68 protein-coding genes, 2 rRNA genes and 1 other RNA gene (1 of these 71 cut by a window edge) are annotated in these 89,797 nt (G+C 72.5%); 39 read left to right on the top strand and 32 right to left on the bottom strand.

Annotation, left to right across the window (positions count from 1 at the left end; genetic code table 11):
• A 23S ribosomal RNA gene (locus tag ACZ7N4_RS06060) occupies positions 1-157 on the top strand; the annotation flags it as partial.
• An 83-nt stretch (positions 158-240) separates the two neighbouring features.
• A 5S ribosomal RNA gene (gene rrf / locus ACZ7N4_RS06055) occupies positions 241-357 on the top strand.
• A 128-nt stretch (positions 358-485) separates the two neighbouring features.
• On the opposite strand, the gene ACZ7N4_RS06050 is transcribed toward rrf, so the two are convergent.
• From ACZ7N4_RS06050 to ACZ7N4_RS06030, 5 genes are read right to left on the bottom strand one after another with little or no spacing between them, the layout of a single operon-like run.
• Positions 486-1,796 carry a DUF58 domain-containing protein gene (locus ACZ7N4_RS06050; RefSeq protein WP_471354241.1) on the bottom strand — a complete coding sequence of 437 codons (1,311 nt, stop codon included), beginning with the start codon at positions 1,794-1,796 and terminating at the stop codon, positions 486-488.
• The gene (locus ACZ7N4_RS06045; RefSeq protein ID WP_471354288.1) at positions 1,796-2,785 is read right to left on the bottom strand and encodes an AAA family ATPase; all 990 of its coding nucleotides are present in this window, start codon (positions 2,783-2,785) and stop codon (positions 1,796-1,798) included. Before ACZ7N4_RS06045 ends, ACZ7N4_RS06050 begins: the two co-directional genes overlap by 1 nt.
• Positions 2,785-3,981 (bottom strand): DUF4350 domain-containing protein, encoded by a 1,197-nt coding sequence (locus ACZ7N4_RS06040; protein WP_471354240.1) that lies wholly within the window; start codon positions 3,979-3,981, stop codon positions 2,785-2,787. Before ACZ7N4_RS06040 ends, ACZ7N4_RS06045 begins: the two co-directional genes overlap by 1 nt.
• A complete protein-coding gene (locus tag ACZ7N4_RS06035) occupies positions 3,978-4,754 on the bottom strand; it encodes a DUF4129 domain-containing protein (RefSeq protein WP_471354237.1) in 777 nt (258 codons plus the stop codon). Before ACZ7N4_RS06035 ends, ACZ7N4_RS06040 begins: the two co-directional genes overlap by 4 nt.
• A 4-nt stretch (positions 4,755-4,758) precedes the next feature.
• Complete coding sequence (locus ACZ7N4_RS06030; protein WP_471354235.1) at positions 4,759-6,201, bottom strand: glycerophosphoryl diester phosphodiesterase membrane domain-containing protein; 1,443 nt, start codon at positions 6,199-6,201, stop codon at positions 4,759-4,761.
• Between the two features lie 140 nt (positions 6,202-6,341).
• On the opposite strand from ACZ7N4_RS06030, the gene mtnA reads away from it, so the two are divergent.
• The 7 genes from mtnA to ACZ7N4_RS05995 all read left to right on the top strand — a co-directional run bounded on the left by mtnA (position 6,342) and on the right by ACZ7N4_RS05995 (position 15,323).
• Complete coding sequence (gene mtnA, locus ACZ7N4_RS06025) at positions 6,342-7,481, top strand: S-methyl-5-thioribose-1-phosphate isomerase (protein ID WP_471354233.1); 1,140 nt, start codon at positions 6,342-6,344, stop codon at positions 7,479-7,481.
• 221 nt (positions 7,482-7,702) lie between these two features.
• The gene (gene mtrA, locus ACZ7N4_RS06020) at positions 7,703-8,392 is read left to right on the top strand and encodes a two-component system response regulator MtrA (protein ID WP_187279108.1); all 690 of its coding nucleotides are present in this window, start codon (positions 7,703-7,705) and stop codon (positions 8,390-8,392) included.
• 1 nt (position 8,393) lies between these two features.
• Positions 8,394-10,529: an MtrAB system histidine kinase MtrB gene (gene mtrB, locus ACZ7N4_RS06015; RefSeq protein ID WP_471354231.1), complete on the top strand. Its 2,136-nt coding sequence runs from the start codon at positions 8,394-8,396 to the stop codon at positions 10,527-10,529.
• The gene (locus tag ACZ7N4_RS06010; RefSeq protein ID WP_471354228.1) at positions 10,519-12,354 is read left to right on the top strand and encodes an LpqB family beta-propeller domain-containing protein; all 1,836 of its coding nucleotides are present in this window, start codon (positions 10,519-10,521) and stop codon (positions 12,352-12,354) included. The genes mtrB and ACZ7N4_RS06010 overlap by 11 nt, the downstream gene beginning before the upstream one ends.
• Positions 12,355-12,491: 137 nt before the next feature.
• Positions 12,492-13,367, top strand: coding sequence for a ComF family protein (locus tag ACZ7N4_RS06005; RefSeq protein ID WP_471354226.1), 876 nt, complete (start codon positions 12,492-12,494; stop codon positions 13,365-13,367).
• A 313-nt stretch (positions 13,368-13,680) separates the two neighbouring features.
• Positions 13,681-14,373, top strand: a complete 693-nt coding sequence (gene hpf, locus ACZ7N4_RS06000; RefSeq protein WP_471354286.1) for a ribosome hibernation-promoting factor, HPF/YfiA family — start codon at positions 13,681-13,683, stop codon at positions 14,371-14,373.
• Positions 14,374-14,576: 203 nt separating this feature from the next.
• Positions 14,577-15,323 (top strand): response regulator, encoded by a 747-nt coding sequence (locus tag ACZ7N4_RS05995; protein ID WP_468189266.1) that lies wholly within the window; start codon positions 14,577-14,579, stop codon positions 15,321-15,323.
• Positions 15,324-15,326: 3 nt separating this feature from the next.
• Here the strand turns inward: ACZ7N4_RS05995 and ACZ7N4_RS05990 are convergent, their stop codons facing one another.
• Positions 15,327-16,502 (bottom strand): winged helix-turn-helix domain-containing protein, encoded by a 1,176-nt coding sequence (locus tag ACZ7N4_RS05990; protein WP_471354224.1) that lies wholly within the window; start codon positions 16,500-16,502, stop codon positions 15,327-15,329.
• 84 nt (positions 16,503-16,586) lie between these two features.
• Positions 16,587-17,156, bottom strand: coding sequence for a GNAT family N-acetyltransferase (locus tag ACZ7N4_RS05985; protein WP_471354222.1), 570 nt, complete (start codon positions 17,154-17,156; stop codon positions 16,587-16,589).
• A 253-nt stretch (positions 17,157-17,409) separates the two neighbouring features.
• On the opposite strand from ACZ7N4_RS05985, the gene secA reads away from it, so the two are divergent.
• Positions 17,410-20,220 carry a preprotein translocase subunit SecA gene (gene secA / locus ACZ7N4_RS05980; protein WP_471354219.1) on the top strand — a complete coding sequence of 937 codons (2,811 nt, stop codon included), beginning with the start codon at positions 17,410-17,412 and terminating at the stop codon, positions 20,218-20,220.
• A 344-nt stretch (positions 20,221-20,564) separates the two neighbouring features.
• Here secA and ACZ7N4_RS05975 read toward each other — a convergent pair whose 3' ends face one another.
• Complete coding sequence (locus ACZ7N4_RS05975) at positions 20,565-21,044, bottom strand: Rv3235 family protein (RefSeq protein WP_471354217.1); 480 nt, start codon at positions 21,042-21,044, stop codon at positions 20,565-20,567.
• Between the two features lie 336 nt (positions 21,045-21,380).
• Here ACZ7N4_RS05975 and ACZ7N4_RS05970 point away from each other — a divergent pair, with 336 nt between their 5' ends.
• Positions 21,381-21,893 (top strand): DUF6912 family protein, encoded by a 513-nt coding sequence (locus ACZ7N4_RS05970; protein WP_471354215.1) that lies wholly within the window; start codon positions 21,381-21,383, stop codon positions 21,891-21,893.
• Between the two features lie 58 nt (positions 21,894-21,951).
• Positions 21,952-22,620: an HAD family hydrolase gene (locus ACZ7N4_RS05965; protein WP_471354213.1), complete on the top strand. Its 669-nt coding sequence runs from the start codon at positions 21,952-21,954 to the stop codon at positions 22,618-22,620.
• Positions 22,621-22,853: 233 nt separating this feature from the next.
• Here the strand turns inward: ACZ7N4_RS05965 and ACZ7N4_RS05960 are convergent, their stop codons facing one another.
• The gene (locus ACZ7N4_RS05960) at positions 22,854-23,420 is read right to left on the bottom strand and encodes a DJ-1/PfpI family protein (RefSeq protein WP_356149765.1); all 567 of its coding nucleotides are present in this window, start codon (positions 23,418-23,420) and stop codon (positions 22,854-22,856) included.
• A gap of 581 nt (positions 23,421-24,001) precedes the next feature.
• Between ACZ7N4_RS05960 and ACZ7N4_RS05955 the strand changes: the two genes are divergently transcribed.
• Both ACZ7N4_RS05955 and ACZ7N4_RS05950 read left to right on the top strand, forming a co-directional pair.
• Positions 24,002-28,954 (top strand): NAD-glutamate dehydrogenase, encoded by a 4,953-nt coding sequence (locus tag ACZ7N4_RS05955; RefSeq protein ID WP_471354209.1) that lies wholly within the window; start codon positions 24,002-24,004, stop codon positions 28,952-28,954.
• A 179-nt stretch (positions 28,955-29,133) separates the two neighbouring features.
• Positions 29,134-30,537, top strand: a complete 1,404-nt coding sequence (locus ACZ7N4_RS05950; RefSeq protein ID WP_471354284.1) for a hypothetical protein — start codon at positions 29,134-29,136, stop codon at positions 30,535-30,537.
• 49 nt (positions 30,538-30,586) lie between these two features.
• On the opposite strand, the gene ACZ7N4_RS05945 is transcribed toward ACZ7N4_RS05950, so the two are convergent.
• The 4 genes from ACZ7N4_RS05945 to ACZ7N4_RS05930 all read right to left on the bottom strand — a co-directional run bounded on the left by ACZ7N4_RS05945 (position 30,587) and on the right by ACZ7N4_RS05930 (position 36,376).
• Positions 30,587-32,251 carry a glycosyltransferase family 2 protein gene (locus ACZ7N4_RS05945; protein WP_471354206.1) on the bottom strand — a complete coding sequence of 555 codons (1,665 nt, stop codon included), beginning with the start codon at positions 32,249-32,251 and terminating at the stop codon, positions 30,587-30,589.
• Positions 32,248-34,455, bottom strand: a complete 2,208-nt coding sequence (locus ACZ7N4_RS05940; RefSeq protein ID WP_471354204.1) for a CDP-glycerol glycerophosphotransferase family protein — start codon at positions 34,453-34,455, stop codon at positions 32,248-32,250. Before ACZ7N4_RS05940 ends, ACZ7N4_RS05945 begins: the two co-directional genes overlap by 4 nt.
• A 102-nt stretch (positions 34,456-34,557) precedes the next feature.
• Positions 34,558-35,469 (bottom strand): ABC transporter ATP-binding protein, encoded by a 912-nt coding sequence (locus ACZ7N4_RS05935; protein WP_471354202.1) that lies wholly within the window; start codon positions 35,467-35,469, stop codon positions 34,558-34,560.
• A complete protein-coding gene (locus tag ACZ7N4_RS05930) occupies positions 35,462-36,376 on the bottom strand; it encodes an ABC transporter permease (RefSeq protein WP_471354199.1) in 915 nt (304 codons plus the stop codon). The genes ACZ7N4_RS05935 and ACZ7N4_RS05930 overlap by 8 nt, the downstream gene beginning before the upstream one ends.
• A gap of 205 nt (positions 36,377-36,581) precedes the next feature.
• On the opposite strand from ACZ7N4_RS05930, the gene ACZ7N4_RS05925 reads away from it, so the two are divergent.
• A complete protein-coding gene (locus ACZ7N4_RS05925) occupies positions 36,582-37,220 on the top strand; it encodes a TetR/AcrR family transcriptional regulator (RefSeq protein ID WP_471354197.1) in 639 nt (212 codons plus the stop codon).
• Between the two features lie 33 nt (positions 37,221-37,253).
• Here the strand turns inward: ACZ7N4_RS05925 and galE are convergent, their stop codons facing one another.
• The 3 genes from galE to ACZ7N4_RS05910 are packed head-to-tail and all read right to left on the bottom strand — an operon-like array spanning position 37,254 to position 41,256.
• Positions 37,254-38,234, bottom strand: a complete 981-nt coding sequence (galE, locus tag ACZ7N4_RS05920) for a UDP-glucose 4-epimerase GalE (protein ID WP_471354195.1) — start codon at positions 38,232-38,234, stop codon at positions 37,254-37,256.
• A gap of 41 nt (positions 38,235-38,275) precedes the next feature.
• On the bottom strand, positions 38,276-39,940 hold the full coding sequence (locus ACZ7N4_RS05915) for a glycosyltransferase family 2 protein (RefSeq protein WP_471354282.1): 1,665 nt from the start codon (positions 39,938-39,940) through the stop codon (positions 38,276-38,278).
• 44 nt (positions 39,941-39,984) lie between these two features.
• Complete coding sequence (locus ACZ7N4_RS05910) at positions 39,985-41,256, bottom strand: glycosyltransferase 87 family protein (RefSeq protein ID WP_471354193.1); 1,272 nt, start codon at positions 41,254-41,256, stop codon at positions 39,985-39,987.
• Between the two features lie 231 nt (positions 41,257-41,487).
• Here ACZ7N4_RS05910 and ACZ7N4_RS05905 point away from each other — a divergent pair, with 231 nt between their 5' ends.
• Positions 41,488-43,053, top strand: a complete 1,566-nt coding sequence (locus tag ACZ7N4_RS05905; protein WP_471354191.1) for a glycosyltransferase family 39 protein — start codon at positions 41,488-41,490, stop codon at positions 43,051-43,053.
• Here ACZ7N4_RS05905 and ACZ7N4_RS05900 read toward each other — a convergent pair.
• The gene (locus ACZ7N4_RS05900; RefSeq protein WP_471354188.1) at positions 43,001-43,492 is read right to left on the bottom strand and encodes a MarR family winged helix-turn-helix transcriptional regulator; all 492 of its coding nucleotides are present in this window, start codon (positions 43,490-43,492) and stop codon (positions 43,001-43,003) included. The two genes, ACZ7N4_RS05905 and ACZ7N4_RS05900, sit on opposite strands and share 53 nt — an antisense overlap.
• A 73-nt stretch (positions 43,493-43,565) precedes the next feature.
• Here ACZ7N4_RS05900 and ACZ7N4_RS05895 point away from each other — a divergent pair, with 73 nt between their 5' ends.
• Positions 43,566-43,979 carry an organic hydroperoxide resistance protein gene (locus ACZ7N4_RS05895; protein WP_189294576.1) on the top strand — a complete coding sequence of 138 codons (414 nt, stop codon included), beginning with the start codon at positions 43,566-43,568 and terminating at the stop codon, positions 43,977-43,979.
• Between the two features lie 63 nt (positions 43,980-44,042).
• On the opposite strand, the gene ACZ7N4_RS05890 is transcribed toward ACZ7N4_RS05895, so the two are convergent.
• From ACZ7N4_RS05890 to ACZ7N4_RS05860, 7 genes are all read right to left on the bottom strand, one after another.
• A complete protein-coding gene (locus tag ACZ7N4_RS05890) occupies positions 44,043-46,244 on the bottom strand; it encodes a bifunctional glycosyltransferase/CDP-glycerol:glycerophosphate glycerophosphotransferase (protein WP_471354186.1) in 2,202 nt (733 codons plus the stop codon).
• A gap of 6 nt (positions 46,245-46,250) precedes the next feature.
• Positions 46,251-48,452: a bifunctional glycosyltransferase/CDP-glycerol:glycerophosphate glycerophosphotransferase gene (locus ACZ7N4_RS05885; RefSeq protein ID WP_471354184.1), complete on the bottom strand. Its 2,202-nt coding sequence runs from the start codon at positions 48,450-48,452 to the stop codon at positions 46,251-46,253.
• A gap of 125 nt (positions 48,453-48,577) precedes the next feature.
• Positions 48,578-50,791 (bottom strand): bifunctional glycosyltransferase/CDP-glycerol:glycerophosphate glycerophosphotransferase, encoded by a 2,214-nt coding sequence (locus tag ACZ7N4_RS05880; RefSeq protein WP_471354181.1) that lies wholly within the window; start codon positions 50,789-50,791, stop codon positions 48,578-48,580.
• Between the two features lie 154 nt (positions 50,792-50,945).
• A complete protein-coding gene (locus tag ACZ7N4_RS05875; RefSeq protein ID WP_471354179.1) occupies positions 50,946-51,854 on the bottom strand; it encodes a carbohydrate ABC transporter permease in 909 nt (302 codons plus the stop codon).
• A gap of 186 nt (positions 51,855-52,040) precedes the next feature.
• Entirely contained in the window at positions 52,041-53,384 is a 1,344-nt protein-coding gene (locus tag ACZ7N4_RS05870; RefSeq protein WP_471354177.1) for a carbohydrate ABC transporter permease, read from the bottom strand.
• A 7-nt stretch (positions 53,385-53,391) separates the two neighbouring features.
• Positions 53,392-54,771 (bottom strand): ABC transporter substrate-binding protein, encoded by a 1,380-nt coding sequence (locus tag ACZ7N4_RS05865; protein ID WP_471354175.1) that lies wholly within the window; start codon positions 54,769-54,771, stop codon positions 53,392-53,394.
• Between the two features lie 276 nt (positions 54,772-55,047).
• Entirely contained in the window at positions 55,048-58,623 is a 3,576-nt protein-coding gene (locus ACZ7N4_RS05860; protein WP_471354280.1) for an FHA domain-containing protein, read from the bottom strand.
• Positions 58,624-58,929: 306 nt separating this feature from the next.
• Here ACZ7N4_RS05860 and ACZ7N4_RS05855 point away from each other — a divergent pair, with 306 nt between their 5' ends.
• From ACZ7N4_RS05855 to ACZ7N4_RS05840, 4 genes are all read left to right on the top strand, one after another.
• Positions 58,930-60,660, top strand: coding sequence for a serine/threonine-protein kinase (locus ACZ7N4_RS05855; protein WP_471354173.1), 1,731 nt, complete (start codon positions 58,930-58,932; stop codon positions 60,658-60,660).
• Between the two features lie 111 nt (positions 60,661-60,771).
• Positions 60,772-61,998, top strand: coding sequence for a serine/threonine-protein kinase (locus ACZ7N4_RS05850; RefSeq protein ID WP_471354171.1), 1,227 nt, complete (start codon positions 60,772-60,774; stop codon positions 61,996-61,998).
• Between the two features lie 98 nt (positions 61,999-62,096).
• Entirely contained in the window at positions 62,097-63,203 is a 1,107-nt protein-coding gene (gene prfB, locus ACZ7N4_RS05845) for a peptide chain release factor 2 (protein WP_471354170.1), read from the top strand.
• A 294-nt stretch (positions 63,204-63,497) separates the two neighbouring features.
• The gene (locus ACZ7N4_RS05840; protein WP_471354168.1) at positions 63,498-64,442 is read left to right on the top strand and encodes a hypothetical protein; all 945 of its coding nucleotides are present in this window, start codon (positions 63,498-63,500) and stop codon (positions 64,440-64,442) included.
• Between the two features lie 104 nt (positions 64,443-64,546).
• Here the strand turns inward: ACZ7N4_RS05840 and ACZ7N4_RS05835 are convergent, their stop codons facing one another.
• Positions 64,547-64,747, bottom strand: coding sequence for a hypothetical protein (locus ACZ7N4_RS05835; RefSeq protein WP_471354166.1), 201 nt, complete (start codon positions 64,745-64,747; stop codon positions 64,547-64,549).
• A gap of 263 nt (positions 64,748-65,010) precedes the next feature.
• Here ACZ7N4_RS05835 and ftsE point away from each other — a divergent pair, with 263 nt between their 5' ends.
• The 5 genes from ftsE (at position 65,011) to ssrA (ending at position 69,032) form a co-directional block, all read left to right on the top strand.
• Complete coding sequence (ftsE, locus tag ACZ7N4_RS05830) at positions 65,011-65,700, top strand: cell division ATP-binding protein FtsE (RefSeq protein ID WP_020940379.1); 690 nt, start codon at positions 65,011-65,013, stop codon at positions 65,698-65,700.
• Between the two features lie 42 nt (positions 65,701-65,742).
• The gene (gene ftsX / locus ACZ7N4_RS05825; RefSeq protein ID WP_467929731.1) at positions 65,743-66,660 is read left to right on the top strand and encodes a permease-like cell division protein FtsX; all 918 of its coding nucleotides are present in this window, start codon (positions 65,743-65,745) and stop codon (positions 66,658-66,660) included.
• 68 nt (positions 66,661-66,728) lie between these two features.
• On the top strand, positions 66,729-67,913 hold the full coding sequence (locus tag ACZ7N4_RS05820; protein ID WP_471354163.1) for a S41 family peptidase: 1,185 nt from the start codon (positions 66,729-66,731) through the stop codon (positions 67,911-67,913).
• A 67-nt stretch (positions 67,914-67,980) separates the two neighbouring features.
• Positions 67,981-68,523 (top strand): SsrA-binding protein SmpB, encoded by a 543-nt coding sequence (smpB, locus tag ACZ7N4_RS05815; RefSeq protein ID WP_153535457.1) that lies wholly within the window; start codon positions 67,981-67,983, stop codon positions 68,521-68,523.
• Between the two features lie 139 nt (positions 68,524-68,662).
• Positions 68,663-69,032: a transfer-messenger RNA gene (ssrA, locus tag ACZ7N4_RS05810) on the top strand.
• Between the two features lie 64 nt (positions 69,033-69,096).
• On the opposite strand, the gene ACZ7N4_RS05805 is transcribed toward ssrA, so the two are convergent.
• Positions 69,097-70,332, bottom strand: coding sequence for an MFS transporter (locus ACZ7N4_RS05805; protein ID WP_471354161.1), 1,236 nt, complete (start codon positions 70,330-70,332; stop codon positions 69,097-69,099).
• 84 nt (positions 70,333-70,416) lie between these two features.
• Between ACZ7N4_RS05805 and ACZ7N4_RS05800 the strand changes: the two genes are divergently transcribed.
• Positions 70,417-71,406 (top strand): LysR family transcriptional regulator, encoded by a 990-nt coding sequence (locus ACZ7N4_RS05800; RefSeq protein ID WP_471354159.1) that lies wholly within the window; start codon positions 70,417-70,419, stop codon positions 71,404-71,406.
• 15 nt (positions 71,407-71,421) lie between these two features.
• Here ACZ7N4_RS05800 and ACZ7N4_RS05795 read toward each other — a convergent pair whose 3' ends face one another.
• From ACZ7N4_RS05795 to ACZ7N4_RS05785, 3 genes are all read right to left on the bottom strand, one after another.
• On the bottom strand, positions 71,422-71,757 hold the full coding sequence (locus ACZ7N4_RS05795) for a hypothetical protein (RefSeq protein WP_471354158.1): 336 nt from the start codon (positions 71,755-71,757) through the stop codon (positions 71,422-71,424).
• Positions 71,758-71,820: 63 nt separating this feature from the next.
• Positions 71,821-72,009: a DUF397 domain-containing protein gene (locus ACZ7N4_RS05790; protein WP_471354156.1), complete on the bottom strand. Its 189-nt coding sequence runs from the start codon at positions 72,007-72,009 to the stop codon at positions 71,821-71,823.
• A 7-nt stretch (positions 72,010-72,016) separates the two neighbouring features.
• Positions 72,017-72,868: a helix-turn-helix domain-containing protein gene (locus ACZ7N4_RS05785; RefSeq protein ID WP_471354154.1), complete on the bottom strand. Its 852-nt coding sequence runs from the start codon at positions 72,866-72,868 to the stop codon at positions 72,017-72,019.
• A gap of 370 nt (positions 72,869-73,238) precedes the next feature.
• Here ACZ7N4_RS05785 and ACZ7N4_RS05780 point away from each other — a divergent pair, with 370 nt between their 5' ends.
• Positions 73,239-73,541: an ATP-binding protein gene (locus tag ACZ7N4_RS05780; RefSeq protein WP_471354152.1), complete on the top strand. Its 303-nt coding sequence runs from the start codon at positions 73,239-73,241 to the stop codon at positions 73,539-73,541.
• Between the two features lie 22 nt (positions 73,542-73,563).
• On the opposite strand, the gene ACZ7N4_RS05775 is transcribed toward ACZ7N4_RS05780, so the two are convergent.
• The gene (locus ACZ7N4_RS05775; protein WP_471354150.1) at positions 73,564-74,715 is read right to left on the bottom strand and encodes a uroporphyrinogen-III synthase; all 1,152 of its coding nucleotides are present in this window, start codon (positions 74,713-74,715) and stop codon (positions 73,564-73,566) included.
• Between the two features lie 87 nt (positions 74,716-74,802).
• Positions 74,803-76,173 carry a nitrate/nitrite transporter gene (locus tag ACZ7N4_RS05770; protein ID WP_471354148.1) on the bottom strand — a complete coding sequence of 457 codons (1,371 nt, stop codon included), beginning with the start codon at positions 76,171-76,173 and terminating at the stop codon, positions 74,803-74,805.
• 224 nt (positions 76,174-76,397) lie between these two features.
• On the opposite strand from ACZ7N4_RS05770, the gene ACZ7N4_RS05765 reads away from it, so the two are divergent.
• The 6 genes from ACZ7N4_RS05765 (at position 76,398) to ACZ7N4_RS05740 (ending at position 83,486) form a co-directional block, all read left to right on the top strand.
• Positions 76,398-76,982, top strand: coding sequence for a CGNR zinc finger domain-containing protein (locus ACZ7N4_RS05765; RefSeq protein ID WP_471354145.1), 585 nt, complete (start codon positions 76,398-76,400; stop codon positions 76,980-76,982).
• 218 nt (positions 76,983-77,200) lie between these two features.
• A complete protein-coding gene (locus ACZ7N4_RS05760) occupies positions 77,201-77,785 on the top strand; it encodes a sigma-70 family RNA polymerase sigma factor (protein WP_079071569.1) in 585 nt (194 codons plus the stop codon).
• A 62-nt stretch (positions 77,786-77,847) separates the two neighbouring features.
• Positions 77,848-78,615 (top strand): anti-sigma factor family protein, encoded by a 768-nt coding sequence (locus ACZ7N4_RS05755; protein WP_471354143.1) that lies wholly within the window; start codon positions 77,848-77,850, stop codon positions 78,613-78,615.
• Positions 78,616-78,777: 162 nt separating this feature from the next.
• Complete coding sequence (locus ACZ7N4_RS05750; protein WP_471354140.1) at positions 78,778-81,111, top strand: HelD family protein; 2,334 nt, start codon at positions 78,778-78,780, stop codon at positions 81,109-81,111.
• Between the two features lie 355 nt (positions 81,112-81,466).
• Complete coding sequence (locus ACZ7N4_RS05745) at positions 81,467-82,882, top strand: NAD-dependent malic enzyme (protein ID WP_471354138.1); 1,416 nt, start codon at positions 81,467-81,469, stop codon at positions 82,880-82,882.
• Positions 82,883-83,204: 322 nt separating this feature from the next.
• The gene (locus ACZ7N4_RS05740; RefSeq protein WP_023550134.1) at positions 83,205-83,486 is read left to right on the top strand and encodes an HU family DNA-binding protein; all 282 of its coding nucleotides are present in this window, start codon (positions 83,205-83,207) and stop codon (positions 83,484-83,486) included.
• A 176-nt stretch (positions 83,487-83,662) separates the two neighbouring features.
• On the opposite strand, the gene murA is transcribed toward ACZ7N4_RS05740, so the two are convergent.
• Positions 83,663-85,003 carry a UDP-N-acetylglucosamine 1-carboxyvinyltransferase gene (gene murA / locus ACZ7N4_RS05735; RefSeq protein WP_189294550.1) on the bottom strand — a complete coding sequence of 447 codons (1,341 nt, stop codon included), beginning with the start codon at positions 85,001-85,003 and terminating at the stop codon, positions 83,663-83,665.
• Between the two features lie 276 nt (positions 85,004-85,279).
• Between murA and ACZ7N4_RS05730 the strand changes: the two genes are divergently transcribed.
• The 5 genes from ACZ7N4_RS05730 to ACZ7N4_RS05710 form a co-directional block, all read left to right on the top strand.
• A complete protein-coding gene (locus ACZ7N4_RS05730) occupies positions 85,280-85,852 on the top strand; it encodes a YqgE/AlgH family protein (protein ID WP_189294549.1) in 573 nt (190 codons plus the stop codon).
• Between the two features lie 29 nt (positions 85,853-85,881).
• Positions 85,882-86,175 (top strand): DUF3039 domain-containing protein, encoded by a 294-nt coding sequence (locus ACZ7N4_RS05725; RefSeq protein WP_471354136.1) that lies wholly within the window; start codon positions 85,882-85,884, stop codon positions 86,173-86,175.
• A gap of 162 nt (positions 86,176-86,337) precedes the next feature.
• Positions 86,338-87,981, top strand: coding sequence for a beta-N-acetylhexosaminidase (locus ACZ7N4_RS05720; RefSeq protein WP_471354135.1), 1,644 nt, complete (start codon positions 86,338-86,340; stop codon positions 87,979-87,981).
• Between the two features lie 296 nt (positions 87,982-88,277).
• The gene (locus tag ACZ7N4_RS05715; protein WP_471354133.1) at positions 88,278-89,171 is read left to right on the top strand and encodes an FAD binding domain-containing protein; all 894 of its coding nucleotides are present in this window, start codon (positions 88,278-88,280) and stop codon (positions 89,169-89,171) included.
• Positions 89,168-89,797, top strand: partial view of a (2Fe-2S)-binding protein gene (locus tag ACZ7N4_RS05710; RefSeq protein WP_471354131.1) — the 5' portion only. 1,422 nt of this gene lie beyond the right edge of the window; the window shows 630 of its 2,052 coding nt (coding positions 1-630); it begins with the start codon at positions 89,168-89,170; its stop codon lies off the right edge, out of view. The genes ACZ7N4_RS05715 and ACZ7N4_RS05710 overlap by 4 nt, the downstream gene beginning before the upstream one ends.

The raw sequence follows: 89,797 nt of genomic DNA, 5'->3' as shown, positions 1-89,797 counted from the left end.
GCTGAAAGCATCTAAGCGGGAAGCCTGCTTCGAGATGAGGACTCCCACCCACTTGATGGGGTAAGGCTCCCAGTAGACGACTGGGTTGATAGGCCAGATATGGAAGCCTGGTAACGGGTGGAGTTGACTGGTACTAATAGGCCGAGGGCTTGTCCTCAGACGCTCGCGTTCACTGTGTTGGTTCTGAAACCACGACCATGTCGCCCCTTGGGGGCGTTCCGGTTGTTTGTTTCATAGTGTTTCGGTGGTCATAGCGTGAGGGAAACGCCCGGTTACATTCCGAACCCGGAAGCTAAGCCTCACAGCGCCGATGGTACTGCAGGGGGGACCCTGTGGGAGAGTAGGACGCCGCCGAACAAATTTTGGGAAAACCCCCGCATCGGGTCGATGCGGGGGTTTTCTGCGTTTAGGGCTTCTTGCGGTCGCAGGGGTCGAAGGGTCGAAAGCAGGGCGCTTTCCGTGAATGGGCGGTGGGGAACCGCCCTTCAGAGGCGGCCCGCCGCTTTCAGCTCCAGATAGGCATCCGCGAGTGCCGGCGCCAGATCCTCCGGAGCCGCGTCCACCACCGTCACCCCGTGGCGGCGGAGCTGTGCCGCCGTACGGCGGCGCTCGCTCTCGGCCTGTGCCGCGGCCGCCGCCTCGTACACGGCGTCGGCGTTGCCCCTGGCCTGCGCCATGCGGGCAATGTGCGGATCGGCTACCGAGGCGACCAGGACGGTGTGGCGTCGAGTGAGCCGAGGGAGCACCGGGAGCAGACCTTGCTCGACCGGTGCGGCGTCCAGGGTGGTGAGGAGCACGATCAGGGAACGCCGGGGGGCGGTTCTGAGGGCGGTGGCGGTCAGGCCGCGGGCGTCGGTCTCGACCAGTTCCGGTTCGAGCGAGGCCATCGCTTGGACCAGGGAGGGCAGGACATCGCCTGCTGAGCGGCCCTGTACCAGGGCGCGTACCCGGCGGTCGTAGGCGAGCAGCGCCACGCGGTCGCCGGCGCGGGAGGCGAGGGTGGCCAGCAGCAGGGCCGCGTCCATCGAGGCGTCCAGGCGTGGAGCGTCGCCCACACGGCCGGCCGAGGTACGGCCGGTGTCCAGGACCAGGAGGATGTGCCGGTCGCGTTCCGGCCGCCAGGTGCGGACGGCGACGGCGGACTGCCGGGCCGTGGCTCGCCAGTCGATCGAGCGGGTGTCGTCCCCGGGAACGTACTCGCGCAGGCTGTCGAACTCCGTTCCCTCGCCGCGGGTCAGCACGCTCGTGCGACCGTCGAGTTCACGCAATCGGGCGAGTTTCGACGGAAGATGCTTTCGGCTGGTGAACGGGGGCAGAACTCGTACCGTCCAGGGCACCTTGTGGGAGCCCTGACGGGAGAACAGGCCGAGCGGGCCGTGGGAACGGATGGTGACGCGGTCGGCCTGCCGGTCGCCGCGGCGGGTGGGGCGCAGGCGGGTCGTCACGCGTCGGCGTTCGCCCGGGGGGACGGACAGTCGGTGCCGGGAGGATTCGATCTCGGTGCCCGGTTGCCAGCTGCTCGGGGGCCACGCGTGCCGCACCTGGGCACGCAGGGGGCGGCGGGAGGGGTTGGTGATCGTGAGCGTGACGTCGGCGGTGTCGCCGAGACGGGTCGAGGTGTCGCCGGAGCGGGTCAGAAGGAGACGGCGTACCGGGGCGGCCAGTGCGTAGTCGCAGGCACAGGCCAGCGCCAGGGGGCCGTTGATCGCGAGGACGCCCGTCCAGCCCGGTTCGAGGATGCCGACGGGGATCGAGCCGAGGGCCGCGAGGAGAGCGGCGCGTCCGGTGAGTGCCATCAGCGGGGTACCGGGACGTGGGCAAGGATCGCATTGATGACCGAGTCGGCGGTCACACCTTCCATCTCGGCCTCGGGACGCAGCTGGACGCGGTGGCGCAGCGTGGGCAGGGCGAGCGCCTTCACGTCGTCGGGGATGACGTAGTCGCGGCCGGTGAGCCAGGCCCAGGCGCGCGAGGTGGCCAGCAGGGCGGTGGCGCCGCGCGGGGAGACGCCGAGGGTCAGGGAGGGCGACTCGCGGGTGGCACGGCAGACGTCGACGACGTAGGCGGTGATCTCGGGGGACACGGTCGTCTTGGCGACCGCGGCGCGGGCCGCTTCGAGGTCTGCGGGGCCGGCGACCGGGCGAACGCCGGCGGCGCGCAGGTCGCGCGGGTTGAAGCCCGAGGCGTGCCGGGTGAGGACGTCGATCTCGTCCTGCCGGGACGGCAGAGGGATCGTCAGTTTGAGCAGGAAGCGGTCCAGTTGGGCTTCGGGGAGCGGGTAGGTGCCCTCGTACTCGACCGGGTTCTGCGTCGCTGCGACGAGGAAGGGTTCGGGGAGCGGGCGCGGGGTGCCGTCGACCGTGACCTGTCGTTCCTCCATGGCTTCCAGGAGGGATGACTGTGTCTTGGGCGGGGTGCGGTTGATCTCGTCCGCCAGGAGCAGGTTGGTGAAGACCGGGCCCGGCTGGAAGGAGAACTGCGCGGTGCGGGTGTCGTAGACCAGGGAGCCGGTGACGTCGCTCGGCATCAGGTCGGGGGTGAACTGGACGCGCTTGGTGTCGAGTTCGAGCGCGGATGCGAGGGTGCGGACGAGCAACGTTTTGGCGACCCCGGGGACTCCTTCTAGTAGGACGTGTCCGCGGCAGAGGAGGGCGACGACGAGGCCGGTGACGGCGGGGTCCTGGCCGACCACGGCTTTGGCGATCTCGGCGCGCAGGGCTTCCAGGGAGGCCCGAGCGGTGCCAGGGTCTCCGCTCCGCCCGGCGTTGTCGGTGGTCGGGTCCATCATGAACGGCGTACCTCTCTTTCGAGGGCGTCGAGTTGGTCGGTGAGTGCGATGAGGGCCGCGTCGTCGCCGGGCGGCGGTCCGAAAAGGAGGGAGTGCAGGGTCTGTCCGTCGCCGGAGAGGTGGGCGGACAGGGCGGGGAGAAGGGCCTCGGGCGTGTGTGCCTGGGCAGCGGGGACGCCCACGAGGGGGGCCAGGCGGGTGCGGGTGGCGGCGCGCAGAGCGGCGGCGGCGCGGTCGCGGGCGTTGGCCCTGCGGTAGAGGCGGGCGCGGCCCTCGGCGGTCTCCGAGGCGCGGATCGCGACGGGGAGCTTCTCGGGCACGAGGGGGCCGAAGCGGCGTCCCCGCCAGAACGCGGCGAGGACCGCCGCGACGAAGAGCTGGAGGGTGGCCCAGAGCCAGCCCGAGGGGAGCAGCTCAAGGAAGCTCTTCCGCTCACCGGTCTCGGTGGCGGTGGAGTCGGACAGCGAGGGGAGGTACCAGACCAGATGGTGGCGGGAGCCGAGGAGCTGCAGGGCGAGCGACGCGTTGCCCTGCTCGTCGAGGCGGTCGTTGTGGAGGATGTCGGGCGCGCCGAGGACGACGGTGTCCCCTCCTCCGGAGGACGCGGGGATGCGCAGCAGGGTGGCGAGGCGTGCGCTGGGGTAGCAGGAGTCGGCGTCGAGGTGGGTGGTGGTGTAGCGGATGCCGCCGGTGTCGGCGGTGCCCGCTCGTCGGGCCTCGGGCAGGGTGCAGTCCGGGGCGAGTGTGTCCGTGCCGCTGGTGGCGGGGTCCGCGGTGACCCCGGGGGCGAGCCGTTCGACGGACCAGCTGCCGGGCGCGACGAGGACGGTGCGTCCGCCGGAGGATGCCGTTGCCGCGTGCAGGTCGGTCTGCTGACGGTGGTTCAGCAGGTCGGGTACGGCGACCAGGAGGGTGGTGTCGGGGCCGACGGCGGCGCGGGCCGCACCGAGTGTGGTGACCACGCGGGTGGAGACGCCGCGTTCGGCGAGGAGCTGGGCGACGGCGCGGCTGCCGGAGGGGTCGGCGGAGCGCGGGTCCAGTTCGCCGTGCCGGGCGGTGGAGCGTACGGCGGCCATGGCGACGGCCGCGGCCAGGAGGAGTACGACGGCGAGCGCGATGCCGCGTGCCCGGGTCCAGAGCCGGCGGCCGGTGGGTGCGAGGGAGGTGGTGGCCGGCGTGGCCTCGGCGGTCACTCGGCTGCCCCCTGGCGGGTGCTGTGGGCAGTGCCGGCGGTGCTGGCGAGAGTCGGCTTGGTGCGTTCCAGGTCCCGGTCGAGTTCGGCGAGCCGGTGGTACGACTGCTGGTCGGCCCGGCGCCCGCCGTATGTGACGTCGTCGAACGCGCCGGCGGCGGCGCGGAGTCGGTCCGCGTGCGCGGGCAGGACGCGGCCGGCCTCGGCGGCTGCCTCGTCGGCGGTGCGGCCGGGGCGGACGTCGAGGAGGGCGCGTTCCTCCAGGGAGCGGACGAGGGCTCGCATGCGCTCCTGGACGGCCTGGTTCCAGTGGCCCTGGGCCGCGTGTGCCTCGCCGGCGGCTCGGTGTTCGGCGGCGCTGCGGGGGCGTTCGTCGAAGAGGGCGGCGGCTGAGGAGGGGCGGCGGCGGGGGGTGCCGAGGCGCCACCACAGGGCGGCGAGCACGGCGACGACGAAAAGGATCACGACGAGCAGGCCGACCGTGCCGCCCGGGGTCGCCGAGGCCGCCGTGCTGAACAGCCGGTCGACCCAGTTCCAGAACGCGTTCAGGGCGCGCTGGAGCAGGCTGGGGTCGTTCTCGTGGTACATCCGCTTGGACAGCTCGCGCCGGGCCGCCTCCCGGGCGGGATCGCGCGGGATGGTCACCGGCGGCTCGTCTCCGGAGCCGCCGGCCGCCAGGAAGGCCTGGTCCGACGCGTGCAGTAGCCGTCGTACGACGGTGGCGGCGGCGTCCGATGGGGACACCGCCGCGAGCACTTCCCCCGTGAGGCCCACCGCATCAGCTCCCGGGGACGGGGCCGGCGGCGCCGGTGCCGGTGCCGTAGTCCTGGACGCCGGCGGCGCGGGCGAGTTCGAGGTCGAGGGCCTCGCGGCGGATGCGCTGGTCGATGTAGAGGAGCACGGTGACGCCGGCGCTGATCGGAAGGGTCAGGGTGGTGCCGATCAGGGAGCCGATGCCTCGGATGATCAGGAAGCTCCAGCCGACGGGTTCGCCGCTGGTGCCGAGGAAGTTGCCCATGCTGTCGCCGCTCACGGCGGCTCCGATGAGGGCGAACGGGATGGTGATGATCGCCGAGATGACGTTGGCGATGAGCCAGGCGAGCAGCTGGATGCCGAGGACCCGCCACCAGGAGCCGCGCACCAGCTTGGCGGAGCGGCTCATGGACTGGGTGATGCTCTGGCGTTCCAGCATGAGGGCCGGAGCGGCCAGGTAGTAGCGGATGGCCAGCCACACCGCGACGATGACGCCTGCGAGGATGCCCAGCGCGAACAGCGCGGCTCCGCCGGCGTCGCTTCCGCCGGCCAGCAGGACCAGGATGCCGGGCAGGGCGCCGACGAGGACCGCGCCGACGGTGATCAGGCCGAGCAGGATGAGCAGCCCGGCCAGCTTCGGGATCTGCGGGCGGGCCTCACGCCAGGCCTCGCCGGTGCTGACCGGCTTGCCGAGTACGGCGCGGCTGGTGATGGTCGTGAGCAGGGCGGTGGCGACGATGACGGCGGCTGCGGAGATCACGGTGACGATTCCGCTGCCGAGCATGGACTCGCGCAGGGCTCGGTACACGTCGTCGGGGGTGGCGGTCCGGCTGTCGAGCTGCGCGGTGCTGAGGGCATTGTCGAGGAAGAGGCCCTGCACGAGGACGAGGCAGGTGTCCGTGATCACGGCGACGGCCAGCGCGACGCCGAGGACCGTCCGCCAGTAGGTGCGCATGGTGGACACGGCGCCGTCGAGGATTTCGCCGACGCCGAGCGGACGCAGCGGGATGACACCGGGCTTGGCCGCGGGCGGGGGGCCGCCCCAGCCGCCGCCCCAGCCGGGGTGGCCGCCCGGGTGGCCGTAGCCGCCGTGGCCGGGCGGAGGTCCGCCGTAGCCGCCGGGAGGGCCGCCGTATCCGCCGCCGTAGCCGCCGGGGCCTGGTCCGCCGGGGTGCTGGCCGCCCCACCCGGGGCTGCCGGGGTGCCGGTCATCCCGGCCCGGGCCGGGCGGTGGGGGCGGCGGAGCCTGGTGGGGGCCGGGGGCACCGGTGGGCGCCGACCACTGGCCGGGTGGCGGCTGCTCCTTGGACCACTTCCCGCCTGGGTTCTGCGGGTCCGTGCCCGGCTGCGGCGCGGGCTCGGTGGGGGCGGGGCGGTCGGCGGGTTCGGCGGGGCCGGACGCACCGGGTTCCCGACCCTCGGACGACGGGTCGGATCCGGGCGAGGCCCAGCCCGGAGTGTCTGTCATCGAAGCTCCTTCTCGGTGCCCGTCCGCGGTCGCGGCGGCAGGTTGGCAGCCATCGTGCCATGGGCTGGTGACCCGGGGACCGGCCGCGGTGGGCGGCGGCCACCTTCAATTGTCCTGCGTATCCGGGGCAGACTGACGGCATGGCTGATCAGCAGGCGCGAACCAGCAGCGAGGACAACCGGCCGACCGACATACCTGCGATCCGATGGGAGGAACCACCAGAAGGTCCCGTACTGGTCCTTCTTGATCAGACGAGGCTCCCGGCCGAAGAGGTCGAGCTGGTGTGCACGGACGCGGCGGCGCTGGTGGAGGCGATCCGTTCGCTGGCCGTGCGCGGGGCGCCGCTGCTCGGGATCGCGGGGGCGTACGGCGTCGCGCTCGCCGCCGCGCGCGGCTTCGACGTGGCCGAGGCGGCGCGGGTGCTGGAGGAGGCCAGGCCCACCGCGGTGAACCTGTCGGTGGGGGTGCGCCGGGCCGCGGCCGCCCACCAGGCGGCGTTGGCCAGGACCGGTGACCCCTCGGCCGGCGCCGTGGCGGCACTGTCCGCGGCGCGGGCGCTGCACCAGGAGGATGCCGAGGCCAGTGCCCGGATGGCGGCGCACGGTCTGGCGCTGCTGGACGAGCTGCTGCCCGGCGGCGGGCACCGGATCCTGACGCACTGCAACACCGGTGCGCTGGTGTCGGGCGGGGAGGGCACGGCCTTCGCCGTGGCCCTCGCGGCGCACCGGGCGGGCCGGCTGCGGCGGCTGTGGGTGGACGAGACGCGGCCGCTCCTGCAGGGCGCCCGTCTCACGGCGTACGAGGCGGCCCGCAACGGAATGGCGTTCAGCCTGCTCACCGACAACGCGGCGGGTTCCCTGTTCGCGGCGGGTGAGGTGGACGCGGTGCTGATCGGGGCGGACCGGATCGCGGCCGACGGTTCGGTGGCGAACAAGGTCGGGAGTTATCCGCTCGCCGTGCTCGCCCGGTACCACCATGTGCCGTTCATCGTGGTGGCGCCGGTGACGACGGTGGACCTGGACACGCCGGACGGGGCGTCCATCGAGGTCGAGCAGCGTCCCGGCTTCGAGGTGACCGAGGTGATGGCGCCGCAGGTGGCGGGGCCGGGCGGCGGGGTTCCGGTGGCCCCGCTGGGGACGCAGGCGTACAACCCGGCGTTCGATGTGACGCCGCCCGAGCTGGTGACGGCGATCGTCACCGAGGAGGGAGTGGCCTCACCCGTGACGGCGGAGTCCCTCGCGGAACTGTGCCGCACGTCGCGCCGGGTGACGACGACCTGACCCACGAGGTCCTGATCCCACTCTGAGACAGCGAGGCGGGGAGGGTGGACGGGCGGGGCACGGCTGTCGGGCCTGCCGGCCACGTTCCGCCACCCTCCCCGCCGGGGCCTGAGAAGTCCGGTGATCGGCGGACGGGGGCAGACAGTGACGGCTCCGTACGACTATCGTCACCGGCCAGTGACCTGCCTCACCAGGGCGCCTGTCGCTGTTATGAGAATGGGATGATGTCGTTTATGAAGGGACGAGTCCTTGTCGTCGACGACGACACCGCACTGGCCGAGATGCTCGGCATTGTGCTGCGTGGTGAAGGTTTTGAGCCGTCTTTCGTAGCCGACGGCGACAAGGCGCTGGCCGCTTTCCGTGAGAGCAAGCCCGATCTGGTGCTGCTCGACCTGATGCTGCCCGGGCGGGACGGCATCGAGGTGTGCCGGCTGATCCGGGCGGAGTCCGGTGTGCCGATCGTGATGCTCACGGCCAAGAGCGACACCGTCGACGTGGTCGTGGGCCTGGAGTCGGGCGCCGACGACTACATCGTCAAGCCGTTCAAGCCGAAGGAGCTGGTGGCCCGGATCCGGGCGCGGCTGCGGAGGTCGGAGGAGCCGGCGCCGGAGCAGCTGACCATCGGTGACCTGGTCATCGATGTCGCCGGGCACTCGGTGAAGCGGGACGGGCAGTCGATCGCGCTGACGCCGCTGGAGTTCGACCTGCTGGTCGCGCTCGCGCGCAAGCCGTGGCAGGTGTTCACCCGTGAGGTGCTCCTGGAGCAGGTGTGGGGCTACCGGCACGCGGCCGACACGCGGCTGGTCAACGTGCACGTCCAGCGGCTGCGCTCCAAGGTCGAGAAGGACCCGGAGCGGCCGGAGATCGTGGTGACCGTCCGTGGTGTCGGTTACAAGGCCGGGCCGAGCTGACATGTCCGGGGACAGTGCCGCTTCGGCCCCCGGCGGTTCCGGGGCCCGTCCGGGGCGGCCTGTCGGCCGGCCGGCGGCGGGTGCGCGTCTGCGGGGCCTGTTCGACGGCGGCCTGCTGGAGGGCGGGGTCCAGGGCAGCCCGGTGCTGCGCCTGTTCCTGCGCTGGGTGCGCCGTCCGCTGCTGCCGGTGATGCGGCTGTGGCGGCGCAACATCCAGCTGAGGGTCGTGGCGACCACCCTGTTGATGTCGTTGGGTGTCGTCCTGCTGCTCGGCTTCGTCGTGATCGGGCAGGTGCGCAACGGCCTGCTGGACGCGAAGGTGAAGGCGTCGCAGAGCCAGGCCACGGGCGGGTTCGCGGTGGCCAAGCAGAAGGCCGACGAGGCGGCGAGCGGTACCGGTGCGGGCACCGGTGACGGCGCGTCGACCGCGGACGGGCGGCAGGCGCAGAACGTCATCCCGTGGATGAGCGACCTCGTGGAGTCGCTGTCCAGCGGTGGTGCGGGCGCCTTCGACGTGGTGACACTGCCCGTGGGCGACGACAGCGGCGGCGGCCGCAGCCCCCGCGGCTCCGGGAACGTCAACCCGACCTCCAGCGTGCCCGCGGCCCTGCGCGAGCGGGTGAACAGCGGTACGACGGCCGTCCAGAGCAACACGCGGATCATCTACTACGGCGGCAAGGAGTCGCAGCCGGGGCTCGCCATCGGCAAGCAGGTCAACGACCCCAACGGCCGCCCGTACGAGTTGTACTACCTCTTCCCGCTCACACAGGAGGAGAAGTCGCTCAGCCTGGTCAAGGGCACCCTCGCCACGGCCGGGCTGTTCGTCGTCGTCCTGCTCGGAGCCATCGCCTGGCTGGTGGTGCGGCAGGTCGTCACGCCGGTGCGGATGGCGGCCGGGATCGCGGAGCGGCTGTCCGCGGGGCGGCTCCAGGAGCGGATGAAGGTCACCGGCGAGGACGACATCGCGCGCCTGGGCGAGGCCTTCAACAAGATGGCGCAGAACCTGCAGGTCAAGATCCAGCAGCTGGAGGACCTGTCGCGGATGCAGCGGCGGTTCGTCTCCGACGTCTCGCACGAGCTGCGCACCCCGCTGACGACCGTCCGGATGGCCGCCGACGTCATCCATGAGGCGCGGGAGGACTTCGACCCGGTGACCGCGCGGTCGGCCGAGTTGCTCGCCGACCAGCTGGACCGGTTCGAGTCGCTGCTCGCGGACCTGCTGGAGATCAGCCGTTTCGACGCCGGCGCGGCGGCGCTGGAGGCCGAGCCCATCGACCTCAGGGAGGTCGTCCGGCGGGTGGTGAGCGGTGCCGCGCCGCTCGCCGACCGCAAGGGCACGCACGTACGGGTGGTCGGCGACCAGCAGCCCGTCGTCGCCGAGGCGGACGCCCGGCGCGTGGAGCGCGTCCTGCGCAACCTCGTGGTCAACGCCGTCGAGCACGGCGAGGGCAAGGACGTCGTGGTCAAGCTGGCCGCGGCGGGCGGGGCCGTGGCCATCGCGGTGCGGGACTACGGCGTCGGGCTGAAGCCCGGCGAGGCGACCCGGGTCTTCAGCCGCTTCTGGCGGGCGGACCCGGCACGCGCGCGTACCACCGGCGGTACCGGCCTCGGGCTGTCGATCGCCCTGGAGGACGCGCGGCTGCACGGGGGCTGGTTGCAGGCCTGGGGTGAGCCGGGCGGCGGTTCCCAGTTCCGGCTGACGCTGCCCAGGACCGCGGACGAGCCGCTGCGGGGCTCGCCGATACCGCTGGAGCCCAAGGACTCGCGCCGCAACCGCGGCCTCGACGACACCGGCGCCCCCCGCGACGGCGGGGAGAAGCGGGCGACCGTTCCGGTGCAGCAGGCAGGAGCCCAGGCACCGGGGCTGCCGCCACGGACCCCGATCGCGCCGCGGTTGGCCGCGTCACCGGCCGCCGACCCGACCGCCCTGCCCGGCAACGGCGCGCGCGTGGTGCCCCGGCCCACCGGTGGCGCCCGGCGCCCGGGCGAGGGGCCCGCCGCTCCCGCCTCGCCCGCGGCATCGGCGTCACCCGAGACGCCCGGGACGGACTCGGGCCGGCCGGGCGCGCACGCGCCGGAGGACCCGGTAGCGCCGCAGGACTCGAACGAGCCAGGGGAGGCATTTCGTGGCCGCTGACCGCAAGGGGGGCGCACGGCGGCGGTCGGGGCGCGCGGCGGCGTACGCCGCCTTGGGTGTCGTACTGCTGGCCGGTTGCGCCTCGATGCCCGACAGCGGGGACCTGCGGGACGTGGAGTCCACGCCGCGGCAGGACACCGGGGTCCGGGTGTTCGCCATGCCGCCGGCCGACGGAGCCGGTCCGGGCGAGATCATGCAGGGCTTCCTGGAGGCTCTGACCAGCGACGACCCCGGGTACGACACGGCGCGCAAGTACCTGACGGCCGACGCGGCGGGCAGGTGGCGGCCGGAGCAGTCGACCACCGTCCTCGCGAACGGGCCGACCATCGAGACCGACTGCCGCCCGGGCGGCCGGGAGGAGACCAACAGCGTCACGTGCCTGCTGGCCGGCACCCGGGTCGCCACGGTCGACGCCCAGCAGGCCTACCAGCCCGCCGACGGCTCCTACCGCAAGAAGCTGCATCTGACGAAGGACGCCAAGAGCGGGCAGTGGCGCATCGACGGGCTGCCCGACGGTGTCGTCATGGGCAAGTCGGACTTCCAGCGGAACTACACGTCCGTCGACAAGTACTACTTCGCCTCCAACGCGGAGGCCGGGGCGGGCGGACAGCCGGTGGCGGTCGCCGATCCGGTGTTCGTGCGCAGCAAGGTCGACCCGATGACCCAGATGGTCCGCTCGCTGCTGCACGGGCCCACCGACTGGCTCGGTCCGGTGGTCAGGTCCAGCTTCCCGACCGGTACGGCGCTGCGGAAGGGCGTGTCCGATCTGGCGCCGGACGACCAGAACAAGCTGACGGTGCCGCTGAACCTGAAGGCGTCCCGGGTCGCCGCGGGCAAGTGCACCGAGATGGCGACGCAGGTGCTGTTCACGCTGCGGAACCTGGCGCCGACGCTGGAGTCCGTCGAACTGCGCGGGACCGGCGACGACCGGCTGTGCGAACTGACCGAGGAGCGCGCGGAGTCCGCGGCCTGGCACGGGTCGTACAAGCACCCGGAGTACCTGTACTTCCTCGACGGCAAGCGCCGGGTGGTGCGGATGCCGACCGGGAGCACCGGCACCGGGTCCGTTCCGGTGCCGGGGCCGCTGGGTGAGGGAGGCAGGGGACTGCAGTCGGTGGCGGTGTCGCGGGACGAGGACACCGCGGCCGGGATCGGCGACGAGGGCAGGTCGCTGTACGTGACGTCGCTGGCGTCGGGCGGTTCGCTCGGTGAGCCACAGGTCACCAGCGTCGGTCCGGCCCCCGAGCAGCGGCTGACCACGCCGAGCTGGGACGCCCGAGGTGATCTGTGGGTGGCCGACCGCGACCCGCACCGGCCGCGGCTGTTCGTCCTGGACCAGGGCGTCGAGAAACCGGAGCAGGTCGCCGTCCCGGACCTGTCCGGCCGGATCACGGACGCCCGGGTGGCCGCGGACGGGGCGCGCATCGCGCTGGTCGTGTCGGCGAAGGACGGCAGGCAGTCCCTGTACATCGGCCGGATCCAGCGCGACGACGGGACCGGCCAGGGCATCTCGGTGGACGGCCTGCGGTCGGCGGCACCGGACCTGGAACAGGTCACTGCCATCTCCTGGGCCGGGGACAGCAGGCTGCTCGTCGTCGGCCAGGAGCAGGGCGGCGTGCAGCAGATGCGGTACGTCCAGGTCGACGGATCCACGCTCGACGGCCCGGCTCCGGGTGCGCTGACCAGCGTGAAGGCGATCGCCGCGGCCGAGGACGAGCGGGTGCCGCTGGTGGCCTTCTCGGAGGACGGGATCGTACGGCTGCCGTCCGGGGCGCAGTGGCAGAAGGTCGACAAGGACGGGACGGCGCCGGTCTATCCGGGCTGACGGGTCTGGGTCGCGGGCCGGGGCCGACGGGCCGGGCGGGCCTTCGCCGTACCCGTGACGCGCGGCGCGCCGGGTTGTCCACAGGGTGTTGTCCACAGGGGTGGCCGCCCGGCCCCCGCGTTGGCACAGTGGTGGTCATGCGGGGGTGGTGGCAGGACCTGACCGACCTGGTGCTGCCGGCCGACTGCGCGGGCTGCGGCGCGCCTCGTACGGCGCTCTGTCCACGGTGCCGGGCCACGCTGGACACGGGTGTGCGGCGGGTGCGGCCGATGCCGGAGCCGGCCGGGCTGCCGGTGGTCAACGCGGTGGCTCCGTACGCGGCGGAGGTGCGGGCTCTGCTGCTCGCGCACAAGGAGCGGGGCGCGCTGCTCCTCGCCGGAGTGCTGGGTGCGGCTCTGGCGGGGGCCGTTCGGGTGGGCCTCGGTGACGGCGGAGCAGGTTCCGCCGGCGCCTGGCCGGCCGCGGCGCCGGGGCGGGGGCCCGTGCTGCTGGTTCCGGTGCCGTCCAGCCGGTGGGCCGTTCGGGCGCGTGGGCACGATCCGGTGCGGCGGATGGCGCTCGCGGCGGCCGTGGAGCTGCGGCGCACCGGGACGCCGGCCCGGGTGGCGGCCGTACTGCGCCAGCGGCGGGCCGTGGCGGACCAGGCCGGGCTGGACGCGCGGCGGCGCCTGGAGAACCTCGCCGGGGCGCTGGAGGTGAGCCCGGGCGGTGGCCGGCTGCTCGGCTCGGACCGTGTCGTGCTCGTCGACGACCTGATGACGACGGGTGCCTCTCTCGCGGAGGCCGCGCGGGCGCTGCGGGAAGCGGCGGTATCGCGTCGGGAGGAAGGATCGGCCGTGTATGAGGCCATAACTCGGGAAGGTAGGGAGGAACGACGGATCGGTGAACGGCGGGAGCGGAGGGAGTGGGTGCACGATGCACCGGAAAAGACGGCCCCGAACGTCCTCGGCGGGTTGCTCCGTGCCGCAGTGATCGCCGCTCCGCGCGATTCTTTCGAAATAAACAGGAACTGACCGCTCACCTGCATCGTTGCAGGTGGTGAAAGGACTAATTCACCTGAACGGAGGTACGCCGCAGTAGAGGGTGACGACATCCGTCCGGGCGAGATATGTTCGGGTGTGAGGAAAGGCGCAGGCCACACCTCGCTTATCCGAATGCCGTGCCGCGGGTTTTTCTGCAATCACCCGCGCTGGTGGGGTGGAGCTCTCGCCCATGGGGGAGGAGGAGGTGGAAGTCACCGAGTCCGAGGTCCGGTGATCACCGGACCTGGTGCAAAAGGGAGATGCTCCGCCGATGCAGCGGAGCGATCCGGGAACGGAGTTCTGCGTGGACATCGTCGTCAAAGGCCGCAAGACCGAGGTGCCCGAGCGGTTCCGCAAGCACGTGGCCGAGAAGCTGAAGCTGGAGAAGATCCAGAGGCTCGATGCCAAGGTGATCAGCCTCGACGTCGAGGTGTCCAAGGAGCCGAACCCCCGTCAGGCCGACCGCTGTGACCGAGTGGAGATCACGCTCCGCTCCCGCGGTCCGGTGATCCGGGCGGAGGCGGCGGCCAGCGACCCGTACGCGGCACTCGACCTGGCGGCGGAGAAACTGGACGCCAGGCTGCGCAAGCAGCACGACAAGCGGTTCTCGCGCCGAGGCGCGCGCCGGATCTCGGCGGCAGAGGTCCCCGACCACGTCCCGGACGCGGCGACGCTGAACGGCAATGGCCTCCCCGTCCACGAGGAGGAGACGGACGGTGTGCCGACCAAGAAGATCGGCTCGCTGGAGGTCAAGGGCGAAGGCCCCCTCGTCGTCCGCGAGAAGACCCACGTCGCCTCCCCGATGACTCTCGACCAGGCCCTCTACGAGATGGAACTGGTCGGCCACGACTTCTACCTCTTCGTCGACTCCGAGACGAAGGAACCGAGCGTCGTCTACCGGCGACACGCCTACGACTACGGCGTGATCCACCTCAGCACGGACCCGATGGTCGCCGAGGCGCAACCCCCCGCGGCGGGTGGCACGCTGGGCGGCTGACCCGCCCGGCTGAAGCTGAGCCGGTGCCCCTGGAGCGCGCGTGCGCCCCCAGGGGCACCGGTGTGCGACCACTTCGCGCCCCGCACGTCACCTCAGTGTCGTCCGAGCATGAAATCATGGCCGCACCGGCCCAACCGGTGGGCCGCTGCCTTGGGTTGGCGATGGCACAGGACCACAGGCCACAGCCTTCAGGGGGAGGAACGATGGCGGACACCTTCGGACCGATGCGGGACGGGGACGCCGACGACGATGTCATCGGCAGGGGCCCGGACACGGGCTCGTCGCGCGACGAGCCGATCAGGGTCCTGGTCGTGGACGACCACGCCCTCTTCCGGCGCGGCCTGGAGATCGTCCTCGCGGCCGAGGAGGACATCCAGGTCGTCGGCGAGGCGGGTGACGGGGCCGAGGCGGTCGACAAGGCCGCCGATCTGCTGCCCGACATCGTGCTGATGGACGTCCGCATGCCCAAACGCGGCGGGATCGAGGCCTGCACCTCCATCAAGGAGGTCGCCCCCAGCGCCAAGATCATCATGTTGACGATCAGCGACGAGGAGGCCGACCTCTACGACGCCATCAAGGCGGGCGCGACCGGATACCTCCTCAAGGAGATCTCGACCGACGAGGTGGCGACCGCGATCCGCGCGGTCGCCGACGGGCAGTCGCAGATCAGCCCGAGCATGGCGTCGAAGCTCCTCACGGAGTTCAAGTCGATGATCCAGCGGACCGACGAGCGCCGGCTGGTGCCCGCGCCCCGGCTGACCGACCGCGAGCTGGAGGTCCTCAAGCTCGTCGCCACGGGGATGAACAACCGGGACATCGCCAAGGAGTTGTTCATCTCCGAGAACACCGTGAAGAACCACGTGCGCAACATCCTGGAGAAACTGCAGCTGCACTCCCGCATGGAAGCCGTGGTCTACGCGATGCGCGAGAAGATCCTGGAGATCCGCTAGCGGCTATCCGAGCAGCCCGGCGAGCTCACGGCCGAGGGGCTCGCGCAGCTCGGGGGCGTCCACGCGCTCCACGCGGACGTTCGTGCAGTTCACCCATGCCGCCGCCTCGACCAGGGCCTGGGCGACCGCCGGGACCGCCTTCGGACCGTCCAGGGTGACCTGCCTGGCCACCAGCGTGCGGCCCTCCCGGGCCGGGTCGACCCGCCCGACCAGCCGGCCGCCCGCGAGCACCGGCATCGCGAAGTAACCGTGGACCCGCTTGGGCTTCGGGACGTACGCCTCCAGCCGGTGGGTGAAGCCGAAGATCCGCTCCGTGCGCGCACGCTCCCAGATCAGCGAGTCGAACGGCGACAGCAGCGTGGTGCGGTGCCGGCCCCGCGGCGGCGTCACCAGGGCCGCCGGGTCCGCCCAGGCCGGCCTGCCCCAGCCCTCGACCTCGACCGGCACCAGACCCGAGTCCGCGATCACCGCGTCGACCTGCTCGGCCTTGAGACGGTGGTAGTCGGCGATGTCCGCCCGCGTGCCCACTCCGAGCGACTCGCCCGCCAGCCGGACCAGACGGCGCAGGCACTCGGTGTCGTCCAGCTCGTCGTGCAGCAACGCGTCCGGGACCGCGCGCTCGGCGAGGTCGTACACCCGCTTCCAGCCGCGCCGCTCGACGCACACCACCTCGCCGTACATCAGTGCGCGCTCCACGGCGACCTTCGTGCCCGACCAGTCCCACCATTCGTTCGTCTTCTTCGCGCCGCCCAGTTCCGTGGCGGTCAGCGGGCCTTCGGAGCGGAGCTGCTTGATGACCTGGTCGTAGGCGCCGTCGGGGAGTTCGTGGTGCCAGTGCGGGCGGTCGCGGTAGGCGCGGCGGCGGAACGCGAAGTGCGGCCACTCCTCGATGGGCAGGATGCAGGCCGCGTGCGACCAGTACTCGAAGGCGTGGGTGTCCGTCCAGTACGCGGCCTCCACGGTCTGGCGGCCGACCGCGCCCAGCCGGGCGTAGGGCACCAGCTCGTGGGAGCGGGCGAGGACCGAGATGGTGTCGAGCTGCACCGCGCCGAGGTGGCGCAGCACCCCGCGGACGCCCGCGCGCCGGTCGGGTGCGCCGAGCAGGCCCTGGGCCTTCAGAGCGATCCGGCGGGCTTCGTCCGCGGTGAGCGAGGTGATGGGGCGCGGCTGGGTCGTCATGTGCCGGACGATAGAGGGTGCCACTGACAGCCCGCGACGACCTGCGCGTTCACCGGGACCGTCCCGGGTGCCACGGGCGGGGGCTCACGAACGCGCGGGCAGATAGGGGGCCGTGGAGGGCAGGCCGAGGTCCGAGGGGAGCAGGGAGCCGACCCAGCAGTCCCGGCGCACCCCCTTGTTGTTGACGCCCGAGCGCAGGGTGCCCTCGACGGTGAAGCCCGCGCGCCGGGCCACCGCGCGGGAGGCGTGGTTTCCGACCTCGGCCCGCCACTCGACACGGTCGACACCGACCTCGGTGAAGACCCACCGGCAGGCGGTGACGGCGGCCTCCGCCACATACCCGTGGCCCCGGTGCTCCTTGGCCGCCCAGAAGCCGATCTCGGCCGTGCCCAGCGAGCGCATGGTGAGCGCGAGCATGCCGGCCAGCTCCCCGCCGCCGAGGAAGAGGCCGAAGGTGAACATCGACCCCTGCGACCAGCCGTCGGGGACGATCTGCTCCGTGAAGCCGATCGCGTGTTCCGGCAGATAGGGGGAGGGGACCGTCGTCCAGCGCTGGATGTCGGGATCCTGCACCGCCGCGTACACCGCGTCGGCGTCGGCGGGGCCGACCGGGCGCAGCAGGAGACGGTCCGTGGTGAGCGTGACGGGTTCCATCGGCCGATTCTGCTCGCGACGCCCGTCCGGGGCCATGGATTTTCGCTATGCGTGAGCGCGTGATCACATTTCGCGTAATTCCGTGCTTCGATGCGGCACTATCCGGATGCGCCGTCCGTTGTCCTGGGTGACGCAGCCGTCGGGCCGCCAGGCCTCCCGGCGCGCCCGGGTCCTCGCATACGATGGCCGTTGCTCAGTACGTCAGAAGGAAAACCGACCGTCCCAGGCCCGACCGGCAAGGAGACCAGCCCCCGTGTCCGTCCTCTCGAAGATCATGCGTGCAGGCGAAGGCAAGATCCTGCGCAAGCTGCACCGCATCGCGGACCAGGTCAACTCCATCGAAGAGGACTTCGTCGACCTCTCCGACGCCGAGCTGCGCGCCCTCACCGCGGAGTACAAGCAGCGGTACGCCGACGGCGAGAGCCTGGACGACCTGCTCCCCGAGGCGTTCGCCACCGTGCGCGAGGCCGCCAAGCGCGTCCTCGGCCAGCGGCACTACGACGTGCAGATGATGGGCGGCGCCGCGCTCCACCTCGGCTATGTGGCCGAGATGAAGACCGGTGAGGGCAAGACCCTCGTCGGCACGCTGCCCGCGTACCTGAACGCCCTCTCCGGGGACGGCGTCCACCTCATCACCGTCAACGACTACCTGGCCGAGCGCGACTCCGAGATGATGGGCCGCGTCCACAGGTTCCTTGGCCTGTCCGTCGGCTGCATCCTCGCCAACATGACGCCGGCCCAGCGTCGCGAGCAGTACGCGTGCGACATCACCTACGGCACGAACAACGAGTTCGGCTTCGACTACCTGCGCGACAACATGGCGTGGTCGAAGGACGAACTGGTGCAGCGCGGCCACAACTTCGCCATCGTGGACGAGGTCGACTCCATCCTCATCGACGAGGCCCGTACGCCGCTGATCATCTCCGGCCCGGCCGACCAGGCCACCAAGTGGTACGGCGACTTCGCCAAGCTGGTCACGCGCCTCAAGCGCGGCGAGGCCGGCAACCCGCTCAAGGGCATCGAGGAGACCGGCGACTACGACGTCGACGAGAAGAAGCGCACGGTCGCCATCCACGAGTCCGGCGTCGCCAAGGTCGAGGACTGGCTGGGCATCGACAACCTCTACGAGTCGGTGAACACCCCCCTCGTCGGCTACCTGAACAACGCCATCAAGGCCAAGGAACTGTTCAAGCGCGACAAGGACTACGTCGTCATCGACGGCGAAGTCATGATCGTCGACGAGCACACCGGCCGTATCCTCGCCGGCCGCCGCTACAACGAGGGCATGCACCAGGCGATCGAGGCGAAGGAAGGGGTGGACATCAAGGACGAGAACCAGACGCTCGCCACGATCACCCTGCAGAACTTCTTCCGCCTCTACAAGAAGCTCTCCGGCATGACCGGTACGGCGATGACCGAGGCCGCCGAGTTCCACCAGATCTACAAGCTCGGCGTGGTCCCGATCCCGACCAACAAGCCGATGGTCCGCAAGGACCAGTCGGACCTGATCTACCGCACCGAGGTGGCCAAGTTCGAGGCGGTCGTGGACGACATCGCCGAGAAGCACGAGAAGGGCCAGCCGATCCTCGTCGGCACCACCTCCGTCGAGAAGTCGGAGTACCTCTCGCAGCAGCTCAGCAAGCGCGGCATCCAGCACGAGGTGCTGAACGCCAAGCACCACGAGCGCGAGGCGCAGATCGTCGCCCAGGCCGGCCGCAAGGGCGCCGTGACGGTGGCCACCAACATGGCCGGCCGTGGTACGGACATCAAGCTCGGCGGCAACCCCGAGGACCTCGCCGAGGCGGAGCTGCGCCAGCGCGGCCTCGACCCCGAGGAGCACATCGAGGAGTGGGCCGCGGCCCTGCCCGCCGCCCTGGAGAAGGCCGAGCAGGCCGTCAAGGCGGAGAAGGAGGAGGTCGAGGAGCTGGGCGGCCTCTACGTCCTCGGCACCGAGCGGCACGAGTCGCGGCGCATCGACAACCAGCTGCGCGGCCGTTCCGGCCGTCAGGGCGACCCGGGCGAGTCCCGCTTCTACCTCTCCCTCGGCGACGACCTGATGCGCCTGTTCAAGGCCCAGATGGTCGAGCGTGTGATGTCGATGGCCAACGTGCCCGACGACGTGCCGATCGAGAACAAGATGGTCACGCGCGCGATCGCGTCCGCTCAGTCGCAGGTCGAGACCCAGAACTTCGAGACCCGCAAGAACGTCCTGAAGTACGACGAGGTGCTCAACCGGCAGCGCGAGGTCATCTACGGCGAGCGCCGGCGCGTCCTGGAGGGCGAGGACCTGCACGAGCAGATCCGGCACTTCATGGACGACACGATCGAGGCGTACGTCCGCGCGGAGACCTCCGAGGGCTTCCCCGAGGACTGGGACCTGGACCGGCTCTGGGGCGCCTTCCGTCAGCTGTACCCGGTGAAGATCACCATCGAGGAGCTGGAGGAGGCGGCCGGCGACCGGGCCGGCCTGACCGCCGAGTTCATCGAGGAGTCCATCAAGGAGGACATCCACGAGCAGTACGAGGCCCGCGAGGCGCAGCTCGGCTCCGAGATCATGCGTGAGCTGGAGCGCCGGGTCGTGCTGTCGGTCCTCGACCGCAAGTGGCGCGAGCACCTCTACGAGATGGACTACCTCCAGGAGGGCATCGGCCTGCGCGCCATGGCGCAGAAGGACCCGCTGGTCGAGTACCAGCGCGAGGGCTTCGACATGTTCAGCGCCATGATGGACGGCATCAAGGAGGAGTCCGTCGGCTACCTGTTCAACCTGGAGGTCCAGGTCGAGCAGCAGGTCGAGGAGGTCCCGGTCGAGGAGGCCCAGCCGGTGGGCGAGGGCGTGCAGGACACGGTCCCGGCACAGGCCGGCGCGCGTCCCGAGATCCGCGCGAAGGGGCTGGACGTTCCGCAGCGGCGGGATCTGCACTTCTCCGCGCCCACGGTGGACGGTGAGGGCGGCGTCGTCGAGCGTGACCTGGAGGACGAGGAGCCGGTGCGGTCCGAGTCGGACGGGCTGACGCGGGCGGAGCGGCGGCGGCAGGCCAAGGGTGGCCGGCGTCGGAAGAAGTAGCACCGGCGTTCCGAGCAAGGGCCGGGTCTCCCTTTGGGGGCCCGGCCCTTTCGCGCGCCGGTGCAGGGGGTCTCGCGGCGCGCTGTGCCGTCGCCGGGCGGGGCGGGTGTCGCTTGCCCGCGCTTGCGGGGTGCCGCCGCGCCCATCCGTGCCGCCCCTGCGGCACCCGCTGCCCGCCGCCATGGTGGCGGGCAGCGCGTGATGCACTGAGTGATCGTCCTCGACGTGCCCGCCCCCCGACGACAGGGCCGGCGGCGCTACGACGTGCCCGGACCCCGAGGACCAGGCCGGCGTCGCTACGGCGTGCCCGCCGTGCCCGCACCCCGACGACAGGGCCGGCGGCGCTACGGCGTGCCCGTCTCCACCGCTGTGCACCGCCAGCGGAGGTCCTTGCCGCGTTCCAGGCGGAAGGCCATCGCGCGGAGCCGGTCGCCGGCGGCGACGCGGACGAAGACCTCCAGAGCGCCCTCGCTGGGGACGTAGTAGCCGATGTCGTGGACCACGGGGTGGGGACCGCGGGTGCGCAGGGGGCTGCGTTCGGCCAGGCGGGCCAGTTCGTCGTAGGCGCGGCCCGCGGTGTACCGGAGCATCCAGTGGACGGGACGCTGGCCGCTCAGGACGGCCAGCAGGCGCTCGGCGAAGACGTCGGTGGGCCGTGGCTGCCCCGCGGCCGTCCCGGGCGGCCTGCGCGCCGTCTCGGCCCGTGCGGCCGCCGGACGGCTGGGCGTGCGGGGCGGGGCGCCGCCGGGTCGGCGGGAGTCGCGGCGGGTCGGCGGGCGGTGTCGCGGCCGGGGCTGGGCGGTACGGCTCATGACCTTGTTCATGGGGGTCCCCGTTCGGCGGGGCCCGGGGATACCGGGCGGTAACAACGCTGGTGGGGGATCTTGTACGGGGTACCGGAGGGGCCGGCAAGGGGACGGGGACGGGTGGGAGGCGGCCGGGAGGTTCACCTATCCGAGCGATGCGGGGAGCTAGAAGCCCTGGGGGCAGGCGGCGGGAGAGGGTGAAACCCCGGCGCGGAGTGGACGCCTCCACGGGGGCGGGCAGGCGCCCGAAAGGGGACGGGCGCACGTATCCTGAAGGCCCTTCGGGAGACGCGTCGGACGCCCTCCCCGAGGCCCCAGCGGAGCCTTCACCAGGAACAGGAAAGAGCGGCCAGCATGCGCGTCTACGTCCCCCTGACCCTCCCCGCTCTCGCCGAGGCGCACAAGACGGGGGAGCTGGGGAGCGGTCCCCTCGTCGCGTACGCCGTCACGCCCGGGCTTCGCGAGTGGTACCTCTCCGAGGACATCGAGGAGCTGGAGTACGCGGCGCTCAGCCGGGCCGCGCTGGCCTCGCTGCGGCTGCTGGCCGCGGACCCGGGCGCGGTACGGCGCCGGGTCGTGGTCGCCGTGGACGTGTCCGACGGCGCCGTGAGCGCCCGCCCCGGCCGCGGTTCCGAACCGTCCCCCCTGGGCGAGGTCACCGTGACGGTGGCGGTGCCGCTCGCGAAGGCGGCCTCCGTGCACGTCGACGCCGAGGACGCGGAACCGGACGTCGCCGCGGCGGCGGACGCGCTGGAGGCGGCGGACGGCGGGGACGACGACGCGCAGTTCGTCGTGGACGAGGTGGACGACCACGAGCTGCTGTGGTTCGCCACGCAGGAGATCCCCAACCTGGTCGGGCAGGCCTGACCTGCGCCGATGCCGAGCGGCGCCGTGACTGTCAGTGGTGGCGGGTACGGTCTTGGACATGGGGATGCACGGAAGCGCGCACATCGTCTGGGACTGGAACGGGACGCTGTTCCACGACAATGACGCGATCATCGGAGCGACGAACGCGGCCTTCGCCGAGCTGGGACTCGCGCCGATCACGCTGGAGCAGTACCGGTCGCTGTACTGCGTACCGGTGCCGAAGTTCTACGAGCGGCTGCTCGGCCGGCTGCCGACCGACGCCGAGTGGGAGCTGATGGACGGGGTCTTCCACCGGCACTACGCCGAGCACCGGGTGCGGTGTTCGCTGACCGTGGGCGTCGAGGAGCTGCTCACCGGGTGGCGGTCGGCGGGGCACAGCCAGTCGCTGCTGAGCATGTACGGGCACGAGGAACTGGTGCCGCTGGTGCGGGGCTTCGGGATCGAGGCGCACTTCATACGGGTGGACGGGCGGACGGGGCCGTCCGGCGGCAGCAAGGCCGAGCACATGGTGCGGCACCTGGAGGCGCTGACGGGGGTGGCGGCGCGGGAGCGGACCGTGGTGATCGGGGACGCGGCGGACGACGCGGTCGCCGCGCGGTACGTGGGGGCGCGCGCCGTGCTGTACAGCGGGGGGTCGCACAGCCGGGAGAGTCTGGAGGGGGTCGGGGTTCCGGTGGTGGACACGTTGGCCGAAGCGGTGGCGGAGGCGCGGCGGATCGCGGCGTAGCCGGGGCCGGGGGCCCGGAGGGGGCGGTGTGGCCGGCGGAGGGGGACGTCTGGGCGTCCCGCGCCGCGGCTCCCCGGGGGCGCGGGGGAACCGCGCGAGCAACCACGACGGACCGGCACCCGTCGACGCACCGCGTGCACGGCGGACGCGAGGACACCGGTCCTGACCTGGCGACGCACCGCACGCACGACGACGCGCCCCACCCCCTGGGCCCGGCCCCGGCCCCGCCCCCCTCAGCTCACCGGTGCCTTCGTCCGCAGGACGTTCAGGAACTCCCGCATCCACGCCGGATGATCCGGCCACGCGCGGGAGGAGACCAGCGTGCCGTCGACGACCGCCTCGGTGTCCTGGAAGCCCGCTCCGGCGGCCTGCATGTCCGGCTCCAACGCGGGGTACGCGGTGACGCGGCGGCCCCGGAGGGAGTCGATCGCGGCGGTGAGCAGGGGGCCGTGGCAGATCTGGGCGACCGGCTTGTCCGCGTCGAAGAAGGCCTTGAGGATCTTGCGGAGTTCGGCGTCGTTGCGCAGGTACTCGGGGGCCCGGCCGCCGGGGATGACGAGGGCCGCGTAGTCCCCGGGGTCGACCTCCGAGAAGGCCAGGTCGGCGGGCCAGGTGTAGCCGGGCTTCTCGGTGTAGGTGTCGTAGCCGGGTTCGAAGTCGTGGACGACGAAACGGAGGGTCTTGCGGGTGGGGGCGGCGATGTGGACCTCGTAACCTTCCTCCAGCAGCCGCTGGTAGGGGTAGAGCACCTCCAGGGACTCCGCTGCGTCGCCGGTGACGATGAGGATCTTCGTGGGCATGTCGGCTCCTCCGGTCGTACTCCGGGCTCTGCGGGGTGGGACTCCGGGCACCGTGCCCCCGCCGGGCGCGCTTGCCAAGAGGGCCCGGTTGTTTTCAGAGTGCGACCGGGGGCGTGGCGGCGCGACCGGTTACGCCACGGATCCCCGCCCCGCCGCTGTGCAGAACGTCAAACTTCACCCCTCGGTTTTGTACACATACGGCTCATGACGGGCCCCGGGTAAGTGGCGATAGCCTTGTGGCGTGATCAGCGCGATAGCTCGCGGGGGCGATCCTGCCCCTGCCCTGCGCCCGGGTTGCACGGAGCACCTCCGTGACCGGGCGGCGGTCGCTGGTCTTCGCGGGCGGGACGGGGGCGCGGACGCCCCCAGGACGCCGAGGACGCTCCGGGACACGGCGGTGCCGAGCGTGGCGTCGCAGTCGACGGGCGTGCCGAGAATGGCCGAATACCCCCCGCTCATCTCACCTCGCGGCATAGCGTCGGACCGGACCGGAAACCCCGGGCCGTGGCGTCGAGCCGGAGGGAAAGAGACCGTACTTCCTTCTACGTCACGCAACGGCGCGCGACAGGAGCCAGAGGACAATGCAGACCAAGCTGGACGAAGCCAAGGCCGAGCTGCTCGAACGGGCCGCCCGGGTAGCTGAGAACAGCCCGGTCGGGGGGCACCTACCGACCGGGACGACGAGCGAGGGCACCCCCGGCACCCCGGACAGCGAATCCGTGCTCGCGTTCCTCCAGCGGTACTACCTGCACACCGCCCCGGAAGACCTCGCCGACCGCGACCCGGTCGACGTCTTCGGCGCAGCGGTCTCGCACTACCGTCTCGCGGAGAACCGCCCGCAGGGCACCGCGAACGTCCGGGTGCACACCCCCACCGTGGAGGAGAACGGGTGGACGTGCAGCCACACCGTGGTGGAGGTCGTCACCGACGACATGCCCTTCCTCGTCGACTCGGTCACCAATGAGCTGACCCGGCAGGGGCGCGGCATCCACGTCGTCATCCACCCGCAGTTCGTCGTCCGGCGCGACCTGACCGGCAAGCTGATCGAGGTGCTGCCGACGCAGTCCACCGGGCTCACCGGCGACCTCCCGCACGACGCGCACGTCGAGTCCTGGATCCACGTCGAGATCGACCGGGAGACCGACCGCGCCGACCTCAAGCAGATCACCGCCGACCTGCTGCGCGTCCTGAACGACGTCCGCGAGGCCGTCGAGGACTGGGAGAAGATGCGGGACGCGGCGAACCGGATCGCCGACGGCCTGGAGAGCGAGCCCGTCCCCGGCGACCTGCCCCGGCCGGAGGTCGAGGAGGCCTGCGAGCTGCTGCACTGGCTGGCCACGGACCACTTCACCTTCCTCGGCTACCGCGAGTACCAGTTGCGCGACGACGACACGCTCGCCGCCGTGCCCGGCACCGGTCTCGGCATACTGCGCTCGGACCCGCACCACGCCGAGGACGACCAGCACCCGGTCAGCCCCTCCTTCGAGCGGCTCCCGGCCGACGCCCGCGCCAAGGCCCGCGAGCACAAGCTGCTGGTGCTGACCAAGGCCAACAGCCGGGCCACCGTGCACCGGCCGTCGTACCTGGACTACATCGGCGTCAAGAAGTTCGACGCGGACGGCAACGTCGTCGGTGAGCGCCGCTTCCTCGGCCTGTTCTCCTCCGCCGCCTACACCGAGTCGGTGCGCCGCGTGCCCGTCATCCGCCGCAAGGTGGACGAGGTGCTGGAGCGCGCCGGGTTCTCGCCCAACAGCCACGACGGCCGCGACCTGCTCCAGATCCTGGAGACCTACCCGCGCGACGAGCTGTTCCAGACCCCGGCTGCCGAACTGCAGTCGATCGTCACGAGCGTGCTCTACCTGCAGGAGCGCCGCCGGCTGCGGCTGTACCTGCGCCAGGACGAGTACGGCCGCTACTACTCGGCCCTCGTCTACCTCCCGCGCGACCGCTACACCACCGGCGTCCGCCTGAGGATCATCGACATCCTGAAGGAGGAGCTGGGCGGCACCAGCGTCGACTTCACCGCCTGGAACACCGAGTCGATCCTGTCCCGGCTGCACTTCGTCGTCCGGGTCCCGCAGGGCACCGAGCTGCCCGAGCTGTCGGACACCGACAAGGAGCGCATCGAGGCCCGCCTGGTCGAGGCGGCCCGCTCCTGGGCCGACGCGTTCGCCGAGGCGCTGACCGCCGAGTGCGGCGAGGAGCGCGCGGCCGAGATGCTGCGCCGCTACAACCACGCCTTCCCGGAGGGCTACAAGGCCGATCACAGCCCGCGCGCTGCGGTCGCCGACCTGGTCCACATGGAGCAGCTCGGCGACGACAAGACGTTCTCGCTGAGCCTGTACGAGCCGGTGGGCGCCGCGCCCGACGAGCGCCGCTTCAAGATCTACCAGAAGGGCGGCTCGGTCTCCCTCTCCAAGGTGCTGCCGGTGCTGAGCCGGCTCGGCGTCGAGGTCACCGACGAGCGGCCGTACGAACTGCGCTGCGCGGACCGCACCACCGCGTGGATCTACGACTTCGGTCTGCGCATGCCGAAGCTGTCCGGCGGCCACAACGGCGACCACCTGGGCGACGACGCCCGCGAGCGGTTCCAGGACGCGTTCGCCGCGACCTGGACCGGCAAGGCCGAGAACGACGGCTTCAACGCGCTGGTGCTGAGCGCCGGGCTGAACTGGCGGCAGGCGATGGTGCTGCGCGCCTACGCCAAGTACCTGCGGCAGGCCGGCTCGACCTTCTCGCAGGACTACATGGAGGACACCCTCCGCAACAACGTCCACACCACCCGGCTCCTCGTCTCCCTGTTCGAGGCGCGGATGTCCCCGGACCGGCAGCGCGCCGGCCTGGAGATCACCGACGCCCTGCTGGAGGAGCTCGACGCGGCCCTGGAGCAGGTGGCCAGCCTGGACGAGGACCGCATCCTGCGCTCCTTCCTGACGGTCATCAAGGCGACCCTGCGCACCAACTTCTTCCAGGAGGCGCTCGGCGGACAGCCGCACGACTACGTCTCCATGAAGTTCGACCCGCAGGCCATCCCGGACCTGCCCGCGCCGCGCCCGGCGTACGAGATCTGGGTGTACTCGCCGCGCGTGGAGGGCGTGCACCTGCGCTTCGGCAAGGTCGCCCGCGGGGGCTTGCGCTGGTCCGACCGGCGTGAGGACTTCCGCACCGAGATCCTCGGCCTGGTCAAGGCGCAGATGGTGAAGAACACCGTCATCGTGCCGGTCGGCGCCAAGGGCGGCTTCGTCGCCAAGCAGCTGCCGGATCCGGGCGTGGACCGCGACGCGTGGCTGGCCGAGGGCATCGCCAGCTACAAGACGTTCATCTCGGCGCTGCTGGACATCACCGACAACATGGTGGCCGGCGAGGTCGTGCCGCCGCAGGACGTGGTCCGGCACGACGGTGACGACACCTACCTGGTGGTCGCCGCCGACAAGGGCACCGCGACCTTCTCGGACATCGCCAACGACGTCGCCCACACGTACAACTTCTGGCTCGGCGACGCCTTCGCCTCCGGCGGCTCGGCCGGTTACGACCACAAGGGCATGGGCATCACCGCGCGCGGCGCCTGGGAGTCCGTGAAGCGGCACTTCCGCGAGCTGGGCGTGGACACGCAGAGCGAGGACTTCACGGTCGTCGGCATCGGTGACATGTCCGGTGACGTGTTCGGCAACGGCATGCTGCTCTCCGAGCACATCCGTCTGGTCGCCGCCTTCGACCACCGGCACATCTTCATCGACCCCACCCCGGACGCGGCCGTCGGCTACGCCGAGCGCCGCCGCCTGTTCGAGCTGCCCCGCTCCAGCTGGGCCGACTACAACACCGACCTGCTGTCGGCGGGCGGCGGGATCTTCCCGCGCACGGCCAAGTCGATCCCGCTCAACAGCCACATCCGCGAGGCCCTCGGCATCGAGGGCAAGGTCACCAAGATGACCCCGGCGGACCTGATGAAGACGATCCTCAAGGCGCCGGTGGACCTGCTGTGGAACGGCGGCATCGGCACGTACGTGAAGGCGTCGTCGGAGTCGAACGCCGACGTCGGCGACAAGGCCAACGACGCCATCCGCGTCGACGGCCAGGACCTCAGGGTCAAGGTCGTCGGCGAGGGCGGCAACCTGGGCCTGACCCAGCTCGGCCGGATCGAGTTCGCGCTGCACGGCGGCCGGATCAACACCGACGCGATCGACAACAGTGCCGGTGTGGACACCTCCGACCACGAGGTGAACATCAAGATCCTGCTGAACGGCCTGGTCGCGGACGGCGACATGACCGTCAAGCAGCGCAACAAGCTGCTCGCCGAGATGACCGACGAGGTCGGCGCGCTGGTCCTGCGCAACAACTACGCGCAGAACACCGCCCTGGCCAACGCCCTGTTCCAGGCCAACGACATGCTCCACGCCCAGCAGCGGTTCATCCGCCACCTGGTGCGCGAGGGTCACCTGGACCGGGCGCTGGAGTTCCTGCCCACCGACCGCCAGATCCGCGAACGCCTCGCCGGGGGCCAGGGCCTGACCGGACCGGAGACGGCCGTCGTCCTGGCGTACACGAAGATCACGGTGGCCGAGGAGCTGCTGCACACCTCGCTGCCGGACGACGCGTACCTGCGCGGCCTGCTGCACGCCTACTTCCCGACGGCCCTGCGCGAGCGGTTCGCCGAGGCGATCGACAACCACCCGCTGCGCCGTGAGATCACCACGACCGTGCTGGTCAACGACACGGTCAACACGGGCGGTACGACGTACCTGCACCGGCTGCGCGAGGAGACCGGGGCCTCCCTGGAGGAGATCGTCCGCGCCCAGACCGCGGCCCGCGCGATCTTCAGCTCGGCACCGGTGTGGGACGCGGTGGAGAACCTGGACAACAGGGTCGACGCCGCCGTCCAGACCCGCATCCGCCTCCACTCGCGCCGGCTGGTCGAGCGCGGCACCCGCTGGCTGCTCAACAACCGGCCGCAGCCGCTGCAGCTCGCCGAGACGGTCGAGTTCTTCGCCGACCGGGTCGAGCGGGTCTGGCAGGAGCTGCCGAAGCTGCTGCGCGGCGCGGACCTCGAGTGGTACCAGCACGTGTACGACGAGCTGTCCGCGGCCGGTGTCCCGGACGAAGTCGCCACGCGTGTGGCCGGCTTCTCCTCCGCCTTCCCGACGCTCGACATCGTGTCGGTGGCCGACCGCACGGGCAAGGAGCCGCTGGACGTCGCCGAGATCTACTACGACCTCGCCGACCGGCTCAACATCACCCAGCTCATGGACCGCATCATCGAGCTGCCCCGCGCCGACCGCTGGCAGTCCATGGCCCGCGCCTCCATCCGCGAGGACCTGTACGCGGCGCACGCGGCGCTCACCGCGGACGTCCTGGCCGTCGGGAACGGCACCTCGACGCCCGAGCAGCGCTTCAAGGCCTGGGAGCAGAAGAACGCGGCGATCCTGAGCCGCGCCCGCACCACGCTGGACGAGATCCGCAGCTCCGACTCCTTCGACCTCGCCAACCTGTCGGTGGCGATGCGGACGATGCGGACGCTGCTGCGCACGCACTCGTAGGCGTACGACACGACAGGCGCCCCCGGCAGTGCACCGGGGGCGCCTGCTTTAGGGTCGACGGTGTGCACACCGCGCCGTCTGACACCGAACAGGTGAGCCCCGCGGCACCGCCGGGCGGCCCCGCGTCACGCGTCGGCCGGAAGCTGCCGCCGATCGCCGCCGCGCTCGTCGTGGTGCTGATGCTCGGGGTCGTCGCCCGCCTGCCCTGGGCGGGCGACCTCGGCATGCACGCGGCCACCGTCCAGCGCCTGAGCCACGACCTGCCGCACCCCGGCAACCCCCTGGTCGACGCCGACACGCCGAGCCCGTACTACTCGCCCTGGATGGTGCTGCTCGGCACCGTCGCCAAGGTGACGGGCCTGTCGGTCTTCGTGGTCCTGCGCCTGGCCGCGCTCATCGGTCTCGGCCTGCTGACGACCGGCGTACGGCGCTACGTCCGCACCCTGACCGACCACCGCTCCGCCCCCGCGCTGGCCTTCCTGGCCCTGCTGCTCCTGTGGGGCCCGGTGCTGTTCGACTGGAGCGGCTTCCTCGGGCTGAACTCCCTGGCGCTCACGGTCTCGTACCCGAGCGTGTTCGCGCTGGGTCTCGCCTTCCACTTCTGGTCCTGGCTGACGCGGACGGCGCGCGAGGAGAGCGGCGCGTGGGGGGCGTGCCTGGGCCTGGGTGTGCTGTGGGCGCTGATCCTGCTGTGCCACCAGTTCACGGGTGTCGTGGCCTCGTTGGGCGGGCTGGCCATGGTGCTCGCGGCACGGCCGGCGCGCGCGGTGCTGCTGCGGCTCGGCGCCGGGCTGCTGCTGGGCCTGGGGGTGCTGTGGCTCTGGCCGTACTACGACTTCTTCGCGCTGTTCTCCGCCGGCGCGGATCTGGAGGCCATCCACCGGCCGCTCTACGACGACCTGGCCGGGAGGTTCGGCCTCGTCCTGCTCGGGGTGGCGGCGCTGGGGTTCCGCTGGCGCCGGGACCGTCGCGATCCGCTGGTCCTCTTCTTCCTCCTGGGCGCGCTGGTGTTCGCCGCGGGGGGTCTGACCGGCCACTACTCCTGGGGACGCGCCCTGCCCGCCGTGCTCGTCCCGGCGCAGCTCGCGGCCGCGGTCGAGGTGGTGTCGGCGGGGCGGGCCGTGGCGCGGAGGGTGTGGGCGTGCGTGCTGCTCGCCGCGCTCGCGGTGGGGGCGTGGACGCAGGCCGGGACGCTCGGGTACGTGGTGCCGCGGGACGCGCTGCCGGGGGTGGTCGCGGAGAAGTACCGGACGCCGTGGGCGGGGTACCAGTGGATCATGCGCGCGGGGGTGCGGTACGGGGACGTGGTGATGGCCCGTACGTTTCCGGCCCGGCAGATCCCGGCGTACGGCGCGTACACCGTGGCGCCCGGGTATCCCGACGTGTTCCTTCCGGATGCGGAGCGGAGGGAGGCGGCGGTGGAGCGGTACTTCTCGGCTGCGGCGGGGGCTTCGGAGCGGCGGGGGATCCTGCGGGAGTACGGGGTGAAGTGGGTCGTCGGAGGTGCGTCGGCGAAGGCACCGTGGCTCCGGAAGGCCGCGGTGGGTCCGGGCGGCCGGATCCTCTATCGGGTGGCGCCCTGAGCCGCACGGGGGCCGGCTCGCTCACCTGCGGCTGCCCGCGGCCACGTCTTCACCTCAGCGCACTCGCCACCAGCCGTGCGGCGTTGCGCACCCGGGGCCGGGCGATCCGGCGGACCAGGGGCCGGGTGATCCGGGCCGTGACACCCACCGGGGTCCAGCGCAGTTGCAGCCGGCCGGGGTTGCGGCCCTCCGGTTCGACGGTGAGGTCGTGCGGGGCGGCGCCGGAGTGGTACGGGATGCGGATCGTGCGGGACGGGAAGTCCAGGGGGGCCAGGAGCAGGGCGGAGTTGGACAGGCCCTGCTGGTCCAGGCGGAGCACGGGGTGCCGTACGCCCGCGAAGCCGTGCAGCGGGACCGGCGCGGAGGAGAGGTCGAGGCGGACCGTGCCTTCGAAGACGCCGGGGCGGACCGGGTCCAGCCGGAAGGGGATCGTCATGCGGCGTCTGCCGGGGGTGAGGAGCAGGGACGCGCGCTGGGGGCCGACGGGCAGACGCAGGCCCGGGTCGTACGTGCGGACCGTCAGGGCGAGGGTCGCACCGGGGCCGGGGGCCAGGTGCACGATCTCGTGGCGGAACTGCGCCGTCGGGAACGGGCGCGTGTCCAGCTCCAGTTCGCTCACGTCCAGTTCGCGGCGGGCCCGCTCCGTGGACGGGACGGCGTCGCCCCAGTACGGGACGCCCGTCTCGTCCGCCGTCACCCGCCGCGGCGCCACCGCGTGTCCCAGACCGCGTGCCGCCAGCCGGGCCTCGGCCGTGCGGCCGTCCCGCAGCAGCTCCAGCACCACCCGTTCGGCTCGGGGCAGCCGGGCGTAGGCGTCGGGGGAGAGCGTGTCCAGGTAGGGGTTCATGAGGTCCGCGAAGGACGCCAGCCACTCCTCGTCCCGGTACGGCAGGTCGCCCGCGTACATCCGGAAGTCGTGCTTGAGGAACTTGTAGTCCTTGTCCTCCCGCAGCGCCGCGTGCCCGCTGCTCACCAGGAAGTCGTCGATCAGCCGCTGCACGTGCACCCGGTCGCGCACGTTGGAGATCTTGTGGCGCTGGTTGGAGATGGAGGCCGAGGCCGCCGCGGCGAACGGCTCGATGTACCAGACGTACACCGGGTCCGGGATGATCGTGAACGCCTTCGCCAGGCAGTACGCCTGCGCCGAGAACAGCTGGTCCTCGTAGTGGATGCCCTCGGGGAAGCGCAGCTGGTGGCGGTCGAGGAAGGCGCGGGCGTACATCTTGCTGGTCGACAGGTGCTCGAAGAGGAGGCGGGGGTCCTGCTCGATGCCCTCGACCGTGCGGCGCTCGGCGACCAGGTGCGGCATCCACGTCGAGCGGCGGCCGTTGTCCACCCGGACCCGGCGGACCGCGCCCATGGCGAAGTCCACCTCCCGCTCCCGGTGCGCGGCGAGCAGCAGCTCCACGGCGCGCGGCGGGAGTTCGTCGTCGCTGTCGAGGAACATCAGGTACGGCGCCCGGGCGATCTCGACGGCCCGGTTGCGCGGGGCGCTGCACCCGCCGCTGTTCTCCGGCAGGCGGATGTAGCGGATCCGGTGGTCCTGGGCCGCGAGTTCCCGGGCGACCGCGGGCGTGTCGTCCGTCGAGTGGTCGTCGCTGATGACGATCTCGATGTTCGCGTGGGTCTGGGCGCGCAGCGAGGCGACCGCGCGGGGCAGGCGGGCCGCGTCGTTGAAGACGATGACCGTGACCGTGACGTCGGGGATGGTCATGCCGTGGCCTCCTCGGGCGTCGGGGCGGGGGTGCGGTCCTCCAGGGGGAGCACCGGTGGCAGCGCCTCCTCCGGTTCGCCCAGGAACACCCGGCGGACGACCCGTTCGGCGGCGCGCCCGTCGTCGTACTCGCAGAACCGGCGCCGGAACGCGGCCCGTGCCTTGGCCGCGCTGTCGTCGCGCCAGGCCCCGGAGACGAAGATCTCGGCGAGTTCCTCCTGGGTGCGGGCGACGTGGCCGGGGTGTTCGGCCGTCAGGTCGAAGTAGACGCCGCGGGTGGTGCGGTACGTCTCCCAGTCGTCGGCGTAGACGACGATCGGGCGGTCCAGGTTGGCGTAGTCGAACATGATCGAGGAGTAGTCCGTGACCAGCGCGTCGGCCGCCAGGCAGAGTTCCTCGACGGGGTCGTAGGAGGAGACGTCGATGATCCGGCCGGAGCGGCGCAGGCCGGTCAGCGGGGAGGCGGCGCCGCCGTAGAAGTAGTGGGCGCGGACGAGGAGGACGGTGTTCTCGCCGAGGCGGTCGGCGAGGGCGGCGAGGTCGAGGCGCGGGGTGAAGCCGGCCTCGTAGTCGCGGTGGGTGGGGGCGTACAGGACGGCGGTCCTGCCGGGGGCGATGCCGAGGCGCTCGCGGGCGGCGCGGACGTCGGCGGCGGTGGCGGTGTAGAAGACGTCGTTGCGCGGATAGCCGTGGTCCAGCGAGGTGTAGCGGGACGGGTAGGCGCGCTCCCACATGCGGGTGGAGTGGCTGTTGGCGCTGACGCTGTAGTCCCACTTGTCGACCCGGGCCAGCAGGGCGGCGAAGTCCAGGCCCTTGGCGGCGGCCGGGTGGTCCATCTGGTCCATGCCCATGCGTTTGAGCGGGGTGCCGTGGTGGGTCTGGAGGTGGATGGAGCCCGGGCGTTTGACGACGGCGTTCGGGAAGTTGACGTTGTTCGTCAGGTAGGTGGCGGTGGCCAGGGTCTCCCAGTAGCGGCGGGTGCCGGGGACGACGTGGTCGGTGCCGGGCGGCAGCAGGGCCGCGTTCTCCTTGTTCACCACCCACACGGGGTGGATGTGCGGGGCGAGTTCGGCGAGCTTCGCGGCGATCGCGGCCGGGTTGCAGGCGACCCCGCGGTCCCAGTAGGCGGCGAACACGGCGAGGTTCGGGTCCAGCGGGCGGCCGAGGGCGCGCTGGTACTGGTGGTCGCGGACCTTCGCGCCGAGGCGCCGCTTGCGGGTCCGGACGGCCTCGCGGGCGGCGCGGCGGGTGCGGTTGGCCGCCTGGAACGCGCGGTACTTGGTGTAGGCGCCCTCCTCCAGCAGCGCGTGCCGTACGCCCTCCAGGCCCGCCGGGCGCCGGTGGCCCTCCGGGCGCCAGCGGACCGCGGCGAGGGAGGCGCGGCGGAAGAACTCGCGGGCGACCGGGTCGGGCAGGTCCTCGCGGGCGAAGGTGCGCACCAGGTCGCGCACCATGAGGTCGTACAGCACCGTGCGGGGGGTGCGGCGGTCCCGGGTGAGCGGGAGCAGGGACTCGTAGCGGTCGACGAGCGCGAGCCGGTCCTGGGGGGTGCGCGGCGGGAGGCTCTCGGGGCGCAGCACACGGTGGTCGTACGCCGTCTGGTTCAGGCAGGCGACGCGCTCGGCGTGCAGCAGGGCCGCGTGGGCGGCGCGCGGCTCGTCGTCGGTGTTCAGCCGCTCCTCGTGGGCCCGCCAGAAGTCGGCGCGCAGGGCGCGGTTGCCGAGCAGCGGGGTCAGCCGCAGCAGGTCGGCGGCCTCGTGCAGGGGCAGGGCGGCGCGGCCGACGGCGGCGAGGTGGCGGCCGTCGCGGGAGGGGCGGGCGGCGGTCTGCCAGGTGGTGGTGACGTGGTCGAAGAGGAGGACGTCGACGGGTTCGGACGAACCGGTGTCGAGTTCCGCGGTCCGCTCGGCGACCAGGCGGGGCGCGCCGGCCGGCAGGCCGTCCTTGGCGTGGACGAAGTGCAGCCAGCGACCGCGGGCGCGGGCCGCGCCCGCGGCCCGTGCCTCCGGGTCACCCGTGCCGTCGGGCAGCGGTACGACGATCATCTCGGGGGCGTGCCCCTCGGCCGTCTCCCGGGCCCAGTCGCCGACCGCGGCGACGATCACCTCGGCGTCGGCGAACGGGTGGGCCTCCAGGGAGTCCAGCAGCTCGGTCAGATGCCCCTGTGCGTTCGGCCCGTAGACGATCACACTCAGCTGGGGCATCGCAGTGGACTCCTTCGGCTCGCGGTCTCCGGGCGCACCCTTCATAACATACTGTCATTAAGTGGATGAAAGGGATAACTGCGCTGGGTCTACGGGGTGGACTCAGGAAGGTAGAGCGACTTTCCGCGCGTCCGGTTGCGGTGTGTCCGCTTTTGTGGCCTCCGTTTTCGCTTCCGTGGCCTCCGGCTTCGGCGCGGGCTTCTTCGGAGCCGGTTTCGGAGCCGGCTTCTTGTCGCCGGTGAAGGCCTCGTACTCCTTCATGACCTCCTCGGTCGGCCCGTCCATGCGCAGTTCGCCGCGCTCCAGCCACAGGACCCGCTCGCAGGTGTCGCGGATGGACTTGTTGTTGTGGCTGACCAGGAAGACCGTGCCCGCGTGCTGACGCAGTTCGCGGATGCGGGCCTCGGAGCGCTTCTGGAAGGAGCGGTCGCCGGTGGCCAGCGCCTCGTCGATGAGCAGGACGTCGTGGTCCTTGGCGGCGGCGATGGAGAAGCGGAGCCGGGCGGCCATGCCGGAGGAGTAGGTGCGCATCGGCAGGGTGATGAAGTCGCCCTTCTCGTTGATCCCGGAGAAGTCGACGATGTCCTGGTAGCGCTCCTTGATCTGCTCCCGGGGCATGCCCATGGCGAGGCCGCCGAGGAAGACGTTCCGCTCGCCCGTGAGGTCGTTCATCAGCGCCGCGTTGACGCCGAGCAGGGACGGCTGGCCGTCGGTGTAGATGTGCCCGCTCTCCACCGGGAGCAGGCCCGCGACCGCCTTCAGCAGGGTCGACTTTCCCGAACCGTTGGTCCCGATGAGCCCGATCGCCTCACCCTTGTAGGCGGCGAACGACACCTTCCGCACCGCGTGCACCCGGCGTACGCCGGACGCCTGCTCGGTCTGCCTGCGGCGCAGGATGCGGTTGAGGGCGGCGGTGGCGGAGCCGCGGCCCGCGCCGGTGCCGTTGACCCGGTAGACGATGTCGACGCGGTCGGCGACGACGGTGGGGACCTTGTCGTTCACGTTCTCAGCCACGGCCGTACGTCTCCTCAGCCTTCCAGAAGTAGATGAAGCCGCCGATGCCGGCGAGCAGGGCCCAGCCGGTGGCCGCCGCCCACACGTGCGGGGGCAGGGACTTGGCGTGGAAGCTGTCGATCAGCGCGAACCGCATGAGGTCGATGTAGACCGCGGCCGGGTTCAGCTCCAGCAGGACGGTGACGATGTGCGGCAGGTCGTCCTTTTTGGCCAGCTTGTCGATGCTCCACATCACGCCGGACACGTACATCCACGTGCGCAGCAGGAACGGCATCAGCTGGGTGATGTCCGGGGTCTTGGCGCCCAACCGCGCCACGATCATGGACACGCCGGCGTTGAAGGTGAACTGGAGCACCAGGGCCGGGAGCGCCAGTACCCAGGACGCGGCGACCGGAACGCCGAAGCAGAGCAGGATGACGACCAGCGCGGCCATCGAGAACAGCAGCTGCTGGAGCTGCTGGAGCGCGAAGGAGATCGGCAGGGCGGCGCGCGGGAAGTGCAGGGCGCGGACCAGGCCGAGGTTGCCGGAGATGGCCCGGGTGCCGGCCATGATCGAACTCTGCGTGAACGTCCAGATGAACACGCCCGTGACCAGGAACGGCACGTAGTCGGGCACGTTGTGCTTGGTGCCGAGCAGGACACCGAAGATGAAGTAGTAGACCGCCGCGTTCAGCAGCGGGGTCATGACCTGCCAGACCTGGCCGAGCTTCGCCTGGCTGTACTGCGCGGTGAGCTTGGCGGTGGCGAAGGCGCTGATGAAGTGGCGGCGGGCCCACAGCCGGCGGACGTACTCCGACAGGGAGGGGCGGGCCCCGCTGACCGACAGGCCGTGCCGGGCGGCCAGCGCCGCGAGGTCTTCGTCGGCGGGCGCCTGGGTCGGGGGCGGTGTGTGGAGGACCTGGCTCACATCCGCTGCTTTCGCTCGTGGGGGAGGGGGTGCTGCGTCCGGCTTTCGCCGGGACCGTCTGGTTCGTGGCCGTCGCCCGGCGTTTCCTTACGCTTCTCTTCCCGTTCTCTTACGTCGGGACGGGACCGTATCGTCGCAACGCGAGCGTAGGGGCAACGGACGTCGGAACGCAACCGTTTCGTCGTCACGCCCTATGCTGTGCGGTATGACGACGAACGCCGCCGGGTCCGCCGACGAGCCGCCGGCGCGTGCGCGCCGCCGGGCACCCGCCGGGGCGGCCGTGCTCCGGGAGGACGTGACCGAGGCCATCCGGGCGGCCGTCTTCGAGGAGCTGGCCTCCGTCGGCTACGCCCGTATGTCCATCGAGGGGATCGCCCGGCGGGCCGGGGTCGGCAAGACGGCGGTGTACCGGCGGTGGCGTTCGAAGCTGCACCTGGTGCTGGACGTGGTGTCGGCGCTCGCGGTGACCGGGTTCCCGGTGCCGGACACGGGGTCACTGGAGGGCGACCTGCGGCTGCTGTACGAGGTCACGTCCCGCGCCCTGCGCCACCCCGTCGCGTCCCAGATCATCCCCGACCTCCAGGCCGAGGCGGCCCGCAACCCCGACCTCGCGGACGCGTTCCAGAAGGCCCTGCGGGACGGTCAGGAGGGGGTGGCCAGCCGGATCGTGGCGGCGGCGGAGGGGCGCGGCGAACTCCCCGCGGGACTCGACCCCGAACTGGCCCTGGACCTGATCTCCGGCCCGCTGTACTGGCGCTCGGTGGTCATCCGGTCCCCGAAGCTGCCCAAGGGCTACCTGGAGAAGCTGGCGCGGGCCACGGCGGGGGCGCTGAAGGCGTTGTGAGGACCCCCGTGTGAGCCCCCGCCCGCGGCCTTCCTACGACCGTGCCGCCTCCGGGTGGACCCGCACCCAGCCCTCCCACGCCGACGTGACCATGTCCTGGACGTCGTACTTGGCGTGCCAGCCCAGTTCCGTGGCGATGCGGGTGGCCGAGGCGACCACGCGGGCGGGGTCGCCGGGGCGGCGCGGGGTGACGGTCGGGGGGCGGTCGTAGCCGGTGACCGCGTTGACGCGGTCGATCATCTCGCGCACCGACACACCCTCCCCGCGGCCGATGTTGAAGGTCAGGTCGGCACCCGGCGCGGAACGCAGCGCGCGGGCGACGGCCACGTGGGCCTCGGCCAGGTCGACGACGTGGATGTAGTCGCGGACGCACGTGCCGTCGGGCGTCGGGTAGTCGTCGCCGAAGATCCGCGGTGCCGCGCCCGCGGTGAGCCGCTCGAAGACCATCGGGACCAGGTTGGACACGCCGGTGTCGGCGAGGTCGGGGCCGGCCGCTCCGGCGACGTTGAAGTAGCGCAGCGACGCCGTGGCGAGGCCGGTCGCCCGGCCCGTGGCGCGCACCAGCCACTCGCCGGCCAGCTTCGTCTCGCCGTAGGGGGACAGCGGCCGGCAGGGTGTCTCCTCCGTCACCAGGCCGACGTCGGGCATGCCGTAGACGGCCGCGGAGGAGGAGAACAGGAAGGACGGGATCTGCGCCGCCGTCACCGCTTCCAGCAGGACGCGCAGCCCCTCGACGTTCTCCCGGTAGTAGTGCAGCGGGCGCTGCACCGACTCGCCCACCTGCTTCTTCGCCGCCAGGTGGACGACGCCGGTGATCTCGTGCTCGGCGAGGGCGCGGGCCAGCCGGTCCGCGTCCAGGGTCGAGCCGCGCACCAGCGGGACCTCGGCCGGCACGCGTTCGGCGATCCCCGTGGACAGGTCGTCGTAGACGACCGTGCGCTCGCCGGCCGCGGTCATCGCGCGGACGACGTGCGCCCCGATGTATCCGGCGCCGCCGGTGATCAGCCAGGTCATGTACGGCCATCCCTTCGTCGGTCCGTCGGCCGGACCGCCTCTCAGTGAAGCAGGCGGCGCAGCCGGCCGCGGAGCACCCGCAGCACTCCGCCCGCTCCGGTCGCCACCCGCACCGCCAGCGCGCCGGAGTGCGTGGCGTACGGCTGGACCAGCAGCACGCCGTGCACGGCGCTCGGCACGGCGCGCCGGCGCAGTCGGCCGGCGCCCGCGAGGGCGTGCGCCGTCACCTCCCGCTGCCCGCCGTCCGCGAAACGGAGCGTGAGCCGCAGGTCCCAGGTGCCCGAGCCGAGCCCCGCCAGACCGACGGGAACCTCCGCCGACCAGGTGCCGGCGGTGCCCCCGCTGTCGGTGGAGTCCGCGTCGCAGGGGGTGAGCGCCACCGTCGTGCGCCCGCGCGTACGGTCGTCGTCGCGGGCGTGCCACTCCACGTCCACCTCGCGCGGGCCCGCCTCGGCCACCCGGCCGTACAGCTCGTGCAGACGCAGGCGCAGCACCGAGCCGCGCGCGCGGGGGCGCAGTTCCGCGTCCACCGCCAGCGGGAGCGTGGGAACGGGACGGGTGAGCAGGGGGGCCAGGGAGACCTGGGGGAGGCCGGGGGACCAGGCCGGGGTTCCGTCGGCCGCGCGGGCGTACGGCGGGAGCAGGCGCGCCGGGCGGGACGCGAGCTCGCGCAGCCGGGGCAGGTCGCACGGCTCGGGCGACTCCAGGACGACCCGGCCGATCAGGCGGCCGGGGGCGGCGGGGTTCAGCTCCCAGTCGGCCGCGTCGTAGCGTGCGAGGTGCTCCCGGGTACGCGCCCACCACGCGCGCCGGTAGCGCGCGTCGCGCAACCCCAGCTCGCGCGCGTACATCCGCACCTCGTGGTCGAGGAACTTGGCGCGCGCTCCCCGCGCCAGCTCCTTCTGCCCGGCGCTCAGCAGGATGTCGTACGCCAGTGCGCACGCCTCGACACGCGCCGTCCAGTTGTCGATGTGCCCCCGGTCCAGCGAGAGCGACAGCCGCTCGGCCGACCGGCGCACCTGCCACACGTACACCCGGTCCGGTACGAGCGCGACGCGCGGGCCGGCGGCCAGCACGCGCGCGGTGAAGACGATGTCCTCGTAGAGGAAGCGGCCCTCGGGGAAGCGGATGCCGTGGTCGCGCAGGAAGTCGGTGCGGTACAGCTTGTTGACGCACAGTGTGTCGTGGACCAGGCGGGGGCGCTGGGCGGGGCGGTCCAGGACGGTGTGCTCCGTGTACAGCGGCGCCTGCCAGGGCTGTTCACGCCCCGAGGGCAGCTCCCGGCGCACGCACAGACCGCTCGCCACCGCGGCGTGCGCCGCTTCGGCCGCCGTCAGCAGCGCGTCCACCGCGCCGGGCGGCAGCACGTCGTCGCTGTCCAGGAACATCACGTACGGGGCCGTCACCGCGTCGATGCCGGTGTTGCGCGGACTGCCGCAGCCACCGCTGTTCACGTTCCGGCGCACCACGCGCAGCCGCGGTTCCCCGGCGGCCAGCCGGGCGAGCAGTGCCTCGCTGCCGTCGGTGGAGCAGTCGTCGACGGCGATCACCTCGGCGACCGAGGCCCCCTGTGCCAGCGCCGAACGCACCGCGTCGCCCACGTGGGCGCGGTCGTTGTAGCCGATCACGACGACGGCGACCCGAGGCACCGGTGCCGGTGCCGGCTCCGCGTGCGGTTCTGGCGGTACTGGCGGTTCTGGAGGCATGGGGTCCATGGGCCGGGAGCGTACGAATATTCGGTAATACCCCGTTAGGAGAGGCTTAGTGCTCGCTTCGGAAGACGGTCGGAACCCGGCCGGGGTTGCGTCGAGAGCGCGGACTTTCCGGCCGGCGGCCGCGCGGCCCGCCACAGCCGCGCGAAGGACAGCACGGCGGCGGCCGTCAGCAGTCCGTTGCGGGCCAGCATCAGCAGGACCCCGGCCCAGGTGCCGCCGATCACCTCGCGGTAGTACATCGGGTACACCACGGTGCTCAGCGCGGACGCCGCGAGGACCAGTACCGCCACCGGCCGCTGGCTGGTGTGCCGCGAGGTCAGGCACACGGCGGCCAGCCCGATCAGCCAGACCATGTACTGCGGGCTGATCACCCGGCTGGTGACGGTGAACAGCAGCACCCCGCTCAGCGCCGCGTCGTACGGCGTGGCCTCGGTCCAGTGCCGCGCCCGCACCCGCCACAGCACCAGCAGCCCGAAGGAGACCGCCGTCAGGACGAGGGAGGCGGTGGCGACGGTGTCCACGTGCGGGCCGGTCATCTCGATCGCGCCGTACCGGTAGCGGGCCCGGCCCGGCCAGCCGGCCCGCCGGGCCAGGTTGAGCGCCGTACCGCCGAGGGACTCGATCTGCACCCCCCGGCCGCCCTGCTCGCGCAGGAAGGACAGCGGGTGGGTGAAGCAGGCCGCGAGCAGGGCGAGGCACGCGCCCCCGGTCCCCGCCGCCCACGCCCACGCCGTGCGCGTCGGCCGTCCGCGGGGCGTCCCCAGCAGCACCAGCGCCGGCCACACCTTCACCAGCGCGCCCAGCGCCCCGAACACGCCGCCCGCGCGCGGGGAGCGCGCCGAGGCCAGCAGGGACAGCACGGCCAGGGCGGTGACCTGGACGTCGTACCGGGCGAGCGGCAGGTGCAGCAGCAGCGGCAGGCCGCCGGTCCACACGGCCGCGCCGAGCAGGCTGCGCCCGGGGCGGGTGCCCGCGCGGAGCAGCGCCGCCACGGTCAGCGCGTCCACGGCCAGGGTGAGCAGCACGAACGCCTCGAAGTACGTCAGGCCCGGCAGCAGGCCCGGTGCCAGCAGGACCGCGCCGGCGCCCGGCGGGTACTGCCACAGGGTGTCGTGCACCGGGAACGAGCCGTGCGCGAGGACGCCGTACCAGTGGAAGTACAGCCGCCACACCTCCCGGGTCACCGATCCGCCGCCGAGCATCGGGGCGCCCCCGTGCACGAGCAGCCAGAGCATCAGGGCGCGGGTGGTGAGCCAGATGGCGGTGAGAGCGAGGACCGGGCCGGGGGTGACGCGCAGACGGTTCATCACATGGGAGCCTAAGTCGTGCGGATGGTGTATCCCTGCTGATACGCCGTCAACAACCGCAAATATTGGCTAATCGCAAGAGATCGGGCCATGGTGAACGTCGGGCTTCCTGCGAAACCCCAGTCGCGCCGGGCGGCTGGAGCGACCACTGGCGTACCGACGGGTGCAACGAGCCACCCCCCGCAGGGGGCACCGGCGCCCGCCGGGACGCGGCTGACCCGGGCCGCCGCCGTGGGCGTGCCCGCGCTGGTGATGCTCTCGCTCGGGCTCTGGGGGCTCGACCGGGGCGGCATGTGGCGCGACGAGGCCGTCAGCTACCAGGTGGGGCGGCGGACCGTCCCGCAGATCTGGCACCTGCTGCACGACGTGGACGCGGTGCACGGTCTGTACTACCTCCTGCTGCACGCCGTCCTCGCCGTCCACCCCGGCGAGGTCGCGCTCCGGCTGCCGTCGGTGTGCGCGGCGGCCGGCACGGCGGCGCTGGTGGCCGCGCTCGGCACCCGGCTGGCCCGGCCCCGGGTGGGACTGTGGGCCGGACTGCTGTACGCCGTCACACCGATGGCCGGTCACTACGCCCAGGAGGGCCGCTCCTACGCGCTGGTCGCGGCCGGGGCCACCGCGGCGACACTGCTGTTCGTGCGGGGCGTCGGCGGCGGTTCCTGGTGGCCCTACGGCCTCGTGCTCGGACTCACCTGCTGGCTCCACGAGTTCGCGGTGCTGCTGCTCCTGGCCCACGCGGGGTCGCTCGCGCTGGCGCGTGCGGGGCGGCGGGTGTGGCGGGGGTGGGGGCGTGCGGCGGGGGCGGTCGCCCTGTCCCTGGTGCCGATGGTGGTGGTGTCGCGGGGGCAGGCGGCGCAGGTGGCGTGGCTGCGGGCGCCTACGGCGGAGACGGCGGAAGGGCTGCTGCGGGGGTTTCTCGGGCCGGCGGACGAGGTGTTCTGGGTGTGCCTCGGACTCGCTGTGCTGGGACTCGCGGGGCTGGTGGGGCGACCGGGGGAGGTCACCTGTGCGGGGGCGGGGCTGCCGGTGGTGGTGGTGCCGCCGGTGGTCCTGATGCTGGCGTCCCAGGTGTCGCCGCTGTACGTCGACCGCTATGTGCTGTACGCCCTGTCGGGGGCGCCGCTGTTGGTGGCGGCCGGGGCGGAGCGGGTGGCGGGGGTGGTGGAACGCCTGCGGTGCGGTGGGCACCGCGTGCCCAGCGCCGTCACCGGCCGGAGCGACTGCCCGTACGCCGACGGCCGGCCGGGAGGGTCCCCCCGGTTGCGGCCGCCCTGTCTCACCCTCACCGGTGTCCTCGCCCTCGCCCTCTCCCTCCTCCACCAGGCCCCCCTCCTCCAGAAGGACCGGGATCCCGGGCGCAGGCCCGACGATCTGGCCGCCGTCTCCCGTGTCGCCGCGCGCAGGCTGGGCCCCGGCGACCCCGTGCTGTACCTCCCCGTGCCGATGCGGAACGTGGCGCTCACGTATCCGGGGGCGTTCCGCGGGGCACGGGACCTGGCGCTGGCGGCGGGCGCCGACGAGTCGGGGACGCTGTACGGGCGGGAGGCCGGGGCGGCCGAGGTGCGGCGCCGGCTGGCGGGGGTGGACCGGGTGTGGGTCGTCGCGGACCGCAGGGTGCTCGCCGGGCACTGGGCACCGCGCGACCCCGTGGAGCGGGCGAAGGCGGCCGTGCTCCGGGAGGAGTTCGTGGTCCGGAGCGAAGAGGTGCGGGGCGGGGCGGCCGTACGGCTCTACGTCCGCCCGGTCAGCGCGCCGCCCGTGCCTCCGCCTCCGCCGCCGCGTCCAGAGCGGTGGTGAGCTGGTCCAGCCGGGCGCGCAGGTCGACGATCCCGGCCAGGTCGAAACCGGTCGCCGACATGATCCTGCGGGGTACCTCCAGCGCCCGCTCGCGCAGCGCCGCGCCGTCCTCGGTGAGCCGGACCAGGACCGAGCGCTCGTCCTCGGCGCTGCGTTCGCGCCGGACCAGACCGGCCCCCTCCAGCCGCTTGACCAGCGGGGACAGCGTGCCGGAGTCGAGCCGCAGCTGCTCGCCGAGCTTCTTGACCGGCAGGTCGCCCTCTTCCCACAGCACCAGCATCACCAGGTACTGGGGGTAGGTGAGGCCGAGGTCCTTGAGGATGACGCGGTAGACGCCGTTGAAGGCGCGGGACGCCGCGTGCAGCGAGAAGCAGATCTGGCGGTCCAGGCGCAGCCACTCCGTGTCGTTCATGACTCCAGGGTAGCTCTTGCGAGCCATTTAGTTGTGCACAATTTAGTTGTGTGCTCTACTTATGGCACAACGAACCGCACACCCGAGAGGGATGGTCTTCATGGACGCGCTCTACACCGCCGTCGCCACCGCCACCCACGGCCGCGAGGGCCGTGCCGTCTCCTCCGACGGCAGGATCGACCTCGCCCTGGCCATGCCGGTGGAGCTGGGCGGCAACGGTCAGGGCACCAACCCCGAGCAGCTCTTCGCCGCCGGGTACGCCGCCTGCTTCGGCAGCGCCCTCGGCCTCGTCGGCCGCCAGGCCAAGGTCGACGTCAGCGACGCGGCCGTGACCGCCGAGGTCGGCATAGGCAAGCAGGGCGAGGGCTTCGGGCTGAAGGTCACCCTCCGCGTCGAGCTGCCCGAGACCGTGGACCAGGAGACCGGCCGCAAGCTGGTCGAGACCGCCCACCAGGTCTGCCCGTACTCCAACGCCACCCGCGGCAACATCGACGTCGACCTGGTCATCGAGTAGTCACCGGGCACGTCGTCGTGAGGGGGCCGGTCCCGATGGGGCCGGCCCCCTCCGCGTCCCGCCCTACGCCGACGTCAGCGCGTCCGGTGCCGACGCCTGCCCCGGGATCCGTACCGGCTCCGGGCCGGACAGCGGCTCGCCCAGCAACAGCGTCCGTACCACCCGTTCGGCGGCCCGCCCGTCCTCGTACGCGCAGAACCGGGCCCGGAAGTCCGCGCGCAGCCGCGCCGACTCCTCGTCCCGCCATGCCCCCGAGGCGAACAGCCAGGCCAGCTCCCGGTACGAGGCCGAGACATGACCGGGCGGCTCGGCCGTGATGTCGACATAGGCGCCCCGGCTCGCCGTGAACGCGGGCCAGTCGTCGGCGTGCACCACGATCGGCCGGTCCAGGACGGCGTAGTCGAACATCACCGACGAGTAGTCGGTGACCAGCGCGTCCGCCGCGAGCAGTACGTCGGCGAGGTCGGGTTCGTCGGTCGCGTCGACCACGATCCCGCGCCGGGCCAGCTCTGCCAGGCCCATGCCCCGCGCGGGACCGCTCGACAGCGACGGGTGCAGCCGGACCACCAGCGTGTGCCCCTCGCCGAGGTCGGCCGCGAACCGGGCCAGGTCGAACCGCTCCACGTGCCCGCTCCGGCGGTAGTCCCGGCGGGTCGGCGCGTACAGCACCACCGTGTGGTCCGCCGGGATGCCGTGCCGTTCCCGGAAGCCGCCGGCACCACCCTCCACCAGCACGTCGTTGCGCGGGCTGCCGGTGCGCACCGAGGTGAAGTGACACGGGTAGGCCCGCTCCCAGACCAGCTCCGAGTGGGGATTGGCGACCAGGCTGTAGTCCCAGCGGTCGGCGCGGCGCAGCATCTGCGGCACGTCGAAGCCGAGCCGGGCACCGGGCTTGTCGAGCAGGTCGGCGCCCACGTACTTCAGCGGCGTGCCCTGGTGGGTGTGGATGTGCACGCTGCCGGGGCGTTTGGCCAGCGTGCCGGGCCAGTTGACGTCGTTCACGAAGAACTTCGCGCGCGCGGTGACCTCCAGGTAGCGCCGTGAGCCGACGATCACGTGCTCCACGCCGGGCGGCAGCCGCGCGGCCGTCTCCGCGTCCCGCACCACCCACACCCCGCGCAGCTGCGGGGCGATCTCGCGGGCCTTCGCGTAGATCGCCGCCGGGTCGCCGAGCAGTCCCCGGTGCGAGGACGCCGAGTAGACCACGAGCCGCGGGTCGAGCGGCCGGTGCGCGTGCAGCGCCGTCCAGCCGGAGCGGGCCCGCCGGGCGGCCGCCGACCGCGCCCGCTCCGCCTGCCGGGCCGCCTCCCGCCCGGCCCGCGCCGCCTGCCGCTTCACCCGGTACCCGGTCCAGGAACCGGTCAGCACGGCGACCTCCCCGTCCACCCGGGCGCCCTCGGGCCGGTGCCTGCGGAACATCTCCGCCGTACGCCGGAAGAACTCGGCCCTGTCGGCGGGCGGCAGCCGGTCCGGCTTGGCCAGGATGTCCAGACAGTGCTCGCCCATCTTGCGGTGCAGGTACGGCCGCCAGTCCGCCAGCTCCGGCCGCTCGGCCACGAACGCGAAGACCCGCTCGTACTGGTCGTGGACGTCGAAGTGCTTGCGGCTGGTGGTGGACAGGATGTTGCCCTGCCGGCGCTGCCGGTAGTTCAGGCAGATCCGGTCCAGGGCGGCGATCCGGCGGGCGCTCAGCATGACCGGGAAGGTCCAGGGGGTGTCCTCGTAGTAGCCGGGCGGGAACTCGAAGCCGCCCGCCGTGACGAAGTCCCGCCGGTAGACCTTGTTCCAGACCACCATCAGCAGGTCGAGGATCTCCGGATACTCCGAGGCGCTGAACGTGCCCTCGCGCGTGAGGAGGTGCGCGAGGACGTTGCGGCGGGTGCCGCCCCACCAGTAGGTGCGCGCGTAGTCGAAGACCAGCACGTCCGGGTCCTCGGCCTCGGCGAGCCGGTCGGCGACGGCCCGCAGCGCACCCGGGGTGAGGGTGTCGTCGCTGTCCAGGAAGAAGAGGTAGTCGCCGGTGGCGTGCGGCATCCCCGCGTTGCGGGCCCGGCCGAGGCCCACGTTCTCCGGCAGGTGGAGCACCCGCACGCGCGGGTCGCGCTCGGCGTACTCGTCGAGGATCGCGCCGGAGCCGTCCGGGGAGCAGTCGTCCACGGCGATCAGCTCGAAGTCGCCGAAGGACTGCCCGAGCACCGAGTCCAGGCACTCGCGCAGGAAGCCCTGCACCTTGAAACAGGGCACGATCACACTGAAGCGGGGCACGGCGGGTCAGCTCCTCACGAGGGTCGCGGCGGCGGGGGCGGGAACGCGTTCCGCGAGCGGGATCACCGGCGGGACCGCCTCCGGCGGCTCCCCGAGCAGCACCCGGCGCACCACCCGCTCGGCGGCCCGCCCGTCGTCGAACTGGCAGAACCGCTCCCGGAACGCGGCCCTGAGCGCCTGCGCCTCCGGGCCCGCGTACGAGCCGTCGCGGAAGACGGCGGCCAGCTCCTGAGGGGTCCGGGCGACCAGCCCGGGCGGCTCGGCCATCAGGTCGAAGTACACGCCCCGGGTCTCCCGGTAGACGTCCCAGTCGTCGGCGTAGACGACGATCGGCCGGTCCAGGTTGGCGTAGTCGAACATGATGGAGGAGTAGTCGGTGACCAGCGCGTCCGCGGCCAGGCACACGTCCTCCGAGGAGCGGTGCGCGGTGACGTCGATGATGCGGTCCGAGCCCCGACAGCCGCCCCGGTCGTAGAAGTAGTGGGCGCGCAGCAGGACGACGACGTCCTCGCCGGCCGCCGCGCAGAACGCCTCCAGGTCCAGGCCGGGCTCGAAACCGGTGTGGTGGTCGCGGTGGGTCGGCGCGTACAGCACGGCCGTCGCACCCTCCGGCACGCCCAGCTCCCGCCGGATCCGGGTGACGTCGGCCGCGGTCGCCGTGTAGTAGACGTCGTTGCGCGGATAGCCGTACTCCAGGTGCTCGTAGGAGCCGGGGAAGGCACGCTCCCACATCTGGGTGGAGTGGCGGTTGGACGACAGGTTGAAGTCCCAGCGGTCGACCCGGCCGAGCAGTCTGGTGAAGCTGCCGGACCGGGCGGCGACGACCGGGTACGTCGACTGGTCCACGCCCATCGTCTTCAGCGGGGTGCCGTGCTGGGTCTGCAGGTGCACACTGCCCGGCCGCTTGACGACGCCCTCGGCGAAGTTCGCGTTGTTGACCAGGTACGTGGCGCGGGCCAGCAGCTCCCAGGAGCGCCGGGAGCCGATCACCGCGTACTCGACGCCCTCCGGTACGGCGTGTTCCTGGCCGGCCTCGACCAGGAACACCGAGCGCAGGTGCGGGGCGAGTTCGCGGGCCTTGGCGTGGATCGCGGCCGGGTTGCAGGCGTAGCCGCGGCCCCAGTAGGCGCAGTACACGGCGAGGTTCGGATCGAGCGGGCGGCGCAGGTCGCGGGCGTAGCGCAGCCGGGTGCGCAGCATCCGCGGGCGCGGCAGCCGTTCGACGGCGCCGCCGGTCGCCCGGTTGGCGCCGCGCAGCGCACGGAACGCGGTGTACGCGCCGGCCGCCAGCAGCCGGTGCTGCACCCCGAGGCTGCCGTCCGGCACCCGGTGGCCGGCCGGCCGGTGCGCCCGGTACAGGCGGGCCGCGCGGCGGAAGAACGCCCGGCGCCCGCGAGACAGCCGCTCCGGCCGGGACGCCGTCCTCAGCACCATGGCGAACAGCTGGTCGAACAGGGGCCCGGTGCGCTCGGCGGGCAGGGACCGCTCGGCCGCCCGTGTCAGCACCCGCTCCACCTGGTCCAGCAGGGTGTGCTGGTGCGGGCCCGGCAGATTGAGCCGGCTGCCCTGGCGGCGCAGCCGGTGCCGTACGACGGTCTGGCGCAGCACCGCGATCCGCTCGGCGGCGACGGTCACCAGCCCGCCCCAGCCCAGGTCGGTGAAGTGTCCGTCCGGAAAGGCGAGTTCGTGCTCGGTGAGGAAGGCGCGGCGGTGGACGGCGCTCCACGCCGGCAGCGGGACGCCGGTCAGCGCGGGCCGGTCGGCGGGGGCGAAGGCGCCCTTCGGGGCCCCCGCGAGCAGCGGCGCGGCCGGGTTCGTCGGCTCGCCCTCCCACCAGGGGACGCGCTCGTGCTCGAAGTACAGCACGTCCACGCCGCCGGTCTCGGACAACCGGGCGTCCAACGCCGCGAGCGCGCCCGGCAGCAGCAGGTCGTCGCCGTCCAGGAACAGCAGGTACGTGCCGGTCGCCGCCCGGATCCCGGTGTTGCGCGCCCCGCTGATCCCGGCGGACGGCGGCGAGTGGACGGGGGTCACCCGGGAGTCCCGCCCGGCATACCCGGCCGCCACCTCGGCGGCCGGGGCGTCGGGGGCGTCACAGACCGGGATCAGCTGGAGGTCGCCGAAGGACTGGCCGAGGACCGAGTCCAGCGCCTGGGACAGCCGGCCGGCGACCCCGTGGGACGGAACGATGATGCTGAAGCGGGGCATTCTGTTCTTTCTGTCGTCTTGCGGACGCGGCCGGGCCGTCCCGCCGGACGCCAGGTGGACGGCCGGCTCGGGGTGGGCCGCGTCGAGCCGAGGGGCATGGGAACTCCCGGAAGGACCAACGGTGTTCAGTGGCTCTCGGTGACGGGGAGGGGACCGGAAGGTTGCGGCACGGTGGCCAGCGGGGGCCGCACACAGGCCGCCGGCGCCGGGGAGCGGTCCGTGAGCGGCACCACCGGGACCGGTTCGCTCTCGCCCAGCACCAGCCGCCGTACGACCCGTTCCGCGGCCCGCCCGTCGTCCCACGGGCAGAACCGCTCCCGGAACGCCGCCCGCAGCTGCGCCGAGCGCGAACCGCACCAGTGACCGGTGGCGAAGATGTCGATCAGCTCGTCCTCGCTGCGCGCGACCGCGCCCGGCGGGACCTCCCGCAGGTCGACGTAGGCGCCGCGGACCGCCTCGTACGCCGCCCAGTCCTCGGTGTGCACCACGATCGGCCGGTCGAGGCCCGCGAAGTCGAACACGACCGGCGCGTGGTCGGTGAGCAGGACGTCCGAGGCGAGGCACAGCGCGGCCGTGTCCGGGTGGCCGGACACGTCGATGATCCGGGTGCCCCGGACGGGGGCGGGGGTGCGGGCCAGGACCACGAAGCGCGGGCCGAGGCGGCGCAGGACCCGCTCCAGGTCGAGCAGCGGGTGCTGGGTGCGCCGGTGGTCGCGGCGGGCGGGCGCGTACAGGATCGCGACCGCCCCCTCCGGGACGCCCAGCGCCGAGCGGATCCGGGCCACGTCCGCCGCGGTCGCCCGCTGGAGGGCGTCGTTGCGGGGCAGCCCGTACTCCAGCGTGGTGTAGCCGCCCGGGTGGACCCGCTCCCAGGTCAGGGTGGCGTGCCGGTTCCCGGACAGCACGTAGTCCCACTGGTCGACGCTCCGCAGCAGCTCCGCGAAGTCCAGGCCGCGGGCCGCCGCCGGGCGCTCCAGCAGGTCGAGACCCGCGTGCCCGAGCGGGGTGCCCTGCTGGGTCTGGACGAAGACCTGCCCGGGCCGCTTGCGCAGCCGCCGCTCGAAGACCGTGTCCGCGACCAGGTAGCGGGAGCGGGCCAGCGCCGACCAGTAGCCGGCCGTGCCGGGCCGCAGCCGGCGCGGGCCGGGCGGCACCGCCCGTTCCTGTCCGGGCCGGGCGATCCACGCCGTGCCCACCCGTGGCACGAGCGCCCGGAAAGCCTCCTCCAGCGCGGCCGGGTCGCCGTACCCCTCCTCGGCGGTGAACACCGCCCGGTCCGGGCGCAGCGGCAGTCGCAGCTGGATGCCGTAGTGCAGCCGGAGCGCGGCGGCGCGCAGGGCGCGGACCAGCCGCAGCCCGGCCTTCGCCGACCGCCGGCGGACGGCCGCGGCCAGCCGGAGCGCCCGGAAGGTGCGGTGCAGCCCGAAGCGGACCAGCGCGTGCCGCGGCCGCAGGCGCACCCCCGGTACCCGGTAGCGGCGGTAGTGGGCGCGGGCCCGGCGCAGGAACTCGCCGTGGCTGCCGCGCGGCAGCCGGCCCCGCCTGGTGAACACCGTCACGTAGTGGTCGACCATGCGGTGGAACAACTCCGGTCGCCATCGCGCGAGTTCCGGCCGCTCATCGACGTACGCGAACACCCGGTCGTACTGCTCGAACAGGTCGAAGTGCTTGCGACTGGTGGTGCCGAGGATGCTGCCCTGCCGGCGCTGCCGGTAGTGCACGCACACCCGGTCCAGGGTGGCGAGCGAACCGGCGGTCAGCAGCACCGGGAAGGTCCAGGGGGTGTCCTCGTAGTAGCCCGGCGGGAACCGGAAGCCGTGCTCCGCGACGAACTCCCGCCGGTACGCCTTGTTCCAGGCCACCATCAGCACCCGCAGCAGCCCCGGCCGGTCCTCCAGCCGGAACGGCGCCGGGCCCTGCTCGGTGAGCTGGGCGGCGAGCTGGTTGCGCACCTCGCGGCCGTCCCAGTAGGTGCGTGCGTAGTCGAAGACCAGCACGTCCGGGTCGCCGGTCTCCTTGAGCCGGTCGGCGACGGCCCGCAGCGCGTCCGGGGTGAGCGTGTCGTCGCTGTCCAGGAAGAGGAGGTAGTCGCCGCTCGCCTCGGCGATCCCCGCGTTCCGGGCGTGGCCGAGCCCCTGGTTCTCGGCCAGGTGCACGGGCTTCACGCGGGCGTCGCGGGCCGCGTACTCGTCGATGAGGGCACCGCAGGCGTCGGGGGAGCAGTCGTCCACGGCGATCAGTTCCAGATCGGGGTACGACTGCGAGAGCACCGAGTCCAGGCACTCGGGGAGATACGCCTGGACCTTGTACGCGGGGACAATGACACTGAACCTGGGCAAGGGACATCCATGGGTCGGTCGGCGCGGGCGTTCTGCCCGGCAACGGCCGGTGGAGTGACTTGGTTACGGCCCGTACGGCATTCGGGGGACACCCGGTGAACGACGAGGGGCGGGCCGCCGACGGCCCGCCCCTCCAAAACGCCTTGGTCTGCGGCTACTTGACCGCGCCTGCCATCACCCCGGACACGAACTGCCGCTGGAACGCGAAGAACACGGCCAGCGGGATCACCATGGAGATGAACGCCCCGGGTGCCAGGACGTCGATGTTGTTGCCGAACTGCCGTACCTGCGTCTGCAGCGCGACCGTGATCGGCTGCGTGCCCGACTTGGTGAACACCAGCGCCACCAGCATGTCGTTCCACACCCACAGGAACTGGAAGATGCCGAGGCTCGCGATCGCCGGGCCGCCGAGCGGCATCACCACCCGTGCGAACAGCCGCAGTTCACCGGCACCGTCGAGCCGGGCCGCCTCCAGCAGCTCGCGCGGGATCTCCGCGAAGAAGTTCCGCAGCAGGAACACCGCGAACGGCAGACCGAACCCGGTGTGGAAGAGGATCACCCCGAAGATCGTCCCGAACAGGCCGAGCTTGCCGAACAGTTCGGCGATCGGGATCAGCGCCACCTGCACGGGCACCACCAGCAGGCTCACCACGCCCAGGAACCACCAGTCCCGGCCGGGGAACTCCATCCACGCGAACGCGTACCCGGCGAGCGCCCCGATCACCACGACCAGGATCGTCGCCGGGACCGTGATCAGCACCGTGTTCACCAGGGAGTTGGTGATGTCGGAGTTCTCCAGCAGCTTCTGGTAGCTGTCCACGGTGAGCTGGGACGGCTTCGTGAACACCGTCCACCAGCCGCTGCCGCTCATGTCCTGCGGGGTGCGCAGTGAGGAGACGAGCAGCCCGATGGTCGGCACCAGCCAGAACAGGCCCACGACGATCAGGACCACCCGGACCAGCCCGCCGCCCAGCTTCTCCACGATCCGCGAGCCGACCGACCGCCTGGCCTTCACGGCCTCGACCGGGCCGGCCTTCCCGATGCTTCCGGCGGTAGCCGTCATCGCCGCACCTCCCGCCGCAGCCTGCGGATGTTGCTGTGCCATCCCGGGGGGCGACCCCCGGACCCCCGGCCGATCCGACGCGCGCTCGGTGTCATCGCCGCACCTCCCGCCGCAGCCTGCGGATGTTGCTGTGCCATCCCGGGGGGCGACCCCCGGACCCCCGGCCGATCCGTCGCGCGCTCGGTGTCATCGCCGCACCTCCCGCCGCAGCCTGCGGATGTTGAACAGCATCACCGGGATCACCAGCAGGAGCAGGAACACCGAGATCGCGCTGGCGATGCCCGGCTGGCCCTCCGCGAAGCCCTTGCGGTACAGCTCCAGCGCGAGCACGTTCGCGTCGTCCTGGGAGGAGCCCGGCGCGATGATGAACACCAGGTCGAACACCTTCAGCACGTTGATCATCAGGGTGACGACGACGACCGCCAGCACCGGCGCCAGCAGCGGCACCGTGACCTTGCGGAACACCTGCCACTCGGAGGCGCCGTCCACCCGGGCCGCCTCCAGCAGTTCCCGGGGCACACCCGCGAGCCCGGCCGCGATCAGGACCATCGCGAAGCCCGCCCACATCCACACGTACGCCCCGATGATCGACGGCGTCACGAGCGCCGGGCCGAGCCAGTCGACCCCGTTGTACGGCTCCCTGAAGTTGTCCGCGGGCAGCCGCAGCCGTGCCCCGTCGGCCGCCGCGGGCAGCGTGAAGGTGCCGTCGGCGGAGGCCTCGGCGGAGGCGACCACCCTGCCGTCCTTCACCGCCTCGATCCGCATCCCCGCATAGCCCACCTCGGACGGGTCCGGCGCGCCGAGCCTGCCGACGCCCTTGCCACGGGTGAAGTCCTGCCAGGTGGTACCGGTGACCTTCCCCGGCTCCGGTTTCGCGGCGACGGCCTTCTTCGCACCGTCCGGCAACTGGTCCGGGGCGACGCCGACGAGGGGGAGGGTGACGGGCTGCCCGGCGTGCACGGCCGCCTCGGTGACGAACCCTCCCCGGTCCGGCCGCAGGGGCGAGTCGCGGCCCGGGTGCGCCTTGGGGAACGCCGACGACTGCGCGAACGTGTCGTGCACGCCCACCCACACCGCGTTCGCGACCCCCTTGTCCGGGTCCTGGTCGTACACCAGCCGGAAGATGATCCCGGCGGCCAGCATCGAGATCGCCATCGGCATGAAGACGACCAGCTTGAACGCCGTTCCCCAGCGCACCCGTTCGGTCAGCACCGCGAAGACCAGACCGAGCGCGGTGGAGACGGTGGGCGCGAACACCACCCACAGGACGTTGTTCTTCAGCGCCGTGCGGATGCCGTCGTCCGTGAAGAGCTTGCGGTAGTTGTCGATCCCGGCGAAACCGTCGCCGGAGGCGTTGTAGAAGCTGCGGACCAGCGAGTACCCGATCGGGTAGACCACGAGCGCGCCGAGCAGCACCAGCGCGGGCAGCAGGAACAGCGCTGCCACCGTCCTGCGGGTACCGGTCACGCTCTTGCGACTGCGGGGTGCGGCGGGGCCCGGTGGGGCCCCGGCCGCCGCTGCCGACGCCATGGCCGGATCAGCCTCCGTTCCCGTACGCCGCCGCCGCGTCCTTCTCCAGCCTCGCCTGCGCGCCCGCCACGTCACCCGGGTTCTTCAGGAAGTCCTGGAGGTCCTTCCACTCGCCCTTGCCGGGCGTCCCGCCGAAGGCCTGCGGGGCCTGGTCCGACATGTCGAAGCGGAAGTCGTCGCCGGACGCGATCAGCGCCTTGGCGATCTTCTGCTGCACCGCGTTCGGGTACGCCGAGACCGGCACGTTCTTGTTCGGTGAGAGGTAGCCGCCGAGCTTCGCCTGGATGGAGGCCGCGTCCGGGGAGGCGAGGAAGGTGGCGAGGGCCTGCGCCGCCTTGGAGTCCTTCAGGATCACCGCCGCGTCACCGCCGGAGACCACCGGCGCACCGGAGCCGACCGCGGGGAACGGGAACACCTTCGCGTCCGTGCCCACCTTCGCCTTGGTCTCCCCGATGTTCACCTGCACGAAGTCGCCCTCGTACACCATCGCGGACTTCGGCTGGTCGCCGCCGGTGAAGGTCTGGGTGACCGACTCCGGGAACTCCGTCTGCAGCGCGCCGTTCTGGCCACCGGCCAGGTAGTCCTTCCTGCCCCAGATCTGGGCGAGGGTGGTCAGCGCCTGCTTCACCGACGGATCGGTCCACTTGATCCTGTGCTGGGCGAGCTGGTCGTACTTCTCCGGGCCCGCCTGGGACAGGTACACGTTCTCGAACCAGTCGGTCAGCGGCCAGCCGTCCGCGCCGGCCACGGAGAAGGGGGTGACCCCGGAGTCGTACACCGCCCGGGCGGAGGTCAGCAGGTCCTTCCAGGTCTTCGGCTCCTTGGCGCCCGCGTTCTCGAAAACCTTGGCGTTGTACCAGATCAGCGACTTGTTGGCGGCCTTGTAGTAGACGCCGTACTGCTTGCCGCCGACCTTGCCGATGTCCTGCCAGCCCTGCGCGTAGTTCTTGGCCAGCTCGGCCTGGACGCCGGCGTTCAGGGGCTTGGCCCAGCCCTTGTCGACCGCCTGCCTGATGGCGCCGGGCTGCGGCAGCAGCGCGACGTCCGGCGGCTGACCGCCCGCGATCTTGGAACCGAGGAAGTTGATGATCGGGTCCTGCGCGGGGACGAAGGTGACCTTGGCGCCGGTCCGCCGCTCGAACTCGGCGAGGACCTTCTTGAAGTTGGCCTGCTCCGCGCCGGTCCAGACGGCGGCCACCTCCAGATGGGCGCCGTTCAGCTTCGGCAGGGTGACGGTGGAACCGGTGGCCCCGCTGCTCTTGTCGCCGTTGTCCTTCTTGTCGTCGTCACTGCCGGAGCACGCGGAGAGCGCGAGGGCTCCCGTGAGCAGTGCGGCGAGTGTGGTGACGGCCCTGTGTGTCCGGAACGTGCTGCTCTTGCTGCGCATCACTTCCCCGTTCGTCGTTCTCCGTTGAACGTCGCTGAACGTGCTGACGGTGCTGAACGTGCTGACGGTGCTGAACGTGCTGAGTGTCAGGACTCTGTCCCGTGCGGTCCGGTCTACGCCGGGCCGCTCCGGGCGGGCAAGAGCGCCTGCGGTGTCCACGGGCTCATCGTGACCCGCTCGTGACCAGGGCTGTATGCGTCCCGGTTTTCCGGCGGCGGGCGGCGCGTTCGGGCCGCCCGCGAGCCGCGGGTTCACCTGCAGGGATGACGGGCTCGCTCAGAGGAGGGAGGGCACCTCGGCCGCCGCGACCTCCCGGGCCGCCCGCTCCACCGCGCTGGCCAGCAGCGCGAGGTCGGTCGGGCCGTTGCCCAGCTCCCGCACGGGCCGGCGGGTGGGCGGGTCGCCCATGCGCTGCCAGTCCAGCGGGACGACCGTGGGCCGCTGCGTCGCGGTACGCGGGATACGGCCCGTCACCCGGCCGCCCTGGAAGCCCACGGTCCGTCCGTCCGCGTAGGCCAGCGTGCCCCGGCCGGGCGCCGGCTGGTCCGGTCCCGGCTGCGGGTCGTCCAGCGTGACGCGCAGGGCGGCCCGGCGGGCCGGCTCGGACTCCGCCGCACGACCGCCGGTTCCGGCCGCCGCCACCAGGTGCACCCCGAGCCGCTCGCCGTCCCGGGCCACCGCCTCCAGCGCGCGGATCACCGACCCGGCGGCCGGCCGGCCCGGGGAGCCGAGCGCCGGGGAGACCAGCGCGTCCAGGTCGTCGACGACCACCACCAGGCGGGGCAACGGCGGTGCCGCCGCGGCACGCTGCCGGGCCGCCGCGCCCGGCCGCAGCCGCAGGGTGGAGCTGGGCGGCGACTCGATGTCACCGGAGGCGGCACCGGGCGCCGGGGCGCCGCGCCGGGCGGCGAGGTCGCCGGAGACGGGGGCGCGCTGGGCGACCATCCGGCCGGCCACCGCCTGCCCGGCGTGCCACCGGACGAAGTCCGTCCGGCCCAGCAGCTCCGTCCGGCGCTTCAGCTCGGCGGCCAGCGACTGGGCGAACTCCCGCATCCGCACCGGGTCGTTGGCGATCAGGTGCGTGGTGGCATGGGGTATGTCGGTGCACACGCGCAGGCCCTCGCCGCGCCCGGCGCCCGCGCCGATCCCGTCCCGGCCGTCGAGCAGCACCACGGCCAGCCGGTCCGGCCGCTCGGCGGCGGCCAGCGAGGCGACCACGGTCCGCAGCAGTTCGGTACGGCCGCTGCCGGCCGGGCCCTCGACCAGCAGGTGCGGGCCGTCGGCCACGAGGTCCACGGTGACCGGGCCGCGCGGACCGGCGCCCAGCACCGCCCGGGCCCGCCCGCCCAGCGACTCGGTGTCGTCCGCCGCGTCCGCCCAGCGCGCCATCAGCGACGCCGGCGTGGCCCGGGCCAGCCCCAGCTCGTCCAGCAGCCGCGCCGAGCGGGGCAGCGGCGTCGCCACGCGCGCGTGGTGCTCGCCGGCCGGGCCGTCGGGGCGCAGCGGCGCCAGCGCCCGCGCGAACCGCTCCGCCCAGGCGGCGGAGACGGCGTCGACCGTGGCGAGCGCACCCGGGCCGACGGGCCCCCCGGGCGCCACCCGCAGCAACTGGATCGCGGCGGCGACGTCCCCGCTGAGCAGGGCCACCGCACCGCAGTGCCGGAACGTCGGCGTCACCGTGCAGGCGGCCTCGTACGTGCGGGTCACCGGGGAGGCCGGCGAGGCGGACTCCGTCTCGGCGAGACACACCACGTGGATCCCGGCCCGCGGTCCGGCCACCGCCAGCCGCGCGAGCCCCTCCCGCAGCGCGGCGCCCCCGGGATCGCCGTCCACGACGACCACGGTGTACGGCCCCGCGAACCCGGGGACACCGGTGTCCTCCTTGGCCCAGGAGGGACGCCGGGCGCCTGCCTCACCGGGGGCGCCGGGGGAGTGAGGGGCTGTGGCGTGAGGGGTGCCGGCCGGGGTCCGGGGGTCGGTGCGGGCCGCCGTGGCCGCGGAAGCCGCGTGGGCGGCGGGGGCCGCAGGGGCCGTGGTGGCTGCCGGGGCCGTGTCCCGGGTGCGGGCGGGGTGGGCCGTGGTGCGGCCCGTCGCCGCGTGGTCCTCCAGCCGGCGCAGCAGCTCCTCCGTGCGGGCCGCCGCCTGCTCGCGGTCGTAGGCCAGCAGCAGCCGGCAGTCCTGGCCGTGGCCCGGCCGGACGTGCGGCAGCCAGCCCAGCCAGGCCCACTCGGCCGTGCGGTCCGCCACCGGCCGTGAGCGGTCCGCGCTGATCAGCACGATCTCCAGCAGGTCGGGCGAGTGCAGCGCGGCGAGCTGGGCCAGCACCGCGCGGGCCAGCCCGGACAGCCGGGGGCGCGGGCCGGCCAGGCCCAGCGCGCCCGCCTCGCGCAGCGCGGCGGTCACCGGCACCGCCGGCAGCAGACCCGAGCCGTCCGGCGTGCTCCGGTCGGCCGTGCCCAGCCGTACGGTCAGCGCCTCGGGGTGTCCGGGCCCGCGCTCCCACAGCCGGGGCCCGGGGCCCAGCGCGGTCAGCAGCAGGGCGGCCGGGTCCGGCCAGGTCTCCGGGCGCCGTGGGGCACCGGACGCCGGGGCGGGGGGCACGTCGGCGGGCGTGCCGTCGTACGCCTGGGGGCCGGCCGGCTGCTCCCCGCGCCCGCCGGCCAGCCGGCGCGCCCAGGCGCCGAGCCCGCGCCGCCGGGCGCCCTGCGGGGAGTCGGCGCCCCTGAGCGCGCCGCCCCGGAGGGTTCCGTCGTCGGGGGAGGCGTCCCGGAGCGGGTCGTCCGTGAGCGGGCCGTCCCCGAGAGGGGTGTCCTCGCGCCCGCCCGCCCGGGGGTCCTCGCTGCCGTACGCGGCGGCTACGGGCGGTCCGCCCGGACCGCCGACCCCGAAGCGCCCCGCGTGGGTGTCCCCGCCGGCCGCCGGGCCGGGAGCCCCGCCCCGGCCCTCCAGGCCCGGCGCCCCGCCCTGCCCGGGCACCACGGCCGTGGGCCCCCGCCGCTGCTCCTGTGCCCCCGTGTTCCGGCCGGCGGAGCCATGGGCGTCGTAGGCGTGCCGCACCCCTTCGGAGCCGGCACCCCCGGAGGGCGCCGGGGCGCCGGACGCGGGGGAGTGGGGCCGGGTCCCGGGCTCCGGCGCCTGCGGCGCGGCCGGTCCGGACGGGAAAGCGGAATCGTCCCCGCCCACGGCGACCCGTACGCATCCCTCCCCGTCGGCCACCGTCGGCACCCGTGTCCCGGGGCCCCCGGCCGCGGTGACCCGCAGCGCGGACTCGCCGATCCGCAGCAGGCCCCCGGCGGGGACCCGGACCGGCCGGTCCGTCACCCGCACGCCGTCCAGGGTCGTGCCGTTCGTGGAGCCGAGGTCGGTGACCGAGACGCGGCCGTCCGCGCCGACGGTGACCACGCAGTGCAGGCGGGAGACGTCGGGGTCGTCCAGCGGGACGTCCGCGTCGACGGACCGGCCGACGGTGATCCGGCCGCCGTGCAGCAGATGGACCCCGCCCGCGTCGGGGCCGGCGACCACGTGCAGCCGGGTCGGCGCGTCGTCCAGCTCGGGGTGCGGCTCCGGGGCGGCGGGGGCGCCCAGCGAGAGCACCGCGCCGTCGACCAGCGGGGGCTCGCCGAGTGTGCTGCGCCGGGGGTCGAGCCGCTCGGTGCCCGCGTACAGGACGACGGACGCGCCGCCGGCCTCCCGGCCCGTGCCGCCCTCGCCGGTGACCGCTCCGGCCAGCGCCGACGCGACCGCGGCCAGCTCCGTGCCCACGGGCGCCGTGACCAGCACGTCGCGGCTCACGGTGCGGCCCCGCTGCGGTGCCGGACCGAGCGGGTCCACGACGGTCAGCCGGATCTGCATCCCCACCCCAACACGAGCACGTCGGCAAGTACCAGTACTGGGAGGCATCCTCGCACCTGCCACTGACAGTGCGCCCCGAACCCGGTGACATGTGATCTTGATTGGTCGGCTCTGCCCCCAAAAGTGCCTGACCAAGCGGACGCACACGATCAGTTGAGATCGGTCACGTCCGCTTTCGGCAACCAGTGGAGCGGGGCGTGCGTCTTCCCGTCGAGCACCTGACGCCGTCAGGGGCGGCACTACAGTGGGTCGGAACAAACGGAATGCAGGCAGACAAGCAACAGCGACCAGCAGGGAGCGCGTGACGTGCGGCCAGTCGGCAGCAAGTACCTGCTTGAGGAGCCGCTCGGACGCGGCGCCACAGGCACCGTCTGGCGTGCCCGCCAGAGGGAGACCGCGGGTGCCGAGGCGGCCGTGCCCGGACAGCCGGGGGAGACGGTCGCGATCAAGGTCCTGAAGGAGGAGCTGGCGAGCGACCCGGACATCGTGATGCGCTTCCTGCGCGAGCGGTCCGTGCTGCTCCGGCTCACCCACCCCAACATCGTCCGGGTCCGCGACCTGGTCGTCGAGGGCGACCTGCTGGCCCTGGTCATGGACCTCGTCGAGGGTCCCGACCTGCACCGCTACCTGCGCGAGAACGGCCCCTTCACGCCCGTCGCCGCGGCCCTGCTGACCGCCCAGATCGCCGACGCGCTCGCCGCCAGCCACGCCGACGGTGTCGTCCACCGCGACCTGAAGCCCGCCAACGTGCTGCTCCAGCAGGGCGACGGCCAGATGCACCCGATGCTGACCGACTTCGGCATCGCCCGCCTCGCCGACTCCCCGGGCCTGACCCGTACCCACGAGTTCGTCGGCACGCCCGCGTACGTCGCCCCGGAGTCCGCCGAGGGCCGCCCGCAGACCTCCGCCGTCGACATCTACGGCGCCGGCATCCTGCTGTACGAGCTGGTCACCGGCCGCCCGCCGTTCGGCGGCGGCACCGCGCTGGAGGTCCTGCACCAGCACCTGAGCGCCGCGCCGCGCCGCCCCTCCACCGTCCCCGACCCGCTGTGGACGGTCATGGAGCGCTGCCTGCGCAAGAACCCGGACGAGAGGCCGGGCGCCGAGAACCTGGCGCGGGCCCTGCGGGTCGTCGCCGAGGGTGTCGGGGTGCACGCGAACGCCGCGCAGATCGCCGCCGCCGAGGGCGTCGGCGCGCTGCTCGCGCCCGACCCGGCCCCGGCCGCCGTCCCGGGGGCGCCCGGCGCCGCCGACCCCACCCAGGTCCTGCCGACGAACGCGCCGGGAGCGTACGGCGGGCACGATCCGAATGCGGCGACCAGCGTGCTGCCGCACACCGGCGGCCCGGCCGGCGCCGCCGATCCCACCGCGGTCCTGCCGAACACGGGCGCGGCGGACCCGACAGCCGTCCTGCCGCCGGTCCCGCAGGGCCAGCCGGGCCAGCAGGGGCAGTACGGCCAGCAGGGGCAGCAGGGGCAGCAGCCGCCCGAGCAGCCGCACCCCTGGCAGACGCAGCTGCGGGCCGCCCGCGACCGTAACGAGCAGACGCAGATCCAGTACCTGGACCCGGACGAGGACCCGCTGCGCCGCCGCCCCCAGCGGCAGGTGTCCCGGCCCCAGCAGCAGCCGCGCCCGGCCCCGCAGGCCCGCCCGCAGCAGCCGCAGCCGCGCGGCCGGCAGCGCGCGCCGCAGAACCCCGGCTACGGCTATCCGCAGCAGCAGCCCCAGCAGTACGCCCCGCCGCAACAGCCCCAGCAGCCCCAGCGGCCGCCGCGGCCCCAGCGGCCCGAGCCCGAGCCCCGGGCGCCGCGGCAGCGCAGCGCCAACCGGATGAAGATCCCCGGGCTGGGCTGTCTCAAGGGCTGTCTGTTCACGATCGTCATCCTGGTCGTGGCGAGCTGGCTGGTCTGGGAGCTGACCCCGTTGCAGGACTGGATCGGCACGGGCAAGGGCTACTGGGACCAGATGAGCGACTGGGTCGGCAAGGTCGGCGGCTGGATCAAGGATCTCGGCGGCTCCTCCGGCAGCGGAAGCTGATCGCTGGTTTAGGGATTTGTCGACATCTGCCGGGTGATTTCCGTCTCCGCGGTGAAGGTTGGCTCTCCGGACGCGTAGTTTTGGCGACAACACGCGTCTGTAGGAGCAGTCTTGGCACGGAAGATCGGCAGCCGGTACACCGCGAACCAGATCCTGGGGCGGGGGAGCGCCGGCACGGTGTGGCTCGGCGAGGGACCGGACGGCCCCGTCGCCATCAAGCTGCTGCGCGAGGACCTCGCCTCCGACCAGGAGCTCGTCGGACGCTTCGTGCAGGAGCGCACCGCGCTGCTCGGCCTGGAGCACCCGCACATCGTCACCGTCCGCGACCTGGTGGTGGACGGCAACGACCTGGCGCTCGTCATGGACCTCGTGCGCGGCACCGACCTGCGCACCCGGCTGGAGCGGGAACGGCGGCTCGCCCCCGAGGCGGCCGTGGCGATCGTCGCCGACGTCGCCGACGCGCTGGCCGCGGCCCACGCGGCCGGGGTCGTCCACCGGGACGTCAAGCCGGAGAACGTCCTGCTCGACATGCAGGGCCCGCTCGGGCCGGGCGGCGCCCACCCGGCGCTGCTGACGGACTTCGGGGTGGCCAAGCTGATCGACTCCCCGAAGCGCACCCGGGCCACGAAGATCATCGGCACGCCGGACTACCTGGCCCCCGAGATCGTCGAGGGCCTGCCGCCCCGGGCCGCCGTGGACATCTACGCCCTCGCGACGGTCCTGTACGAGCTGCTGGCCGGCTTCACCCCCTTCGGCGGCGGACACCCCGGCGCGGTGCTGCGGCGGCACGTGACCGAGACCGTCGTACCCCTGCCCGGCATCCCCGAGGAGCTGTGGCAGCTGTTGGTGCAGTGCCTGGCCAAGGCCCCCGCGTCCCGGCTGCGCGCCTCGGAGCTGGGGGCGCGGCTGCGCGAGCAGCTGCCCCTGCTGGCCGGGATGCCGCCGCTGGACGTCGACGACCCGGGCCTCGCCGAGGAGGACCCGGAGGAACCGGCCCCGTCGGCTCCCCCGGAGGGCGCGCCGGTACGACGCCGGGGCGCGGTCTCGCTGGTCCCCGGCGCCAAGCCGGACTCCAACCGCGACACGCACACGTCGATGAGGGTGCCGGCGCCGGACGAACTGGCCGGCGGGGCCCACGGGACCGCACGCGCCCCCCGCGCCGCCGGTGCCCCCCGCCCGGGCTCGGCCCGCCACAGGGCCGCGGTGCGCAGGCGCCGGATGACTCTGGGAGTGGCCGGGGTGGTGCTGGCGGCCCTCGTGGGCGTCGGCGCGTGGTGGGCCTCCGCCGACGGCGACTCCGAGCCGCCCCGGCCGTCCCCCGCCACGTCGGCCCCCTGACCCGTCCGGGGGTCCGGGGGCGGAGCCCCGCAGGGGCGGGACGGGTGGCGGGTGCAGCCCGGCCCCCGCCGCTCGGCGGAGCCGTTACGCTGGAAGGCGTGGCAGTCGTCGATGTATCCGAAGAGCTGAAGTCCCTCTCCTCGACCATGGAGTCGATCGAGGCCGTCCTGGACCTCGACACGATGAGGGCAGATATCGCCGTGCTTGAGGAGCAGGCGGCGGCCCCGTCCCTGTGGGACAACCCGGACGAGGCACAGAAGATCACCAGCAAGCTCTCCCACCTCCAGGCCGAGGTCAGGAAGGCGGAGACGCTGCGCGGGAGGATCGACGACCTCGCGGTCCTCTTCGAGATGGCCGAGGAGGAGGACGACCCGGACACCCGCGCCGAGGCCGAGTCCGAGCTGGTCGCCGTGCGCAAGGCGCTGGACGAGATGGAGGTCCGTACCCTCCTGTCCGGCGAGTACGACGCCCGTGAGGCGCTCGTCAACATCCGGGCCGAGGCCGGTGGCGTCGACGCCGCCGACTTCGCGGAGAAGCTCCAGCGCATGTACCTGCGCTGGGCCGAGCAGCGCGGCTTCAAGACGGAGCTGATCGAGACGTCGTACGCCGAAGAGGCCGGCATCAAGTCGACCACCTTCGCCGTGCACTCGCCGTACGCCTACGGCACCCTCTCCGTCGAGCAGGGCACGCACCGACTCGTGCGCATCTCGCCCTTCGACAACCAGGGTCGCCGGCAGACCTCCTTCGCGGGCGTCGAGGTGCTCCCCGTGGTCGAGCAGTCCGACCACGTCGAGATCGACGAGTCCGAGCTGCGCATCGACGTCTACCGGTCCTCCGGCCCCGGCGGCCAGGGCGTCAACACGACCGACTCCGCGGTCCGCATCACGCACCTCCCCACCGGCATCGTGGTCTCCTGCCAGAACGAGCGGTCGCAGATCCAGAACAAGGCCACCGCGATGAACGTCCTCCAGGCGAAGCTGCTGGAGCGGCGCCGGCAGGAGGAGCAGGCCAAGATGGACGCCCTCAAGGGCGACGGCGGCAACTCCTGGGGCAACCAGATGCGTTCGTACGTGCTGCACCCCTACCAGATGGTCAAGGACCTGCGCACCGACCACGAGGTAGGCAACCCGGAGGCCGTGTTCAACGGCGAGATCGACGGGTTCCTGGAGGCCGGGATTCGCTGGCGCAAGCAGCAGGAGAAGTAACTTTGTCGACATGACAACTGCCGTCCGAGGGGCGGCAGTTGTCATTTGTCTGGGTTTTACATCACACTCACAGCTTTCATCTCCCCGCAAACGCCACCCCACCGGACATTGCGCCCGCAACGCCCTTGACGTTGCTTTGAAAAATGGGAAGGGTGAGGCGCGGCATGCGTACTTGAGGGGCGCATGTGAACCGGGGGATCGAGTTGACGCTCTTCGTCACCAGCTGCCTCCGTCGATCACGGCACGCCCCACGCGAAGCCTCATTGACGTACAGCTACTGGGGGTAGCAACCATATGACGAAGAAGACGCGGATCCGGGTCGCGCGGATAGCCGCCGGCGCCGTGATCGCGGCCGGTGCGTCGCTGACCGCGGCGGGCGCGGCTTCCGCCCTGGACCTCGATGTCCAGGCGGGCCCGATCAGCCTCGGCGTGAGCGGTGTCGGCGCCGACGGCGGCAACACCGACGGCGGTGGCGACCCTTGCCCGATCGCCATCTGCACCACTACCGGCGGGACCGGTACGAACGGTGAGACCGGTACGAACGGTGAGACCGGGACCAACGGTGAGACCGGGACCAACGGTGAGACCGGCACCAACGGTGAGACCGGGACCAACGGTGAGACCGGTACTACCGGCACCACGGGGACGACCGGTACCACTGGCACCACTGGTACGACCGGCACCACCGGTACGACCGGTACGACTGGCACCACCGGTACGACCGGTACGACTGGCACCACCGGTACAACCGGCACCACTGGCACCACTGGCACCACTGGCACCACTGGCACCACTGGTACGACCGGCAGCACCGGCACGTCCGGCACCTCCGGCACGTCCGGCACCTCCGGCACGTCCGGGAGCAGCTCCTCCGGTTCCACCGACGGCGGTTCCACCGACGGCGGTTCCACCGATGGCGGCTCCACCGACGGCGGTTCCACCGACGGCGGCTCCGGCAGCACCGGCGGCGGTTCCACCGACGGTGGCTCCAGCAGCACCGGCGGTAACCACACCGGCCCCGAGGGTGGCAACAACAGCGTGCCGCAGGACGAGGGCTCCTCGGCGCTGACCGCGACCGGCTCCGACGATTCCGCCCAGGGCGGTGGCAAGCAGCTCGCCGAGACCGGTGCGGGCCAGACCGCGTTCCTGCTCGTCGGCGCGGCCACGATGATCGCCGGCGGTATCGGCTTCCGTGTCCTGCCGCGTCTGGTGAGCGGCCGGGGCGGCGCCGCCGCCTGACCGTAGTCCCACGGTCACACAGCGCACGTACGGCGCACGGCGAAGGGCCCGGAGCTTGGCGCTCCGGGCCCTTTCACGACGTTTGGACGGGTCTTGTCACCCGGTCACGCGGTCTGGTGCGCCAGCAGCGCCACAGCGGCGATCAACACCGCGAGCAGCGCGATCAACGCCATCGGGTTCAGCCCGTTCAGGCCCCCGAAGAAGCCCTGCTGCTGCAGACGCTCGCGGTTGGCACGGCACACCGGGCACCGGCCCTCGCTCACGGGCGCCGCGCAGTTCGCGCACACCAACCGGTCGTACGTCATGCGCTCGCCCTCCTTGCACAGGCCATCACGTGTACAACGTTCGCGGGGACGAGAACGTTCCCCCGCGTTCCCGCTCTCCTTCGTTTCCCTTCCACTGTGCCAGGTTCCCGCGGACCGTGCGCGGGGCCTGTCGGGAACGGTCCCGGGGCGGCGGCCGGTACAAAAACGTACAAGTCTTGCCCAACCTCAACCTGCGACTGCACTTGCACACCCGGTTCGCGTATGGTCACGCTCATCTACCCCCGGCGACCCGTGGTGCATCCGTGATCCGATTCGACAACGTCTCCAAGGTCTACCCCAAGCAGACCCGGCCCGCACTCAGGGATGTCTCCCTGGAGGTGGAGAAGGGCGAGTTCGTCTTCCTCGTGGGGTCCTCCGGCTCCGGAAAGTCCACCTTCCTGCGGCTCGTCCTCCGCGAGGAGCGATGCAGCCACGGCCAGGTGCACGTGCTGGGCAAGGACCTCGCGCGGCTGTCCAACTGGAAGGTGCCGCAGATGCGGCGCCAGCTGGGAACGGTCTTCCAGGACTTCCGGCTGCTGCCGAACAAGACGGTCGCGGAGAACGTGGCCTTCGCGCAGGAGGTCATCGGCAAGTCCCGCGGCGAGATCCGCAAGTCCGTTCCGCAGGTGCTCGATCTCGTCGGGCTCGGCGGCAAGGAGGACCGCAGGCCGGGCGAGCTGTCCGGTGGTGAGCAGCAGCGCGTCGCCATCGCGCGCGCGTTCGTCAACCGGCCGAAGCTGCTCATCGCCGACGAGCCCACCGGCAACCTCGACCCGCAGACCTCCGTCGGCATCATGAAGCTGCTCGACCGCATCAACCGCACGGGCACCACCGTCATCATGGCGACGCACGACCAGAACATCGTGGACCAGATGCGCAAGCGCGTCATCGAGCTGGAGAAGGGCCGCCTCGTCCGCGACCAGGCCCGCGGCGTCTACGGCTACCAGCACTGACCGCACCAGCACCCAGTTCCCGAAAGGCCTGAAGAACCCGCCATGCGCGCCCAGTTCGTCCTGTCGGAGATCGGTGTCGGTCTCCGCCGCAACCTGACGATGACCTTCGCCGTCATCGTCTCCGTCGCCCTGTCCCTGGCCCTGTTCGGCGGCTCGCTGCTGATGAGCGACCAGGTGAGCACCATGAAGGGCTACTGGTACGACAAGGTCAACGTCTCGATCTTCCTGTGCAACAAGCACGACGCGGAGAACGACGTGCACTGCGCCAAGGGCGCGGTCACCGAGGACCAGAAGAAGCAGATCCTCGCGGACCTCCACCGGATGCAGGTCGTCGAGAAGGTGACCTACGAATCGCAGGACGAGGCCTACAAGCACTACAAGGAGCAGTTCGGCAACTCCCCGCTGGCGGGCTCGCTCACACCGGACCAGATGCAGGAGTCGTACCGGATCAAGCTCAAGGACCCGCAGAAGTACCAGGTGATCGCGACCGCGTTCAACGGGCGGGACGGCGTGCAGTCGGTGCAGGACCAGAAGGGCATCCTGGACAACCTCTTCCAGCTGCTGAACCTGATGAACCGGGGCGCGCTCGGCGTGATGGCGATGATGCTGATCGTCGCACTGCTGCTGATCGTCAACACCGTGCGCGTCTCGGCGTTCAGCCGTCGGCGGGAAACCGGGATCATGCGCCTGGTCGGTGCCTCGGGCTTCTACATCCAGGCGCCGTTCATCGCCGAGGCCGCGGTCGCCGGGCTCATCGGCGGCGGCCTCGCCTGTGTGGCGCTCGTGGTCGGCCGGTACTTCACCATCGACCACGGCATGGAGCTGTCCCACAAGCTGACGCTCATCAACTTCGTCGGCTGGGACGCGGTGTTGACCAAGCTGCCGCTCATCCTCGCGACCAGTGTGCTGATGCCGTCGCTCGCGGCGTTCTTCGCGCTGCGCAAGTACCTCAAGGTGTGACGCATGCCAAGGGGGTCGTACGGTCATCCGGCCGTACGGCCCCTTCGCGTTGCCCTAGACTCGCCGCCATGTCAGGCCGTGACCTGTTCTGTCCGCCCCGCCGCGTCCGCCGCGGGGCCACCCTGACATTGGTCTTCGCCGGTGTGCTGATCGCCGGCGCCGCCACCGGTTCCTTCCCCGAACCCGACGGTTCCGCGCGGAAGACCGCCGCCGGTCCGGCGGGGCCGGCCACCCGGCACGAGGCCGTCGAGCGGGCCGCCGCCGAGGCGATGGCCGACGGCAAGTCGCCGATGGAGGCCGCCGAACGGGCCGTCAGCCGCAGCGGGGACCGCTGGGCAGCGGTCTACTCCGAGGACGAGTACGAGGAGTTCCAGGACGCCCTCGACGGCCGCTACACCGGCGTCGGCCTGTCGGCGCGGCAGACGCCGGACGGCCGCGTCGAGGTCACGCGCGTGCAGCCCGGGTCGCCCGCCGCCGACGCCGGGATCCGCACCGGCGACCGGCTGCGCAGCGTCGACGGCCAGGCGGTCGACGGGCGGCCGGTCACCGAGGTGGTCGCGTTACTGCGCGGTGACACCCGGCGCGGGGAGGCGGAGGACGCCCCGGCCGGTACGACGGTCACCCTCGGTCTGGAACGCGGCACGCGCGCGTGGACCAGGACGCTGCACCGGGCCCGGCTGTCCACCGACTCCGTGACCGTGCGCCGGCTGCCCGGCGGGGTCACCGTCCTGAGGATCGCCGCCTTCACCAAGGGCTCCGCCGACGCGGTCCGCGAGGCCCTGCGCACCGCCCCGGACGACGGCCGGACCGTCCTGGACCTGCGCGGGAACTCCGGTGGCCTGGTCACCGAGGCGGTGGACACCGCCTCCGCCTTCCTGGACGGCGGCCTGGTCGCCACCTACGACGTCGACGGCACCCAGCGCGCCCTGCACGCCGCTCCCGGCGGTGACACCACCCGCCCCCTGGTCGTCCTCGTCGACGGCGGCACCATGAGCGCGGCCGAGCTGCTCACCGGCGCCCTCCAGGACCGGGGCCGGGCGGTGGTCATCGGCTCCCGCACCTTCGGCAAGGGCTCCGTCCAGATGCCGACGACCCTGCCCGACGGCTCGGTGGCCGAGCTGACCGTCGGCCACTACCGCACCCCCTTGGGCCACACCGTCGACGGCCGGGGCATCACTCCCGACCTGGAGGCGGGCACCCACGCGCTGGAGCGGGCCGAGACGGTGCTCACCGGCCTCGGCGACCCGTCGTAGCCTCGCGTAATCGGCTGTACCCGGACCCCCTGTGTGGTGCGAAAATGGCGGCACTATGAGCAAGGGAATGTACGTACCCAAGGAGTCCCAGCCCAAGCAGGGCGGCGGGGCCGCCAAGGCCAGGGACGGCGAGAAGGGCGGCAAGCGCAAGATCGTCGCCCAGAACAAGAAGGCCCGGCACGACTACGCGATCATCGACACCTACGAGGCCGGACTCGTGCTCATGGGCACGGAGGTCAAGTCGCTGCGCGAGGGCCGGACCTCGCTGACCGACGGCTTCGTCCAGATCGACCGGGGTGAGGCGTGGCTGCACAACGCGCACATCCCCGAGTATCACCAGGGCAGCTGGACCAACCACTCCGCGCGCCGCAAGCGCAAGCTGCTCCTGCACCGCGAGGAGATCGACAAGCTGGAGTCGAAGTCCCAGGAGACGGGACACACGATCGTGCCCCTCGCCATCTACTTCAAGGACGGCCGGGCGAAGGCCGAGATCGCTCTCGCGCGAGGCAAGAAGGAGTACGACAAGCGGCAGACGCTGCGGGAGAAGCAGGACCGGCGGGAGTCGGACCGGGCGATCGCGGCGGCGAAGCGCAGGCAGCGCGGCGTGTAGCCTCCCGGCCGCGCGGTGCCCGGCGGGCCCGGCCGCCGGGAATAGGCTGGCATCGTCGGGCGTTGGTCACGTACGATGGCAGCGCACTCCACAGAGGGTGCGCGAACCCTCCTCGCGGAGGGGATTGAAAAATCAACATGGGGATGATCGGTTTCGACAGCGGCTGTCGAAGCAGGGGAAGCGTGTCGAGGAAGCGGCAATGATCTCGTAAACCATATGTCGCAAAAAATAATCGCCAACACCAAGCGCGATTCCTTCGCCCTCGCTGCCTAAGTAGCGACTTGCGAAGTGTCAGCCCGGGGCTGTTCCCGACCCGGATCCTGGCATCAGCTAGGGAACTAAACCTCTAGACCCGGTCACGGGGTGTAGAGGGAAACCAAACAGTGACTGAGCCCGTCGGAGACTTGTCCGCGTGATCTCCGGGGCCGAGAAAATCGCAGCGGACTGCACACGGAGAAGCCCTGATTCCGCACCGTTGGACGCGGGTTCGATTCCCGCCATCTCCACGAGACCCCTCCGGGGGTCGACCCCATGTGGGCGAAGGCCCCGTCGCTTCTAGCGGCGGGGCCTTCGTCATGGGGTCCCCCGCATCCCGCCGCCGGCGCGGGTGAGCGAGGCGACCCCCAGCGCGAGGGTGGCGGCCGTCACCGGGACGGCGTACGCCGCGGCGGGGGAGAGGTGCTCCGCCGCCCAGCCTCCCGCCGCCGAGCCGGCCGCGATCCCGGTGAGCAGCCCCGTCACCATCAGGCTCATGCCCTCGTTCAGGCGGTCGGCCGGGGTGCGCTCCTGCACCCGTGTCATCGCCGTCACCATCGTCGGTGCCGTCGCCATGCCCGCCACCAGCAGCGCGGCCGCCAGTGCCCAGAGGGAACCGGCGAGTCCCGCGGCAGCCCACGGCAGGGTCATCAGCGCGGCCATGGCGGCCAGGCACCAGGAGAAGCGCACCCCCGCCGGTTTCCGCGCCCCGTAGGCCAGCCCGGCCGCGCACGAGCCGGCCGCCTGGAGCGCGAGCACGGCACCGGCCGCCGCGCGGTGCCCCTGGGCGTCGGCGTAGGCGATCGTGACGACCTCCATGGAGCCGAACACCGCGCCGGTCGCGGTGAAGCAGGCCAGCAGCGGCGGGACGCCCGGGCTGCGCAGCGGTGAGGGCCCCTGCGAGCCGGGTGTCGGCGGCGGCTCGGTCGCCCGCTGGGCGGTGAACAGCAGCATGCCGGTGAGCAGCAGCACCGCGGCGGCCAGGGTGCCCGCCTCCGGGAAGAACGTGCCGGTCAGGAAGGACGCCAGGACCGGCCCGAGCATGAAGCAGAGCTCGTCCGCGGCCTGCTCGAAGGCGTTCGCGGTGTGCAGCGCGCCCGGTTCGTCGCGCAGCAGGTGGGCCCAGCGGGCGCGGGACAGACCGCCGATGTTGGGGGTGGCTGCGGTGCCGGCGTAGGCGGCGAACAGGGTCCAGGCGGGGGCGTCGCAGCGGACGCACAGCAGCAGCGCGAGGCTGCCCAGCACCGAGACCACCGTGGCCGGCAGCGCGATGCGGGCCTGCCCGTGCCGGTCCACCAGCCGGGCGAGCAGGGGCCCGGCCAGCGCGGTCGCGGCGAGCCCGGTCGCGGTGACGGCACCGGCGAGGGCGTACGAGCCCCGTGACCCGGCGATCATCACGACCGCGCTCACGCTGAACATGCCGACGGGGAGACGGGCGAGGAGGTTGCCGACGGTGAAGCGGCGGGCGCCGGGAAGGGTGAGGAGGTAGCGGTATCCGGTGGTCCGCGGGGCGGCGGACGGTATCTGCCGTTCTGTGGTGGCGTGTTGGGGCATGACTCCACGGTCCCCCGGAGTGGATCACCGGGTCCAACACCTTCCGTGTGCCGATTCACGCACCCGCGTTGTAAGTTCGCCGGCATGCCGGTCCCCGCCCCCACAGACCCCCGCCTGCTGCGCGCCTTCCTGGCCGTCGCCGAGGAACTGCACTTCACCCGGGCCGCGGCCCGCCTCTACGTCGCCCAGCAGGCGCTCAGCCGGGACGTACGGCGGCTGGAGCGGGAGCTGGGCGCCGAGCTGTTCGTCCGGACCACCCGGCAGGTCACGCTCACCCCGGACGGCGAACGGCTGCTGCCGCACGCGCGCCGGGTCCTCGCCGCCCACGACGACCTGCTCGCCGCGTTCGCGGCCGGCCAGGCCCGCCCCCTGCTGGTCGACCTCAACTCGCCCGGCATGGTCACCGGCCGTCGCGTCCTGCACCGGGCCCGGGAACTCGCCCCCGACTGCGAGCTGATGGCCCGCTACGAGAGCGGCCTCACCGGTGCCGCCGCCGAACTGCTCGCCGGCCGCCTGGACGCCTCCTTCGGCCGGTTCGCCGGCCTCGACCCGGCGCTCCGCTCGGGGCTGCAGCAGCAGCCGGTGCGGTACGAGCCGATGGCCGTGGTCCTGCCGGAGGACCATCCGCTGGCGGGGTCGGCCGAGGTGCCGCTGTCCGCGCTGGCCGGGGAGACGGTGTACGCCGGTGCCGGCAACCCGCGCACCCGGGAGTGGACGGAGCTGGCCGTACGGCTCTTCGACCGGCACGCCGTCCGGCTCGCCCCGCCCCTGCCGCTGGCCGTCGGGGACGAGGAGTTCGGCCGCGTCATGGCGAAGACCCGGCACCCGGTGCTCGCCGTCGTGGACTTCCCGCCCCTCCCGGGCACGGTACGGCGTCCCCTCGTCGACCCGGTTCCGCTCTCACCCGTCTCCCTGGTCTGGCGGAAGGGGCTGGTCCACCCCGGCCTGACCGCACTGCGGACGGCGGTGGCCGAGATCGCCCGGGCGGAGGGCTGGCTGCGGCGGCCCGCCGGGGGATGGATTCCGGCCGTGGACGAGGAGGTGATGAACGACTCGGCCGCACGGGCGGGGTGACGGCACCGCCGGCTCCTACGCCGGGTGCGCCACCGCTTCCTTCTGCAACTGCACCGCGGCCAGCAGACCGAGCGCCGGCTCGGCCTGCCGCAGTGCCTTGATGGCGGCCACGGAGTCGATGTTCCCGCTGAAGCCGACGTCGGCCAGCCGGCTGCGGACCCAGTCGGCCCGCAGTCGCCCCTCACTGGCACCGGCGGTCTCCCCGACGACCGCGACCGCCCGCTCCAGCCCGGCCCGCTCCTCGTCCGAGGCCCCGTCCAACGCGTCGCGCAGCGCCGCCGTGACGAGGTCGGAGTCCCGGATGACGAGTACGACGTCCTGACGCTTGCTGAATCCCGTAAATCCCTTCATGTGGATCATGCTTCCCGCCGGGTGCCGCACTCTCCACACGACTTGAGGAGATCCAGAGCCTTGTCAGCGAGATGCTCCGCTTTCCGCCACGTACGGCAGGAACTCGGCCCAGGTGGCGGGGGTGACGGTGAGGTGGGGGGCAGTGGGGGACTTGGAATCGCGGAGGTGGATGGTGGTGGGGGTGGTGGCTATCTCGACGCAGTTGGAGGCATCGGGGCTGTAGGTGGACTTCTTCCAGCGGAGTTCGGACACGGTTACCTCAGACACTTCGGGCGATGCGGTGGATCAGGTCACGGGACTGGGCTGGCTTGAGGGCGTTCGCCTCCATGCGGTCGAGAACGATGCGGTACTTCTCCAACTGCGCTTCCGCGTCGAGGAACTCGCAGCCGTGGTGAGTGTCCAGCTGAACGGTGTCGAGCTGAGGCACCTGCCCCACCAGGTAGTCGACGGACTGACCGGTACCCGGGAAATGGCCCTTGCCGAAGGGAATGACCCTCACGGTCACATGGTCCATCTCGCTCATCTCCAGCAAGTGGCCGAGCTGAGCGCGAACCGTGGCGGAGCCTCCGTACCCCATGTGCAGCGCACACTCGTGGATCACCGCGGTGTACGGGGGCGGGCTGTTCCGGTAGAGGATCCCCTGCCGCTTGACCCGGTGGCTGACGCGGTGCTCGATCTCGTACGGGCGCAGTGACGGCACCGCCTCGTTGAAGAGGGCGCGAGCGTGATCGGTCGTTTGGAGCAGGGCCGGAATGTGGATGACCAGGGCAACGCGCAGTGCCGCCGCGTGGAACTCCAACTCGGCGAGGTCGATGAGGCCGACCGGCAGGTGGTCACGGTAGCTGTCCCACCAGCCGTGTGACTGGCGCTGGGTCATCGCGGCCAGCGCGTCCACCAGGGCTGCGTCCCCGCAGTCGTAGGCGCGGGCGAGGGAACGGACGCGGTCGGCGCTGAGGGGACTCCGCCCGGTCTCGATCATGCTGACGCGGCCTTGGTTGACCCCGAGCCGGGCGGCGGCGCCGGTCGCCGTAAGGCCTGCTCGCTCGCGAAGCTTTCGCAGTTCGGCCCCGAGGCGCCGCTGACGCAGGGTGGGTGTGTTACTCGGTGGCAACGAGCCTCCTTTCGGTCACCGTTTCGACGCGTAGGTACCTCACACGAGGTAATCACTGATGCATTTCTCTTGATTCACTAAGATACATCTCAACGCTGCGCTAGCGTACAGCGCATCACTCAACTCCCCCCGCCCATAAGCCGGAAGCGCACCTCCCAGGCAATGCCACCGCATGGCGTGATCGGTTGAGCGAGTCCAGGTCGTCCCTTCTCTCACCGGAGGTTTCCATGGGCACCGTATCCCTGCCCGACACCTGGGTGTACGCCCTTCGCCTGCCCCATGATCCCCGCGCGGCACGCGTCGCACGTATGACCGTACGGGCTGTCTCGGCGGACATGGGCGGGACGAACTGCGCGAGGCCGTCGAACTGTTGACGTCCGAGCTGGTCGGCAACGCCTACCGGCACACCCGCGGCCCCGCCTCCCTGCGGCTCACCGCCCTCGCGGACGGCCGGCTGCGGGTCGGTGTCTGGGACGGTCACCCCCGCATCCCCGCGCCCTTCGGGCAGCCGCCGTGGGACCGGGTGCCGGTGCCGGCGGCGGACGCCGAGGAAGGACGCGGGCTGCACCTCGTACAGGAGTACGCCGACACCTGGGGAGGGCTCCAGGTCGGAGACGGCCCGCTCGACCGGGGCGCCGGGAAGCTGCTGTGGTTCGAGGTGGGGGGCCGGTGAGCCGTGCCCGCACGGCCCCCGCCTACGCGTCCGCGTACTTCGCGTCCGTAGCCGGGTCCAGCGCCAGCCGGTAGCCCCGCTTCACCACCGTCTGGATCAGCTTCGGGGCGCCCAGGGCCGTGCGGAGGCGGGCCATCGCCGTCTCCACGGCGTGTTCGTCGCGGCCCGCGCCCGGCAGCGCGCGCAGGAGGTCGGCGCGGGCGACCACCCAGCCGGGGCGGCGGGCCAGGGCGCGCAGGAGGGACATGCCGGCCGGGGGGACGGGCTTGAGGTCGCCGTCCACCAGGACCGCGTGGCCCCGGATCTCGACGTGGTGGCCGGCGACGGGCAGGGCGCGGGAGCGGGCCGGGAGTTCCTGGCAGAGGAGCTGGACCAGGGGGCCGAGGCGGAAGCGTTCCGGCTGGACCGTGTCGATCCCGCGTGCCTGGAGGGGGAGCGCGGTGACCGGGCCCACGCAGGCCGGGAGGACGTCGTGGGCCAGGGCCGCCAGCAGTTCGTCCAGCAGGCCGCGGTCCTCCGCGCGGGAGAGGAGGGAGGCCGCGGCGGGCGCGCTGGTGAAGGTGAGGGCGTCCAGGCCGCGGGTGACGGCCGCGTCCAGGAGGCGGTCCAGCGGGCCGGGGTCCTCCGGGGGCATCCAGCGGTAGACCGGGACCGGGACCACCTCCGCCCCGGCCGCGCGGAGCGACTCCACGAAGCCCGGGAGCGGTTCGCCGTGGAGCTGTACGGCTATGCGGGTGCCGTCGACGCCCTCCTCCAGGAGGCGGTCCAGGACCTCGGCCAGGGACTCCGAGGAGGGGGACCATTCCTCGGTGAGGCCCGCCGCGCGGATCGCGCCCTTCACCTTCGGGCCGCGCGCCAGCATCCGGGTCCCGCGCAGCCGGCCGAGGAGCTGCTCGCCGAGGCCCCAGCCGTCGGCGGCCTCCACCCAGCCCCGGAAGCCGATCGCGGTGGTCGCCACGACCACGTCCGGCACGTGCCCGATGATCTCCTTCGTGGCGGCGAGCAGTTCGCTGTCGTCCGCGAGCGGCACGATCCGCAGCGCGGGGGCGTGCAGGACGGTGGCACCGCGCCGCCGCAGCAGGGCGCCCAGCTCGTCGGCCCGGCGCGCGGCGGTGACGCCCACGGTGAACCCGGCGAGGGGGCCGTGCTCGGGGATCTGCTCTTCGTCGTACATGGGGCTCTCCTAGCTGACCGGCACGCCTGACGAGCCTGTCAACGAAGCGTGACAGGCTCGGTTCGGCTTGATGTCACCGGTGTTACGTCACACCTCGGCATAACCGAGCCGGGCCTTCTCCTGTGACGCGGCGGCCGTGGCCGCAAGCGGCGCCGGGCGGCGAAGGTATACGGCCCAGGTGACCGCGAAGCAGACACCGTAGTAGGCGAGGAAGGCGACGAACGCGCCCGTGCCGGAGCCGTAGGAGAGGAAGGACTGGCGGAAGGAGAGGTTGATGCCGACACCGCCGAGCGCGCCGACCGCGCCGATCAGGCCCATGGAGGCGCCTGACAGGCGCCGGCCGTGCGCCACGGCCGCCTCGCCTTCCAGGCCCTTGGCCAGCGCCTTCGCCTGGAAGATGCCGGGGATCATCTTGAACGTCGAGCCGTTGCCGAGGCCGCTGAGCACGAACAGCACCACGAAGACGGACACGAACAGCGCCAGCGACTTCTGCATGCTGGCGACGACGAGGACGGCGGTGGCTGCGGCCATGCCGACGTAGTTCCACAGCGTGATGCGGGCGCCGCCGTAGCGGTCGGCGAGCCGGCCGCCGAGCGGGCGGACGAGGGAGCCGAGCAGCGGACCGATGAAGGTGAGGTACGCGGCCTGGAGGGGGGTCCGGCCGAACCCGTTCGTCAGCACCTGGCCGAAGGCGAAGCTGTAGCCGATGAACGAGCCGAACGTGCCGATGTAGAGGAGCGCCATGATCCAGGTGTGCGCGTCCCGGGCGGCGTCCCTGGCCGCGCCGGTGTCGTTCCTCACCGAGGCCAGGTTGTCCATGAAGAGGGCCGCCAACACCGCGGCCAGGACGATCAGCGGGATGTAGATCCCCAGCAGCACTTGCGGGCCGCCGCTCGCCCCGATGATCGCGAGCGCGACCAGCTGGATGACGGGGACGCCGATGTTCCCGCCGCCCGCGTTCAGCCCGAGCGCCCAGCCCTTCCTCCGCAGCGGGAAGAAGGCGTTGATGTTGGTCATGGAGGAGGCGAAGTTGCCGCCGCCGATGCCGGCCAGCAGGCCCACCAGGAGGAAGGTGGAGTACGACGTCCCCGGCTCCATCACCCAGAACGCGGCGACCGTCGGGATCAGCAGCAGGCTCGCCGAGACGATCGTCCAGTTGCGGCCGCCGAAGACGGCCACGGCGAACGTGTACGGCACCCGGACCACCGCGCCGACCAGCGTGACCACCGAGGTCAGCAGGAACTTGTCGGCGGGGGTGAGGCCGTACTCCGGGCCCATGAACAGGACCAGCACGGACCACAGGGTCCACACCGAGAACCCGATGTGCTCGCAGAGCACGGAGAACCACAGGTTCCGGCGCGCGATCCGCTCCCCGGTCGCCTTCCAGAATCCCTCGTCCTCCGGATCCCACCGCTCGATCCAGCGGCCACTGCGACGGGTTGGGGCTGGGGCTGTCATCACGCCTCCACGGTGCTCCGGCTGCTCGGTCTGCCAACCACTGACTGGGCCCGAAGGTAGGAAGGGTGCGTTTCCGGCCCGGTGGCCGCGGGTGACCGCGAGGGAACGTTGCTCTCACGCGGACGGGCAGCGGCCGGTGAGGGCACGGGGGGTTCCGGCGCTCCCTTCCGGCGGGCACTGTGGAGGGGCTCCCGCTCGCTTCCTGCCCAGGCGGTGACTCGTACATGGCTCTCGGTGGCGCCCACCCCGCGTACCCCGTCCGGTTCGACGCCGGGCGGGTGAGTCTGGACCTGCTCGCCACCGCCCACCCCGGCGAACGGCTGGACGGGACCGGGGCGTTGTGCGCGTGGATCCGGGGCGCCGGGCTGGTGCCGGACGGCACGGCGCTCGACCACGCCGACGGGGACTGGCTCGCCGGGTTCCGGGAACTGCGCGCGCACATCGGGGTGCTGGTCCGGGGCGGGGACACCGTGTCGTACGGGCGGGCGCTGCGGCGGGTGAACGAGGCCGCCGGGGACGCGCCCCCCGCTCCCGTCGCCGTAGCCGCGGAGGACGGTCGGCTCGTGCGGGAGTTGGCGGGGCCGCCCGGCTGTGCGGCCCTGCTCGCCGCCGTCGCGCGGGACGCCGTCGAGCTGCTCACCGACCCCGTCGCACGGGCCGCCGTGCGGGAGTGCGAGGCGGACGACTGTCCCCTCGTGTACCTCGACACCTCGCGCGGCCGGCGCCGGCGCTGGTGCTCCAGCGAGGTGTGCGGAAACCGGGAGCGGGTGGCCCGGCACCGGCGGCGGGCCGCTCTGGCACAGGCGTGATTTCCGTTACACCGCGTTTTAGGTGGCTTGTACACGGGAATCGTGGGCCGCCCCCGGCGCCGTGTCGGAAATGTAAAGATCGCGGGACGGGTATGTGCTCGCATGTCCCGCTCGTCACGTCACCCCCCGGAAATCTGTCACTCCGGTTTGAACACCGGGCCGCCCCCGTCCGTACCGGTGGGCGAGCGACCGACTGGGGGAACCCCCGGACACCGGAGGTGGGCGTGCGCAAGGATGCGGCCGTGGCCAATGAACGTGGAACGAGGGCCCGACATCGCATGTCCTCACAGCCCTCGGAGCCGGATGAGGAGCTGATGCGTGCGCTGTATCGAGAGCACGCCGGACCTCTGCTCGCGTATGTCCTGCGGCTGGTCGCCGGTGACCGGCAGCGCGCCGAGGACGTCGTACAGGAAACGCTCATCCGTGCCTGGAAGAACGCCGGTCAGCTCAATCGGGCGACCGGATCGGTACGCCCCTGGCTGGTGACGGTCGCGCGCCGCATCGTCATCGACGGCCACCGCAGCCGGCAGGCCCGGCCGCAGGAGGTCGATCCGTCGCCGCTGGAGGTCATCCCCGCGGAGGACGAGATCGACAAGGCGCTGTGGCTGATGACGCTGTCGGACGCACTCGACGACCTGACCCCGGCCCACCGGGAGGTGCTCGTCGAGACGTACTTCAAGGGGCGTACCGTCAATGAGGCGGCGGAGACACTGGGCATACCGAGCGGAACCGTCCGTTCCCGGGTGTTCTACGCCCTGCGGTCGATGAAGCTGGCACTGGAGGAGCGGGGGGTGACGGCGTGATGAGCAGCGGGTACGGGGGGATGCAGGGATTCGGACCGGGTGGTCCGGGTATGTCTGGGCCCATGAACCCCAGTCAGGGATCTTCGGTGCCGAGCGAGCACGAGACCGTCGGCGCCTACGCCCTCGGGATCCTGGACGACACCGAGGCAACCGCTTTCGAGGCCCACCTCGCCGGCTGCGAGTGGTGCGCCCGGCAACTGGACGAGCTGGCCGGGATGGAGCCGATGCTGGCCGCCCTCGCGGACCTGCCGGGCTCCGGCAGTACGCCCGCGATCGGCGAGTCGCTGTCCGCCAGGCCGAGCCCGCGTGTGGTCGAGAAGCTGGTGGACGAGGTCGCCGAGAAGCGCGCCCAAAAGCGCCGGCGCAGCATGTACATGATCGCGGCGGCGGCCGCGCTGATCATCGCCGGCCCGCTGGCCGCGGTGGCGGTGAACGGCGGCTCGGACGGCGGCTCGCAGGTCGCGGCCACGCCCGCCCAGCAGACCTTCCGGACGATGTCCGACAGGAAGTCCGCCACGGACGCGTCGACCCACGTCAGCGCCACCGTCGCCATGGCGCCGAAGGACTGGGGCACCCAGGCCGTCCTGGAGCTGAAGAACGTCAAGGGGCCGCTGAAGTGCTCCCTGGTGCTCGTCGCGAAGAACGGGCAGCGCGTGACCATGTCGTCGTGGTCGGTGCCGAACTGGGGCTACGGCATCCCGGACGCCACGACCGAGCAGTCGAAGCAACCGCTGTACATCGGCGGGGCCGCGGCCTTCCAGCCCAACGAGATCGACCACTTCGAGGTGGTGACCTTCGAGGGCAAGAAGCTCGTGCAGGTGCAGGCCTAGCGCCCTCCCCGCGTGGCCCGTTCGGCCGGGTGGCGGTCGCGGGCGCGTCGTCGCTGGTCGCGCGGTTCCCCGTACCCCCCCGGGGAACCGCACGCCCCGTAGCTTTGACGGGTCCCCTTCGCGTACGGTTGACGGCTGCCCAGCACGTCAGAAGGGGGCCCGGTGGCCGCTCAGGTTCAGCAGTCCGCGGTCGGCTCGGTACAGGACGCACACGATTCCGTCCGTGACCGGGAGATCAGCGTCGAACAGGAACACCTGGACCGGGTGTACCGGCGGCTGGAGGAGAAGATCCACGAGGCCGAGTTCCTGATGAACGACGCGGCCAAACGCGGCCAGGTCGGCACCCCGGGTGCGCTGGCCGAGCGGGACGCGCAGGTCTTCCGGGCCGGCGTCCACCTCAACCGGCTGAACAACGAGTTCGAGGACTTCCTCTTCGGGCGGATCGACCTGCTGCCCGGCAAGGACGGCAAGAAGGGGCCCGACGGCGCCTACACCGCCGTGGAACCCGCCGAAGGAGCCGTGCGGGAGGACAACACCGCCGACATCGCCGAGACCCTGCACATCGGGCGGATCGGCGTCCTGGACGAGGACTACTCCCCGCTGGTCATCGACTGGCGCGCGCCCGCCGCGGCGCCCTTCTACCGGGCCACGCCCGTGGACCCGGGCCGGGTGGTGCGGCGCCGGGTCATCCGGTCCAAGGGGCGCCGGGTGCTCGGCGTCGAGGACGACCTCATGCGGCCCGAGCTGACGGCCCGCCTCGACGGCCGCGAGCTGGCCGTCATCGGCGACGGCGCCCTGATGGCCGCCCTCGGCCAGGCCCGCAGCCACACCATGCGGGACATCGTCTCCTCCATCCAGGCCGAACAGGACCTGGTGATCCGCGCCCCCGCCGCCTCCGTCACCTACGTGGAGGGCGGCCCGGGGACGGGCAAGACGGCCGTCGCGCTGCACCGCGCCGCCTACCTGCTCTACCAGGACCGCAGACGCTACGCGGGCGGCATCCTGATCGTCTCGCCGACCCCGCTGCTCGTCGCCTACACCGAGGGCGTGCTGCCCTCGCTCGGCGAGGAGGGCCAGGTCGCGATCCGCGCGATCGGCTCCCTGGTCGACGGCGTGGAGGCCACCCTGTACGACTCCCCGGCCGTGGCCCGCGCCAAGGGCTCGTACCGCATGCTGAAGGTGCTGCGGAAGGCCGCCCGTGGCGCCCTGGAACTGGGGCCGGCCGCGCCGGAGGGGGAGACGGTCACCGGTCCGCCCGCCCGCCTCCGGGTCGTCGCCTTCGGGCGCCGCCTCGAACTGGAGGCCGAGGAGCTGGAACGCATCCGCCGTACCGCCCTCGGCGGCACCGCCCCCGTCAACCTGCTCCGCCCGCGCGCCCGCAAGCTGCTGCTGGACGCCCTGTGGGCGAAGTCCGGCGCCGCCGCCCGGCACACCGACCCGGAGCTGGCCGCCGAGCTGCGCTCCTCCTTCGACGAGGACGTCACCGGCGAGGACTCCTTCATCGGCTTCCTCGACGCCTGGTGGCCCGAGCTGACCCCGAAGTCCGTGCTCGCCGCCATGGCCGACGAGAGGCGGCTGGGCCGCTGGGCCCGGCGGATCCTGAACCCCGGCGAGGTCCGCAAGGTCGCCCGCTCGCTGAGACGCGAGGGCTGCTCCGTGCACGACATCGCCATGCTGGACGAGCTCCAGGCGATCCTCGGCGCGCCGGCCCGGCCGCGCAGGAAGCGCGAACTCGACCCGCTGGACCAGCTCACCGGCCTGGAGGAGCTGATGCCGGTGCGCGAGGAGACCCAGCGGGAGCGGGCCGAGCGGCTCGCGCAGGAGCGCACCGAGTACGCGCACGTCATCGTGGACGAGGCGCAGGACCTCACGCCGATGCAGTGGCGGATGGTCGGCCGCCGCGGCCGGCACGCCACCTGGACGGTCGTCGGCGACCCGGCGCAGTCCTCCTGGTCCGACCCGGACGAGGCGGCCGAGGCCCGCGACGAGGCCCTCGGCACCCGCCCCCGGCGCCGCTTCCGGCTGACCGTGAACTACCGCAACCCGGCCGAGATCGCCGAGCTGGCCGCGAAGGTGCTCGCGCTCGCCATGCCCGGCTCCGAGGCGCCGTCGGCCGTACGGTCCACGGGGGTCGAGCCGCGCTTCACGGTGGTGGCCGGTTCGCTGGAGAAGACCGTGCGGGCCGAGGCCGAGCGGCTGCTCGGGCTGGTGGACGGCACGGTCGGCGTGGTCGTCGCGATGAACCGGCGCGAGGAGGCCCGGCGCTGGCTGGCCGGGCTCGGCGACCGGGTGGTGGCACTCGGCAGCCTGGAGGCCAAGGGCCTGGAGTACGACGCGACGGTCGTCGTCTCGCCCGCGGAGATCGCCGACGAGTCGCCGGCCGGGCTGCGGGTGCTGTACGTCGCGCTGACCAGGGCCACCCAGCAGCTGACCGTGGTGTCGGGGGAGCGGGACGAGCCGGACGCGGCCGGGGTTCCGGACCTGCTCCGGGACTGAAGGCGCCGGACGGGAATGGCCTTGCCGGATCCGTTTGTTAGCCTGGGTGTGGCACCGGCCCGATCCAAGCCCCCGGGCCCAACCTTCGTCCCTCAGAGGGACCACTTGCCGCGAGGCGAGCATGGCGGGTCGGTGTCATGAGCGTAGGAGAGACCCACGTCGCGACCGTGACGTGGGTCTCTTTCTTTGTCTGATCGCTTCTCGTATGGTGGAAGTGCTTTTCCGAAACAGTGGAATGATCACGCACCGCTCATGAACACAACGTCCGCAATCCGGGGCGACTACCACGTACTCCGCGGTAGGTGCGACGATCGGACGGCACAACTCAGCGACACGGTGAAAGAGGAAGTCGGCCATGGCAACGGCGCCCAGCGTCTCCTACTCGATGACGATCCGGCTGGAGGTGCCCGCGAGCGGAACCGCCGTCTCGCAGCTCACCAACGCCGTGGAGTCCTCCGGAGGCTCGGTGACCGGCCTCGACGTCACCGCGTCCGGTCACGAGAAGCTCCGTATCGACGTGACCATCGCGGCCACCTCCACGGCCCACGCCGAGGAGATCGTCGAGAAGCTGCGCGGCATCGAGGGCGTCACCCTGGGCAAGGTCTCGGACCGTACGTTCCTCATGCACCTCGGCGGCAAGATCGAGATGGCGTCGAAGCACCCCATCCGCAACCGTGACGACCTGTCCATGGTCTACACGCCCGGTGTGGCCCGCGTCTGCATGGCCATCGCCGAGAACCCCGAGGACGCCCGCCGCCTCACCATCAAGCGCAACTCCGTTGCGGTCGTGACCGACGGCTCCGCCGTGCTCGGCCTCGGCAACATCGGCCCCAAGGCCGCGCTGCCCGTCATGGAGGGCAAGGCGGCCCTGTTCAAGCGCTTCGCCGGCATCGACGCCTGGCCGATCTGCCTGGACACCCAGGACACCGACGCCATCGTGGACATCGTCAAGGCGATCGCCCCCGGATTCGCCGGCATCAACCTGGAGGACATCTCCGCGCCCCGCTGCTTCGAGATCGAGGCCCGGCTGCGCGAGGCCCTCGACATCCCCGTCTTCCACGACGACCAGCACGGCACCGCCATCGTCGTGCTCGCCGCCCTGACCAACGCCCTGCGCGTCACCGACAAGGCGATCGAGAACATCCGGGTCGTCATGTCCGGCGCCGGCGCCGCCGGTACGGCCATCCTCAAGCTGCTCATCGCCGCCGGGGTGAAGAACGCCGTCGTCGCCGACATCCACGGTGTCGTCCACGCCGGCCGCGAGGACCTGGTGAACGCCCCGGCCGACTCGCCGCTGCGCTGGATCGCCGACAACACCAACCCCGAGGGCCTCACCGGCACCCTCAAGGAGGCCGTGCGCGGCGCCGACGTCTTCATCGGCGTCTCCGCCCCGAACGTCCTGGACGGCACCGACGTGGCCGCCATGGCCGAGGGTGCCATCGTGTTCGCGCTCGCGAACCCCGACCCGGAGGTCGACCCGGCGGTCGCCCGCCAGACGGCCGCCGTCGTGGCCACCGGCCGCTCCGACTTCCCGAACCAGATCAACAACGTGCTGGTCTTCCCGGGCGTCTTCCGCGGCCTGCTGGACGCCCAGTCCCGCACGGTCAACACCGAGATGATGCTCGCCGCAGCCAAGGCCCTCGCCGACGTGGTGACCGAGGACGAGCTGAACCCGAACTACATCATCCCCAGCGTCTTCAACGACAAGGTCGCGGGCGCCGTCGCCGGAGCGGTCCGCGAGGCCGCCAAGGCGGTCGGCGCGACGGCCTGAACACGGCGTGTCGTAGTGTGCAGGGGGCTGTGAGCATCACCACGGCAGCCCCCCGCACCGGCGCGTCGTGGAACCGCCAGATGCCGGACGCGCTCTAGGGTGACGGCCGAGCGGGCGCTTTTCGTGTGACTCCCCAGGGTGTTCTCACGACTCCTACGGGTGCCGGATTGGCTTTCCCGCCGCAGGTAGGGGCAGGATGCTCCCCCAGGGACTACGTCCCCGGGGGCACCCCCAAGGGCGCGAGCGCATCGGCATCGCAGTGCCTCGGGCGGCTTCGCCGCGTGGCACACCCCAACGGCAAGAAAAACACGGGAGTAACAACATGAACCGCAGTGAGCTGGTGGCCGCGCTGGCCGACCGCGCCGAGGTGACCCGCAAGGACGCCGACGCCGTGCTGGCCGCGTTCGCCGAGACCGTCGGCGAGATCGTCGCCAAGGGCGACGAGAAGGTCACCATCCCCGGCTTCCTGACCTTCGAGCGCACCCACCGTGCCGCTCGCACCGCGCGCAACCCGCAGACCGGCGAGCCCATCAACATCCCGGCCGGCTACAGCGTGAAGGTCACCGCGGGCAGCAAGCTCAAGGAAGCCGCCAAGGGCAAGTGAGCGGAAGCGCTCCCGCCGGGAGCGCCGTCCCGCTGAGCTCCGTGGGTGACTGCGGGCCCGCCGTGGCCGGCCGTGCAGTTCCCCGCGCCCCTTCCGGGGCGTGCCTCAGCTGAAGACGCCGAAAAGGGCGGCCCCCCTTCCACCGAGGGGGGCCGCCCTTTCGTCGTTCGCGGTGCCTAGCCGAGCGCCTTGCCCGGCAGTTCGACCTTCGCGCCGAGTTCCACGAGCTTCTCCATGAAGTTCTCGTAGCCGCGGTTGATCAGGTCGATGCCGTGGACCCGCGAGGTGCCCTCGGCGGCCAGGGCCGCGATGAGGTACGAGAAGCCGCCGCGCAGGTCCGGGATGACCAGGTCGGCGCCCTGCAGCCTGGTGGGGCCCGAGACGACCGCGGAGTGCAGGAAGTTGCGCGCGCCGAAGCGGCACGCGGAGCCGCCCAGGCACTCGCGGTACAGCTGGATGTGCGCGCCCATCTGGTTCAGCGCGGAGGTGAAGCCCAGCCGGGACTCGTAGACCGTCTCGTGGATGATGGACAGGCCCGTGGCCTGCGTCAGGGCCACCACCAGCGGCTGCTGCCAGTCCGTCTGGAAACCGGGGTGCACGTCCGTCTCCAGCGCGATGGACTTCAACTGCCCGCCGGGGTGCCAGAAGCGGATGCCCTCGTCGTCGATCTCGAAGGCACCGCCCACCTTCCGGTAGGTGTTCAGGAACGTCATCATCGAGCGCTGCTGCGCCCCGCGGACGTAGATGTTGCCGTTGGTCGCCAGCGCCGCGGAGGCCCAGGAGGCGGCCTCCAGCCGGTCGGGGAGGGCCTGGTGGGTGTAGCCGCCGAGCTTGTCCACACCGGTGACGCGGATCGTGCGGTCGGTGTCCATCGCGATGATCGCGCCCATCTTCTGCAGTACGCAGATGAGGTCCTCGATCTCCGGCTCCACGGCCGCGTTGGACAACTCGGTGACGCCCTCGGCCAGTACGGCCGTCAGCAGCACCTGCTCGGTCGCGCCGACCGACGGGTACGGCAGCCGGATCTTCGTGCCCCGCAGCCGCTGCGGGGCCTCCAGGTACTGCCCGTCCGCCCGCTTCTCGATGGTCGCGCCGAACTGCCGCAGCACGTCGAAGTGGAAGTCGATGGGCCGGCCGCCGATGTCGCAGCCGCCGAGGCCCGGGATGAACGCGTGGCCGAGGCGGTGCAGCAGCGGACCGCAGAACAGGATCGGGATACGGCTGGAACCCGCGTGAGCATCGATGTCGGCCACGTTGGCGCTCTCGACCCGCGTCGGGTCCATCACCAGTTCGCCGGGCTCCTCACCCGGGCGGACCGTCACCCCGTGCAGCTGGAGCAGGCCGCGGACGACCCGCACGTCACGGATGTCCGGAACGTTGCGCAGTCGGCTCGGCTCGCTGCCCAGCAGGGCGGCGACCATGGCCTTCGGCACGAGGTTCTTCGCACCGCGGACACGGATCTCGCCCTCCAGCGGGGTTCCGCCGTGGACAAGCAGGACATCGTCGTTGACGGTCATGAATCTCGCGTTCCGATGAGTTGGTCAGGGGGCGGCCGATCACTGTGCGCGGGGGCCGGGAAGACAGGGTAATCGCCGATCACCCCTCGCCCGTAAGCCCAAGGACGGCCCAGCCACGTCATAGGTGTGTCACAACACGAACCGTTCCCCGGCGGGCACAAGGGGTCACCGGCGCACGGGCGCGCCCCCGGCGCCCCCTCTGCGCCCTGAGCTGCTCTCACCCCCGCCCCCTGATTGGCTCCCCACGCCGGGGGAAGATGGGGGATCATGTCTGGCATGACCGAGGTGTCCTCGCTCACAGGGCGGCTGCTCGTGGCCACCCCCGCCCTGGCGGACCCGAACTTCGACCGCGCGGTGGTGCTCCTCCTCGACCACGACGAGGAGGGCTCCCTCGGTGTCGTCCTCAACCGGCCCACCCCGGTGGGCGTCGGCGACATCCTGGAGGACTGGGCCGACCTCGCCGGCGAGCCCGGTGTCGTCTTCCAGGGCGGCCCCGTCTCGCTGGACTCCGCGCTCGGCGTGGCCGTCATCCCCGGCGGGGCGAACGGCGACGGCGCGCCGCTGGGCTGGCGGCGGGTGCACGGCGCGATCGGTCTGGTCGACCTGGAGGCACCGCCGGAACTGCTCGCCTCCGCCGTCGGGTCCCTGAGGATCTTCGCCGGGTACGCCGGCTGGGGCCCGGGCCAGCTGGAGGACGAGCTGGCCGAGGGAGCCTGGTACGTCGTCGAGTCCGAGCCGGGCGACGTCTCCTCGCCGGCCCCGGAGAGACTCTGGCGCGAGGTGCTGCGCCGCCAGCGCAACGAGCTGGCGATGGTGGCCACGTATCCGGACGACCCGTCGCTCAACTGATGCGTGTGAGCTTCAGTACCCTTGGCCGTATGAGCACTCTCGAGCCCGAGCGCGGGACTGGTACGGGGACCCTCGTAGAGCCGACGCCGCAGGTGTCCCACGGCGACGGCGACCACGAGCGCTTCGCCCACTACGTCCAGAAGGACAAGATCATGGCGAGCGCCCTCGACGGCACCCCCGTCGTGGCGCTGTGCGGGAAGGTCTGGGTGCCGGGCCGCGACCCGAAGAAGTACCCGGTCTGCCCGATGTGCAAGGAGATCTACGAGTCCATGGGCAGCGGCGGCGACGACGGCAAGGGCAAGGGCAAGGGCGGCGACAAGTAGGCCGTCCTCCCGCCCGCGGACGGCGAGGTCCCCGGGACGCGCGGCAGGCGCGTCCCGGGGATCTTTGCGTTCTCCGGGCGAAGACTGGTCCAGACCTCTTGTGGGGGCCGGTTCCGGTCCCTAGCCTTCGAGGCGTCGCGCAGGGGAGCAGGGGAGGGCCCGATGTCCGTGGAACTGATTCCGGCGCCGCGCGCCGTCGAGGGGACGACCGGGGCCGTCGTGCCGCTCGGCCACGGCACCACGCTGTGGGCCGGACCGGGCACGGAACGCACCGAGCGCTGGCTGCGCGTCACCCTCGGCCAGGCCCTGGGGCTGCCGCTGCGGCCCGGGTCCCCGGACGACCGGGACGGTGTCCGGCTGCTGCTGGACGACAGCCTGGCACCGGAGGCGTACCGGCTCACCGCCGACGCCGGCCGGGGCGTGGAGATCCGCGGCGGCGGGCCCGCCGGGGTGTTCTGGGGCGCGCAGACCCTGCGCCAGCTGCTCGGCCCCGAGGCCTTCCGGCGCGCCCCCGTACGGCCGGACCCCGCCCTCGGCGTGCCGGTCCAGGTCGTCGAGGACGCCCCCCGCTTCCGCTGGCGCGGCCTCCTCCTCGACGTCGCCCGGCACTTCATGCCCAAGGAGGGCGTGCTGCGCTATCTGGACCTGATGGCCGCGCACAAACTCAACGTCCTGCACCTCCATCTGACGGACGACCAGGGCTGGCGCATCGAGATCGAGCGGTATCCGAAACTGACCGAGATCGCCTCCTGGCGTACGAGGACCAAAATCGGCCACCGCGCCTCGCCGCTGTGGGACGAGAAACCGCACGGCGGCTACTACACCCGGGACGACATCCGGGAGATCGTCGCCTACGCCGCCGAACGGCACATCAGCGTCGTCCCCGAGATCGACGTACCGGGCCACTCGCAGGCCGCCATCGCCGCGTACCCCGAACTCGGCAACACCGACGTCGTCGACACCGCCGCCCTCTCCGTCTGGGACACCTGGGGCATCTCCGCCAACGTACTGGCCCCCACCGACACCACCCTGCGGTTCTACGAAGGGGTGTTCGAGGAGGTCCTGGAGCTGTTCCCCGCGGACGCCGCCGAGTTCTCGGCGTTCGTGCACGTCGGCGGCGACGAGTGCCGCAAGGAGCAGTGGACCGGGTCGGTCACCGCCAAGACCCGCCTCGCCGACCTCGGCCTCGCCGACGAGGACGCGCTGCAGTCCTGGTTCATCGGGCACTTCGACGCCTGGCTCGCCGCGCGCGGGCGCCGGCTCATCGGCTGGGACGAGATCCTGGAGGGCGGTCTGGCGCCGGGCGCGGCCGTCTCCTCATGGCGCGGCTACGCGGGCGGGATCGCCGCCGCGCGGGCCGGCCACGACGTGGTCATGTGCCCCGAGCAGTACGTGTACCTGGACCACCGTCAGGCCCCGGGCGCGGACGAGCCCGTGCCGATCGGCTTCGTGCGCACCCTGGAGGACGTCTACCGGTTCGAGCCCGTCCCGGCGGGGCTCACCGAGGAGGAGGCCCGGCACGTGCTGGGCACCCAGGCCAACGTGTGGACCGAGGTGCTGGAGGACAGCGCGCGCGTGGACTACCAGGCCTTCCCCCGCCTCGCGGCCTTCGCCGAGGTCGCCTGGAGCCCGCTGCCCGCCCCCGCCGAACGGGACTACGCCGACTTCGAACGCCGGATGACCGCCCACTACCGGCGACTTGACGCCCTGGGCGTCGCGTACCGGCCACCCGCCGGACCCCGCCCGTGGCAGCGGCGCCCCGGCGTCCCCGGCCGCCCGATCGAGGGCCCGCCCCCGAACCGGTGACGCGGACCGGCAATGGCGCCCCGCCGCCCCCGAACCGGTGACGGCGGGGTTTTCGCGTCACCCGCCGGGTAACGGGAAAACCCCGTCACCCTCACCGAAGAGTGGCAATCGGTGCGCACCGGTGATGCCGTGCGAAAACGGACCATCTCCCTGGTGAGGTGGGCGAATGCCTCCTAGCGGACCCCCGCGTTCGAGCGTTGCGAAGATGTGCCAGAGTTGCGTCGTCCGCCCTGTCAGCACGTACCGTACGGCAACACAGGCGGGACCAGGTGGGGCAGCGGGAAGGGGCAGCCGGTTTGACCACGCACGCACCGCAGGCGGCGCAGGCCGTCACCTTGCCCACGACACTGGACGAGGCCGTGGCGGCCCTGGCCGCCGTGCCCACGGCCGTTCCCGTGGCGGGCGGCACCGACCTGATGGCCGCCGTCAACTCCGGCCAGCTCCGGCCGTCCGCGCTGGTGGGCCTCGGCCGGATCAGCGAGATCCGCGGCTGGCAGTACCAGGACGGCCACGCGCTGCTCGGCGCGGGCCTCACACACGCCCGCATGGGCCGCCCCGACTTCGCGGCCCTCATCCCGGCGCTCGCCGCCGCCGCGCGCGCCGCGGGCCCGCCGCACATCCGCAACGCGGGCACCCTGGGCGGCAACATCGCCTCGGCCGCCCCCACCGGCGACGCGCTGCCGGTGCTGGCCGCGCTGGAAGCGACCCTGATCATCGCGGGCCAGGGCGGAGCCCGCCGGGAGATCCCGGTGTCGCACCTGCTGGCCGGCGTGGACATGCTGCGCGGCGGCGAACTCATCGGCTACGTGCGCGTGCCGCTGCTGCACGCCCCGCAGGTCTTCCTGAAGGCCACCGGACGCACCGGCCCGGGCCGCGCGCTGGCCTCCGTGGCCCTCGTCCTCGACCCCGCCCGGCGCGGCGTGCGCTGCGCCGTGGGGGCCATAGCGCCGATGCCGCTCAGGCCCCTGGAGGCCGAGCAGTGGGTGGCGCGGCTCATCGACTGGGACAACGACCGCGCGCTCGTCCCGGAGGCCCTGCACGCCTTCGGGGAGTACGTCGCCGCGGCCTGCATCCCGGACCCGGCCCCCGAGCCCGACGGCTCGGTGAGCCCGCTTCCGCCCGCCGTACTGCACCTGCGGCGCACCGTCGCCGCGCTGGCCCGACGAGCACTGGGGAGGGCGCTGTCGTGACCGACGACCAGCACGGAGAGGGCACGCCCCAGGGCGGCGGGCGCTGGGACCCGCTGCCCCAGGGCGACTACGACGACGGCGCCACCGCCTTCGTCAAACTCCCCGAGGGCGGCATCGACGCCCTGCTGTCCGGCGACAGCCCGTTGGCCGCGCCGGGACACGGCTACGTGCCGCCGCACATCGCCGCCACGCACACCGACGGCGCCGGGGACACCTGGCCCGCGCCCGGGAGCGGCGGCCAGTGGCCCGACCCGAACGCCGTCCCGGCCCCGCCGCAGGCCGCGGACGACCGGTTCACGTACCAGCCCGCCGCCACCCAGCACTGGACCTTCGAGGAGCCCGCGGCCCCGGCCGCCCCGGGCCACGACGTCACCGGGCAGTGGTCCATCCCGGTCGCCGGCGGCGACCTTCCGGACGAGTCGGGCGAGTACACGACGTCCTCGCTGGTCGAGCAGTGGGGCGGCACCCCGCCGGCCACGCTGCCCGGCGGCGCGCCGGCGCCCTGGGCGACGGACGGCGCGGGCCACGCGTGGGACCACGCGGCGCCCCGGCCGGCCGCCCCCGCGCAGGACATCGACGACCACCCGGCCCACACCGGCCACACGGCCGTACCCGGTCACGCGGCC

This window comes from Streptomyces sp. NPDC107654, from assembly GCF_055639035.1.
Note: the sequence above shows the minus strand (reverse complement) of the source record. Positions and strands in the feature narration are given on the sequence as shown.

Bases quoted from the DNA above. Each gene is read 5' to 3' on its own strand.
- ACZ7N4_RS06050 (WP_471354241.1), bottom strand. From the start codon at position 1,796: ATGGCACTCACCGGACGCGCCGCTCTCCTCGCGGCCCTCGGCTCGATC.
- ACZ7N4_RS06045 (WP_471354288.1), bottom strand. From the start codon at position 2,785: ATGGACCCGACCACCGACAACGCCGGGCGGAGCGGAGACCCTGGCACC.
- ACZ7N4_RS06030 (WP_471354235.1), bottom strand. From the start codon at position 6,201: ATGACAGACACTCCGGGCTGGGCCTCGCCCGGATCCGACCCGTCGTCC.
- mtnA (WP_471354233.1), top strand. From the start codon at position 6,342: ATGGCTGATCAGCAGGCGCGAACCAGCAGCGAGGACAACCGGCCGACC.
- mtrA (WP_187279108.1), top strand. From the start codon at position 7,703: ATGATGTCGTTTATGAAGGGACGAGTCCTTGTCGTCGACGACGACACC.
- mtrB (WP_471354231.1), top strand. From the start codon at position 8,394: ATGTCCGGGGACAGTGCCGCTTCGGCCCCCGGCGGTTCCGGGGCCCGT.
- ACZ7N4_RS06005 (WP_471354226.1), top strand. From the start codon at position 12,492: ATGCGGGGGTGGTGGCAGGACCTGACCGACCTGGTGCTGCCGGCCGAC.
- ACZ7N4_RS05995 (WP_468189266.1), top strand. From the start codon at position 14,577: ATGGCGGACACCTTCGGACCGATGCGGGACGGGGACGCCGACGACGAT.
- ACZ7N4_RS05990 (WP_471354224.1), bottom strand. From the start codon at position 16,502: ATGACGACCCAGCCGCGCCCCATCACCTCGCTCACCGCGGACGAAGCC.
- ACZ7N4_RS05985 (WP_471354222.1), bottom strand. From the start codon at position 17,156: ATGGAACCCGTCACGCTCACCACGGACCGTCTCCTGCTGCGCCCGGTC.
- ACZ7N4_RS05975 (WP_471354217.1), bottom strand. From the start codon at position 21,044: ATGAACAAGGTCATGAGCCGTACCGCCCAGCCCCGGCCGCGACACCGC.
- ACZ7N4_RS05970 (WP_471354215.1), top strand. From the start codon at position 21,381: ATGCGCGTCTACGTCCCCCTGACCCTCCCCGCTCTCGCCGAGGCGCAC.
- ACZ7N4_RS05965 (WP_471354213.1), top strand. From the start codon at position 21,952: ATGGGGATGCACGGAAGCGCGCACATCGTCTGGGACTGGAACGGGACG.
- ACZ7N4_RS05960 (WP_356149765.1), bottom strand. From the start codon at position 23,420: ATGCCCACGAAGATCCTCATCGTCACCGGCGACGCAGCGGAGTCCCTG.
- ACZ7N4_RS05955 (WP_471354209.1), top strand. From the start codon at position 24,002: ATGCAGACCAAGCTGGACGAAGCCAAGGCCGAGCTGCTCGAACGGGCC.
- ACZ7N4_RS05950 (WP_471354284.1), top strand. From the start codon at position 29,134: ATGCTCGGGGTCGTCGCCCGCCTGCCCTGGGCGGGCGACCTCGGCATG.
- ACZ7N4_RS05945 (WP_471354206.1), bottom strand. From the start codon at position 32,251: ATGACCATCCCCGACGTCACGGTCACGGTCATCGTCTTCAACGACGCG.
- ACZ7N4_RS05940 (WP_471354204.1), bottom strand. From the start codon at position 34,455: ATGCCCCAGCTGAGTGTGATCGTCTACGGGCCGAACGCACAGGGGCAT.
- ACZ7N4_RS05925 (WP_471354197.1), top strand. From the start codon at position 36,582: ATGACGACGAACGCCGCCGGGTCCGCCGACGAGCCGCCGGCGCGTGCG.
- galE (WP_471354195.1), bottom strand. From the start codon at position 38,234: ATGACCTGGCTGATCACCGGCGGCGCCGGATACATCGGGGCGCACGTC.
- ACZ7N4_RS05915 (WP_471354282.1), bottom strand. From the start codon at position 39,940: ATGCCTCCAGAACCGCCAGTACCGCCAGAACCGCACGCGGAGCCGGCA.
- ACZ7N4_RS05910 (WP_471354193.1), bottom strand. From the start codon at position 41,256: ATGAACCGTCTGCGCGTCACCCCCGGCCCGGTCCTCGCTCTCACCGCC.
- ACZ7N4_RS05900 (WP_471354188.1), bottom strand. From the start codon at position 43,492: ATGGCTCGCAAGAGCTACCCTGGAGTCATGAACGACACGGAGTGGCTG.
- ACZ7N4_RS05895 (WP_189294576.1), top strand. From the start codon at position 43,566: ATGGACGCGCTCTACACCGCCGTCGCCACCGCCACCCACGGCCGCGAG.
- ACZ7N4_RS05885 (WP_471354184.1), bottom strand. From the start codon at position 48,452: ATGCCCCGCTTCAGCATCATCGTTCCGTCCCACGGGGTCGCCGGCCGG.
- ACZ7N4_RS05875 (WP_471354179.1), bottom strand. From the start codon at position 51,854: ATGACGGCTACCGCCGGAAGCATCGGGAAGGCCGGCCCGGTCGAGGCC.
- ACZ7N4_RS05870 (WP_471354177.1), bottom strand. From the start codon at position 53,384: ATGGCGTCGGCAGCGGCGGCCGGGGCCCCACCGGGCCCCGCCGCACCC.
- ACZ7N4_RS05865 (WP_471354175.1), bottom strand. From the start codon at position 54,771: ATGCGCAGCAAGAGCAGCACGTTCCGGACACACAGGGCCGTCACCACA.
- ACZ7N4_RS05860 (WP_471354280.1), bottom strand. From the start codon at position 58,623: ATGCAGATCCGGCTGACCGTCGTGGACCCGCTCGGTCCGGCACCGCAG.
- ACZ7N4_RS05840 (WP_471354168.1), top strand. From the start codon at position 63,498: ATGACGAAGAAGACGCGGATCCGGGTCGCGCGGATAGCCGCCGGCGCC.
- ACZ7N4_RS05835 (WP_471354166.1), bottom strand. From the start codon at position 64,747: ATGACGTACGACCGGTTGGTGTGCGCGAACTGCGCGGCGCCCGTGAGC.
- ftsX (WP_467929731.1), top strand. From the start codon at position 65,743: ATGCGCGCCCAGTTCGTCCTGTCGGAGATCGGTGTCGGTCTCCGCCGC.
- ACZ7N4_RS05820 (WP_471354163.1), top strand. From the start codon at position 66,729: ATGTCAGGCCGTGACCTGTTCTGTCCGCCCCGCCGCGTCCGCCGCGGG.
- smpB (WP_153535457.1), top strand. From the start codon at position 67,981: ATGTACGTACCCAAGGAGTCCCAGCCCAAGCAGGGCGGCGGGGCCGCC.
- ACZ7N4_RS05805 (WP_471354161.1), bottom strand. From the start codon at position 70,332: ATGCCCCAACACGCCACCACAGAACGGCAGATACCGTCCGCCGCCCCG.
- ACZ7N4_RS05800 (WP_471354159.1), top strand. From the start codon at position 70,417: ATGCCGGTCCCCGCCCCCACAGACCCCCGCCTGCTGCGCGCCTTCCTG.
- ACZ7N4_RS05795 (WP_471354158.1), bottom strand. From the start codon at position 71,757: ATGAAGGGATTTACGGGATTCAGCAAGCGTCAGGACGTCGTACTCGTC.
- ACZ7N4_RS05775 (WP_471354150.1), bottom strand. From the start codon at position 74,715: ATGTACGACGAAGAGCAGATCCCCGAGCACGGCCCCCTCGCCGGGTTC.
- ACZ7N4_RS05770 (WP_471354148.1), bottom strand. From the start codon at position 76,173: ATGACAGCCCCAGCCCCAACCCGTCGCAGTGGCCGCTGGATCGAGCGG.
- ACZ7N4_RS05765 (WP_471354145.1), top strand. From the start codon at position 76,398: ATGGCTCTCGGTGGCGCCCACCCCGCGTACCCCGTCCGGTTCGACGCC.
- ACZ7N4_RS05755 (WP_471354143.1), top strand. From the start codon at position 77,848: ATGAACCCCAGTCAGGGATCTTCGGTGCCGAGCGAGCACGAGACCGTC.
- ACZ7N4_RS05745 (WP_471354138.1), top strand. From the start codon at position 81,467: ATGGCAACGGCGCCCAGCGTCTCCTACTCGATGACGATCCGGCTGGAG.
- ACZ7N4_RS05740 (WP_023550134.1), top strand. From the start codon at position 83,205: ATGAACCGCAGTGAGCTGGTGGCCGCGCTGGCCGACCGCGCCGAGGTG.
- murA (WP_189294550.1), bottom strand. From the start codon at position 85,003: ATGACCGTCAACGACGATGTCCTGCTTGTCCACGGCGGAACCCCGCTG.
- ACZ7N4_RS05730 (WP_189294549.1), top strand. From the start codon at position 85,280: ATGACCGAGGTGTCCTCGCTCACAGGGCGGCTGCTCGTGGCCACCCCC.
- ACZ7N4_RS05725 (WP_471354136.1), top strand. From the start codon at position 85,882: ATGAGCACTCTCGAGCCCGAGCGCGGGACTGGTACGGGGACCCTCGTA.
- ACZ7N4_RS05720 (WP_471354135.1), top strand. From the start codon at position 86,338: ATGTCCGTGGAACTGATTCCGGCGCCGCGCGCCGTCGAGGGGACGACC.